The organism is Chitinophagaceae bacterium (assembly GCA_016713085.1).
GTDB lineage: Bacteria > Bacteroidota > Bacteroidia > Chitinophagales > Chitinophagaceae > Lacibacter.
Genome location: JADJPV010000001.1, coordinates 1,385,001 through 1,500,343 on the forward strand (window position 1 = coordinate 1,385,001; position 115,343 = coordinate 1,500,343).

A 115,343-nucleotide genomic window follows, 5' to 3' on the forward strand; every position below is an offset into this window, starting at 1 on the left:
GTTGTTAACTGAAATTCTTTTTTATCACTGAGACGGATGGTGAAGAGGTTATTGTTACGTGTAAATGCAACATAACTGTTATCGGGAGAGAGAACAGGGTTCTTCTCAACATCTTTATTATTGGTGAGTCTTGTTTCTCCATTTCCTTCTTTCAGGTACAGATCATTGTCCTTAACAATCACTTCTGTTTTTACAACCATGATGGTTGCAACCGGTGCTGTGTATTCTGTTTCCTTTCCTGTTTTGCAATCTACCAGCATGCTCTTGCCATCACGCTTCAGTACAAAACTGTTATCATCCACCCATTTCACAAACTGCGGTAAGGGTTTGGTAATTTTCTGCGGAGCTCCTTTGAGCATCTGTTCCATTGTAAGTTCTTTCTGCTGGGCAGAAAGAGTAATGGAAGCAATAACAAATAAAACAAGTAATCCTGCTTTTCTCATGTTTCTGATTTTAATGGGGATGAAGATAATTTTTTTACCAAATACAGGGCAATGATTTGTATGAACGGAACAAAAAAGCCGCAGTTCAATGAACTGCGGCCCGTATTATTCTGAGTAGTTTCTCTTTATTATGATCAGTCATCTGTTTTCTCCGGTCTCATCATCGGGAACAGCAGCACATCCTGTATACTTGGTTGATTCGTCATCAGCATACACAAACGATCAATACCGATACCAATACCCGATGTTGGCGGCATACCATACTCCAGAGCACGTAAGAAATCATAATCAATGAACATGGCTTCATCATCACCTCTTTCCTTCAGCTTCACCTGGTCTTCAAAACGGTCACGCTGATCAATAGGATCATTCAATTCACTGTATGCATTCGCTACTTCCTTCCCATTGATCATGAGTTCAAAACGTTCTACCAATCCAGGTTTACTGCGGTGCTTCTTGGTGAGCGGACTCATTTCAACCGGGTAATCAATAATGAATGTAGGCTGAATACATTTTGCTTCACTTGTTTCACCGAACAGTTCATCAATCAGTTTTCCTTTGCCCATGGTTCCGTCAACAGAAATTTTCTGCTGTTTGCACACTTCTCTCAGCTGTTCTTCATCCATTGCACTTACATCAACTCCTGTATTTTCTTTGATAGCATCAAAAATAGAAAGACGTTTGAACGGTGCTTTAAAGCTGATGACTTTATCGCCTACCTGTACATCTGTATCACCATGTAATGCAATGGCAATGCGTTCGAGCAGGTTCTCTGTTACATTCATCATCCAGTAATAATCTTTGTAAGCGGTGTACCATTCCAAAATGGTAAATTCAGGATTATGTGTTCTGTCCATTCCTTCATTACGGAAGTTGCGACTGAATTCATATACCCAATCAAAACCACCAACGATTAAACGTTTTAAATATAATTCGTTTGCGATACGCAAATACATCGGCACATCCAGTGCATTGTGATGCGTAGAAAACGGACGGGCCGTTGCTCCACCGGGAATATTTTGCAGCACAGGGGTATCCACTTCCAGTGCTCCGTGTTCATTCAAATATTCACGGATGGTATTGATCATTACCGTACGTTTCACAAAGGTTTCTTTTACCTGCGGGTTAATGATCAGATCAGCATAACGCTGACGGTACTTGAATTCAGGATCAGTCACTGCATCAAAGGTTTGTCCTTCTGCTTCCTTCACCACCGGTAATGGCTTTAATGATTTAGTAAGTACAGTAAGTTCTTTTACATGCAAACTTGTTTCACCTGTTTTGGTGATAAATACATATCCTTTCACACCAATGATATCGCCAATGTCCAAAACTTCTTAAATACAACATCGTACAATGTTTTATCCTCACCGGGACAGATCTCATCTCTCTTCACATAAATCTGCAAACGGCCATGGCTGTCCTGCAATACGGCAAAGCAGGCTTTCCCCATATCACGAATCATCATAATTCGGCCGGCAACACATACTTCCTGGTAGTGTTCTTTGGTTTCTTCGTTATATCCTGCCTTAATGGCTGTTGAATAATGTGAAACGGGATAAAGCGGAGCAGGATAGGCGTCGATGCCTAATTTGTTCAGCTCGGCTAACTTTTCTCTGCGGATAATTTCCTGTTCGGACAAATTTGTACTCATATTAAAATCGGTGATTGGCTGAAGCTGGACCATCATCTGATCTTTTTGCTTCAATTTAACAGGTCGCAAAATTACCGTAACTGAAGCAGATGAACAAAGGCAGTATCTTCGGCATGATGTATGCAACCTTTCAGGCTGAAAATCCGTTTAATCATTAAAAAACCCCAATTATGTTGAAACGTTTCCTCATTTTATTAACCGTTCCCCTGTTTTTCACTTCTTGTGAAGTATTAAGTCAACTACCCTCAACTGCAAATACAGGCTCCGTAACTCCTACAGAAGCTGAGGCCGGGCAGGGAATTAAAGAAGCTTTGGCCCAGGGTTTAAGCCGTGCCGTGCTTAATCTGAATAAATCCGATGGATTTTTTGGCAACCAGTTGTACAAAGTATTACTTCCGCCCGATGCACAGAAAGTAGAAGCTACCATGCGCCGTATTGGATTAGGAAAAACAGTTGATAAAGCTATTCTGCAAATCAACCGTGGTGCTGAAGATGCAGTAGGTTATGCAACGCCCATTTTTGTAAATGCCATTAAACAGATGAGTATTAAAGATGCCATCAATATCATCCGTGGGCCAAAAGATGGTGCAACCAATTATTTCAAAGAAAAAACAACCGCTGCTTTGATCGAAGCATTTTCTCCTGTTGTGAAAAGTTCCTTAGACAAAGTAGAAGCAACAAAATATTATGGTGACCTGATTAACAGTTATAATAAATTCCCAACAACAAGGAATAAGATCAATCCTGATCTTACTTCTTATGTAGTAGGTAAAACAGTTGATGCTTTGTTTGATCAGATCGCTAAAGAAGAGTTAGAGATCAGGGAAAACCCGATCAAGCGTGGTACTGAAATACTGAAGAAAGTATTTGGTGCAGTTTGGAAGTAGGCTAAGAGATTAAAAGAGTGAAAAGGGAAAAGGAGAGATGAGTTTGACGCTTCTTCTCCTTTTTATTTCAAACATCCTGTTTATATGTATAAAAAAAATGATTGAACTCTTTACGCCACCTCTTTCATCTCTTTTCCCTTCTTTGAACTCTTAGCTAAACTCTTAGTCCTGTTCTTCACTTCATCATACTGCTCCTCGTAATCACTTCTCACAGTTCCCAGCAATCGGTCCCAAAATAAAAAGTACAATCCATAATTTCCTTTAAAATATTGATGATGCTGGTTGTGGTTAACGGATGTATTGATCCACCTGCCGATCCATGTACGTTGAAAATTCTTTGGAAACAATTCCCAGCCTAAATGACCATATGCATTGTACAGCATCAAAAACAAAAGAAAAAGAAGAGATGAAATTTGGTAATGGGTATTGTGTAAATAAAAACAACCAGAATACCGATCTCTGCCAATGCTTCTAATGGATGAAACGCAAAAGCTGCCCAGGGAGATGGGTTGGTGCTTTTATGATGAACCAGATGAATAATCCTGAACAGTTTCGGATGATGCATCAACCTGTGTATCCAGTAAAAATAAGTGTCGTGAATCAGCAGCATTAAAGGGAAAGCCATCCAGAAATAAAAACGTCCATGCTGATCTATATCCCTGTACCAGGTAGTATGTTTCCGGATAGATTCATGTCCTAAAAAGAACCAGGGTATAAAAGCAAAGATGAACATAGTGGAAAAGGAGTACAGAATTTCTCGCTGATAATCTTTTCCTGTTGGAAAGCGCAGTTGAATTTTACGGAAGGAGATTCGTTTCCGCAACAGCACATACCACACAAGAAATACCAGCCCGGCAATTACAAAATACCGGAGAGCAATCACCAGGAAAAAACTGATCCATGAACCATCGGGATGAAGCATTTCATAAAGTTATTATTCCAGTCAATAGGATGGCAATAAGTACGAAAAGTTTAACGCTTGCAGGCAAGTGCGGTTATTTTCTTTTCTTGAGTTTGCTTCTGAATTTTTCATACCGCTCCCTGTCTCCATTAATGAAATACTGCTTACGTCTCAGCAACTGAAAAACTCCGGTTGCGAAGACTACCGGCGATAGCAAAATAAACACAAGGTTTTCCAGACTATCGAGTAATGAAATTTTTCCGCTGATCCCGAGTATTAACAGTATGATTCCGGCTGATCCAAGTAGTATTGGTCCAACCCAGCCAGATGCCCTGATTCTGATCAGGTACACATCTGTATAAGGAATCACCATTTGCTGATAAAACAACCCATTTTTTGCATCCCTTTTTGTTCCGGGTAATATATAGAGAGAGTCAGCAGTAGCATACATCAAATCGCCTTCGATTAATTTCCGATTCGAGACTCTGATCATTTTAATGGATGGTGTTGTATCTGATATTGCATGATTAATACCTGTTGCAGCTATACTGTTTAAAACAATCAACATACTCATCAGAAATACTGTTAAAAGAAATACCAGCTTTTTCAATACTGTTGGCTTTTGTTGATGAAGCAGGATCGTTATCTGTTACCTTTTTTCAAACCCAAAGCTATGCATCAGAAAATAACTTATCCATGTTCCCTTAAAAGGAGACAGAATTTTAAAACTATCTCTTTCTTAAATTAAGCAAACAATAAAATTTTACAAAGAAAGTGTAAATGTAACGACCGGCATGGGCTTTATTGCAACTCCACCACCAGGTTGCATTATGGGTGCTTTTTTAAAATGGTAAGATACGTTCATCGCTTTCCGCTTGCTTTTACTGCTTTTTGTAAAAAGCACAATGCTTGAAACCAAGCTGGCAGCTCCTATACCCAGTAATACCAAACCACCTCTTGCCTTGCCATCATTATAAGATTCTTCAGGTGTGTTGGAACAACCACCTAAAATACATGCACCGGTATTGCGGCCATCGTTAAACAAATTACCGCCCTCTTTTGCCAAAATACCAAGTCCAGCTATTCCGCTTACAACAGATGTTGTAAGCAAAATAAAACCGCCAGTTTTCTGTTTTTTGCTCATTTTTAAATAATCTACAGGAGTCGCTTTTGCTATTGTACTGTCTTGCTGCACAAGTTGTGTGTAGCCTGAAATACTTACAAAAATTAATGCTGCTAGAATAATAGTCTTTGCCATATAATTTTACTTATTTATTGTTTGTTAAAATTCTTCCTGGTAAAAGGAAGCGATGTTAAAATTACCTCTTCTGAACTTTAATAGTTTTTGCTGCAGTTTTTGTTTGTTTTTTTTAAAGCCGAGATAATCTGCAGGTTTGCAATAAATATTTCCATCATGATTAAGTGTAACAGTTGTTACACTGTAAAACGTTTTTGTTTTACCATTATAACAATTCCACTCGCCAAGATTATCCCACACAGGTTTGTAAATCGGGTCTTTAAACTTTTTTCGTCTTGGATAACCTGCCAGATTATAACTGGCAGTAAAAATGCCCGGGCCTGTCATCACAAAGCTTTCGCTTCCGTAAACAGTTGCATTATTCAACAGGCAACTTAAACGCATCATCAAGACATCACCTTTCATTTGCTGTTCCGGGAAACCTTCAACGGATGGGAAAGTATATGTAGCTCCACCATAACAGGATCCAATACCAACAATTGTATTTGTGTCAGAGTAGGCTGAAATGATTCTAAAGGGAGCAGTTAAAACAGAATCCATTATTGACTCTGCGTTAAATTCATCTTTTCCAACATCAAACAAAGCACGCCTTTTACTAAAATGACCATGACTATCAAACCAGATGTTCCCAATCATTGCATTTCTTTTTTTAAGAACTGCTGTCATACGATCGGCCATTTCCTGCGCCGACTCTACAAACATGCAATACATTTCTCCTTTGTTAAGCATGCCGGTTACCCTGGCTTGCAGTTGAGCACTTGCTATAGCAGGGTCGAGCTTTTTCGTTCTAACGGATATAAAGAAATTAATCCTGATTTTTTGATTGAATGTAACGTCTTCAGCATAAAGAAAACTTACTTCAAAATAAATGATTGCTATTATAAGAATGAACCTTTTCATAAGCAGTTTATTTAATTGTTAGGCACCCTATTTAAGTAGAATAAAAACAGTGAAACGGTGAATTTCATTTGTTGCCATTTATCAGTTACCAAAGCCGCCTGATAAAGTTTCTAAACTGTTCTATATTCCCATTTATCCAATATCGTTTACCGGATTTGCCTGCTAAAACTGCTCCTGCTATAATTCCGGCTGGTACGGTAACCAGTAAAATATTTCCAGCAGGCTCACTTGTTCCATTTGTTTTACTGGCAACAACCGGAAGCAACCCTGCAACTCCACCAATAACCATCCCTTTGGCAATTCTGCCTTTTTCTTTCAGAATTACTTCTTCAATACGTGTATAGTAAAAGTGAACGGATCTGTATTTTTTCCCTTTCGCCATTCCTTCCATTTGCCGGGGGTAAGCAACAAGTAAAGAGTCATTGACAGAAAGCAAGAGTCCCCTGAAAGAATTTCCTTCTACTGTTTTGAGTACAATCTTATGACTTGATTTCTTTTTACACGAAGGGATACTTGCAAAGCCAATATTAAAAAAAACAGCACCCAAAAGAAGCAGTTGTAACTTTTTCATATACCAATTTTTGCAACAAGCTATAATCTCCAGCACCAAAAAACAATATGCAATTGATAATAAGATGTTTTCGTTTGGCAGTTATTCAGAAACCAATATGCAGCAGCATATGAACTGCCACGCCTCATTAACCAAGTGAAAAGGGCATATTACCAAATACTGTTTGATACGAGCTTTTGAATTTGTATCTTAAAACAAAAAATAGTGCGTATACTCTTGTTTATTTGTTTTCAGATCTTCATTTCAAGTCATGCTTTTGCGCAGAAATTTAAAATAATTCCAAAAAACTACATTAGTGGAGCCAAACCTCTGGAGTTCAGAGAGACGCTTATAACAACTAAGGGTACTGTTTTAGTCACCAGTACTTTACCCAGCCTTGCTGAAATAGACAAAATGCAGATTCAGATTGATCCGCCGGTAAATAATGGTCTAAAAGACGGCAAAGGAAACCGTGTTAAGTTTCGAAAGCAGTCAACTATTTTTAAGGATCTCTTTTACAACTTCTCAGGAATAAAGTTAATAGCAGAGGGCCCAGGCAAAATTATTTATATAGTAAGTGATAGTAATAATTTTGGCTTAATCAACTACAATTTTTCCAAGGGAAACATTGCGCCATCTCCGTTTATGTTTCCAAAAAACAGTGGAATTGATATCAAAAAAATATGGTTTGATCTAAACGGAAATTTATTTATAGGAACAAATACTGATACCCTGTATGTAATTGAGGATGCTGCGAATGTTGTAAAAGACAATACTGACAAAAGCAAGCCTGGAATAAATTTTACAACAGGATTAGATAAAGACAGTAATATTATTGTCACCAAGGGGGCAAAACTCATAAAAAAATTCTTTCTTGGAAAAAATGTTTTGCCCTTTTCATTTATGCATGATCCTGATAAAGACAATATTGTTTGGATTGGTACTAACAACGGGCTGCTCAAATTTGAAACACAAACAGGAGCCTTTGTGTATATTATAGAGCCGGTCAAAAGTAACGGCATTACTATAACGCATGTGTCTGCTGAAAAGACCAGTGGCACTATCTGGTTCAGCACATTAGACAAAGGAATGGGGAGCTATAACACTCTAAACAATTCTGTTCGTTACTATCCATATAAAACGATCCCTCCTATTAATCCCCTGACTAAAAACCCTATTCAAACATTTTGCCGGAAGTCTGCCAATGAATTTTTTGTAGCACCAGTCGATTCATTGCCCGCTGTATTCAATACAGAAACAGGTATTTACACATTTATCTCCGACAAATCTTTTTTAGAAACCAAGAACAGAACTACTGATGTTAAACTTGATTCATACGGAAATCTATATATAATAAAAGGAGGCGGTTTCTATAGAGCACAAGGCCTGTTAAAAGATCCATTATTTGCAGAAGTAAAACCAGACAGTTCTATCCCCCTCGTTGTAATTACAGAAGTTCAGGTGAATAATATACCTTATTCACAATTAAAAAACACCTATGTTAATTATGAGGTTACTAAGAAAATAGATCTCAAATACAATGAAAACAATCTGACTATATTCTTTTCAGGGAGAAGTTTCTCCTCAGACGATACACTGACATTTGCATGGAAACTGGATGGGTATTCTGACGAATGGAATAATGTTCCGTACTCCTTTTTAGACGAAAAATTTAACATTGTTGATTTGCAGAATATTCCACCGGGAAAGTACCTCTTTCATGCTAAAGTAAAAAAGGGAAACGGAGAATGGAAAAAAGCTGAAGCATTACTTACCATTGTTATTACAAAACCTTTATGGCAAAATTTGTGGTTCTTGTTGTTAGTACTGGTCTGCACTGTATCCTTAATTTTTTTGATTGTACGGTTAAGAGAAAATGCAGTAAGAAAGCAGGAAAGAGAAAAATTAAAGTATGAAAAACAACTGATTGAAATGGAAGCCCGTGCACTTCGTGCTCAAATGAATCCCCATTTTATATTTAATTGTCTTAACTCAATTAAAGCCTTGATTCAAACGGATGAAAAGCAAAAGGCAGCTGAATATCTCACAACTTTCTCTAAACTGATCAGAACATTATTTCAGAATTCAGATAAACGGCAGATCAGTTTGTATGATGAAATTGAAACATGTAAGTTATATACACAATTAGAAATCATGCGCTTTTCCGGAAAATTAAAATGCAGCTTTCAAATTGACCAGAACCTGGATTTGAAATCAGTAAAAGTACCAGCATTGATTCTCCAGCCTTTTATTGAAAATGCCATCTGGCATGGAATCGCTCCCAAAGAGGAGGGTGGAACAATTTCAGTAATCCTGAAACAGAATGACGATCATATTATTTGCGAAATAGATGATGATGGCATTGGTCGTAAATTATCTGCACTAAACAAACCGGCAGATACAGTTACACATATATCAAAAGGAGTTCATCTTTCTCAGGCAAGATTAAACCTAGAAAAGACTTTGAATGAAACAAATGCAAGTATTGAAACATTTGATAAGTATGAACAGAATCTTGCAATAGGAACAAGGGTAATACTGACTTTCAATTTCATTAACTGATGCCTAAAAAAAATAAATACTGGAGGTTTCAGATAGTAGGATGGTTTAGTTTTACTTGCATTGTGTTTTTCCTCCTTTTTTCAAATACTCCTGCAATTTTAAAACCCCCACATTTACTTTACTCTACTCTTCCTCTCTTTTCAGTGCTGCCGTTATTAGGAATATTCCTTTCTCACTTAATCAAAGTTCTTATTAATCACCTGCAACTTCTTGAAAAACCAATATGGAAGCAAGTTCTTTTCATTATTATGACAAACACCTTATGCCCCTGGATCCTTTTTCTTTTATTACACATTTCGACTAGCCTTATTAGGATGGGCAGGTTTCCTAATTTTAATCTCAAATGGTTTACAAACCCACTTACTCTTATTGAGCTCCTGTCTTTTGCAACAGCTTTTACAATCTGGACTCTTGCCTATTATATTTTTCAATACATAAAAAAAATTCGTACTGAAGAGCACAAGAAAGCAAATCTAAAGATTGAAATGATTGAAATGGAAGCTCGTGCGCTGCGTGCTCAAATGAATCCGCACTTTATATTTAATTGTCTTAATTCCATCAAATCATTAATACAGACTGAGGAAAAGCAAAAAGCGGAAGAATACCTCATTGCGTTCTCAAATTTAATAAGAACATTGTTTCAGAATTCGGATAAAAGACAAATTAGTTTATTTGAAGAACTGGAAACCTGTAAAATTTACATGCAACTGGAGAGTATGCGTTTTGGCAATAAATTACACAGCGCATTAATAATTGAGCCTAATCTTGATCTGAAATCTGTGATGGTCCCAGCATTGATTATTCAACCTTTTATTGAAAATGCCATTTGGCACGGAATTGTTCCAAAAAAAAGTATCGGATCGGTATCCGTAACTGTTAAACAAAAAGATGAAGTAATCATCTGTGAAGTTGATGATGACGGCATTGGTCGTCATCAATCAAAATTAAGAAGACCAGAAGGCATGGCTACCCACGAATCGAGAGGAGTCCATCTCTCTACCGCAAGATTGAATATAGAGAAAATGTTAAGCAACGACAAATCTACTATTAAAACACTTGATAAGTTTGAAAATGGTAAGGCTGCAGGCACATGTGTAATTTTAACGTTTAACCAGCCGCATTAATGTTTACTTTTTCGTCATATTGGAAATGTCAGCTAATAGGGTGGACTTCTTTTGTCATAATTTTCTTTGGCCTCTTTTTTAGTCTTGTCTTCTTAAATATAAGACCATCAGAGCCAGACTTGATTTCTAATTTCTTCAAGGTGACACTTTTGATTATAACATTCGGCATTGCCATAATGCATGCTATGAAAAAAGTAATTGGCTTTTTGAAGATCTTCTATAAGCCAATTGGGATGCAAATATTTTTGTTTTTTTTGATTACACCTCTTTTTAATATTCTTTTCTCCTATACTTTAATAGTTCTTATTCCTTTTTTTATTACTAGCAAGCCGCTTCAACTTAGATTTCCGCCCATACAGGTTATTTTTCAAATAAATATAATTCTTGCTCCTTCCCTTTTTGTTTGGAATTTAATTTACTTTCTATATAAATACATCAAAAAAGTAAGAGCTGAAGAGGAAAATAGGGCGGCATTAAAAATTCAGATAGCAGAACTACAGGCAAAAAAGTTGCGTGCACAAATGAACCCGCATTTTATCTACAACTGTCTCAACACTCTAAAAGTTTTGATACGAACCGGCGAAAAACAAAACACTACAACTTACCTTACCACTTTTTCCAAACTGATCAGGGCCTTATTTCAGAACTCAGATAAACAGAAGATTAGTCTTTACGATGAAATAGAAAACTGCAAATTATACACCCAGCTAGAAAGTATTCACTTTGGCAATAAAATAAAAATTAACTTTCGAATAGATTCAGACCTTGACCTGAAATCTGTGATGGTTCCGGCACTCATTGTTCAGCCATTTATTGAAAATGCTATCTGGCATGGGATAGCACCAAAAGAAAATGGTGGAACAATAAACATCACTATAAAACAGCAGGAAGATCAGGTTCTTTGTGAAGTAGATGATGACGGTATTGGCCGCAGATCATCGCAACTCAACAAAGCCTCTGATTCGCTTAACCACGAATCAAAAGGTGTTCATCTCTCAGAAGCAAGATTAGATCTTGAAAAAACTTTGAATGATACTTATACTGGAATTAAAATATATGATAAATACGAGCAAGGTGAGCCTATGGGAACAAAAGTAATTCTGATCTTCAATCTTAATTAACATGATCCGATCTATTATAGTTGACGACGAACCGCAAAATGCTTCTATGCTGAAGAACGATCTTTCAGGTAATTGTCCGGAAGTGCAGGTTATTGCTGTTTGTCATTCAGCAAAAGAAGGCATTTTCTCTATTAAAAAAGAAAAGCCCGATCTCGTTTTTCTTGATATTGAAATGCCCTGGATGAATGGTTTTGAAATGCTGGAGATGCTCGATGAAATCCGTTTCAATATTATATTTACTACGGCACATGATCAGTTTGCAGCCAAAGCTTTCCGCATCAGTGCTGTTGATTATCTACTGAAACCAATTGATGCAAGTGATCTGAGAGAAGCTGTCAATAAAGCTGCAAAGAGAATAGATCAGCAAAAGGGAAATGCCAATATTGAAAATCTGCTCCGGAACATCAAACAACCCTCCGCTGAACAAAGGATCGCTTTACCAAATAAAGATGGCTATGAATTTGTTGAAGTGAGCCATATCATTTTCTGCCAGGCTGAGGGAGCTTATACCAAAGTATTTCTTGATAATAAAAAACATATCCTTGTTTCAAAAACACTGGGTGATATTGAAGAGCTGCTTCCCAAAGATCTTTTTCAGCGCATTCATCACTCAACTGTTGTTAATCTGCAGTTTGTTACACATTTCATCCGCACCGATGGCGGCTATGTAAAACTGCTGACAGGTGAACAACTGACTGTATCAAAATCAAAAAAAGAAGCAGTTATGGAGCGATTGGGTTTAAAGTAATTAACTGTCCGCCAGCAAAATCTGCCACGCCTCACTTACTTTACCTGCATCCAGCAACTCTTTTGCATAGCGGTGTAATTCTACATCCATTTCATCGGGGTTAATCGAAAAATACTGGATGATATTTTTTAAACGCTCATCGTAGAATGTTGCATCTACCACAGGATAATCATGCACATTGGCTAACTGACCGAGGTTATTTCCGGTTAAAACTTTACTGCTTCGGATCGTTTCAGGCAAAGCATCAATACCGATGCCCAATTTTATATTCGGTTTTGCAACGGCAAACAAATTCGTTTCATCCACTTTACAATACCAGTCGCCACCCAGCCTTGCAATATGATGCAGCTTACGCTGATCGATCATTGTTTTTTCTTCGTTAAGTATGCTTTCATCAACATGCATCCGCAAAACTTCACAGATCACAAGATTACCTGCACCGCCTTCCGTTCCCAACGGTTTTACTTCAAGTACCTTACACTCCATCTTCACCTTACTTTCTTTTACCATGGGAGGCTTTACCAATGTTGCCGCTTCTTCTGTAAATCCTGCTTTGATAAATTCATTTGTTCCTTTTGGAAATTCGCAGCTGCTTAAACTTACCTGCTGCACCATATCATAATCAACAATGTTGATGACAACTTCTGGCCATTGCAACACATTATCGAGGGTGTCTTTTGTTGTATTGTCTCTTACACGACGTGCAGGTGAAAACACAACGATGTGCGGATTGGAAGAAAACAGGTTAAAAAAACTAAACGGACTTAAGTTCACGTTCCCTTCTTTGTCAATGGTTGATGCAAAAGCAACAGGTCTTGGAGCAATGGCATGTTGCAGCCATTGTTGTTTTTGCATTGGAGAAAGTTCTTGTAAATTAATTATCACAGTTATGCGTTAAATGTTATGAGTTACGGGTTATTTACACCCTGCTGTTTTTTAGATCGTGCTTTTTCCTCGGCCACCCTTATTCTTACTTTTTCATCAACTCGCCAATCTGGCTGCTCAACATTCTTGATTCATCACACAAAGCAGTTCCTTCTTTTTCTTCAATAATGTTTATTCGCTGAATAAATCTTACTTTATTTCTAATTTCCCCACATGATCCTTTTGCAATTCTAAGAAATCGGTAAAAGTCCGGGTTGTTATTATATTCAAACCCTTCTGCAATATTGTCTGAAATTGAAAGCGCTGCACTTCGCAGTTGATCTTTCAAACTAAAGTCTTTTTGAATAAACTTGTTTGACTCGGCAAGTTTATAAATTTTCTCTGCGAGTTCCTGTGCTTTTTGCCAAATGACTAAATCTTCGAAGCATTTAATTTTAGCATTCATTGTTCAGAATTTTAGGTTAACAGAATTTACAAAGAAAATCAGGCTGATGGAATTATGCAACCCTTAACCCATAACTTTTAACTCATAACTTCTTCCTTGCCAAAATCGAAAAGTCATCTTCATCCCTTACAATTGTATTACTCAGCTTCCCCAGTCCATCAATTTCCAACTCCACTACATCGCCTTCCTGCAACCATTGTTCTTTATAGTTGGGATCGTTAAGTCTGCCTGTACCATTCAATTCTAAAAAACATCCGGTTCCAACTGTACCGCTGCCAATCACATCACCCGGGTACAAAGTAGCGCCATAGCTTGCACGTTCAATCAGCTCTGCAAAAGTCCAGTCCATATCAGCCACATTTCCATTGCTCACTTGCACACCGTTTACAAAACATTTCATGTTCAGGTTCCAGTTTAGCCCAACATGATTTTCTTTTGCAGGTACAACATATTGTTCCAGTTCATCTAATGTTACTAACCATGGGCCGATTGCTGTTGAAAAATCTTTCCCTTTTGCCGGACCAAGATTCAGCAGCATTTCTTCTCCCTGTAAACGTCTTGCACTGAGATCGTTCATGATCATCAAACCTCCAATGTACTGATCGGCTTCTTCTGCACGGATATTGCGTCCGGGTTTGCAGATAACTATCGCCACTTCCAGTTCAAAATCGAGTTTCTCTAAATGATCGGGCATACATCTTACTTCACCGGGCCCCTGAATGCCGTGATGATTCATGAAGTAAAAGATCGGGTATTGATCAAACTGCGGAATCATTTCAACCTTACGGCTTCTTCTTGCTGCTTCCACATGCTGACGAAATGCATATCCGTCACGACAGCTTGGCGGCAAGGGAACAGGAGCCAGCAATTGTACGTCTTCAATTTGTTGCGTACCTCTTGGCATCATTCTTCCCTCTTCCAGTGAATTTAACCCTGCGAGAGCAACTGGCAGGTAATCATCCCAGTAACTTAAAAACATATTCATACTTGTTGGAAGATCGGGATGAAGTGTATCAATATCAAACACGGTTCCATCAACAACAACTCCCAGCTGTTCGTGCTCTTCCTTTAGATAAGAAACTAATTTCATACAGTTAAATTTGAATCTGCCAAAGGTAGAGAAAACAGGTGCACCGGAAATTCACTAACTTAATCCCATGAAGAAGTTTTTATTCTTTCTGTTCGTTATTGTTCTTGCTTTTTCGTTTGCCAAAAAAGAAGAACCTGCTGCATGGATCCGTATTAACCAGCTTGGTTATAAACCCGGCAGTATAAAAGTGGCTGTTTGGTGCAGTAAAGGCGAAACAGGAATTAGGAATTGGGAATTGGCAGATGCGGTAACAAATAAAGTTGTGTTTAAAGGTATAGCAGGAAAAAACTTTGGTACATACGGGCCTTTTCGACAAACACAGCGTTTAAATTTTTCTGCGTTTAAAAAACAGGAAAGTATTATTTAAAAACAGGCAGTACAAAATCACCGGTGTTTACTATTTCAGAAGATGTTTATAAAGGAGCTGCCGATTTTTGTTTACGTTATATGCGACAGCAGCGCAGCGGTTTTAATCCTTATTTAAAAGACAGCTGTCACACACAGGATGGATATTCCTTGTATGGAAAAGAAGCAGGCTTACCCGACAGTACACATATTGATGTAAGCGGTGGCTGGCACGATGCAAGCGATTACCTGCAGTATTCAACCACATCAGCCAACGCAACTTATCATTTACTGATGGCTTACCGTGATTTTCCGGGAGTGTTTACCGATCAGCATTTAGCAAACGGTTTAACCGGAACAAATAATTTACCCGATATAGTTGATGAGGCTAAATGGGGAATTGAATGGCTGTTGAAAATGTTTCCTGAAAAAGACCAGATGTTTAACCAGCTGGGCGATGACAGGGATCATATCAGTATGCGGATTCCGAAAATGGATTCACAGTATGGAAAAGGATTTGAACGCCCTGTTTATTTTATTGATGGCAACCCGCAGCAGAGAGGAAAGTTTTTGAATGATACAAAAGGAACCAGTTCAACTGCAGAAAAGTTTGCAAGTGTGTTTGCTTTGGCACATTATTTATATAGTAAGGACAGCATTTTCAGAAAAGCAGACATGAGAAAAGGATATTACGAAAAAGCCTTTGATGCCTACAACTATGCAAAGAAAAAACTTGGAGTTACACAAACAGTTTCTGTAAAAGCACCTTATATCTATGCTGAAGATAATTGGGTAGATGATATGGAACTCGCTTCTTCAGCTATTCATGACATGGTGATCAACACTCCTAAATCTGCTGATAATGGATACTACCTTGGGCTCGGTATCGGCTATGCAAAAAAAGAAAAGATCACCCCCTGGCTTGGTGCAGATACAGCTAAACATTACCAATGGTACCCCTTCGTTAATATTGGTCACTACGAACTCATTAAACAATTAAAAACAAAAAAGAACGGACCTGTAGCAGGGCATTACAAAGAGTACATTGATAATTTCTGGTACAATACAGATACACTTACATCTTATTATAAAGAAGGCATCAACCGGGTTTGGAACAAAGCCAGTCAGAATGCTTTTTACCGTGGCATTCCTTTTATCTGGTGCAGCAATAATTTAACCGTTTCGTTTGCCACTCAATGTTACTGGTACAGGCAGTTAACCAATGATAAATCATTTGAAGAACTGGAGCAGGCAAATATTGACTGGCTCTTTGGCTGCAATCCATGGGGAACTGGCATGGTGTATGGTTTACCATCATGGGGCGATTCACCGGTTGATCCGCACAGCGCATTCACTCATTTAAAAAATTATCCAATAGATGGTGGTTTGATTGATGGCCCGGTTTACACCAGCATCTTCAACGGGTTAATAGGTTTGAAATTATATCAACCTGATGAGTATGCTGCATTTCAAAGTGAGCTGGCAGTATATCATGATGATTATGGTGATTACAGTACTAATGAACCAACAATGGACGGAACAGCTTCATTGATTTATTTACTGGCAGCGATGGAGGCGCAGGGATTGCCAAAAAAGTAGCTGCCTCCAAAACAGGAGGCTTCGTTTATAATCGGGGTGCCATCATTCGGGGTGATACAAGCACTCTCCCCTTTGGGGAGAGACGGAGAGGGGCCATTGCCCTAGTATTTACAGGTCATGAATTTGCTGATGGCGGTGAGTTCATTACTAAGTCATTGAAACAACAAAACATTAAAGCTTCATTCTTCTTCACCGGTGATTTTTACAGAAAGGCTTCTTTCAAGCCCATTATTCAGCAGTTGAAAAAAGAAGGACATTATCTCGGAGCACATTCTGATAAGCATTTGTTATATGCCGACTGGAACAAACGTGACAGTCTGCTTGTTACGAAAGAGCAATTCAAAAAAGATTTGTTACAAAATTATACGGAGATGAAACAATTCGGTATCAGTAAATCAAACGCATCGTTCTTTCTGCCACCTTATGAATGGTATAACGATTCCATTGCAGCATGGACTAAAGAACTGGGTCTGCAACTCATCAATTATTCACCTGGCACAAAATCAAATGCAGATTACACCTGGCCAGAACTGAAAAACTATCAAAGCAGTGACAGCATTTACCAATCCATCATCCGCTATGAACAATCGCATTCTTCAGGATTAAATGGATTTATTCTGTTGATACATATCGGCACTGATCCCAAACGCACAGATAAGTTCTATCTCCAATTGCCAAAACTGCTGAAAGAGTTAAAACAAAAGGGTTACCAGTTCAAAAGAGTGGATGAATTGCTGAACAAACGATGATTGCTCTTACTTTTGTTCTCTATGATCAAAGCCATTAACGATTTTCAGAAAGTATTTTTTATTGGTGTTGCCGGAACGGGTATGAGTGCCATTGCACAGTATTTGAAAGGAGTGGGTAAAGATGTGAGTGGCAGCGACCGTTACTTTCATCCCAACGAGCCGAATGAAACAAAAGAAAAATTAGAAGCAGAAGGCATTCTCTGCTTTTTGCAAAACGGTGAAGGCATTACCAAAGAAACGGATTTGGTTGTTGTATCAACTGCTGTTGAGGATACCGTTGAAGAAGTGATCAAAGCCAAACAGCTGAATATCCCTATCATCAAACGTGCAGAATTGTTAGCCATCATTGCAAGAAGTAAAAAAACAATTGCAGTTGGCGGCACAAGCGGCAAGTCTACAACCAGTGCTATGCTGTTTGATATACTTCAACATGCGGGGATGGAGCCCAGTATTATCAGTGGCGCAGGATTAACCAGCATTATTAAAGAAGGAAAGATTGGCAATGCAAAAGTTGGTAAGGGTGAATGGCTTGTAATTGAAGCAGATGAAAGCGATGGATCAATTGTGAACTATACTCCTGAAATTGGTCTGCTGCTCAATATTGAAAAAGATCATAAAGAAGTAGATGCCCTGATCGACATCTTTCACAAATTCAAACTCAACACGAAAGAATTTTTTGTAGTGAATCAATCGCAAATAATTGCCGGGCAGTTATCACATAATCACCTGCATAATTTTTCCATTGATAAAAATGACGATGCGGCTTTTCATGCTACCGGTTTTCAGCAAAAAGGTTTCAGCATTTCTTTTCTCATCAATGGTGTTCCTTTTCAATTGAACAGTGTTGGAAAGCATGACATGGAAAATGTACTGGCAGCTGCAGCTGTTGCCAATTTGCTTGGAGTTTCACTGGAGACTTCAGCAGAAGCAATCAAACAGTATGAAGGTATTTACCGCCGTCACCAGGTCATCGGACAAAAAAATGGAGTTTGGCTCATTGATGATTTTGCACATAACCCCGTAAAATGTGCCAGCAGTATTGAAGCCTGTCAGCCCGTTGCCTCCAAAGTAATTGCCTGGTTTCAGCCGCATGGTTACGGCCCAACCCGTTTTTTGAAAAACGATTTTGTACATGAAATCGCTAAAGCCCTTCGTCCGCAGGATGAAATATGGATGAGCGAAATATTTTATGTCGGTTGTACTGCTACCAAAGACATTTAAGCCAACGACCTCATACAGGAAATTGCAGCATTAGGTAAGCAGGCTTTCTTTGTTGAAAACAGGAACGATCTTGTTGCAACGATCCGTCCGCATCTTACTGAAGATTGTGTTTTATTGCTGATGGGTGCCCGTGATCCGGGCCTGGAACAGTTTGCCAAACAAGTTTGGAGTGAACTGTAATTCCTTTGCAGAAGAACTTTTCATGACCTGAATCATTTTCTGTTTTAAGCGCTGTTTGCTGAATTCATATAAATTTGTGTTTCCTGAAATAAGCGGGTTCCGTGTTATTTCGTTTAAAAAGTGAGATATGAAGATGAATATTGATACGCCAATTCCTGTAGTTGACGGAACAACCATTACAAAAAAAGAGTTCACAGAAAAGTACCTGAGACCTCAGAAACCTGTTGTGCTCCGTGGCTTGTGGAAACAATACCCCGCTTATGAAAAGTGGACCATGGATTTCTTTAAGAAAACGATGGGCGAGCTTGAAGTAAATCTTTTCAGCACCAAGCAGGCCAATCCAAGCGAAACGCTGAGTGTGCCACATGCAAAAATGAAATTCAACGAATATCTTGATCTTATAGAAAAAGAACCAACCGATCTGCGTTTGTTCTTATTTCCTGTTTTCAAACATAAACCTGAACTCACCAAGGATTTCGGTTACCCGAAAATTACCGGGCGTTATATCAAGTTGCCATTCATGTTCTTTGGCCCGAAACATTCTGTAACACGCATGCACATGGATATTGACATGAGCAATGTGTTCTTAACTCAGTTTGCAGGCAAGCGCCGTGTAGTATTATTCCCTCCTGATCAAAGCGATTTATTATACCGTCTTCCTTTCAACGTACATGGCTTGGTTGATATTGATAAACCGGATTTTGAAACTTATCCTGCATTACAGTATGCAAAAGGATGCAGTACTATTTTAGAAACCGGCGATACACTGTTCATGCCAAGTGGTTACTGGCATCATATTGAATATACCGAAGGTGGGTTTGGTTTATCAGTACGTACATTGGGTGCAACTGTTGGAACCATCCTAAGCGGTTTATGGAATGTTACACTCCAGCGTAAGTTTGATGATATCATGTTTAAGATCCGTGGACAGAAATGGTTCAACTATAAAAAGCAGTTAGCCATTAAACGTGGTGAAAGAGCGGTGCAGAAATTCCAGGGAACTGTATTGCAATAAATATTGTTGCCACAAAGACTGAAAGCCGCAAAGAAAAACACAGAGGAACACAAAATTTTCTTTTTCCCTTTGTGTCTTGGTGCCTTAGCGGCCAAAACCATAACCGAATATTAACCTCCCTTTTCTCTTGCCACCCCAGTTAAATGACGTACCTTCGCCGACTTAAAATCGGCAGTATGGCCATTGTCATTTGCCTAACGTATTGATTATGAATATTCGCAACATAGCAATTATTGCTCACGTAGATCATGGGAAAACAACCCTGGTAGATAAAATCTTACACGCTACCAAGGTGTTTCGTGATAATCAGGATACCGGCGAACTGATTATGGACAGCAACGATCTCGAAAGAGAACGTGGCATTACCATCTTTTCAAAAAACGCAGCCGTAGTATATAATGGTGTAAAAATTAACGTAATCGATACTCCCGGTCACGCCGATTTTGGTGGTGAGGTGGAACGTGTGTTGAAAATGGCCGATGGGGTGATCCTGCTGGTTGATGCGTTTGAAGGACCAATGCCTCAAACACGTTTTGTGTTGCAGAAAGCGTTGCATTTAAACCTGAAACCAATTGTGGTGATCAACAAAGTTGATAAACCCAACTGCCGTCCTGATGAAGTACATGATGCAGTATTCGAACTCTTCTTTAACCTTGATGCAACAGAAGAGCAGCTCGACTTTCCTACATTTTACGGTAGCGGTAAGAATGGCTGGTTCAATGATTCATTAACTGAAATTGATAATATCTTCCCTTTACTTGATGGCATCATCAAATATGTACCTGCTCCGAAAGTAGCTGAAGGTCCGTTACAGATGCAGTTAACATCACTTGATTATTCTTCCTTCCTCGGTCGTATTGCAATTGGCAAAGTAAGCCGTGGTGTAATTAAAGAAAATCAGCAGGTGGCATTGATGCAGGCCGATGGAACAATCAGGAAACTGAAAGTGAAAGAGCTGTATGTGTTTGAAGGAATGGGTAAGAAAAAAGTAACCGAAGTAATAGCCGGTGATCTTTGCGCCGTGGTCGGTATCGAAGATTTTAATATCGGTGATACGATCGCTGATGCAGAAACACCCGAAGCACTACCGGTGATCAGTGTGGATGAACCAACAATGAACATGCTGTTCAGCGTAAACAACTCTCCGTTCTTTGGTAAAGACGGAAAATTTGTAACCAGTCGCCATTTGCGTGACAGGTTAATGAAAGAAACTGAAAAGAATCTTGCACTCCGTGTAACTGATAGTGAAGATGGTGATAGCTTGATGGTGTATGGCCGTGGTATCCTTCACCTTGGTATCTTAATTGAAACCATGCGCAGGGAAGGATATGAATTAACTGTTGGTCAGCCGCAGGTAATTACCAAAGAAGTAGATGGTAAGAAATGTGAGCCTTATGAAATACTGGTGGTAGATGTACCGCAGGAATTTGCAAGTAAAGTAATTGATCTTGTTACACGCCGTAAAGGTGAAATGCTGATCATGGAAACTAAAGGCGAAATGCAGCATTTGGAATTTGAAATTCCTTCAAGAGGTTTGATTGGTTTGCGTACACAGATGCTTACTGCCACAACAGGTGAAGCAGTAATGGCACACCGTTTCAATGAATACAAACCATGGAAAGGAAATATACCCGGAAGAAATAATGGAGTGTTGATTTCAAAAAACACTGCGAAAACAACCGGTTACTCTATTGATAAATTACAGGACCGTGGTACTTTCTTTGTTGATCCTGCTGAAGAAGTTTATGCAGGACAGATCATTGCAGAAAATATTAAACCGGGTGATCTGATTGTAAACGCAACAGAACCAAAGAAATTAACCAACCATCGTGCAAGCGGAACAGATGATGCAACACGTATGGCTCCAAAAACTTTGATGACGCTTGAAGAGTGTATGGAGTACATTAAGTTTGATGAGTGTATTGAAGTTACGCCTAACAATATCCGTATGCGTAAAGTGATATTGGATGAAGATGAAAGAAAGAAACAATCGAAATCAATGAGTGCGCAAATGTCGTAAGCATTAAAAAGAAATAGTAAAGCCCCGATGTTTTAGTCGGGGCTTTTTTTTATTTACATAACATCTGGCTCTCCATGAATCTCGGCATCTCCTTTCCTCTGTGTTAAACTTATTTAATCTCTACCTTCTTCACACCCTTGCTCCACATAAACATGGGCACATGAACCAGGTCTTCATGCTGCATCCATTTGATGAAAGGTTTTCCATCAATCAACACCTGTTTGGCAGCTGCTATTCCATGCACATATAATTCAATTTCCCTTTGCTGAGGCTTGCCTTTGTACTGGCCATTATTACTGTTGATGGTGAAACTTACTTTCCCATCTTTTGCTGAAGTAAAAAAGCGGATCAGTTCAAACTGATTTTTTTCATTGGCTTTATTGGTTGTTCCATCATCTTCATACATCAACGCCAGCTGATTGCCTTCTGCTGCATAATAATGAAGAATGATTTTGTCTTTTGGATAATTTGCCGTGTTATCAAATAATGGTTTCATTGGTAATACAGATCCGGCTTTTACAAATACAGGAATACTTTCTGCATTCACATCCACTTCAATCCATTCTCCACCTGTTCTTTTTTCTGTTGGGTTCCAGAAATCATACCACTGCCCTTTTGGTAAATATAATTTACGTTTGGTTGCACCTTTTTCCAACACAGGTGCAATCAGCAAAGCATCGCCAAACATATACTGATCATTCGCTTTATAAAGATTACTGTCTGTATGATCATTGTAAAACATGGGCCGAACAAATGGAGCACCTTTCGTTGCAGCATCATAAGCAAGCGTATACACATAAGGCATCAGCTGATAACGAAGCTGAACAAATTTTCGTAAAATACTTTTATCCGGTTCATCATAAAACACAGGTTCACTTTCAATACTTGCTGTTGTTGCTTCGGGTGCATTCACACTTCCATGCGGACGGAAGATGGGTGTAAACACTGCCATCTGTAACCAGCGCCTGTACAATTCAGGATCACGCTGACCCATTGCAAAACCACCTGCATCACTATGCATGGTTGGCACGCCGCTCAAAGCCATGCTCTGCATAATGGGCAACTGTGCACGGAAACCGTTCCAGCTTCTGCCTACATCACCACTCCATGGAAACGAACCATAGCGCCATGTACCGGCAAAGCCACTTCTGTTTAAATGAAACAATCTTTCGTTAGGATAATTCTTTCCATACTTTTCAAACAGCATCTGGCTCCATACATGGCCGTACATATTATGTACTTCATCTGCACTGAATAATCGTTTTTGTCCGAGGTCTTTTAAATTATGATACACATAGTTGGGATGTTTCTCCGGTTCACCCAAATCGCCCCACCAGCCGGCAACTCCTTTTTTAATTTGTGCATCATACTTACTCCAGAACCAGTCTTTGGTTTTGTTTTGAAAAATATCGAGCAGCCCGGTATGACCAAAATAAAATTCTTTGATGCCGACAGTATCTCCATTTTTATCAACAGCATTCAGTTTGTTTTGCTGTGAGTATTTGTAATTGAATGATTCAGACAAAACAAAAGGCTCTGTAATTAAAATAGTTTTAATATTTTGTTTTTTGAGATCAGCAATCATTTTTTCGGGTTGAGGAAACCGTTGTTTGTTCCAGTCGAGATTACCGATGTTCCATGCTCCATGCACTGCATCACCAAACCAGAACAGGTCAATGATCACCGCATCAAAGGGAAATTTCTGATCTTTCATTTTTTGTGCAATGTTCATTACTTCATCCTGTGTTCTGTACCCAAAACGGCTCATGAAATTTCCCATGGCCCATCTCGGCGGCATGGGCATACGACCAACAAGAGATGTAAATTTTTGAATAAGATCACCTGCATTGTTTCCAAAAAAAGTATAGAATTGCAGCTTACCTGCTTTCAATCCAACTTCAATTGTTTTTTCTTTTGTTTTTTCAACATCTAAAAACCCTTTGGAAGGATTATCAATAAACAATGCATACCCATTACTTGATTGCAGAAACGGAACTGAATAATTCAGATTTTCTGCATTGCTGCTGTAGCCATATTGCGGATTATTGTTCAGTTCAACTCTATATCCTTTTTTATTCAGCGGAATAGACCGTGATCCACTGCCAAAAAACTGTTCGCCGGGATCAACAGAAAACTGCAGCACATGGTATTCATTTTTTAACTCGTACCCGGTAAAAGCAAAACCACGGTCTTGATTCGTATAAAAAACCTGGATTGGATCTTTTTCAACGGTAATAACTGTTGTTCCGAATAACAGTTGTAAAGAAGAGGTCGCATTTTTCAGCAATTTTATTCCTCCGGCAACAGGCTGAAGAATCACCGCATTGCTTACCTGCTCCCCTTTATATTCATTTGCTTCAAAAGTGGTTTGTAAAATTCCATTGGGGTAAGCCTGAAAAATAAGTCGCCCTGTTGTGGTGGCAATTACCGCTTTTCCCGTTTCGGTTTTAAAATTTTTATAGGCTCCCAAACCTTGCTGGGCGCTCAGGCACAGGCTTTGCAGGGACAAAAGCAACAGAAAAAAGCTGCGGACCATAAGAAAACTGATTTGTTTCGAAGCTACTTCAACAACAGCTAATAATAAAATCAGTTTCCGGTGGTTTGCGGTAATGTCATTGCCGCGCAGGCATGCTTTGCCACAGGTAAAAACAATCAGAATGAACACACGAAATCACTTAACTTGCAGCCCTTGAATTAAAACATTTATGGAATACGGAAAATTAATCGCAGTAACCGGAATGCCCGGTTTATATGAATTAGTAAGCAGCAAAACAGATGGTGCAATTGTTCGTTCATTAGACGACAACTCCACCAAGTTTGCATCAACACGTCAGCACCAGTTTTCACACCTCGAAAGTATTGAAGTATACACTGTTCGTGACAATGTGAATCTAACAGACATCTTAAAGGCAATGGAAACAGTAGGCGGAAAACTGCCTGATGAAAAAGATGCCAAAGCCATTAAAGCATATTTTGAAAAAGTATACCCCGACCTGGATTTTGAACGTGTGTACACCAGCGATATGAAGAAGATGGTGAAATGGTTCAGCATCATTAAAGCAAAAGACATTGAAATAAAATTAACGGAACAGCCTGAGGAAGAAGTTTCTGAAGTAGAAGAAAAAGCTGAGCCGGTTAAGAAAAAAGTAAAAGCTGAACCTGTTGCTGAAGAAAAGCCTGTAAAAAAAGCTGCACAGCCGAAAGCTGCTAAAAAAGAAGAGCCTAAGACTGAAAAAAAGGCAGCAGAAGAAGCACCAAAAAAGAAGGCTGCTCCGAAAAAGAAAAAAGAAGATTAAGAAATAGAATTATAGAAATCGGTTGCCGGTAAGGCGGAAAGACGTGAAGTACCTTTTTGAATCATACTTCTTCCCGTCTTAACGGCTTCCCGGCAATTTCAATTAAAGACTTTTAAATTATCGTTATGCTGAGTGCAGATATTCATCCCATTGAACGGAAATTCTTACCAAAAGATTTTGCAATCACAACATGGGAAGCAATTGAAATGTATTTTAAAACATTACTCGACCGTACAATTAATAACAAACAGGATCTTGAACAATGGCTGAAAGACAGCAGTGAGCTGGAAGCCGTTGTAAGCGAAGAAGCCTGCTGGCGGCAGGTTCGCATGACCTGCGATACTGAAAACAAAGAACTGGAAGAGGCCTTCAATTATTTTTACATGGAGATTGCGCCAAAGATGCAACCCTATGCAGATAAACTAAACCGAAAGTTGGTTGATTGCCCTTTTACAAAAGAACTCGATTCAGAAAAATATTTTACGTACCTGCGTTCCATTAAAAAAAGTATTGAACTGTTTCGTGAAGCAAATATTCCCATCACATCTGAGTTAAATGTAATGCAGCAGCAGTTTGGCCAGATTGCAGGAAAGATGACTGTGGAAGTAAATGGAAAAGAATACACGTTGCAACAGGCTGGAAAATTTTTAGAAAGTCCGGATCGTAAACTGCGTGAAGAAGTATATCTCAAAGTGCAGACCCGTCGCTACCAGGATAGAGATGCACTAAACGAGCTCTTTAATAAACTGGTTGAGAAACGTCACCAGATTGCATTAAACGCAGACTTCAGTAACTACCGTGATTACAAATTTAAAGAACTGGGTCGCTTTGATTATACCACACAGGATTGTATCAATTTTCATGAAGCAGTGAAGCTGCATGTTGTCCCTTTGGTGAAAATTATTTACGAAGAACAACGCAAAGCAATAGGAGTCGATGTATTACGTCCATGGGATATGGATGCGGAACCGGAAGGCATTCAACCATTGCAACCATTCAGCAATGGAAAAGAATTGACAGAAAAAACGATTGAATGTTTTGAACAGCTCAATCCGTTCTTTGCTGATTGTTTAAAGAAGATGGCAGAACTGAAACGTTTTGATCTTGACAGCCGGAAAGGAAAAGCACCTGGAGGTTACAATATGCCCTTAGCAGAAACTGGTGCTCCATTTATTTTTATGAATGCTGCCGGAACATTGGATGATGTTACAACCATGGTGCATGAAGGTGGTCATGCCATTCATTCTTTTCTTACACATCATTTAGAACTGACCGGTTTTAAAGAATACGGTGCTGAGATAGCTGAAGTGGCCAGTATGTCGATGGAACTTTTCAGTATGGAGCATTGGGATATTTTCTTTAAAGATGCAGATGAATTACGAAGGGCGAAATTCAAACAGTTAGAACGTGTGCTTACCATTTTACCATGGATTGCACGGATTGATGCATTTCAGCACTGGATCTATGAAAACCCGGCACATACAGTTGAAGAAAGAGGGGCGAAGTGGTTGTCATTGGGCAATGAATACAGCACAGGTATGATTGATTATAGCGGACTGGAACAATTCCGTCCATATGAATGGCAGCGTCAACTGCATTTATTTGAAGTGCCGTTTTATTATATCGAATATGGTATTGCCCAGCTCGGTGCAATTGGCTTGTGGATGCAGTTCAAACAGGACCAGCAAAACGCTCTGAACAATTATATCAATGCGTTAAGTTTAGGGGGAACCAAAACACTGCCGAACCTCTATGAAGCAGCGGGGTTGCGATTTGACTTTTCGCCGAACTATATTAAAACCCTGATGGATTTTACAAAAACAGAGATGGATAACCTGAATTAAACGATATTTGTACTGCTAAATCAGAACATTAATCATGCCTTCCCGTATCTACGGGAGGGCATCTTTTTAACTAAGAGTTGAAAGAAAGAAAAGAGAAATGAACTTTCAACTGCCTTTTTACATTCCTATCATCAGTATTAAAAAAAAAAGGAGAAAACTTTTGTGTCTTCTCCTTCAACTCTTTTTCTTTGAACTCTTAGCCTCACTTACATTCATTACACAATCCATTCACCACCATATTGCTTTGATGTGGCTCAAACCCCTTCGGTAATTTTACATCGGGTACCAGCACATCATCGAGACAAATTGTTTTACAGCATTCATCGCAAACAAAATGTACATGGTTATCATGATGATGACCTTCTGCACATTCATGTTTGCATAAAGCATACTTCACTGAATTATCAGCGGAAGGAATGGTATGAATAATTCCCTTCTCTTCAAAAGTCTGCAGTGTTCGGTAAATAGTTACACGGTCAATTTTATCACTGGCTTTTTTTTCAATATCAGCATGCGCCAACGCTCCCGGAGCATGATAAAATAATTCGAGGATCTGTAACCGGCTGTCGGTTACACTCATATGATTTTTCTTCAGTAAATCACGGACATCTTCACTCATAGTTGAAATTTACTTAATTAGGACTATTTTGAAAAATTCCATTTACAAAACGTGGGCCACTATAACTCTCACTTAAAATAAGGCGGATATCTGTATCCAGTTTTGCCAATTCCTTTTTATTCAATCCATCATAAATACCTCGCACCCTTCCTGCTCTGTCTACCAATGCAAATAATTGTGTATGCACAAACTGTTCTTCAATAGGAGCATTCGTGTTGTTCTGATCATCGAGCAAATAACTTTTCCTTGCTGCTTCATACAACTTTTCTTTACTGCCTGTTAAGAACATCCATCTTGTTCCATCAACCTTTAATGAATCAGCGTACACTTTCAGTCTGCCTACAGAATCTACATCCGGATCAACTGTATGACTCAGGATCATAAAATCATCCTCGTTGGCAAAATCGGATGCAATAGTGAGCATATTTGTATTCATCTTCGGGCAAATGCCTTTACAGGTTGTAAAGAAAAACTCTACAACCTGAACTTTTCCAGTTACTTCCCGGTTAGTAATTGTATCTCCCAGCTGGTTGACAAAAGCAAACTCTTTCACTTCACTCATTACCGGCAGTTTCTTTTTCCAAAGATCAGTCCCTGAAAACAACACCACATAAAACACAACAAGCAGGAGGGTAAAAAATCCAATATAAAACCACAATTTTTTCGACATATAGGTATAATAAAACGCAAAGGTACGAAGGGCACAAAGGCAAATGCGACTTAAAATAAAATTTGCAACATCATTGCAAAACTGTACTTTTGCTGTCCTTTATGAATTTTCGCATTAACTGGGAAGCCTTGGGTATTGGAGCGTCATTAGCCTGTGCCATTCACTGTGCAGTGATGCCGCTCTTTATTACAAGCCTGCCACTATTTGGAGTAAATATTATTCATAATATTTTTCTTGAAATCTTTTTACTGGGCTCTGCTTTTGTAATAGGTTTTTCAACACTCTGGCATGGCTACAAAAAACACCACCACCACTGGGGTACGCTGGTGCCTTTCACTTTTGGGATGCTTTTGTTTACCATTAACCAGTTTGTGATCTTTCCTTATTCTTCTTTTGTATTTGTGATTCCTGCAGTAATTGCTGTAATCAGCGCTCACATCCTTAATCACCGTTTTTGTAGGGAAGCAAATCACTGCCATGTCAGCGATTGCAATCATTAACAGCTTTTTTTCAGAACCAAGCTTTTTCCATTTCAAAACAATTCAATGAATTTAAAACCACTGCAATTTTTACGTAAGATCGGTATAGCCGAAGGTGTTTCTTTTCTTGTACTTCTTTTAATTGCAATGCCCCTGAAGTATATATTTGATTTTCCCCTAGCCGTAAAGTATGTTGGCTGGGCACATGGTTTATTATTTGTTTCTTACGTAGCATTAGCCTGGTTCGTTAAAGAAACTTATAACTGGCCATTTAAAAAATTTCTGCTGGCTTTTGTTGCTGCATGGCTGCCATTGGGAACTTTTGTGTATGACAAACAATTGAAAAAAGAAGAAGCCTTTTTGCTGAACAGGTAAGATACCTATGAAAGTAGATTATTCTGCTTTTATGTACACCTCATCTTCTTTGTCATAAAAGAAAGAATGCTTCATATTCTGTTGAATAAAGTTTTTCAGCTCAGCAGATGTTTGAAATTTTTCATCAATATTTTCGGTAACAGGACTAAGGGTAAGTCTTGCTCCGCTTGGACTGATTTCCAGTTTATACAGGTAGTATTTTTTTGTCCCGAAGTCTTCGCCCTTTTTCTCAGAGAGATTTAAAAACTTTATACCACCTACATCTGAGATAAATGCTTCATACTCCTCAGCTGCATCATCAGGCTTCGCTTCTTTTTTTACTTTCGTAATTGTGATAATGTAATCATCCTTCTTTTTAATTGTATATATATCATCCGAAGAACTCTTGGGCTCCCATTTACCAAGCAGCCCGGCAGGAAATTTTACTTCCGGTTTATCAATCGGCACTTCGGTTTCGTAAGGACAACCCATTAAAAATAATGAAGCAGTGATAACAGCAAAAAAATACAATAGCCTTTTCATATATAACAGTTATACAGCTAAAGTAGACTTTCCTCTTCTTTTCTGCAATACCCAATTACCGCATCTAAACAAAAAAGGAAAAGCCCTTCGCAGAAGCGAAAGGCTTTGATACTTACAAACAAACCCGAAGTTTACGAAGCAGCTGCTCCGTTTTGAATTTCTTTTATTTTTTCACGGATCTTTCCTTCAATTTCATTGGCCATTTCAGGATTATCAATGAGTATTTGTTTTACTGCATCTCTTCCCTGTCCCAGCTTATCACTGTTATAACTGTACCAGCTTCCGCTTTTTTGAATGATTGCCAGTTCAACACCCATATCAATGATTTCACCATTTTTGCTGATGCCTTCACCAAATATGATATCAAATTCAGCCGCTTTAAATGGTGGTGCTACTTTGTTTTTTACCACTTTTACTTTTACACGGTTACCAATTGCTTCGTCACCGTCTTTGATCTGGCTCATTCTGCGAATATCCAAACGAACGGATGAATAGAACTTCAGCGCATTACCACCGGTTGTTGTTTCAGGATTACCAAACATCACCCCGATTTTTTCACGCAGCTGGTTAATGAAAATGCAGATGGTATTTGTTTTATGAATAGTAGCGGTTAGTTTTCTCAGGGCCTGACTCATCAATCTTGCCTGCAAACCCATTTTACTGTCGCCCATTTCACCTTCCAGTTCACTTTTTGGAACAAGTGCCGCAACAGAATCAATTACCACCACATCCAATGCTCCTGACAAAATCAAACGATCAGCAATTTCCAAAGCCTGTTCTCCGTAATCCGGTTGTGAGATCAATAGATTATCAACATCAACACCAAGTTTCTGTGCGTAGCCACTGTCAAAAGCATGCTCAGCATCAATGATTGCACAGATACCGCCTTTCTTTTGCGCCTCTGCAATGATATGTGTGGCAATGGTTGTTTTACCACTGCTTTCAGGTCCGTAAATTTCAATGACCCTTCCTCTTGGTATACCGCCAATTCCCAGGGCAGTATCAAGTCCAATGGAACCGGTTGATACAACCTCAATTTCGGTAATGCCTTTTTCATTCATCATCATCACACTTCCTTTGCCATAATCCTTGTCAATTTTGTCGATGGTGAGTTTCAGCGCTTTGAGTTTTTCACTGCTCTCTTTGCTGGTGTCCTTGCTCATTTTTTCTTTTTTTGGTTTCTCCAAAATTAAAGTCTCTTCCATAACGGGTTTGTTTATTTGTTCACACTAATTTGTTTAGCAAACATAATACTAATTATTTTAGATGCCAAATGTTTTAGTAAAAATTTTTTTGTCTTTGAAAAATCGTTCTTTAGGAATTTTAACAGGTTTGACTTGTGTACTTCGTCAGTACGCTTAAATTTGCTGTTCAAATAATAAACACATGAAAAAACTGACAGTTTTGTTTGCTGCTGCCCTTTTAACCGTTACAGCATATGCCCAAAATGATCCCAAACCCGCCGCCAAAGGTGTTACTTATGGCGAAGGAACAACCAATACGGAAGCTAAGGCTGTAACTGATATGGAAAAGCAGGTGCAGGAAAAAGGCTTATTTACCGGAAAAATCACCGCCAAGGTTACAGAAGTTTGCCTGGAAAAAGGCTGCTGGATGAAAGTTGATAAGGGCAATGGCGAAACCATTATGGTTCGATTTAAAGATTACGGATTCTTTATGCCAAAGAATATTGTTGGACAGACTGTAGTACTGGAAGGTGAAGCAAAAGAAAAAGAAGTAAGTGTAAAACAGCAGCAGCATCTTGCAGAAGATGCAGGAAAAACAAAAGCTGAAATTGAAAAGATCAAAGAGGTAAAAAAAGAAACACAGTTTATTGCAAAAGGAGTTTTAGTCCTGTAATAACTTATCAGAACAATATAACAGAGCCATCTTAACCGATGGCTTTTTTATTACCTATCCTTTACTCTGGCCTGATTGCATGAATTTTACAGGCGGTTTGCATCTTCCGGATTCTCTCCCTACCTTATTTGCTTAAACTTATTTTATGCAAAAAATCTTCTTATCGTTCTCGGTATTTATATTATTATGGGGTTGCAAAGAAAAGGCTGCCCCTGCCCGTGATGTAAAACAATACAGCATTGAGCAGTTTTATAAAACAGAAGGAGTTTCGGGTGGTGCCTTCAATAAAGATGAAACCAAAATCCTCATCAACAGCAACCGTACCAATATTTTTAATGTATATGAATTAACCCTGGCCGACTCCACAACAAAACCCCTGACAAGCTCAACACAGGAATCTTTTTTTACTGTTGATTATGTACCTGGTACTGATCATTTTATTTACACTGCTGATAAGGGAGGCAATGAAAATGATCATCTTTATCTGCAGGCTGGTAATGGCACAGCAAAAGATCTTACTCCGGGAGCAACTGAAAAAGCATCTTTTTTTGGATGGACCAAAGACAAAACACAATGCTATTACATCAGCAATAAACGCAACCCCAAGTTTTTTGATGTATATAAAATGGATACTGCCAAATGGCAGCCTACTATGCTTTACAAAAATGACAGCGGGCTTGATGTAAACAGCATCTCCTTTAATGAACGGTATCTTGTCCTCACCAAATCTGTTACAACAGATAAAAATGAAATGTACCTGTTTGATGCACAAACAAAAGAAACAAAACAACTTTCAACAGACAGTCTGGGCGATGCCACCTATTATCCCGCAGGGTTTGAAACTGATGATACTTTTTTATATTACATAACCAACGAGGGTGAAAATTTTACCTATGTTGTAAAATACAATCTTCTGAAAGGCACCAAGGAAAAATTCTTTGAAACAAGCTGGGACGTGAGTTATATGTTCATCAGCGAAAATGGAAAATATCATGTAATTGGCATCAATGAAGATGGAAGAAATAAAGTACTGCTCTTTGATCATGCAAGTGGCAAAGAAGCAGACCTGCCAAAGTCCGAAAATGGTTATATCTCCGGGGTGACGATATCGCTGAGTGAAAAAAATCTGCTGCTGAATGTAAGCAGCGACAGAAGTCCGATGAATTTTTACTGGTACAATTTCGACTCAAAAGAATTGAAGCAACTAACCAGCACACTTACAAAAGAGGTTGATCAAAATGATCTTGTGGATGCAGAAGTGGTTCGTTTCAAATCATTCGACGGCCAGGAAATTCCAGCCATCTATTACAAGCCACACAGTGCTTCATCAACCAAAAAAGTTCCGGCATTGGTTTGGGTGCATGGCGGTCCCGGTGGACAAAGCCGTGCCGGTTATTCCAACAGTATTCAATACTTAGTGAATCATGGTTATGCTGTATTAGCTGTAAACAACAGGGGTAGCAGCGGCTATGGAAAAGTCTTTTATAAAATGGACAATCAGAATCATGGCGATAAAGATCTGAAGGATTGTGTGTGGGGTAAACGCTGGCTGGCGCAGCAGGAATATATTGACAGTACAAAAATTGGAATATATGGGGGCAGCTATGGGGGCTTTATGAGTTTGGCAGGCATTATTCAATACCCCAATGAATTTGCTGTTGGTGTAGACCTGTTTGGTGTTGCCAACTGGATGCGTACATTAAAAAGTATTCCTCCTTACTGGGAAAGTTTCCGAAAAGCATTGTATATAGAAATGGGCGATCCTTTTACAGCTGATTCTGTTCGTTTAAAAAACATTTCTCCTTTGTTCAATACGGATAAAATTAAAACACCATTGCTTGTACTGCAGGGTACAAATGATCCAAGGGTATTACAGATTGAAAGCGATGAAATTGTTGCAGGTGCAAAAAAGAATGGTACCGCTGTTGAATACGTTTTGTTTCCTGATGAAGGGCATGGTTTTGTGAAAAAAGAAAACCAGATGAAAGCATCGAGTGAAACACTTAAGTTCCTCAACAAATATTTAAAAAAGGAAGAACCAGCACCAAAGCTAAATTAATTTTTATAAAAGAAAAACCCACGGCAATAATACTGCCGTGGGTTTTTTAATTGAGGTTTTTCAATATTATTGTTTTGCCTTATTCAGCTCAAGTAATACAGTTACTTCAACATCTTTTCCTACAACCAGTCCACCTGCTTCAGTTGCACGGTCCCATTTGAGATTGTAATCAAAACGATTAATGGTCGTCTTTGCTTTGAATCCTGCTTTGTCGCCACGTGTGCTTGCTGCAATACCGCCAAAGGTTACATCAAATTTTACGGGTTTGGTCACATCACGAATAGTAAGGTTTCCTGCAAGTTCATACTTGTTTCCTCCTTTGGGAGTAAAGCTGGTGCCTGCAAAAGTGATTGCCGGGAATTTTTCAGCATTAAAGAAATCATCGCTCTTTAAATGCTTGTCACGATTCTCATTGTCTGTGTTGATTGAATTTACGTCAACAGAAAAATTAATCTTTGCATCGCTCCAGTCGGCTTTAGTATGCTCAACAGTACCATCGAAAGCTTTAAATGAGCCTTCTGTTTCTGCAACAACCATGTGGGTTACCGAAAATTTCACATTGCTGTGTGATTTATCAACTGTCCATTTAGTACCCGCCTGTGCAGAAGAAACTGCTGCAACTTTGTTTTCCTGTTTAGGCAAAAATGCTGCAAGTATGGCTACGGAACCGATTGCCAGCATTGAAAATAAAATACGCTTCATAATTAAATTGATTGGTTTAGTGTTTAAACATTGACAAAAATAAGGCCGTTCATTGAAAAAACCTGTTAAACTTTTGTTTAGACAATGCATCAGGGTTTGTTTTCTGTTATGACTGGCTCTTGTACACAAAGACGCTAAAACAGTTCCCTCGGCAGAACCGTTTATCAAAAACATTTGGAAGGCCAGTAATGTTTCCTCAATTTCAAGATTCCTAAAACCAGCTTAACATGAGACTAATTGCTTTGGCCGTTACGGCCTTTCTGTTTTATTCGGCATCTGCACAGGTAAAGACTGAACATTTTAAAAACCTTAAACCACGTAATATCGGCCCGGCAGGAATGAGTGGGCGTGTTACAGCCATTGATGCGTTATACAGCAATCCTGAAACAATTTTTGTAGGTGCAGCCAGTGGCGGTGTTTGGAAAACAGATAATGGCGGAGCTGCATGGAAGCCTTTGTTTGATGATCAGCCCCTGCTCAATATCGGCTCTATCAAAATTCAGCAAAGCAACCCGGATGTAATCTGGGTAGGAACCGGAGAAGGAAACCCCCGTAACTCACTCAACCTCGGTGAAGGTATTTTCAAAACACTTGACGGAGGAAAAACATGGAAGAGAATGGGCCTGGAAAAAACAAGAAACATTCACCGTATTCTTATTGATCCAACAAATCCCAACACAGTTTATGCTGCAGCAATTGGTAACCCTTATGGCATCCACAGCGAACGTGGCGTTTATAAAACAACTGATGGTGGCTCAACATGGGAACGTGTATTATACACCAACGATACAAGTGGTTGTGCAGAGTTGGTAATGGATCCTTCCAACCCAAATAAATTGATTGCAAACATGTGGCAGCATCAGCGCAAGCCATACAATTTCAATAGTGGTGGACCCGGAAGTGGTTTATATATAACAGTTGATGGTGGCAAGAACTGGAAAAAATTAGGTAAAGAAGATGGTTTGCCCGAAGGATCAATTGGACGAATTGGTTTATCCTTTGCAGCAAGTCAGCCATCAAGAGTATATGCAAAAGTAGAAGCAACGAAAAACGGTTTTTATAAAAGTGATGACGGCGGTTTTACGTGGACGTTAGTGAACAGCGATCCTGCACAAATCACAGACCGCCCTTTTTACTATCAGGAAATTTATGTTGATCCAAAAAATGAAAACCGCATCTATGATATTCATTCAACTGTAACCATCAGTGAAGATGGCGGTAAATCCTTCAGCACATTAATTCCTTACAACGGTATTCACCCCGATCATCATGCATGGTGGATTCATCCAACAAACGCCAACCTCATTATTGAAGGAAATGATGGCGGTATCGGCATCAGTAAAGACCGTGGTAAAACATGGCGCTTTGATGAGCAGTTACCTTTTGGTCAGTTCTATCATATTAATACAGATAATGAAATTCCGTATAACGTAATGGGAGGTTTGCAGGATAATGGAAGCTGGCGTGGTCCTGCTTACACCTGGATTGATGCAGGCATCCGCAACTATTACTGGGAAAGCCTTTGGGGAGGTGATGGTTTTGATGTTGTACCTGATCCCGAAGACAGTAAATGGGTATATGCTATGAGCCAGGGTGGTTCTGTTGGACGTTATAATATCACAACAGGCCAGCAGGAATTTATTAAACCGCCTGCACCGGAGTCAAGAACAAAATTGCGATTCAACTGGAACAGCGCAATTGCATTAGATCCATTCGACAGCAAAACAGTTTATTTTGGAAGTAACGTTTTGCATAAGAGTACCAACAAAGGAACCAGCTGGGAAATTATTTCTCCCGACTTAACAACGAACAACGCTGAACAGCAGAAAGAAGAAACAGGTGGATTAACATTAGATATTACCGGTGCTGAAAATTATAACACCATCATGGCTATTGCGCCATCAGCAAAAAACAAAAACGTAATCTGGGTTGGTACCGATGATGGCAATGTACAGCTGACACAGGATGGCGGAAAAACATGGACCAACTTTCGTGGAAAGATTCCCGGCTTAAATGCTGGTGCATGGATTACACAGGTTCATGCAAGCCGCTTTAATGAAAATGAAGCATTTGTTGTGGCCAACGATTACCGCCGTGGTGATTTCAGCATTACCGTTTTCCGTACAAAAGATTTTGGTAAAACCTGGGAGAATATTCTTGCCAATAAAGGATTAAAAGGATATGCACTGTGTATGATCCAGGATCCGGTTCAACCCAATTTAATCTTTGTTGGAACCGAACATGGGCTGTGGATCAGTTATGATAATGCAAAAACATTTTCACAATGGACAAATGGTTATCCATCGGTATCAACTTATGATTTAACTATCCAGGAAAGAGAAGCTGATTTGGTGATTGCAACCTTTGGCCGTGCATTGTGGGTGCTGGATGATATCCGTCCGCTCAGGGCTTTTGCTGCAGCTAACGGCTCAGTGTCAACGAAAAAGCTCAGTATGTTCGAACCTCCGGTTGCTTATCAGGCTTCAGTTAAAAATGCACCGGGTTACGAATGGAGTACGTGGGGTTTATATGAAGGTGAAAACAGAAGAACAGGAGCAATGCTTTCTTACTTTGTAAAATATGCTGATGCCCTGCCCGCCGGAGCTGCTGCGAAGGTGGGAAAAGATACATCCAAACAAAAAATGGATAGTGCCTGGGTGAAAATTTTTGATGAACAGAATAAACAAATCAGAAGTTATAAAGTAAAAGCCGACACAGGCTTCAACCGCATCTACTGGAGATTTGAAACAAAGGGAAACCGCCGTCCCGGCTCACCAAAACCAAGGCCCGGTGCACCAGAGCCATTTGGTGGCATGCAGGCTTTTCCCGGTACCTATAAAGTTGTTCTTACACTTGGAAAAGACAGCGACTCAACAATGGTTACTGTAAAAGCAGATCCAAGAATTGAAGTGAAAAAAGAAGTATATAACGCAAAAAAGAAAATGAGCGACCGCTTACAGCTAAGTACAGATAAACTAACGGAAGCCGTTGACCGCATTACCGAAGCAGAAGAAGCAATCACAAAAGTTGAGAATTCATTACGTGGTGCAGAAGGTAAAGAAGCGGACAGTTTACGCAAAGCAGGAACTGCCATCAAAGCTGAAATCAAAAAAATAAGAGAAAGCATTTTTGGCCGCACTGCAACCGAAAGACAGGGTATTACCCGTTTTGCTGATATTACCACCATGAGCATTCTGCAAAATGCAAACATGGAAATCATGAGTAAGATTGCTGCACCAACTGCACAAACAGAGCGACTGGTTACTGAAGCAGAAACAGCCATTAAAGAATCAGTTAAAAAAATCAATGAGTTCATTGATGGTAAATGGAAAGCTTACCGTACACAGGCAGAAGCAACACCAATGAAGTTGTTTAAAGATTATAAGCCGATTGAATAAAGGATTCCGTTTGTTTTAAAAAGCCCCTTTTATTGAAAAGGGGCTTTTTTGTTGCATTAGCTGAAACTTATTTGTACTTTTCCCCCACCTTAACTCAGCCACATGATTGGATACTTGCGTAAAGCAATATCTTTCTTCCCGTCCTATATCCTTAATTCTGATCCAGAGATTTGTTTCTATTCGCCAATAATCAGCCTGTTTAACCGTTATACTACGCACAACAAAAGAATCCAGTTCTTTATTGTTACCAAACTATACGCCTCTTTCCTTTTACCGAAAACCAACTGTCATGAAGAAAATCAAGTTTCTCATTCCTATTCTGCTGCTTTGTTTTAGCACTGTCCGCAGCCAGATCAGTCAAATTAACATCGTCAACTTTACCGTAAAGAATACCTTACCGGCAAAGATCGATGACTGGATTACCACTCCGGGTTCATTATTATTATCAGCGCAAAAATCTCCACAGTCGAGAGATATGAAACCAATGCTGGTGTTACAGATCCGCAGCGGAGGTGCTGTTGTTTGCGGCAACAATCTTTCAACTGCAAAGCCAATTGATCCCTTTGATGTAAGAACTTTTAATGCAGCTGAACTGATTGGCATGTTGGGCAATTGCAAAGAACTGAAAGAAGGAAGCTACAGCATCTGTGCACAATTTTTCAGCAGTGAACGAAAAGAATTGAGCCGGGAAGTTTGCAAAGAGTTTAAAGTGGAATCACAAAAAACAGATTTCGCTCCACCCACTTTAATCAATCCGGAAAATGGAAAAAAATTCACTTTAAAACAGTTGCAGGGTCTTGTTACATTCCGCTGGACTCCTGTTGTTCCTAAACCAAAAGATCCTGTAACCTATCGTTTGCGTGTATGGCAACTGATGCAGGGACAGAATGGAGCAAAGGCAATGACCAGCAATGCGCCGATCATAACAAAAGATGTAGAGAACCTTACGCAGGCAAGTGTCAGCAGTATACTCACAGGCCCATGCAAACCTCCTTACTTATGTGATTTCATCTGGTCTGTTCAGGCATTGGGTCGTGATGGGAAACCAATAGGAACAAGGGACGGCACAAGCGAACCTTACACATTTAAAATGAGCAATGATATCGATATTCAGATTGATAGTCTTGATATCAGTTGTTGCATAAACGGTAAACAGAATTTTACCATCATCATTAAAAATAATTTAACCAACACTGTTAAGATTACCCAGCTGAAAGTTGATAAAGTAAATGGTGTAATTGCTAACATACTTCCTTCGCCACTTACACCTGGCTTACCGGCAACTATTGCAGGTAATGGTTCGGTTACATTTACCGGACAGCTCAGTTGTGCTGATACTGCAAAAATCATCCGTTTCTACGTAGCCGCTGAAGATGCATTGGATAATGCAATAACTGAAACAGAAGTAGAAGCAGATACATTGAAATGCCCCTGCGATCCATGCAGGAATATGCAGCTGGTCATTCAAAAAGATACATTGATATTACCAAAGAACGGTAACCCGATGCAGGTGAATTTAACAGGAATGGTTACAGGCATCAATCCGAATAACATTAAAAAAGTAACTGCTGAAATTATTTATTTCAATATTCAGCAAACAGGTGATACTAATTGCGCCAAGTGTGTGTACGACAGTAAATACTATGGCAACTTTACTCTACCTGCTTCTGCCATACCAGGCTACAGTGGTCCTGTATTAAATAAACCGGATTACAGCAGACTGATCACCTGGACAAGCACCGTTATGAAAGAATGCAATGGTCAGCCTCATGATGACGGCGGAGGTGTTGGTCATGGAGACAATGGAAAAATAGATCCGTTAAAGAATAATAATGCAAAGAATGTTACAGTACCAAAACAAACACAGGGCGCAACCTTTGGAGAAAAAATGGCTGTAATTGGTGGTCCGGGAAATCCCGATCCGCAACCTCAGTTACCAAAATTCATATTACCCATTGCTGTTCCTGAAATGAACAGCCTCAGTTGTTGCGGTGATGTGATAAAAATATGTGTCCGTTATACCTTCTATGATTTTTGCTGTCATGCATGTGAAGTAATCAGGTGTTATGAAATTAAAAGAGGAAAATAATTACTTCACATCTATTGTAAAATCATAAAAATAAAAAACATGAAATCAAGTATAAATAAAATCATTCTTGCACTTACAGTAATGCTGTTTGCATTTACTGCCAATGCCCAGCAGGTAGGATTAACTTTAACACCACAGGGAACAATGCCCTATACTGCCGGAACACAGTTTTGGGTGTATGCCAATTATAATTACAGTAACATTACCGGCAACGTTGTTATTTCGGTGAGTTATGATAACAGCAAAGTCAGTTTCTGCGGAAGCCCTGCTTTTCCAACAATTCCTACTTCAAACACAGTGGGCACCAACACTACTGTAACCTATACTTTTCCGGCAGTAGCAGGAAACAATCAGACTGGAGTAATCATGCTGTGCTTTTCGTATCTCTGCCCTTCAAGCTGTTTCGGACAGAATATTAATTCAACCATTACCGGAACAATTGCAGCACCATCCAATTCTTTAACTGCAACAGCACCATCGGCTGCTGTGATCGGTAAAGTATTAAATACATGGAACGGAACGCATAGTTTTTTCAGTTTTATACAGAGCTCTTATGAAGTAACCTTTAAACTGACCGTACAAAACGGCAACTGTTTCACCATCACCAATCCTAAGTTTACCATAACACCATCGATGGGTACATTGGTGAGTGTAACAAATGGTGCTTTAGTTGGAAGCACCTTTACACCAACCAACACAGTCAACTTTAACCCCGGCGGTTACTATGAATATTATTATAAAATCAAACTTCCCTGTAATACCCCTCCCGGAACAACCATTACATCAAATGTTGTTTTGCAGGGAACAAACTGCAGTATCAATAATGTAAACATCATTACTTATCCGGCGGCATCCTATACATTACCAGCGGTTATTCCATCAAATCCTTCTGCAACCATCAGCAGTACCGCTTATACAGGATACTATTATGTGAATGTTTATAACAATGGAAATACCCCCCTTAACCTGAGTCTTGCAAATATTTTACCTACAGTAAAAACTACGCAGATCTATCATAACAGCAGCCAGCCAACTGGTTTAACTGCCACATTGGTTTATGAAGATTGCAGTAATACTCCATCAACTGCTTATCCATTTAATCCGGGAACAACCAATACAACTCCGCCACTGTATGCAAAAAAAGCAACAATGGCCATTACGAATTTGCTGCCTGGTTATTACTGCGGGTTTTATATTTATTATAATTTAAGTAACTCCTGTGTTGGTGTGCCAACTGCACCCAGTTATACGCTGAATTCAAATATGAGTTATACCTGCAGTACTGCAGGCTTAAGCCAGGTTTGTTATAATTGCGGGCCAGGAGGGAATGACACAACAACTTCTGTATATAATTTAAATCCGGATATTAATTGCAACGGGCAAGGCTCAAATCCAAACTGTTTAAGCCCCGGTGATACTGCTACATTCTGTTTACAGTTCCGGAATGATGGAACCGCTCCATTGTTAAGCGGGGTATTGAATTTCGCTTTGCAAAACTTTCTAACTTATATACCCGGCTCAGAAACATTTACAGGCTTCAGTACAAATCCAGTTTATCAGCCGGCTTCTGCTGTTAAATGGAATTTACCAACGATTCCTGTTGGCAGTACAACCTATACCATTTGTTTTAAAGCAATCGTTAATGCAAATGCGCCATATGGTTCATATGGAATGAATTATTCTGTAACCGGAACCAATTACACCGAAACTCAATACTGTTCTCAAGCGGTAAATATTTGTGCATTACCCAAAGCAGAAGTAGAGAAAATGGTGAAGGGAGATTTAGACGCAGTGTTTGGAACAAGTGGTAGTGGAACACCCGGTTCAACTGCTACTTATCAGATAACAGTAAAGAATACCGGTAATACAAATATTGGGAACATTGTACTGATAGATCGCTTACCATTTGCCGGGGGATTTAACAATTATGAACTGTACTTCAAGAGGAAGTATGTTTTCGTTATTCCCAAGTGGCACAGTAACCATTCCGGGAGCCACTGTTCAATATTCACCAACACCTAATGCAGGTACAGGTTGGCCAACAACAACTGCAAGTTGTAATATTCCAGCCGCAACATTCAGTGGAACCTTTGCACCTAATAATTTAAAAATTGCCTTAACCAATCCAATTGCACCCGGTGGAACATACACATTCACTTTTAATGTTGTTGTTCCTGCAAATGCACCTATTGGTCAGCTGGCCTGCAATACAATTGGTATGATCTGTGATTTCTTTGATAATGCAAATAATGCTTCACAAATGAATCCGGTTGAAAGCAACAAGGTTTGCCTCGAAGCAAAAACAAAAGAGATTCCTCCAAGTGGTTGCTGCAAAGATTTTCTGAAAAAGATTGAAGTAAAACAGGAAGTCAGCAATAATACTCTTTCTGTAAATACTACCATGACTGTTGGTCCTGCAAAACTAACCAAGGCATCTGTTTCATTGGTTGATTTTCATGTACTGCATGCAAAAGACTGTGCTGATGCTTGTGTAAAAGATCCAAAGAACATGGGTAATATCAGCAATGTAAACAGCAGCTTTACCTGGAACAATCTTCCTGCAAATGTTGCATGGAGTCATTTAATTCAATGGAAAGACAGTGCAGGTGTAAGCTGGAACAATGGCGTTCCGTTAAGTTTCCAGATTCCATTGCCACCAAAAAGCCCGATTTCCTGTTGCTGCGATACTATTATGTATTGTTTGAAATATTCATTCACCGATACAGCCTGTGTTACCTGCGATACCATTATCTGTTACAAAGCATACAATGGAAAAGATTGCGGAACAACAACAACCGGTAGTGGACAGGGGGATACACAATGTAACTGCAGCTGGAATCCGAAATTTAATTATGAAGGAGCGCCACAGGGAGGAAAACCGGTTAGTTGTGGAGGAAGTATTACTGTTCCGCAGGGAAATATTCCTGTTACATTCAATCCGGGTTTTCAATGTACGCCATCATCCGCAACCTGCTCACCTTCTGCACTAACAGTTCAGCTGGTTAACAATACAACCGGTGCAGCAACAACTTTAACGGGACCAAATTACAGTCATACATTTTTAACTCCGGGAAGTTATACGTATAATCTTTCAGGAGTCTGTGGCGGAAAAAAATGTGAATGCAGTATAACCGTAAATGTTCCCGGACATTAAATATCCTGACTGATGAATCATAAAAAAATATTTACCCTCCTTGCCATCATGCTCTCAACGGGCATGATGGCACAGGAAAAGAAACCCTTCAGCATCAGCGGAACAGCAGGTGTTTCTTATGAACACTATGGGTTGAATTCGAATCCTGCAAGCTGGAGTGGTTTTTCTCCACGCAAACCCTGGAACCAGGTGAGGTTTATGTTTGCTCCTGAAATAAAGTTTGGAAAAAATTTCAGCATGCCTCTTAATCTGAATCTCTCAACCAAGGCAACCAATTTTGCCGGACCATACAGCGGCATCGGCAAGCAAACATTTGCTCAATACATTACCAATCCCATGAATAGTATTGGTGCCAATCCAAAATATAAATGGGCCGAACTGCAACTGGGAACACAGTATTTAAATTATTCCAATTTAAGTACGGGTGATATTGGCGTGTTTGGTGCGGGCTTTGATTTGCGTCCTAAAGATTTTCTAATAAAATTCTTTTACGGCTTATCACAGCAGAGTGTGAATTTTTTTACAGGACCACCTGCAACAACCGGAGCATATAAACGGAAGAACTGGATGTTCCAGATAGGAAAAGCAAAAGAAGGAAAATATGAAGCAACCATGAATTTTGTAAAAGCAAAGGATGTGTTGAATTCATTAATCACACCTCCACCAACGGTTAAACCACAGGAAGGATTTACCGCCAGTTTTGTAACCAAAATCAATTTTAATGAGAAATGGTTTTTCAATTTTGAAGGAGCCCATTCTTATTATACAAAAGATTTGTCGCAACCGCTTGACAGTGCAGGTAAATCATTCAAGCCATTTATTGACGGGCACACATCCACAGTTAGTGACTGGGCTGCAGAATCAGGTGTCGGAAAAAAAACAAAAAACTTTGACATTGCTGCAAAGCTTAAATATGTTGGCGCCGGTTTTCAAACGCCGGGTTATCCTTTTCTCTTACCCGACCGTTTAGATTACACACTCAATACAAGAATCAATGCTTGGAAAAACAAAATGAATATTGTTGCAAGCGTTGGTCAGCGTGTAAACAATGTAAAGAATACCACACTGAGGGCGAAACAGTTTATAGTCAACATCAACTGGTTCACCCAGTTTAATGATCACTGGAATTTGAATGTGAGCTTTAATAATTTTGGGTTTCAATCTGCCAGCGGCATCAATCCGTACGGTATTAAAAATGTGAGTAATGATTTTGGGTTGAACCCATCTTATACATGGAGTAATGAAAAAGTGGTTCACCTGGTCAGTCTAAATTATAACTACAGCAAGTATGATGAACGTGATGTATTTACAGCCATTGTAACATCAAACAATACACATACAGTATTGCTTACGTACATTCCAACTTTTCTAACCAAAGAATTTACACCCGATTTCAGTTTCATGTATTTTCTCAACCAGTTACCGGGTTTTAAATTAAATCTTATGACCGTAAGCAGCGGGTTGAGCATGCCTTTTGCAAAGAAGAAAGCAAACTTCCGTGGGCAGTTGCAGTATAACTTTTCAAAAACAAATGCATTCAAAAATAATAATAACCTGATTGCATCCTGTACTGTTGACTGGAAACTGAACAAAAAATTAACCTGGAATAATTTCATCAGTTCCAATTATTTCAAATATGGTGATGAAGTGATTCCTGTTGGAGCAAATTATCTTGAAAGCAATATCAGAACCGGTTTGGTATACAGGTTTGGCAAATAAAATATCAGTATGAAAAAAATAATTATCCTGTCACTTCTTGTTATTACTGTTGTTACCGGGTTTTCCCAGATTACAGTAAACCTTGTTATTGGCCCAACGCCGCCAGCTACTCTGTCAGAATGGAGTTATCGTAAAGATGCTTTAACCTATCTTGTCAACTACAGGCAGGGTGCATTAAGACAGGTTAAAATAAAAACAGAAATAAAACTGGTTGATGGAACTCCGGTAGCAACAACCAATCTTGCAACTGCCCGTGTAATTACTTTAGCAGATGGAAACAACCTGTTTTACTCTCCCGATGTAGTACCGCTTGAAGCAATGATTTTCAACGGGAAATTTAAAACAACATTACAAGCAACAGGCAAGTTGCCATCAAACAGTTACCAGGTATGTGTAACATTAGTGAACCCTGTTGATTATACAGCTGTAAGCGAACAACGCTGCCGTAATTTTTACCTGGCTGCACTGCAGCTTCCAATTGCTATGATGCCCGCCAGCGAAACAGTATTGTCAACAGCACAGGCACAAACAGCTATTACTTTCAGATGGACGCCAGTTTCACCAGCCCAATCAGCGCCTGTTGTTTATCATGTACAGGTGTTTCAGGTATTACAAGATCAAAAAACCATGCAGGCATTTCGAAGTAATCCACCAGTTTTAGATAAAGCAGTTACAGGAACAACACAATATATCTGGCAGCCGCAATTATCCATGTTGTCATTCTCCCAATCAACCGACAGTTCAGCAAACAATACTGGGCTTACATTCATCTGGACAATCCGTGCTACTGATGCTGCAGGAAATCCATTAGGCGATGGAAGTATTAATGGAGATGGGAGAAGTGAACCGGCTATTTTCTTTGTAAGACCCCGTGGAGAAACTCCTGCCATTCAAAAAAGGAAAGGGAAGAAAGACTAAGTTTTATTCTGCCGTTGTACTGCTTTACATTTGATGAAATGTTTAAAAAATATCTCACCAAACAGGAAGCACTGCAAAAAGCAAAGCATTATTGTGCTTACCAGGAGCGTTGCCACAGTGAGGTAAAAGAAAAACTCTATGGCTTTGGTTTGTGGAAGAACGATGTGGAAGATCTGCTTTCAACTTTAATTGAGGAAGATTATCTGAATGAAGAACGGTTTGCCATTCAATTTGCCGGTGGACGGTTCAGGATGAAACAGTGGGGCAGGGTAAAGATCAAATACGAACTGAAACAAAAAAAAGTAAGCGACTATCTCATTAAAAAAGCGCTGAAAGAAATTGATGAAGATGATTACCTGAAAACCCTGAAAAAACTGTTTGAACAAAAGAAGAAATTATTGTCAGCAGAAAAAAACATCTTCATCAAAAAAAGAAAACTCCAGGATTTTTTAATGCAGAAAGGATATGAACTGCAGCTGATTGCTGATTTGCTGAAATAATTTCACATTACTTTATTTAAATTTTTAAGTACTCTTGCAGGCATGTCGTATAAATCCTTTTTCATTTTGCAGGTTGCTGTTATTTTGTGCAGCAGGCTGTATGCGCAGGATTCATCAAGAGTGTACAGGAAAGAGATCAATATCATTACCGAAAACGACAACTACAATTTTACATTACACGACCGTTACTATTCCAATGGATTCTTTCTCCGATATAACTGGCTGGCAAAAAAAGAAACCAATAAAAATGTGCTGAAAACCATCAACAGAACTGAGGCCGGGCAAATGATTTTCAACTCTTATTATAACCGCCGCTCAGTAGAAAGGGTGTTACAAACAATGGACCGGCCATTTGCAGGATGGTTGTACGGCTCAATTGGTCAAACAAAAATATTCAGCAATAAAGACGTATTGAAGTATGATGCTGTTGTTGGCATTCTTGGTCCCGCAGCTTTGGGGAAACAAGTTCAAACAGGCTACCATCGTATTTTTATGCTCTACTCTATTTACGGATGGGAATACCAGGTAAAAAATGAAATTGGTTTAAATGCATCTGTTCAGTATTACCGTTCACTTATAAAGAATAAACCGGGGCAGCCCTTCGCTGTTCATGCAGTTGGTAAGGCAATGCTGGGTAATACATTTACTAATGCATCAGCAGGGCTGCTTGTAAAATTTGGTAATACAGAACAGGAAGAAAATAATTCTTACTGGAGCGGACGCTTGGGTCAGCTACAGAAAACATCCATTCATAAATTAGAAGCCTTTTTATTTTTAGAACCCATACTCATTGTACAGGCATACAATGCAACTGTTCAGGGCGGATTAATAAGATCAGACAAAGGGTTGTACATTTCAGAGCTGCACCCGTTCATCTATGTAATAAAAGGCGGTGCTGTGATCTCCGGCAGACAAAGCGGACTTTCCATTACCTATACTCTCAAACAGAAAGAAGCAAAATCCATGATCGACAAAATGGAGGTTTATGGAGCCTTTGGAGTTTACTATCGTTTTCGCTGAAGTTTTTACGAACTTTACGATATGAGCCATCTTACATTCACCATCATCCAAACCAATCTGCATTGGGAAAATAAATCTGCCAACCTGCAAATGCTGGAGCAGAAAATCAATTCCATTCAGCATCCCACACAAATTATTGTATTACCTGAAATGTTTAATACAGGTTTCAGCATGAAGCCGGAAACACTTGCTGAAGATATGAACGGACCAACCGTTGAGTGGATGAAACGGATTGCTGCTGAAAAAAAAGTAATCCTTACCGGAAGTGTAATAATAAAAGAAAAAGATCGCACTCCGTTGGAAAGCTCAGAAGGCGAGGCTTATTACAACCGTCTTATCTGGATGTTGCCGAATGGACAATATGGAGTGTATGATAAACGTCACCGCTTTGCTTATGGTGGAGAAGACGATCATTTTTCTGCAGGAACAAAACGATTGATCGCTTCTGTTAACGGATGGAAAATTAATTTGCAGGTTTGTTATGATCTGCGGTTTCCTGTTTGGGCAAGGCAGGGACCGGAAGAAGATCCTGAATATGATGTGCTCATTTATGTTGCCAACTGGCCCGAACGCAGGATTCATGCATGGAAAACATTGCTTACTGCAAGGGCAATCGAAAATCAATGTTATGTAATAGGTGCCAACCGTACCGGTGATGATGGTAATCAAATTCATTACAGCGGTAACAGTATGGTTATTGATGCAATGGGAGATGTACTGTACGAAAAAACAAATGAAGAAGATATTCATACCATCACCCTTTCCAAAGAAAAACTGCAGGATATCAGAAGCAAACTTCCTTTCTTAAAAGATGCAGATGATTTCAGTATCCTGCTCTAAACATATTTTAAAAAATGCAGGCACTCCATAATGGATTTGTTTTTGACGGAACAACTTTCAGCAGCAACAAGGCAGTACTGATCAGTAATGAATTGATTGTTGATATAATACCTGAATCAGAAATCCCATCTTCTGCTAATCAATTTGATTTAAACGGCAATTATCTTGTTCCTTCTTTTATAGATCTGCAATTGTATGGCGCTCATGGAAAATTGTTTTCGCAGGATTTAAGTTTTGAATCATTGCAAGCAACGGATGATTATTGTATCAGCGGCGGATGCACCCGTTTCCTTATTACGATGGCTACCAATACCATTGAAAAGTTTTTGAAAGGGATTCAGGTTATTAAAGAGTTTCAGACAGAAAATAAAATTGGTTTGCTGGGTTTGCACATCGAAGGTCCGTATATCAATCCAATAAAGAGAGGCGCACATATTGAAGGCTGTGTGAAACAGCCAACAATTGATGAAATAAAATTACTTCTGGATAAAAGTGATGGTGTTTTGAAGATGATGACACTTGCGCCGGAACAATGCAGCGATGAAGTAATTCAATTCCTGCTTGATCATAATGTGCTTGTTTCAGCAGGACATAGTAATGCAACTTATCAGCAGGCAACAGATTCCTTTAATAAAGGAATCACAGCTGTTACACATTTGTTCAATGCCATGTCACCTTTGCAAAGCCGTGAACCCGGAATGGTTGGTGCAGTGTATGATCATACAACAGTAAACAGCAGCATTGTTTGTGATGGTGTACATACTGATTTCACTACTGTCCGCATCAGCAAAAAAATCATGAAGGAACGGTTGTTTTTAATAACTGATGCAGTTACAGAAACAACTGAAGGAGAATACAAACATGTATTCAATGCCGACCGTTACACATTGCCCGATGGAACTTTATCAGGTTCAGCATTAACCATGATGCAGGCAGTCAACAATTGTGTTGATAAGGTTGGGATTCCCTTTGAAGAAGCCCTTCGCATGGCTTCATTGTATCCTGCAAGGGTAGCCAGACTTGATGATCAGTTTGGAAAAATTGAAAAGGGATACAAAGCTGATCTTGTTGTATTGTCAAAAGAAAGAGAAGTGAAAACTGTTTTCCGGGATGGGGAAATCCTTTCCAAATAGTTACTGCTTAGTTTTTTGAATAGAGATAATTTTATAAAAATAGCTGGGAGCTGAACAATAACAGGGTGCCCGTTCATCCGTTTTCTTCAAACAAATAATTACTGCTGTTGAATCTGTAAAGCTTGTTTTGTATGCAGACGGCAACTCTTCTTCCTTCAATTGAAGAGCAGACCAGCTTCCGGAACGGTTCTCGGCAAAATACCAGCCAACACCATCAGCAGCATATGGGCCGCCCCAATAAATATGGCCTTGCTTACAAAAATCCGCTTCTGCCTCAGTGTTTCTTTTATTACAGGATAGAAAAGAAAGAATCACAACAAATAGTATTATCAGCTTTTTCATAACAGTATGACACAGCCATTATCCTTTCCGTTGCATGATCTGCTCCACTGCTTTTTCCATCTTCGGGTCTTTATTCAACCGAATGGTTTCTGCTTTAGGTCTTACTTCCAGGTCGGGCATTACGCCTGATCCGTTTTTAGGGAAATTCTTATTATTAACAATTCTGTATAAGGGAAGCCTCACCCGTACATCTGTATTAGGCAAACTCATTTCAGGAATAAATACACCATTGTTTCCGTAATAACCGCCGCCTGTTTCTTCGCCAATGATCATTACATTCTCCTGCCCTTTTACAGAAGCAGCAAATAAGGTAGTGGCCGAAAAGAATACCCGCCAGTAAGCAAGTACACCTTTCCTTCATATTTATATTTGCCCGGCTGATAGGTTTTTACCCTGAACAACCGGAAGGCATACATACTGTCGTTCACTTTTTTACTGAGGAAAAATAATCCCAGGTTATAAATAAACCGTTTTGATATATGAGCATCGCTCCTGATTTTTCGATGCATTGCATAAATAGAATCAGCAAAAACAAAAGGCCTTTGATGAATTTGTTTTGTAAGAAATAAAGATGTCTTGATTAATCCGCCGCCATTATTCCGCACATCAATGATCAGGTGCTCAATATTCTTTTTATGCAACTCCCTGAAACTTTTTTTCAGGAACTGCTTTTTTAAACCCGGACCAAAGCTGTTTAACCGCATAGTTGCATAAGTGCCGGATGAATCAATGGTAAAACTCCTGACTCCCTGTAACCTTCTTTGTCTTCTTGTAAATGTTTCGGGTGATGCGGGTGGAATCCTGTTTACAGTAAAAGGCCTTCTTCTTGCAGTATCTGTTGCCGGATCAAATACCGGAATTACTTTATTCTTTATTTCTCCTTTTTGATCGAGATAGGTAACAGTGTAATTTTTCTTAATGCCAAAGCGATTATTATAGGAAGCATTAAAATTATTACTCAAATTCTGGTAGCTGAAATTTTCAGAATTGCCATCAATTGAAATCATCTGCAACATAGAATCAATGATCTGCTTTGCATTTAACTCATCAACAGCAAGTATTCTTGTGCCGGTTCTGAGAACAGAATCCCTTCTGTTCATATTGATTGTAACAACAAGTGTTGAATCATCGATGATCTTCATCCCCAACGGAAAGGTTTTGTTTCTCCTGCCTTCCTGGTATTGTTCGTACTTCCTTGAAGGCCGAACACTGGTATGTCCGCAACGGATCGGGAAAATAGTTTCAGAAATGATATTCCTGAATTCAATTTCATTCATCGAATCTTTCAGCAATGTATAAGCCCGTTCAAAAGAAGCATTGATTTCTGTTTCATTGCTGTACCAGTATAAGGAAGGATGATTCAGCTTCAAGGTTTGCTCCATTACCTGCACATCTTCTTTCAGCTGCTGTGCGCTGTACTTCATCTGCGGCGTATAGCTGCTGTTCGATACTGAACAGGCAGTCATCAAACAAAAAGAGTATACTTAAAAAAAAGAGATAGAGGTTTTTCATTGTTGCTGTTCCTATTTTCCAAATGCATTCCAGCCCTGGGCAGTCAGCTTGTGTTTATTGCCGCCCTTGGTAAGAATGTTTGCGCCTTCGCTTTCTTCGGTTACATAACCAATCACTCTTATACCAATCACATCTTTTACTTTATCATAATCTGCCTGTGAAATAGTAAACAGTAATTCATAATCTTCTCCGCCGCTTAATGCACAGGCAGTCGGGTCTAATTCTAATTTGTAAGCAAATTCTTTTGCATCCGGGTGAATGGGAAGTTTATCTTCATAAATCACTGCCCCAACTTCGCTTTGTTTGCAGATATGTAATACTTCACTGCTCAACCCGTCACTGATATCCATCATGGATGTTGGTGTAATATTTTCTTTTTCAAAAAACTCAATGATATCTTTTCTAGCCTCAGGTTTTAGTAAACGACCAACGATATAATCTCTGTTCTCTAAGTCGGGTTGTACTCCCTTTGTTTCGAGGAATATTTTCTTTTCTCTTTCCAGTAACAGCAATCCTAAGTATGCTCCGCCTAAATAACCGGTTACACAAATCAAATCACTCACTTTTGCTGTACTGCGTTTTACAAATTTATCCGGCGCTACTTCACCCAATGCTGTTACGCTGATCACAAATCCTTTTTGTGATGATGTTGTATCGCCACCAATTAAATCAACTCCATATTCTTCACAGGCAACATACACACCATCATAAAATTCTTCCAGCGCTTCCACACTGAAACGGTTACTGATGGCAATGCTCATTATGATCTGTGTAGGTGTAGCATTCATTGCATAGATATCGCTCACATTTACCACAACACTTTTATACCCCAGATGTTTGAGCGGAGTGTACATCAAATCAAAATGCACACCTTCTACCAGCAGATCAGTTGTGATCACTGTTTGTTTTCCAAAATGATCAATCACTGCTGCATCATCACCAACACCAAGAATAGTTGATGCATTCTGATGCTCAATATTTTTGGTCAAATGATCTATCAATCCAAATTCTCCGAGAGAGGAGATTTCTGTTCTTTCTTCAGACATGTTATAAATGTTAGATGTTAGCTGTACGATGTACGCCCCTCTTTATCTTGAGGAAACAATCGAACTAACAATAATTTTTAATAAAGTTTCTCCTTCGTTATAAAGCTCTTTTATTTCAGTTTCAAAATCCATGTTAAATTCCTGTAACAGTTCAAGGAAAAACAAACTCTCATCTAATTCTTCCTCTACTATTTTCAGTTTATTAATAAAATCAGGTTTCGATTTTGCTCTTCTTGATGCTCTGTAATTTGCGCCAACCGAACTCGATGAACGGATAATCTGACCTTTATACACTCTGTTAATTGCGTTGTCAGGTAGTTTTTGTGTCAGCCTTGCTACATTAATAGCAAACATTTTTGTTCGCCTTTTCATTTCTTCTGAATCCATCTGTCGGCAAATTATGATGTTTCCAAAATTACATACTGTCGTACATCTAACACCGTACATCGTACATTACTCCAGCGTTTTTCTGTTATTAACGATATCCAGCAAATTCTGATGAATTTTTCCATTTGTTGCAACCAGGTGCGGTTGATACGGTGAATAATAAGTTCCTTCAAAATCAGTGATGGTTCCACCTGCTTCTTCTACCATTAAAAATCCGGCAGCGCTGTCCCATGCCTGCAGCTTGTGTTCATAAAATCCATCAAAGCGACCGGAAGCAACCCAGCAAAGATCAATGGCTGCACTTCCCAGTCTTCTTACCGGAACTCCCTTACGGATAAACCGTTCAAACACTTCGAGAGGGCCATTCACTGCATCTAAATACGTGTAAGGAAAACCAGTAACCAAACAAGCCTTGATCAATTGATTCTGTTCACTTACACGAATCGGCTTATCATTCAGCGTTGCTCCTTTGCCACGTTCAGCAAAAAAAAATTCATTCATGAAAGGATTGTACACGGCACCCAAAATCATCTTGCCGTCTTTTTCAATACCAATACTTACACAGCAAATAGGAATACCGTTGGCATAATTCACTGTTCCGTCGATGGGGTCAATGATCCATTTGTAATTGGAATCCTGGGGCAGTTCACCCGATTCTTCGCTCAAAATATAATGCTCGGGAAACTCTTTTCTGATTACTTCAAAGATGGCTTTTTCAGCGGCATGATCTGCTTCTGTTACCAGGTCGTTGATTCCCTGTTTGGTGTGCACTTCAAAATCCTTCTCAAAAAAATATTTCAGCTGTTCAGCTCCTGCCTTCGTGGCAGCTATCAGGGTTTGTTTAAGCATGCGCAAAGATACAAGGATGCCTCCAACCCCCCGCCTGCCAAAGCAGTGAGGCGGGCAGGCTAAATGGAAGCAAAACAAAACATCCCTGAATCTTACTTTATACGCTTAGTATCCTATTTTCGTGACTGATTGAAATCTGTTTTGCCCGATACTTATGAGATTATCCATCATCATTGTCAATTACAACGTAAAATATTTCCTGGAGCAGTGCCTGCTGTCAGTACAAAAAGCTGTTGACGGAATGCAGGCAGAGGTTTTTGTTGTTGATAATGCTTCATCAGATGGAAGCAGGGAATATCTCGAACCAAAGTTCAATACTGTTCAATTTATCTGGAATGAAGAAAATCTTGGTTTCGGTAAAGCCTGCAACCAGGCCCTGAAGCTGGCAACGGGTGATTTTATTTTATTCCTTAACCCCGATACAATTGTTTCCGAAGACTGTTTCAGCGCCTGTATTTCTTTTTTAGAAAGAACAACAGATGCAGGTGCATTAGGCATCCGTATGCTGGATGGCAGAGGAAATTTTTTACCGGAAAGCAAGCGTTCCTTCCCTTCACCACTTACTTCGTTTTATAAACTGAGCGGACTCTCTGCTTTATTTCCTAAATCAAAAACATTCAGCCGTTATCATTTAAGTTATTTAGATGAACACAAAAATCATGAAGCAGATGTGCTGGCCGGCGCTTTTATGATGATTAAAAAAGAAGTACTGGAAAAAACAGGCGGCTTTGATGAAGCATTCTTCATGTATGGTGAAGATGTTGATTTGAGTTACCGCATTCAACAGGTGGGCTGCTCCGCAACAGGCGGGAAATTTAAAAATTATTACTTCAGTGAGCAATCCATCCTGCATTTCAAAGGCGAAAGTACCAAGAAGGGTTCAGTGAATTATGTGCGGATGTTTTATATGGCCATGAGTCGCTTTGTAAAAAAACATTACTCTACTTCCAAAGCAGGAATGTTTTCGGCATTGATCAACACTGCAATCTGGCTGAGAGCTTTGCTGAGTATTGTAAAACGGTTTATTTTGAAGATCGGCTTACCGGTTTTAGATGCACTGTTGATTATTCTCTCTTTCTGGCTGGCCAGATATATTTGGGTAAACTATGTACGGACAGAAATTATTTATAATGATCAATTGCTTTGGATTTCATTTACAGGCATTTCCATCTTGTTCCTGCTGGTGAGTTATTATACAGGCTTGTATGAAAAGATGTTTCGCTATAAAAATTTGCGGAGGTCAACCATTATTTCACTTGTAATTATTCTGGCAGCTTATTCGTTATTACCGGAACGGTTTCGCTTTTCAAGAGGTATTGTTGTTAGCGGATCATTGTTCAGTTATATCATTTTATATATCTGGCGCTGGTTTTTACTGAAAACAGATATTGTACAAAAAGCAGAAAATGAAGACGAACACTTTACAGTAGTTGCCGGTACTCAACAGGATTTACAAACAGTGAACTTTTTGCTGAAGCATTCGGGATGACTGCAGCATATCCAGGGTTTTGTAAGTCCACTCAGCGAAGAACGTTCACTTGGTAACTTGAATGATTTGCAAAAGCTGCTGGCAAACGCACCCTTGAAAGAGTTGATTCTCTGCGAAAGCAAAGACCTTTCTTTTGCGCAGATCATTTCCCTGTATGAACAAACGGGGCAGCAGGTAAAACTGAGATTACATGCAGCAGGAAGTGACAGCATCATTGGCAGCGATTCAAAAAATGAAGCCGGGCAGGTATTGAACAGCCGGCAATACCAATTAGCACAGTCGGTGAATCTCCGTTTAAAAAGACTGGTCGACATTGTTTCTTCCGCCTTTTTATTAGTCCTGTTTCCTTTTCATTTTATCTTCAATAAACATCCGCTTACTTTATTAAATAATAGTATGCAGGTATTACTTTACCGGAAAACATGGATCGGTTATTCAACTGTACATCAGCATTTGCCTAAACTCAAGCCATCTGTGCTGGGGCCTGCCGGTATACCGCATATCCAGATGCAGTTGAATGCAGAGGGTCTGTTACTGGCCGATGAATGGTATGCCCGGGAGTATGAAGTGTTAAATGATATCAGAATCCTTTTTTCCAGTTATAAAAAATTAGGTATCAATCGTCATTGAGTTGGTACATTTGTTACAATTGAACGGTAAGCATGTCACTAATTGAACTTAATCTTCCAAAATCACTCAGCAGGGCTTTAAACCTGCCTGTCAATTCACCCAAAAGACAGCAGATCAAAGTGCTGAAAAATCTATTGAAGAAAGCGAAATACACACAGTTTGGTCAGCATTATCGTTTTGACCAGATTCTGAACGATCGCCACCCTGGAAAAAAATTCCAGGAGCTGGTACCTGTGTCCGATTACAATAAAATTTACAGTCAGTGGTGGCACAAAACATTAGAAGGTCAAACGGATGTTTGCTGGCCGGGTGCAATTAAATATTATGCACTTAGTTCCGGCACCAGTGAAGCTGCCAGTAAATATATTCCCATCACCAACGACCTGATGCGTGGCAACCGTGTTGTAATGATCAAGAGTTTACTTTCATTACGTACCTATGAAAATCTTCCGGTACGAAGTGTAAGTAAGGGATGGCTGATGCTGGGTGGAAGTACAGATCTGCAAAAAGGTCCGGGTTATTATTCAGGTGATCTAAGCGGCATCACCGCTAAACGGGCTCCTTTCTGGTTCAGCCCTTTTTACAAACCCGGTAAAAAAATTGCACGTACCAAAGACTGGACTAAAAAATTAGAATACGTTGTTAATGAAGCACCCAATTGGGATATTGGTTTTGTGATTGGTGTTCCTGCATGGATACAGATGTGTATGGAAATGATCATTGAGCGTTACAAACTCAAAAACATTCATGAAATATGGCCGAACCTGGCATTTTTTGTACACGGAGGTGTTGCCTTTGAACCATACAAACATGGCTTTGAAAAATTATTAGGCAAGCCATTGATCTATATTGAAACCTATCTCGCCAGTGAAGGATTTATTGCCTATCAAAGCAGACAGGATGCACAGGGGATGAAGCTTGTTACCAACGAGCATATCTTTTTAGAGTTTGTTCCATTCAATGATAAAAATTTTGATGCTGACGGAAACATCGTTGACAAGCCCGAAGCATTGATGATTCATGAAGTGGAAGAAGGGAAAGTATATGCAATTCTGCTCAGTACCAGCGCAGGTGCATGGCGTTACTTAATTGGCGATACGGTGAAGTTTACCGATAAAGAAAAATGTGAAATTGTTATTACCGGCCGCACCAAGCACTTCCTCAGTTTAGTGGGCGAACACTTAAGTGTTGACAATATGAACAAGGCCATTCAAATGGTGAGCGAAGAGTTGAATATTTCAATACCTGAATACACCGTTGTGGGCGAGCCACAAGGAAATTTCTTTGCGCATCACTGGTATGTTGCCTGCGATGACCGTGCAACTGCTGATGATATCAGGAATAAAATAGATGCAGCGCTGAAAGAGATCAATGATGATTACGCCGTTGAACGTGTGAGCGCATTGAGAGATGTGTACCTTGATATACTTCCTGAAGCAAGCTTTATGGAATTCATGAGGCTGAAAGGCAAAATAGGATCGCAGCATAAGTTTCCCAGAGTATTGAAAGGAAAGATGCTGGCCGACTGGAAACAGTTTCTTGAAACCGGAAAATTATGAGGATAGAATCACTCCAAATATGACGGAGGCAATCATCAAAGGTTTGGCATTAGGTTTATTACTGGCCATCAGTATGGGTCCGGTTATTTTCTCCATTATTAAACAAAGCATCAGCAACGGCCACAAAGGCGGCTTAAGTTTTGCCATTGGTGTTGCAGCAAGTGATTTAACACTTGTCCTCGTCAGTAATGTGTTCACTGAACTATTCAACCGATTACTTCGTTTTGAAAAAATCATTGGTATGAGTGGCAGTATTCTGCTTATGGGTATTGGTATTTATTTTCTGTTCTTTAAAAAAATGAAACTGAATGAAATGGGTGATGGCATTGAGATGAAACGGAATGCAGGTGATTATGCCCGGATCTTTTTTGCCGGTTACTTTATGAACCTGCTCAACCCCGGCGTTATTGCATTCTGGTTTACATGGGCAACAGCTTTTATTACCACTCCCGTAAACGAACGTATTGCATTGTTTGGTTCCTGCCTGGCAGTTGTGTTTATTGCTGATTTGCTGAAAGTATTTCTGGCGAACCGTTTACGCAAGCGGCTTACTTTAAAACCATCAACATTATTAATAAAATTTCAGGGCTTACTTTGCTTGTGTTTGGAGTTGTGATTATGGTGGGGATTCTGTTTTATAAAAGCAGGTAGATAAAACAATTTGCTCAATACAAAAACACCCCGCAAAAGCAGGGTGTTAAAAAATATTTGAATTTCTTTATCTCTTATTCGGCAAATCAGCAATTTTCTCTCCTTTATAATTAATATACCAGGCTTTGCCATCTCTGTTTACAAGCAGCATATTCTCTGCCATTGGTATAATACTGCCGAAACCTTCTTCTACCACATGCTTTCCGGTAATATCAAAGAGGTACATGATTTCATCTTTTGTTGTGTTTCCATAAAACAGGTTTTCTTTTAAAATCTGCAGATTAAGAAAAGGTGTTTGTTCGAAAACTGTTTTTCCATCCTCAGCCAGCAGATATCTGCCACTGTCGCTTTCAACAATTGCATAGCCCTTATAAAAATTAGAGACAGAATTATATTTCAGCGGAATAATCACTTTCCCTGTAAGATCAATGATCCCTTCTTTCCCTGATGCTTTTTCTTTTACAACCAGCAGGTTGTTTTCAATCGGCTGAATTTTTTCATACAATTCAATATTGGCCAGGTTGACCAGTTGTCCTGTTTTATCAACCAACAACGTTTTGTTTCCTTTTTTCCCAACAACATATCCCTTCGCAAAACCATCTGTAATCCCCAGTTCATCGTATTCAAAAGGCACAACAGTTTTATTGGTTTTATCAACTGCTCCATATTTATTTCCTTTTTGCAGAATAGCAATTCCGCCACTGAACCAGGAAATATTTACTTCATCATATTCAAAAGGAATGATCACATTATTGGCTGAATCAATAAACCCATATTTCGATTTCAAGTCCCTGGCAGAAAACAAACCGTCGTTATAATCTCCAATGTAGTCATATAAAAAATCAACCAGCAGCTTCCCTGTCTTATCAATGATCCCCATTTTACCGTCTTTTTTTACAGTAGCAAAGCCATGCCTGAACTGTGAAGGGCTTTCAAACTGCAATGGTATGACCAGTTTCCCGCTGGTGTCAACAAAGCCCCACTTGCCGTCTTTTAAAACTGCATCAAAGCCCTCGGCAACATCCCACACATTATCATATTGCCCTTTTAATTTTTCCTGCAACTTCAGGGTAATTATTTCATCAGGTACCGGAAGTTCTTTGGTTTCAGTTGCTTCTGTTTTTTTAGTTGGAGTGTTGCAGGCAAACAGCAGACCTGCAAAAAAACTGGCAACAATAATTTTTTTCATGCAAATAGTTTGTACAAGATTACCATGTTCTGAGAAGAATAGAATGCCCTCTCTTGGGTATTTTTAACCACAGTATATTTCTTCGCTGAGGGGTAAGGCTGTCTTTCCTCTGACTTCCATATTTTATCCCCTGTATTCCTGCCCTTCCTTTTTCCCGATCTTTACATTTACGGGTTTAACATTCTCTTTCATCATTCTGTTGTTCTTTTGATGGTTATAATGAAACCTATTTACTTTTTTTGTTTTATACTGCTGTTCCATTTTTCTGCTGCAGCCCAGTTTAATCAGCTGATTCTGCGGAAGAATGGCATTGCAAAAAAAAGATACAGCGAAGGTTCGGCAATAACCATTCAAACAAAACTTGGATTGAAATACAGCGGCACCATTTATCTTATTCAGAACGACAGTATCTTTTTTTCCGGAGGCGGAATTCATAAAAACGAAATCGTTGCCGTGTACAAAAAATCAGGTGCAAAGGAACGCATCATTCCTTTCAGCAAGGAAGCTTTCCTGTATGCCAACGCAGGCATCCCTCTTTTTACAGCAGGCCTTGTGATCAGCGGTCAGCCCTTTGTTACTTCATTGATTGCCGGAGTAACTCTTGTGTATGCACCGATCATGTTCTACAATATCAAACGTGTAATAACCAATGGAAACAAACGTTACATTATTGGTGAAAAATACGATCTGCAGGTGCTGGATCTTTATAAAGCTGAAAAAGTTCCCAACTAAAATTCATCATGTATATTGCAGCAATGGCTGAAAAGAAAAATGCAACCAAAAAATCATTTCTCCAGAGAACATTGCGTTTTCTGAAACGTTTGTTTTTGTTTTTATTCATTGCACAGTTTATTTATATCATACTGTTGAAATGGATAAACCCTCCCGTTACCATGACTCAATTAGTAAGTGTACTGAAGGGAGAAGGTTTGAAACGGGATTATGTGTCAATTGAAAACATGTCGTCTAACGCAAGGCTTTCGGTGATTGCATCCGAAGATCAGCTCTTCCCCGATCATGGCGGTTTCGACTGGAAGCATATTGAAAAAGCAATTGAATACAATAAGAAAAAACCAAACCGTGTACGTGGTGCATCCACCTTATCGCAGCAAACAGCCAAGAATGTTTTTCTGTGGCAGGGCAGAAGCTGGTTGCGAAAAGGATTGGAAATTTATTTTACTAAAATGATTGAGTGGGTATGGGGGAAAAAAAGAATTCTTGAAGTTTATCTGAATGTAGCTGAAATGGGCAAAGGAGTTTACGGTATTGAAGCAGCCGGTCAGAAATATTTTCATAAACCTGCTTCTAAACTTAGCAGAACAGAAGCCGCACAGATTGCTGCCTGCCTGCCCAATCCAAAAAAATATTCAGTAAAGCCCTTGTCAAGATATGTTGCTGTCCGTTCCGGATGGATTACCCGGCAAATGAATAACCTTGACAGTGACCCCGATATTGCTCTGTTGATTTTTGATCAGAAAAAATAAGCGGTATTATTTCAGTACCGCATCTACTGCTACAACTGCTGTTTCAAAACGGTGTTCATAATTTCCGCCGATTTCAATCCAGGGTTTTCTTTGTTTGGAAAGTATTTCCTTATAGATTTTATATAAGTCCTTCCGAACCTGTAATTCAGGGTACTCCCGCACACCATCATCGATCCATGGAATATCGGGTTTGCAAAGAAGGTAGAGATCGCTTTGCTGAGTGGCTGCATGTTCAAGAATCCACGGATGGCATTTACCAAATACAACTTCGCTCCACACTTTCATCACATGCATGTCTGTATCAAAGAAAATAGAAGTGTATTTTTTCTGAGCGGCATCTGCTGTATATTTTTCTGCCAACTCTTCCTGCTTCTGTGCTATAACAAGGAGATCATCATAATTATACTTTCTTCCAAGTACAATTAAATATTCCCTTGCATACTCCGGGCACCATATTGTATGATAGTGCCGGGCAAGCTGTTCACACAGAACTGACTTTCCGGTGGATTCGGGGCCAATGACGACAATTTTTTTCAACATAACGTAAGGACTGCAAAATAACTGTTGATTGCATACCAGACAACGGTAATAACACTATGTAATTTTACTCTTTCGCATCCATTCCAGAAAGCCAAAAACTGCCATGATCAATAAGATAAAATAATAAACGCTGGTAAAAACATATTGTTTAACGAAGTACAGGGGAATAGAAGCAATATTGGTGGCAATCCACCAGTACCAGCTTTCCACCTTCTTTTTGGTCATTAACCACATGCCTGTGAAAGCTGTTGCCGCAGCAAACGCATCGGCCCAGGGAATAGCTCCCGGCGCAAAGTTTTCTTTCAGGTACTGAAGTGAAAAATAAAGTGCAATATAAAAAGCAGCAAAAAAGGCCAGTTGATAACCCCACCAGCGCTTATCTGAAAACTGAATCTTTACAGCTGCGTGTTGAGTTGCGTCTCTCTTTGCCCAAAGAATCCAACCATAAATACTCATGACTGTATAATAAAAGTTCACTGTGGCTTCGCCAAACAAATGACCCTTAAAACTGAGCCAGATATAAATGACCGTGTTAACTAACCCAACAGGATATACAAGTATATTTTCTTTTCGGCTGTACCAAACACTTGCAATTCCCGAAGCAACAGCAATGTATTCCAACGCTGTTGTTTGCTGCATGCCTGTTATAAATTGTTGCCAGATCGTTTCCATTGTATTCAAAAGTGAAATTAAATTTTCAGATTCGGCTGTAATTTTTTTCTGGCATCTTTGCAAAAATTTTCATGTATGACGATTGCTGTTCTTGGTGCAGGTATGGTAGGCAGGGCTATTGCTCTTGACCTGGCAAAAAATTATGCTGTTACTTCTTTTGATGTAAGTAAAGAGAACCTGCAAATTTTACAGCAAAAAATGCAGACATACAAACTGTTGTTCAGGATTTAAAAGACTACAAAGCATATCCCGCATTTTTACATCCCTTCAACCTGGTTGTAACAGCTGTTCCCGGCTTTATGGGTTTTGATACATTAAAGGCGGTAATTGAAAGTGGCAAGAATGTAGCAGACATTTCTTTTTTTCCTGAAGATGTTTTGCAGTTAGATGCATTGGCGAAAGAAAAAATGTAACCGCTATTGTTGATTGTGGGGTAGCGCCGGGTATGAGCAATTTTATCATCGGCAGGTACAATGAAGAAATGAAGATCGATGATTTTGAGATTTATGTCGGTGGATTACCTGTTCATCCAAAACCTCCCTTCTTTTACAAAGCACCTTTTTCGCCTGTTGATGTAATTGAAGAATACACAAGACCTGCACGACTGAAAGAAAACGGACAGATCGTAACAAAACCGGCGTTAACAGAACGGGAGATGATGCAGTTTGAAGGCGTTGGTACGTTGGAAGCATTTAATACGGATGGTCTACGTTCACTACTGTACGCCATGCCGCATGTGCCCACACAAAAGGAAAAGACTTTACGCTATCCGGGACATATTGATCTCGTCATTGCATTAAAGCAAAGCGGCTTTTTCAGTGAAGAAAAAATAAACGTTGACGGAAAAGATATTTCTCCCCTTCAATTCACCTCCAAATTACTAATCAATGAATGGAAGCTGGGCGAAACGGAAGAAGAGTTAACCGTAATGAAAGTGATCATTCATGGCGAAGGAAAAACAATTGAATACAACCTGCTGGATTACTATGACAAGGCTTCACAACTATCATCAATGGCAAGAACAACTGGTTATACCTGCACCGCATCAGTAAACCTGTTGGCTAAAAAGATGGTAACAAAAAAGGGAGTCTTCCCTCCTGAGCTGATTGGCAACGATAAAGCCTGTTTTGATTTTGTATTGAATTATCTCAAAGAAAGAGGGGTGATCTGGAAAAAGAAATAGATCAACTTACCGTCAATTCATAAGAACAGGTGGCTGACAAAAGGTTTTTTGCCTTAGTTTTACGCCTCAATCAAACAAAAAATTAATCATTATGATACGTCACGCAACCGCCGTTTGGAATGGCTCAGGAAAAGAAGGTAACGGTCACCTTACAACACAAAGCACCGTTTTAACTAAAACACAATACTCATATCTCTCCCGTTTTGAAAACGGCGTGGGCACCAACCCGGAAGAATTAATTGCAGCTGCACATGCGGGCTGCTTTGTAATGAAGCTGAGTTTTATCTTAGGCGCTGCCGGATTTACACCGGAGTCTTTAGAAACAAAGTGTGAAATATCTCTGATAGAAGGCGTGGTAACCAAATCACATCTTATCTTAACGGCTAAAGTTCCCGGCATCAGCAAAGAAAAATTTGATGAGTGTGTAAAAGATGCTGAAGCTAACTGTCCTATTTCTGCATTACTGGGAAAAGGTTTGGCAATCAGCAGCGATGCAACATTGGTATAAGCATTACACTGCACGATAAAACTTCGAAGGGCGCAAATATTTTGCGCCTTTTTTTGTTTGAAACCTGGTGGGTATTTGTTTCCCGTTTTGATTCACCTCAAAATGAAGATGGGGAAATGCAGAATAACCTGTATTACCACTCAGTCCAATCAACTGACCTCTGACAACAACATCGCCAACTTTTACTAAAGCGCCCTCTTTCTGCAAATGCCAGTAGTGTGCAACTGATCCATCACTATGCTGAATGCTGATAAAATTTCCATCAGATAAATTCTCAGGTTTCAATCCGCCTTTATCTGAATCTCCTCTTGCCGCAATTACTGTTCCCTCTCTTGCTGCACAGATTTTTGTACCTTTTTTAATTTTGAAATCAAGAGCAACTTCTCCTTTATGACTTAGGTTGCTTTCATAAGCCTGTATAAGAAATACTTTTTTGTGTTTGGAAAACGGAAGCTGGTAAATATAACTGGTATCAGCTTTGAATTTACCTGACTTCAGATCATGAATACTATATTGTTGCTGAGCAAAAAGAAACAGCGGGATAAAAACGAATATAATTAAACCGATAAGTTTCATGTATCTAAACTAATAAACTACCGTTACAAAATAACTCAACTTTAGCCCCATCCGCTTCCATTTATCCTGGCTTGCAATACGGACGTAAGTGTCTTTTGAAAATGAAACTGCCGCCGGAATCATTGTTACTGGTTTGTCTTTATTGTCTGTTTTACTCTCGATCCACTGAATGGTAATAATAAAATCCTTATCAACTTTTATGTTATACGGTTCAAGATCAAGCTGTATCCATCCTGTTATGTACTCGCCTACAGTACCAAAAATCTGTTTATCTGTCGAAAGACTGTCGGGCATGTTGTTTTTCACAGAGTAAACATTTACCCTGAATTTAATTGAACGAAAATTGTTTGCCGAAATATACCAGTTTATATTTTTTAGCAAAGCCGGTGATTTTGGTTTGATCCTTATCCCCATTTCAGAGCCCACCGTCATGTCGGCTGAGGTTTTGTTATGCAGCGATACCTGCATCAATTTTCCTGAAGCATTTCGCCCGAAGCTTTCTTCTTCACCACTTCTGTTTGACAATACAATTTCCTGCAATGAAATAACTCTTTTTACAAGCTTGATTGTTTTGTCGTCTTGCTTTGCAAATTCAGAAAGTAAAAGCTTTTTTGTTTCATACCCTGCATGACTTACCTGTAAAGTATCGTTTACGTATTCGTTGCTGATTTCAAAAAAATAATTGCCCACTGTATCAGAAATGGTACCAACCGGTCTGTTCAGCATGCCAATGCTTGCGTATACAAGCGGTGAGTTTGTTTCTTCATCCACAATTGTACCTTTTAACAGAAACGTATTTTGAGAAAACGCATTCGCTGCGCTGATGTTAACAACTATCAACAGCAGCATTGTTTTGAAGGAGCGCATAACGTATAGTTTTGATTCAATATCGAACCGTGTCGAATAATGTTGGCTAAACTATCCGTTCAAATCTTAATAAAAAGAAAAAGCGTTGCTTAATAGCAACGCTTTAACATTATACGGGGAAAATATTTTTTTACTCGGCTTCTGCCACTACTTCTTCCACTTCAGGGATCATCCGCTTCATCATGCCTTCAATACCTGCTTTCAATGTAATCATAGATGAAGGACATCCACTACAACTTCCCTGCAACATCAGGTTCACCTTACCATCTTTGAAACTTTTGAACTGAATAGCGCCGCCATCCATTTCAACAGCCGGTTTTACATAATTTTCCAGGATTTCCTGAATACGTTTCACCACATCACTTTCATCGCCACTCAATACCACATCTTCTTTTACAGGTGTTACAATTTTTGATTCATCAATCACTGGTTTACCTTCCTCGAGGTAGTCCTTTAAAAACTGGCGCACACTGGGAATCAGTTCCTGCCAGTCGGTATCGGGAGCCGAACGGGTGATGGTTACAAAATTGCTGGCAATGAACACGGCTTTCACAAAAGGAAAACCAAAGAGTTCCTGTGCCAATGGAGAAGCTTCTGCTGTAGAAACTTCAGGGAAATCGATGCTCTTTCCGGGATACAGGAGTTTGTTCGCTACAAACTTCATTGTTTCCGGGTTAGGGGTCATTTCTGTATAAATGCTGATAACGGGGTTTCCTGTTTGAATCATAATCGAGAACTTTAAGCCCCCCTTCGCCAAGGCTATGGTGGGTAAAACAAAAATAACAAGATTTACCGGTCTTTGTTTTAAGATTGACCAATTTGAGACAAATCCCCCTGTAATGCCCTTAAAAATTCCCTGTATCGTAAATTGCAGCCAGAAGCAGGGGCGGAAAACCGATCTGAACATCCTTTTGATTATCTTCATTTCAAACACATTCACCTTTAAACAGACCGTTTATGCAAAGAGAGTTAGCCAGCTGGTACAGCCCCTCGTTAGGAAGAGAAATGCCCATTGTTACATACGGTCATTATGGCTTTGCATTGCTGCTTGTACCAACAGCCGCTGCTGATTATTTAGAGTATGAGCGTTTTCAGCTGATTGATACCTTAAAACCGTGGATCGAAGCCGGAAAAGTAAAAGTGTTTTCTGTTAACAGCATGAACACAGAAAGCTGGATGAATAATGAAATGCAGGGTGAACACAAAGCCATCCGCCATAACCAGTTCAATGAATATATTTATAATGAAGTGATCCCGTTTATCCGCAACAGCACTTCATGGGATACACAGATCATCGTAAGCGGTGCTTCATTTGGTGCATTGCACAGTATGAATTTATTTTTGAAACGCCCCGATCTGATTAATGGTGTATTGGCCATGAGTGGCGTGTATGATCTTACGGAATACACCAAAGGATTTTATGATGAACAGGTGTATTACAACAGCCCCATGCATTATATGCCCAACTTAACTGATCATAATGTTTTGGAACAAATCCGCAGAAGCAATCACATCCACATTTTTAGTGGAAGCGGTGCGTATGAAGATCCATCAAGCAGCGGTCGCTTTGCGAAAATTTTATACGATAAGAATATTAATTACGAACTCGATATCTGGGGTGAAGAGTGGCCGCACGACTGGAATACATGGAGACATTTGATGCCGCATTATATGGAAACGAGGTTTTAAAAGTAACCGCTAAGTCGCAAAAGACGCCAAGCCTTATTAGAAGAATATCTCTTATTTTTCATAGCACCTTGGTGCCTTTGCGGTGAAAAACTCAATGATTCACAACAGTCCCGATTGATCCTTTTTCTGTTTTCGTTAATTCAAATACTTTCTGCGGGGTCAGTTCTTTTTCCGTTTGATGCGAAACATACAGAATAGCTGATTCACTTTCTGCTGCAATTTTATTAATAAGCTGAATTACTTTGTTTGCATTGTGATCATCCAATCCAGCCAGCGGTTCATCAAGAATTAATAGTGGCGGATGTTTCACCATCGCTCTTGCAATCAATGCCATCCGTTGTTCGCCGGAAGAAAGATCAGCAAAAAATTTATTTGCCTTCCGTTCCATTGATAAGAGTTGTAACCACTCATGTGCTGCACGTTTCTGCATATCACTTGGAATGGTATACAAACCAATTGAATCCACATAACCGGAAATGATCATTTGCTCCAATGTATGTCTTGTGCTGAACAGATCTGTCATGGCAGGAGTGAGATAACCAACTTTATTTTTTATTTCCCAAACCGTTTCACCACTGCCTTTCTTTCTGCCGAAAATAAACAGCTCCTGTCCATACCCTTTTACATTATCACCGGTGATCATCGTAAGCAAAGTTGTTTTACCGGAGCCATTGGGGCCTTTCAGTTGCCAGAACTCTCCGGCATGAATGGTCCAGTTGATGTTTTGTAAAACCGGCCTGCCATCATAACTCACATTCACATTAGCAAACCGAACCAGTTCATCTGTTGTTAAATTATATGTGTGAAGTGGTGCCGGGATCGTTTGTTCTGTTGTTGCTTCTTCTTTCTCTTCAGCTGGGTTGAATGGAACTGCTTCTCCTTTTTCAGTAAGAGTAATTCTGTTCTTTATAAAATCAAGTGCATCTCTTTGCCGGTGCAGCAATTGTATAATGGGTGTATGTTCTGCAATTTTTCCTAATTCAATTCTTAGTGATTGTTGTGCTTCCACATCAAGATTGTCAAATACATTATCAAGAATAAGCAGACCCGGTTTTTGTGCTAAGAGGTGTTTCAGTAATGCTTTCTTTTGTTCACCACTCGACATAGAGCGAAGGCTTTGCCTTGCCGCATCTTCAATTCCTGAAGATCCATGAATCTCTTCTTCCAGTAAAAACTGCTGCATTCTGTACGAAGAAAAAAGTGCTGCTTCTGTTTCATTGAACTGTTCAAAAACACCGGTCGCTTTTTTATCGAGCAGCTGCTGAATAAAAAAATGTTTGTTAAATGCGTTGGAAAGAAATACGAGGTAGTGTTGCATGTTCATCTGCCTATATTCGTCTGAGCAACAAATAAACAACTATTTTTCTATCTGCCGTAAGCGCTTTGTTTCGGATTATAGTTTCACCGGTTTAACAGTATAGCCCTGTTTTCTCAATAAAGCAATCACACCAATATCACCACCTAAGTGTGCGGCACCAACTGCAAAAAAGCAGGAAGCCTTCTGCATATTTGCTTTCATCACCGGAATCCAGTTGCTGTTTCGTTTAGTTAGCAATTCTGCTTCAGCATTTAACTCATCCGTTCCCTGTTGTGTTAAATTGAAGATAGAATCAATATCCTGTGTTTTATAAATGCTGATTAATTTTTCAAACTCTGTAACCTGGTTCTGAAAATCGTTTACCATCTCTTTCAGGTTAGCCACTTCTACACTGTCAGGTATAGCATCAAACACAGCGATTTGATCTTCGATTGTTTCCAGTCCTTTAATTTCTTTTTTATTTTTTGCCGCCATTGTCATGAAAGTTTGTTCATACGATTCACGGGTTGGGCAGTTGAGTGTTTTTTCTGTGAGCATGCTCATCAGCATAAATGGTTTGAACGTATTGAACATCGCAGCAGAAGATCCGGTTATTTTTTTATAACTGCTGTCGAACCGTTTAAACGCAGTGTCACCAAACAGTTGTTTGATGGTTTGTCCCTTCGGTAATTGCAGCAATGTCATCATCTTCATGATCATTGCCGGGTCGTCCATATCAATTTCAAGAAAAACAGCATCGGCACTCAGGAATTTCTCCTTCAGTGTTTCAGGGAAAAAGAAATCTTCTTTGCAGATGATATGCACTGTGCCAAAGAGATAAGAGGATTGCTGCAAACCGTTGCCGCTGATTTCCCATAGCAGGCTGCTTTTTTCTTTTGTTTGAGCAATTGAAGAAAAAGAAATCAAAAATAAAAGGCAGGAAAGCAGTTGCAGTTTTTTCATAATTATTTTTTGTGATGCCAGGTATAAAACATCAATCTTCATTCATTTCATCAACAATCTTTTTCAGCCTTTCAATATGCTGACCATACAATTTACGAACATACCATTTATTGGCGAAGTAAATGGGAATAGTAAATACAATAGCTGCAACAAACAGAACAGCGGATGATTTCAGCAGGAAACTTGTCGTTTTTACTGCTGGAACAGAAGCAGCTTCCGGTGAATACAATAAAACAATCAATCCTGTTATAACAAAAACAACCGGGACCAATAAGGTACCGGAGATCATGTAAAACCGTACATACTTCTCCAGTGTAACCAGCTGCATTTTTAAATTCGATTTTATTTCACAGCTTACACATTCCATTTGATTGAGCAGTCTTCTTTTCCGCAGGTAATAAAAAACATAGAACACACCAATTACCATGAGCATCCAGGCGGCACTGAGCATTCCACCGGAATAATTTAAAAAATAGTAAGTCACAGTGAAAACATAAATGATAACAATTAACAGCAACTCTATTAACAGGTTGCGTTTCATTTTTGCAATGGGGCTTTTTGATTTTTTTTGCAGCAGTGCCTGCAGCTCATCTGCCGACGGGCCTTGTTCTTTGCTTCCCACATCGCTCCACATTTCTTTTAACTGATCAAGTTCCATATGCCTGTGCTTTAGTGAGTGTTCTTAATTTTTCTTTTATGCGGTTCATTTTTACACGAAGTGTGCCGCTGCTGATACCGAGAATCTCTTCCATTTCGTCATAACTTTTATCCTCCAGGAAAAGCATCACAATAGCTTTTTCCACTTCGGTTAAGCGGCTGATGGCTGCATACATTTCCTTCAGCTTCTCTTCTTTTAGTTTTTCTTCATCCGTATCCGCCTGTTCTGTTGGTATAAATTCCGGAAAGCTGAGTGCTACTTTTCTTGATTGCTTCCGCAGGTTGCTGATGGCTGTGTTCAATGCAATACGGTACATCCAGGTGCTGAACTTTGCTTCGCCACGAAAAGAATCAAATGATTTCCACAGCTGAATAACAATTTCCTGGTACAGGTCATCCTTGTCCGCATCATTGCGGCCATAGAGGTGACACACCTTTCTTATAATGCCCTGGTTTTGATTTACCAGTTGCAAAAATTCCTGTTCAGCGGTTTCGATCATTCAACCAGTTGGTTTTTGTATTTGTTGTACAAAAATCAATTAAGTTACACGCAAATCTTTTTTTGAATGAAATATTCATAAAAAATTATCCCTGCCCGACTTTGTCATTCAGGCGGGGAGCTAATTTATTCACATAGCGATGATAATTTTTTATGGATATCCTATGTGGCCAAAAATCAATAAAAAATAACACATGAAAAAAATGTATCATCTCGCCAGCTGCACCACCTGCCAGGCAATTATCAGGGAAACAAAAGTGGTAAAGGCGGGAACAGAAATGCAGAACATTAAAGAAGAAAAGATCACTCCATTACAACTGGAAGAAATGAAAAACCTTTCGGGCAGTTATGAAGCACTGTTCAGCCGCCGTGCATTAAAATACAAAGAGCTTGGTCTCAAAGACAAACAACTCACTGAAGACGATTATAAAAACTTTATACTGGAAGAATATACCTTTCTGAAACGACCCGTTACCATCTTCAACGGTAAGATCTTTATCGGCAATGATAAAAAAACGGTAGAGGCTTTGAAGAAGGCGGTGAAATAGTCCCGCCTGTTAAATGTTTGTCATTTTTTATCAATCATTGCTGTTTACAGTTTATAATCCGACCGGACAGGTAGACAAAATGAAAATAAACTGTATTTTTATCTGCGGTCAACAGCACTTAGCTACCGATCGTTAGATGTTTGCCGAATACTTTGAAGCAATAAACCTTTTATTATGAGCAAATTTCCGGGCTACCTGCTGAGCAGTCATTTCCCATCGAGGCAAACGGTGGTTTCATTTACGGATGAATTAATCAATTACCTGTTCCCGGTTATCCATGATCCCAAATCCTTTGATCAGGCAGAAATAAAAATGCAGGCATCCCTGCAAAAAAAGCTGATTGAAATTCTTACACCACTCTCTCAGAACTATTCAATTGATGTAGAAGAAATAGCAGAACATTATTTTGATGAACTGCCCGACATTAAACAGCAATTGATTGAAGATGCAGAACTTATTCTTGAATTTGATCCAGCTGCCAAATCGCTGGAAGAAGTGGTGCTTTCTTATCCTGGTTTCCAGGCAATCATAGTTTACCGTTTAACGCATGTGCTGTATCAGAAACAGATTCCTATTTTACCACGTATGATGAGTGAGCTGGCACACAGTCGCACAGGGATTGACATTAACCCGGGTGCTGTAATTGGCTGCCCGTTTTTTATTGATCATGGAACCGGTATTGTAATTGGTGAAACAAGTGTAATTGGAAAGAATGTAAAAATGTACCAGGGAGTTACCTTAGGTGCACTTGCTGTAAGAAAAGAAGATGCACAGTTCAAACGTCATCCAACAATAGAAGACAATGTGGTGATTTATGCTAACAGTACTATTCTTGGTGGTAAAACGGTCATTGGTCACGACAGTATTGTAGGCGGCAACACATGGATTATTGAAAGTGTAATTCCGCACAGTGTAGTGTATACAAAAAATCAAATCATTATCGCCGATAAAAAAGATTTTACCGAACCGTTAAACTTTATCATTTAAATTTTTTATAAACGAAAACAGATGAAAGCAAATAACATTTTAGAAACAATTGGCAACACGCCGCATGTAAAGATCAACCATTTATTTTCTGCTGATGTGGAAGTATGGAGCAAACTGGAAAGAGCAAATCCCGGAGGAAGTATCAAAGACCGTATTGCATTAAGCATGATTGAGGATGCAGAGAAAAAAGGTTTATTAAAACCCGGCAGTATCATTATTGAACCAACAAGTGGCAACACAGGTATTGGTTTGGCAATGGTAGCTGCAGTAAAAGGATACGAAATTATTTTAGTGATGCCCGAGAGTATGAGTATTGAGCGACGCAAACTCATGAGTGTATACGGTGCAACATTTGAATTAACGCCCCGTGAAAAAGGAATGAAAGGTGCTATTGAAAAAGCAAAAGAATTAATAGAAGCAACTCCCGGCAGCTGGATGCCACAGCAGTTTGATAACCCTGCGAATATTGAAGTGCATGCAAAAACAACTGCACAGGAAATCATTGCTGATTTTCCGGAGGGACTGGATTATTTAATTACGGGTGTTGGTACTGGCGGACATATTACCGGTGTTGGCCGTGAATTAAAAAAGAAATTCCCTAATATAAAAGTATTTGCTGTTGAGCCGGAGCTATCTCCGGTAATCAGCGGTGGTGCTCCTTCACCACATCCCATACAGGGAATTGGTGCAGGGTTTATTCCTGCCAACCTGGATGTAACTGTTCTGGATGGTGTGATACAGGTAAGCAAAGATGAAGCATTTGATTATGCCCGCCGTTCAGCAAGTGAAGAAGGAATTTTCCAGGGAATTTCAAGTGGCGCAACCATGGCTGCAACTGCAAAGAAAATTCCTGAAATGGCGAAGGGAAGCCGTGTACTGATTTTTAATTACGATACAGGCGAACGCTATTTCAGTGTTGATGGTTTATTTTAATCAATAAATTTCTGTTCAATAAAAAAAGACATCGGTGATCGATGTCTTTTTTATTAGGGTAAACCTGCCCTTTCATAATATCTCCTTCAATTTGATATTCTTTTGGCCGCAATTACTTATTTTCAATTGCCATGAATCCCGCTGCTGAAATCATTTACTACTACCTCCTGCTGTACACACTTGGATGTGCCTCACTCGCTTTCATGTATCACCTCGTATTGTACGTTCAAAGAAAAGAAAGACTGTTGCTGTATTACTGGGTTTATCTGTTATTGCTTTCTTTATTTTTGTTAAGTAGGGTATTATTGTCAAAAGATCAAAGCGGCCATGCACACAGTACCTGGCTCTTTCAATTCTGGGACGAGTTATTGCAACTTCTTTTTTATTATGGCTATATTGAATTTGTAGGGCGTGCTCTCGATATCCGTCCGCATAGCCACCGCAAACTTTATTTTTTCTGGAAAACACTTTCAACAATTATTTTGCTGATCGCTGTATGTCATGTAGTGCTGATGCTCACTCATACAATTGAAATCCGCAACAGGTATTTATTCCGTGGATCGAGGTTGCTGCTGATCGTTATTTCACTGGTTGTGCTTCTTATTTATGCATTCAGAAAAACAACCGTGTTTCAACGGTACATACTTGCCGGTTCTTTAATCTTCCTCGTAACTGGTGCTCTTGCTTTTGCCTCTTATGTGTACCATTTCAGTATTGGAAATATTTATGCCCTCGGCTTTACGTTTATTGGTGAAGTGGCTGATGTGCTTTTATTTTCTGCCGCTATGGGCTATCGCCTCCGCATTACTTATGAAGAAAAGGAAAAGGCTATGAAAGAGCTGGAAGAACAAAGGGAGCTTGTGAGGCAAAAAGATATCGAACGGGTAGAGGCGGTTATGGAAACCCGTTACCAGGAAAGAAACCGAATTGCCCGTGAACTGCACGATGAGGTTGGCTCCTCACTCAGCAGCATCAATATCTTCAGCACGGTGGCAGATCAATATATACAACAGAACCAGGCAAAAGCGGGTGAGCTCGTGAATAAAATCAAACTCACATCAGAAAAAGTGATGGAAAACATGAGTGATCTTGTTTGGGCCATCAATGCAGAAACCGACGATACACAAAGCCTGGTAATACGTATCCGTCAGTTTGCATCATCCCTGCTTGATGCAAAGAACATCCGGCTTGAAATAGAAACAACGGAACCTGTTCAGCAACTCCTGTTAAAAACAGACGCCAAAAAAAACATTCTGCTTGTATGCAAAGAGGCCGTTAACAATATTGCCAAATACAGCGGTGCATCAGCAGCTTTTATACAAATTCATATAAAAGAGGAGCAGCTTCATCTGCAAATTTCTGATAACGGAACCGGTTTTATTCCCGGTACAACAAGGGGAAACGGCCTGATAAACATGAAAACCCGATGCAAAGAATCAGAAGGCAGTTTTGAAATTAATTCATCGGCTGAAAAAGGAACTTCCATTGTCTGCTCGTTTCCGCTTACTAGAATTAGCAATTGATTATTCCGGTAGAAAGGTTTTAATTTGATAGTATGCCAAAGATAAAAGTGTTGATATATGATGACAATGAAGACAGGAGAGACAGCCTCTCGGCACTGTTGTTGCTGGCAGATGAAATGCAGTGTGTTGGCGACTTTCCTGATTGTTCAAATGTGCAGGAGCAGATCAGAACCCTGCAGCCAAATGTTGTGCTGATGGATATTGATATGCCAAATGTAAATGGTATTGAAGGGCTGAAAATTATCAGGCTTCATTTCCCTGAAGTAAAAGTATTAATGCAAACTGTATTTGAACAGAATGAAAAAATATTTGACAGCATCCGCTTTGGTGCTGCAGGATATATATTAAAAACAGAAACACCAACCCGGATACTTGAAGCAATTCGTTATGTAAATGAAGGAGGTGCAATGATGACGGCATCAGTTGCAGCCAAAGTGTTGCAGTATTTCCGGCAGGAAGCAACACCGGTGGCACAGGCCGATTATGATCTTTCCGATAGAGAAAACGAGGTGTTGAAATTACTGGCCGATGGCAACAGCTACAAAATGATTGCCGGCAAATTATCCATTACATATTTTACCGTGAACGCACACCTGAAAAAGATTTATGAAAAACTGCAGGTACATTCTGCCAGTGAAGCCGTTGCAATGGCTCTGCGTCAAAAACTTGTATAGTCTCTTCTTCTATTACTAATATTAGCAATTGTGCTGTACCGTAAGATTACTGAACTTGTTCTGCATAATAGCAGTAACTATGAAAAGGTTTGTTCTCCTTGTTCTTATAATCTCATTAGCTTCTATTTCACGAGCACAGGATATTGAAGCAATTAATAAATTGAAAGATAGCCTTGAACGTGTTATAAAACAGTTTGAAGTGCAAATGAAAAAGCCCCAGGGGCAGACTAAACAGCAAAAACCGCCTGCATCTTCAACTTCCAAAACAGGTAACCCCTCCGTTACAAATGATGATGATAAGATTTCGCTGCTGCCTAAAAATGCAAAGCTGCTGGCATCCATTCCCGTAAAAACATTATCAGCAGCTGAATTGGTTGTTTACGTCAGCAACATTCAAACAAAACTTCAGCAGCAAAAAGCAAACAGCAAAGAAATTGCAATAGCTACGAGGCTTATGCAAAAATACCCGGTATCAAACCACCACAATCTTGCCTTGTTATTCTTTGCGAAAAAACAATATGTTTCTTCACTGTATGTACTATGCTCTGTAATTAAAAAAAATCCGGCTAACAGTCTTGTTCTAAACAACTTTGCAGCAGTGCTTAACCATGTTGGTTTTCCGCACAAATCGATTCCTGTTTCACAGCATGTTTTAGCCAATGCTTCACAAAGTGCTATGGTAAATAATAACCTGGGGCAGGCTTATTTCCGCCTCGGCGACATGGATAATGCCATCCGCTTTCTGTCTGCTGCCTCCCGCATTGAGCCTTTTCATATTGAAGCCAATGCCACGCAGGGTTATATTAATGAAGCAGGAGGTAACAATACCGCAGCAGCACAGCAATACAGTAATTCGATGAAGGGTGGTTATAACAAAGCTGCCGCTGAGGGTTTAAAAAGAACAAAACCTTCAGATGATGCCGGCAATCATCTTCGCTTACCACCACGAATGAAGTATCCGGAAATGGATGATAATATTCCGTTTGTCTGTCCTTCATTTTCGGGTGGTGATTATTTAGCCTGCGTAACATTTAACTCAAAAATGCATGCAGAAAATGAAGCATGGACAATCGCTCAAAAAGATTATGATGAAAGGGTGGGCCGTGATATGGAGGCCAATGCAATCAACATGATGCGGATGCAGCAATCGGGTGGCAGGATAGCTGCAAAAATGCCTCCGCTGTTTGATAAAGCACAGATGGTAATGGCTAAAGCATACCGGACCTACACAGACGATCTGCAGCGTTATGAAAATGAATTTGCCAAATGGAAAACAGCTTTTGATGAAGAATGGAAGGGAAAACTGAAAGATATGTGTAAGGGTCTGGACCCGGATGCCTGTTGCGCCAAAGAAACTGCCATGTACAACAGCAAAAATGCTGCGTACATGAGCCGTTACCTGAAGTATTGCGAAGATGTTTGGAACAATGCCCGGTGGCATTATAATACAGTTGCATACTGGTATCCTTATGTTGCATCTGTGCCTTTTGCAGCCAGGGACCTTGTATTAGCCAGGGGCATTTTGCTGGGTACTGCTGAAAAACTCACCAGCGTACAGGTAATAGAATATACCTGCAACACATCTTTTGAGCGTACAGATACGGCTACAAAAAATGCAGACTTCAAAGACATCGATTGTCCCGTTAGCATCAATATTCCGCTTGTGATCGGGGATATCAGTTTAACATGCGAATCTTTTAGTGTTGAAATGGGAGAAGGAATTATGGGCGGGTTTGAATATGAATTCGCTTCAGGACAAACAACTATGTATATCGGTGTGGGAGCACAGGCAGAAATGGGTGTAATTAGCCTGGAAGCAAGTGCCACGCAGTTTATTACGTTCGACAATAATTTTAATGTAACAGATATTGGTAATAAAGTTTCTGCAGGCGCTTCGGCAATGGAAATATCTTCCACGCTTGGATTAAATGGAGCAAGTGTTGAAGGCGAAGCCGTATTTGGTGTGAACAGCGGGCTTAATGTAAGTGCAGATGCATCGGTAATGGGACAAAGTATGATGGCAGGAGAAATTCAATTATTATAAAAAATAACACACAATGAAGAAAAGTCTATTTATTGCCCTTGCACTCTTTTCAGTAACTGCAAATGCACAGGACAAGGCCGGCTGCGAAAACGCTGAACCCAAATACATGACCCGTATGCCCGGCTTCTTTATCCGCAGTTGCGAAACAAGTGAATACGATACTTATAAGTACTCTTTTATAAATACAAAAGATAAACGGGAGTATAAAGAAGTAAGCGGCAGGCTTATTATAATTTCATACGCTAAGGATCCCAAAGAAGCACGCCTGTTCAGTGGTGTACAGATTCACACCAACTATTACAATGCCGTTATAAAAGCAAAAGGCGAATCACTTGCATTAAACAAAAGCTTTTATAAAATGAAGCAAAGCGGCAAGACCGTTTATTTTCAAATAGACAATGCAGTTGATACAGATGACAGAGGTTTTGAAATTATCATTGTGGAAGTAGACGAAATGAAACAGGATATTGAAGTAAATATGAGTGATGGAATTGACCGTGATGGAAAAATTGCTTTGTACGGCATTTTGTTCGATGTAAATAAAGCTACCATAAAAACCGAATCAGAAAAAGCATTACAAACAGTAATTGACTACCTCAATGCCAATCCAACGGTAAAGATTTACATCGTTGGTCATACAGACAATACCGGCGTTTTTGCCAATAACAGCAAACTCTCAAAAGACAGGGCACTCTCTGTAAAAAATTACCTGGTAACAACAGGCAAAATCAATCCTGCACGTCTTGGTTCAGATGGAGTCGCATCCTTATGCCCTGTATCAACTAATACAACAGAAGAAGGCAAAGCACTCAACCGCAGGGTTGAAATAGTAAAACAATAATTCATTATGAAAAAACTGCGAAACATTCTGTTACTGCTCTTTTTCTGTAACAGCATTACTGCACAAAGTCTGCGTTTACCTCCAGGCGTTACCATTGACACAATTGCTGAGCTTGCCGAAGGACTTCACCGTTATCATTTTATAATGCACAAACAGTTGATTGGGATGATCGTTCCCAAAACATGGCATAATAATGATACAAGAGGAATTGCCATTGCTACATCATACGAAGCAACTTTCCTTATGGGTCAAACACAGGTAGACAGTTTTACAACTGAGAAGAAGGCTCTGCAATGGCTTGTTCCTGTTATTGAAAATTATCTGTCGCCTGTTGGTATTCAGAAATGGAAACACCTGAAAACACAGCCTCCGAAAGTAGCACTGAAATACCCCTGGGAATGGGATTATAAGCTGGGCCGTTACAACTCAATTTTTATGAGCAAGGCACAAACAGATAACAAACTGGTTTTGCGGAGTACAAACAAATCTGAAATTATACAGATTATCCGTACACCAAACACAGGAAAGCTTACTATTGAACAGCTGATACAATTGACTACCCGCATGAATCCGGCCATTAATACCCAGCAAAATCCAATTACCGATTTTGTAATCGGTGGTAAACAATTTAAAACAACGGAGCACTTCTTTATGGAGTTGATGCATCAACGTCATTTCTGGTATGCAGATGCAAAAGAAATTATTTATATCAGTGTTGGATTATTAAGAGAAGATCAGGTGCGTTTTCCTTTGATAGTAGATGAAATTATAGGCAGTATAAAATGGTAGCAGTTTTTATTTTCAATATGCAACCCATGTTCCTTTTATGATAAACAGGAAAGCCACAGGAATTTCTGTGGCTTTCTGTTGTTATAATTTTTTCAGTCAATGATCCGCAGCTTTGCATAATTCAGCATAATCTTTTTCTCACCGTTCAATTCAAATTTCACAGTAGCAATAGGGTTATGTGCACTGCCTTCCATTTTCATCACTTCACCAAAACCGAATTTCTGGTGTTCCACTTTTGTCCTTCCTGCAAATTACTGGTATCACTCGCCACAAAATCAGCAGCAGGTTTATGTTCCACTGTTTGCGGTCGTGAAGGCGGTGTTATATAAGAGGGTGTTGAACTTTGTTTCTTTGGTGGAGCACCATATTTCTTCTCCACCTGAGCAGCATCATTATAATCCGTTTTATTACCCCAGCCTTTCATACGGTCAAATGCAGAACCGCTGCCAAATCCTGTGTTCTGATTTTTCATGCCACCACCTGCAAAACTTTTTATCTACCTGTTCTTCGGGTAATTCATCTAAGAAACGGCTTGGCTCATTTTGTACAATTTGTCCAAACTTGTAACGGGTATTAGCATAAGTGATCCAGAGTTTTGTTTTTGCCCTTGTGATCACCACATAAAACAAACGTCGCTCTTCTTCCAGTTCTTCCCTTGTGTTAATGCTCATGGCATTGGGGAATAACATTTCTTCCAGCCCCGCAGCAAACACACAGCCAAACTCCAATCCTTTTGCCGCATGAATGGTCATCAGTTTTACACTGTCCGAATCGGGATCTTTATTATCTGCGTCTGTTAACAATGTGATCTGTTGTAAATAAGAACCAAGTGTAACAGCCCCTAAAGCCTCCTCTGAATTTCCTCCGCCAGTGGGTGGAGAGTATGCATTTATATTTGAGTCGTTGAAAAGCTGGCTTTGTGAGCTAGCAGTTCCCCCTTCAGGGGGCGGAGGGGGTATCACCACTCCATCATCATCAATCTGGTTCCTGTTCTGCGTATCATCCACCCATTCTTTAATGGAGTTTAATAATTCCTGGATGTTTTCATAACGCTGTAAACCTTCTGTACTCTTATCGTTGAATAATTCTTTTACAATATTCGTCTGCTTGCCCACATGCACCGCCACTTCATAGGCATTGTGTTTCTGCAGCATGCTGGCAAAACTTTTAATCATGATTACAAAACCATCAATCGCTTCCAGAGTGCCTGCACGAAAACCAAACTGTGCAGCTCTTGTGAGCACTTCCCACATGCTGATATTATTTTCATTCGCAAACAACACTGCTTTATCAACGGTTGTTTTACCAATACCTCTTGCAGGAAAGTTGATGATCCGTTTTAAAGCTTCCTCATCTCTTAGGTTCACGATCAACCGCATGTATGCAATAAAATCTTTGATCTCTTTGCGTTGATAGAAACTGATACCGCCATAAATTATATAGGCAATATTCATGCGGCGCAGACTTTCTTCAAATGCACGGCTCTGTGCATTGGTGCGGTACAGAATGGCAAAATCTTTATTACGGTAATGATTGCGGAGCTTCTGTTCCTGGATGGTATCAGCAACAAACTTTCCTTCCTCATTATCTGTCATTGTTCTGATCAGCTTGATCTTTTCTCCTTCTCCATTTTCTGTGAACAGGATTTTCTCAATCTGTTTTTTATTATTACTGATTACCTCGTTGGCAACTTTCAGAATGTTTTGCGTACTTCGGTAGTTCTGTTCCAGCTTCACCACTTTCACATCATCATAATCTTTCTGAAACTGTAAAATATTTTCAATGGTTGCACCACGAAAACTGTAGATACTTTGTGCATCATCACCCACCACACAAACATTTTCATGCATGGCACCAAGCAACTTGATGATTTCGTACTGGGCAGGATTGGTATCCTGGTACTCATCAATCATGATGTATTTAAACTTGCGCTGGTACTTGCCTAAACTTTCGGGGAAATTTTTCAGCAACTCATAAAACTTAATCAGCAGATCATCAAAATCCATGGCCCCGTTTTTAAAACAACGCTTGGCATATGAATCAAAGATCTGTGCAATGGCCGGGCGGTTGGCCCGCATATCTTCCTGCTGAATATGATAATCCGTTGCATACTCTGCCGGACCCACCAATGCATTTTTTGCAGAAGAGATCCGGTTGTAAACAGTAGATGGTTTGTAATGTTTATCATCCAGGTTCATTTCGTTGATCACCGTTTTCACCACACTCTTTGCATCATCCGTATCATAAATCGTAAAGTTGGAAGGATAGCCCATCTTGGTTGCTTCACTCCGTAAGATGCGTGCAAACACGCTGTGAAATGTTCCGATATATAAATTTCTTGCTTCGTGGTTGCCCAGGATATGCTCCACACGTTCCTTCATTTCTTTGGCCGCCTTATTGGTAAAGGTCAGTGCCAGAATATTAAATGCATCAACTCCATGCGCCATTAAATGCGCAATTCTTGTTGTGAGCACTTTTGTTTTTCCACTGCCTGCACCCGCCACAATCATCAGCGGTCCGTCAATATGCTTCACTGCTTCCTGCTGCCGCTCATTCAATCCTTTTAAATAATCAATCATAAATTGTAAATGTCTTCCTGTTGTCAGGTTGAGCCTGTCGAATCCCTGTTGAAGGGAAAACAAAGCTGAGCCAAAAGAAGAGAAGCCTGCAATTTACAGCAAGCTAACTGGATAAACTTTTGTGTGAGAAACTATTGTATGGAAAAGAAGTTAAGCACCTCTCTGTGCACCACCTACATGCTTGCCTGCACTGCTGGATGTTTTGGTATTGGCCTTACCGCCACCCTTTGGACCAATAAACGCTGACTTATTAGCGGGTAATGTGCTTTTCGTTTTATCTTTTTTATTCTTGCCTGTATTGAACAATGACATAACTGAGGATTTATTGTTTCTGTTTATACTGATTGCTTCTGCAATCAATTCAAAGTTAACTCTTTTCCCTTTGCCTTCACTCCTTGCCTCCCGCCTTTACCTCTTTGCCTTATTACTTTTGTTTTCCTCCTTTAACTCTTTTCCCTCCTTTGAACTCTTAGCGTCGCCTTCCCCTTTCAAACTCTCAGCCCGGCTTCTTCTTTGTATCTTCGCCCTCACATGATCAAAGTTGGAGATTATAACAGGCTGCAGGTACAACGTTTTAACCAAACGGGTGCTTTCTTAAACGATGGCAAAGAAGGCTTATTGTTACCCAAGCGTTTTGTTCCTGAAGATGCAAAAGTGGGTGATGAGCTGGATGTATTGTGTATCATGATTCAGAAGGAAGATTGATTGCCACCACACTTCATCCTAATGCAGTGGTTGGCGATATAGCACTGATGCGGGTTGTATCAACTACGCCGCAGGGCGCTTTTTTAGACTGGGGTTTGATGAAAGATTTATTTGTGCCCAAAAGCAAACAGATCAGCCCCATGCGTTTGGCCGGTGATTATTTAGTGAAACTCTTTATTGATGAGCAAACCGGCAGAGTTGCAGCAACAGAATATATTGAACAGGGATTAAGCAATGAAGAACTCACCGTAAAAGAACTGGAACTGGTGGAACTGCTGGTATTCCGTGAAACGGAATTGGGATATGCTGTTATCATCAATAACAAACACCTCGGACTTTTATACTTTAATGAAGTATTTCAGAATATTACCATTGGCGATAAACTGGAAGGATTTATCAAAACCATCCGCCCCGATAATAAAATAGATGTTGCCCTTGGTAAACCCGGTTATCAGAAAGTAGAAGATGAAGCAGATAAGATCCTGCGTCTACTCAAGCAAAAAAGCGGTTACCTGCCTTACCATGATAAATCAGCACCGGAAGAAATCTATGAAGTATTTGGTATGAGTAAGAAAACCTTCAAGATGACGGTGGGAAAACTCTACAAGGAAAAAAGATTGAACTGACGAAGACAGGAATGAAGTTGCTGGAAAGTTGAACCAAACAGCCGGTTTATTCGTATTTATAATAATGCATCGCTTTATTTCCATCATACTTGTTTTTCAGCTCCTGTTTGCATGCAACCAAAAGAAGGGTATGAAGCGCCAAGACCATATGTACCACCTGTAATTCCTCCTGTTCTTACCAGTCCGGCAAAAACATATCTTGCTTTAGGCGATTCCTATACAATCGGGCAGGGTGTTCCCGAAGCCGCCCGTTTTCCCAATCAAACTGCCGCCTGGTTAAAACTCAGTGGCATCAATCTTACGGTAACAAATATTATTGCCACCACCGGTTGGACTACCAACAGCCTTCAAAGCGCACTCAATGTTCAAAACCCGGTAAACCATGATGTGGTGAGTTTGCTCATTGGGGTAAACGATCAGTATCAAACACATGATACAACCGGATACCGTCAGCGTTTTACGCTGCTATTAGAAAGAGCCATTCAGCTTGCAAGAGGTAAAAAGAAAATGTATTTGTGCTTTCTATCCCCGATTACAGCGTAACTCCTTTTGCTGCCGGTTATGATACAGCACGCATCCGTTTGGAAATTGACTGGTTCAACGCTATCAATAAAGTAACCGCATCTTACAATTGTGCTTACTTAGATATTACTCCTTCTACCCGTGAAGCACGATATAACCCTTCACTGATTGCAACGGATGGGCTGCATCCTTCCGGTTCTGAATATAAAAAATGGGCGGATCGTTTAGGTCTGTTGATGTTACCCGTTTTGAAATAAAGAAGCTGTTTTGTTTTTAATGTAAAGCAGGATCTCTTCGCCGTTGCAGATTGCTGAACAAGATATAAAAGGGCTTAATGAACCTGCAAAACTTTAATGACAGCCCGTTGTACTTAATAAATGAATCAGTTGAAATTAAAGCAAAATTTTTTATATTTTTAAGAGTGCTGGTTTGCCGGAGTACTTTCAAATAACATGTAGCATTTGCAATCAGGTATCTTAAAAATAAAATACATGATATCGAAATACAGGAGAATTCATGAATTGGAATATCATATTGTCCGCATTCTGGCAATGTGTAATATTTGGTGGATTGGTTGCAAAATCTAGAAATCCGTTCACATCTTTTAAAGTCATCGTCAGGCTTATCAGAAGAATCAGCAATATGCTTGATATCAAAAACCTTGTTCGTGCTTATAAAATTGATGGCAGGTATGTATGGGATATGTTTCATCCATCCTGGCCATCTGCAGGTTTTAACAGGTTTTATAAAAGCCATTTACTCGAATTACAACCTGTTACCGGTAATGAGCAAACGATCAGGAGGCTGCTCATTGCCATCACCAAAAGATGTCCCCTGCAATGCGAACATTGCAGTGAAGCCGCAACACTGTATAACAGGGATGCCCTTACTTTCGATGAGTTTATTGAAAAAATTGAACCCTTTGTTCAAAAAGGTGTGGGCCAGTTAATCTACTCCGGTGGAGAACCATTAAGCCGCTTTGAAGATCTGTTGAAATTTCTGGCACATTTTAAAGAAAGATGCAACCAGTGGGTGTATACATCAGCGTATGGATTAACTTTTGAAAAAGCACAGCAGCTGAAAAAAGCCGGATTAGATGGTGCTGCCATCAGCCTTGATCATCATCTTGAAGAAGGACACAATACCTTCAGGGGTAATAAAAACTCCTATTACTGGGTTTTAGAGGGAATCAAAAACCTGCACGCTACAGGTATATTTGTTGCAATCAACGTATGTCCGTCCAGGCATTACATTGATTCGGGGGGTATACCAAAACTTATTGACTTAGCTAAAAAACTGGAAGTGCCGGTTGTAAATATTTTAGAACCGAGAGCGGTAGGCAATTACCAGGATAAAGATGTTGAACTGCATCAATCACACAAAGACTACCTGCAGAATTTAAGCAACAAATACAATTTTAACCGTGAATACTTTGCTTATCCAACCTTTTTGTTTCCGGCAGGTACAAGAAAAAAAATGCCATGTGGCGGGGGGAAATTTTATGCACTCTTAGATTATGACGGCACTTTATTTCCCTGCCCTTTCTGCAAAGTAAAAATAACTGCTCATCAAACTGAGGTTGCTTTATGTAAAGCAGAATAAATTCTGCTCTGTTCAAATTCATTTTTTTAATCATGGGCAGTGAATCAAAATCACTCTTTAATTCTTTGCTGTTCTGTTGATGATATCAAAATAAAGATCACGTGAAAATCTTGACAACTGCCCCGGGTTCTTAAATTTCTTTAATTCTTTCAGATGGGTCTTCCCGGTAAACTCATCTTTTGAAATGTAATACCCTTTACTGTGAAGTATCAATGTTCGTTTTAATTCAGGATTTGTATGTAATGACTTAAAAGGTTACTTTAGTTGAAGACTCTTTGCCCATGTGTTCCATATATAGATCATCATCAAAACTTAACGCCTGAGTAAAGTCCTGCCCGTCACTTCCTGTTGCAGATTGCGGTTTTAGCTTCTGTATCTCAATTTTCTGGTTTGGAGAAAAATCAACAGCAGCATAATCCAGCTCCCAAAACATAAATCCTGACCGAAGTCTGATTTCCAGGTTTTTTGAAGAAGGTGGAATTTTTTACCAGGACAACAATGGAATTAAAATTCGCTTCGCCCATCAAATCAACCTCTCCTGCACTTTGCCAGCCTTTATCGGTTTTAACTTCAACCTGCGGTAAAAATACCCTGCTCTCTCATCCATAATTCCCGCTTTTCTTTTGTCTGATCTTTATTCTTCTCTACCCACTTTGAATAATTTTTACCAAAAAGCGTAATAAATTCATGATACACATGGGCTGACCACGGGGAATTTCTCAGTCGTAAAATTAATTTCCCGTGTAAGGTTTGTCTTCGGGGTCTTAAACGTTAACAGCGCTTCACTCAGTTCTGATTTGTTATCAGCATTAAATTTATAAGAAATTTTGTCTGATAACGAAACGTCTTTCAGTATACTGTTTGAATTATTATCTGCCGCTTGCACAGGAAGTTGAGGAGCCTGTATGGTATGTAAACTACCCTGCTTATCAGCTACAATTTCAACATTTTCTGTATGTACTGCAACCATCAATTCAAGCATATTGGTGTATTGATTTTCGTTTAACTCGTTTACAATACTTAAAGCGAAACTGGAAGAATCTTTAAAGTAGTCCGGCAATTGTTTGTAATCAAACCGTTCCAGCTGAGGCGCTTTTGCGCCTGTGTACATCGAATTATTCATCTGTAATCCTGACCCGTTATCAACATACACATGAGGACAGTTACAGGCTATTAATAAAAAAAACGCCACCTCCCACAGCTGCTATTCCCGCCGCAATTCCTAAATTAATCAGAATATTTACATCGGCCTGCTCAGATACATCAACTTTCTCAATATCGCTTAAAACAAATTTCATAGTGGTACTGTCGGGTATTTCTGCTTTTTTTCAGAAAAAATGAACTTGTTTGGTAGCGATTTTACTGACCCGCTTCTTTTCTCTTCTTGCAATGCTATCTTCATCCTGCATAATTTTATTGTAATAGTACATGGCTGTAGCATCCAAAGGGCGGATATTACCTGTTATGACATTCGTTTCTTTATTCAATGTAACATCGTATATTTCTTTCAATGTACTTCCAGAATGTACCACCAGTATATTCCTTTTATCCAGTTCTTTCCATTGATCAGGTTTATCTGATTTGTAATATTGTCCTGTCTGTTCTTTGTGTATTTGTAATAAGCACAACCCGAAATAATTGCTGTGAGAAACAGGCCTGTTATGGCTTTCAAAAATATTTTCGTCATGGCAGGAAGGTTTGAGTCTTAGAAAGATAGAAAATAAAAATCGGGGTTTATAGTAAATCAAAAAGAAAAGCTCACCTGTTTCCTGCTATCTTTTGGGCGTATATCCATTTCCACGCCATATTCGTAACTGCATGAACCTGTAAATCTCTCCTCGCAACTCTCTTCCTCCATTCCTCTGTGTTGATTTCTTCCAACTCTTTTTCTCAAACATTTCATTCCTGAAAAAAATTACTATATCTTAATTTTTACTTACAGCGGTGACTCTTTCTTACTACACACCTCAAGATAAAGCCACCTGTTGTCCTTAGTTCCCCCTATCCCTTTATTCACATTATAAACAATTCAAACAATGAAACAGTTTGCCCTGCTTGCAGCAGTCATCCTTTTTGCCGTTGCCTGTCAAAACGCAGCCGACACAAAAGACGAAACCAAAACAACTGAAACAAAAGCCCCGGCGGCCGGTATGTTTGCCGCCAATTATTCCAACGCATTTGAAATGGGCGATATGGCGCTTGCCGATAAAGCCGTACTCCACAGCTGGAAAAACTGGGAAGCCAACAAGTTTGATGGATTAGGCGATTTCTTTGCCGACACTGTAACTGCATTATGGGCCGATGGCACCACTTTTACAGGAACAAAAGACAGCCTCATCAACGAATGGAAAAAAGTAAGAGCTAATATTACCACCGTTGTAGATTCCGTTGATGCATACATGCCTGTTTACAGTACCGATAAAAAAGAAAACTGGGTATTGATCTGGGTCGTTGATTACAGTACCGATAAAAAAGGAGTAAAGGATACAACTTCTTACCAGGAAACATGGCGCTTTAATAAAGATGGCAAGGCCGATCTTGTTTTGCAATACCAGCGTAAACGGAAAAAATAAATTGTACTGACCTTCTATTATACAACCCGGTTCTGTTAAGACCGGGTTTTTGTTTTATTTCTCTGTGTTTCTCTGTTCCTCCATTTCTCTGTGTTGAAAAACTAAAAATTCTTCCTCCATTCTTCCATCAGTAACTCAGCCGTTAAATTTTCTGCCGCCAGTTGTTTCGATCCAATACAAACGCGCTGCACTTACAGCACCCAACGGCATACTTTTCTGCAAGGGTTCTTTCTTCATCCATCCAAATAAAAAGCCGGAGAAAAATGCATCCCCTGCACCATTGGCATCAAGCATAGGATAATGCAATAACGCTTTTTGTTCTATCCACTCACCGGCAGGAGTCAATAAGCTTGCACCTGCTTTACCATGTGTGCACACCACCAATTGTTTTCCATCATCAATAAACTGCTGCATGACCGTTTTATATTCGGGCAGATTATCAGAGCTGAGATGAATGTATTGCGATGCATCAATAAAACCCTGGTGATACAAATTGCTTCCGTCATAATCATGCAGATCAGTCCACACAGGCTTGCCGGATGAAACAACCATTGGAATCAATCCACGGCAGTAAGAAATAATATTCAGCACAAGCACATCAGCGGCATCAATTGCTTTTTGAATAGGCACTTTGTTATACGCAATGGTTTCTGATGATTGTGTTACAAACATTGAAATCCGTCTTCCTTCTGCATCCATGATATTGATATGCCTTTCTGTTCCTGCAGGATCGTAATCATAAAAGCATCCACACCTGCCCTTCTTAAATCGTTTGAATGTATACCGTAACTGTCATTGCCCAGCACACTGTATAACTGAAGCGGTACAGCAAGTCTGTGCAGGTTCAATGCCTTACCCGAGCCCGTTGAACCCGTGCCTTCATGAAAAGCTGCCTGGTGAATAGTTTGCGGAATGGGTTGAGGAAGTTGTGGCAGGTAAACAATATGATCGAAAGTGGTGCCGCCAATAATGAAGAGTTGTTGCATAACAATTTCTTGAAGAATATGAAATTAAGAAAAGAAGAATGATCATTCTCTCCAACGTCATTTCCCTGCCCGTCCGGTCAGGCGGAGAACATTTGGGGTCACGAAGTGACGGATCCAAATGTGAGAAATCTTATCCTTAGTATTCCCTTAATAACAATGAGATTTCTCAGTCGTGGTGCCGAAGCTATCGCTTCCCCACTTCTTCGAAATGACGCTGATAAGGATAATTATACTTTACCAGCTGTCTTCAAAAACTTCGGCGCTGTTCGTTTCTTCGTTGCCTGTTCAAAGGCATAAGCAAGAGCAAACAATTCACCCTCTTTATATGCACCCGCAATAAACGATAACCCCGCAGGCAGTTCATGCACCGCACCCATAGGAACAGTAATATGCGGATAACCCGCCATGGCAGCAGGCGGACAAAAATAAAATCCAGTATCATAATCACCATTAATCAAATCAATACAACAGGCAAGTCCAATACTTGTACCTGCAATCGCATCTAATTGTTCTTTCTGCATCAGTTCATCAATGATCTTCCTCGCCGATGTTGTTTTCTTTATAGCTTCTATGTACTCCTTACTGTCTAACCCCGCTTTTGCATTGCAGAGTTCCAGCTGTTCCTGTTTAAAATATGGCATGGCCGTCGCTTCATTCGCTTTGTTGAATGCAATCACATCCGCCAGTGATTTGATGTTGGTGTTGGAAGTTGACAGATATTTATTCACCCCGTCTTTAAATTCATACTGTAACACTGCCAGTTCCCCCGAACCTGCTTCTCTTGTCAGTTTCAACAGTTCCACTTCAACAATCACAGCGCCCTTGCTCTTCAATACTTCAATGGCCGACTTGTATAAACCAACCATTCCTTCATGTCCTGTCAGAAAATCTTTTTCTATGCCGATACGTTTTCCGTTCAATGCATCCGCATTTAAAAACTTTGTATAATCGGTTTGAATATGTTCTTTGCTTTCATTCGTTACTGCATCCTCCGCATCAACACCCGTCATCGCTCCCAACAGAATCGCTGCATCTTTCACCGTTCTCGCCATGGGACCTGCCGTATCCTGTGTGGCTGAAATAGGAATGATGCCGCTGCGGCTTACCAAACCAACCGTTGGTTTCATGCCGACAATACCACAGAACGAAGAAGGTGCAATCACCGAACCATCGGTTTCTGTACCAATAGCAACGGCACAAAAGTTAGCGGCCACTGCTGCACCCGAACCCGAACTTGATCCGCAGGGATTACGATCGAGCATCACCGGATTTTTTGTTTGTCCGCCACGGCTGCTCCATCCGCTGGTTGATCGGGTGGAACGGAAATTGGCCCATTCACTCAGGTTGGTTTTTCCCAACAGCACTGCACCGCTTGCCCGCAGTTGTTTAATGACGAATGCATCTTTCGCTGCAATATTTCCTTTCAGTGCAAGTGCCCCTGCCGTGGTCATCATTTTATCGCCGGTATTGATATTGTCTTTGATCAGTACAGGAATGCCGTGCATGGGTCCACGCAGTTTTCCTGTCTTGCGTTCTTTGTCCATTTCATCAGCAATGGAAAGGGCATCAGGGTTGAGTTCAATCACGGAGTTGATGGCCGCTCCGTTTTTATCCATCGCCTCGATGCGTTTTAAATACAGTTCGGTGAGCGACCTCGCTGTGTATTCGCCGCTCTGCATTTTCTGCTGCAGTTCATCAATGCTGAGTTCATTCAATGCAAAATCATCGGGCAGGTAGGTGGTGGTAGCTGCTGATTTTCTTTATCGGTACCTGTATTGCAGGAAGCAATGGACACTGTGCCAATGGCGAGACCGGCAACAGAACCTGATTTCAAAAATTTCTTCTGTTCATGATGATGGCGTTGAGGAGGTGAATTATTGTGCTGTTTCAAATCTATTGAATGATGATGGGTTTGGGAAACAGGTGAATGAACAATTGTAGTTGTGCCTTTGTTGATCGCTGACCAACAAAGATTTTATTTTGCTGCAACTCTATTCTTTTTTTTATGTGCTGGCGCATGCGCCAGTTTTTTCTTTGTCACTTTTTGCTTGTCCAAAAAGTAACCAAAAAGGACCCCAGCAATCAATGTACGGCCTGATTGCTGGATAACGCCCTGATGTTGCTTTGCTGCTACTGTGGTTAAGAACAACATTACTTACATCAACATCCTAAGTTCAAAGAGGTTGATTGATTGGGAAGAGTTTGGTTGATGTTCGTTGCTACGAAGGATGATGATTCTCGTTTACGTCATTGCGAGGAACGAAGCAATCTATATTACTACGAAGGGAAAAGATATTTCCTGAAACAGTGCAGATTGCTTCTCCGCCAGCAGGCGGATCGCAATGACGTCTTAATGTGCTGCAGGATGCTAAACTGACATTACGACTTACACATAACTCTCCAGCGCTTTAAGTACGCTTTATCCATGCTCTATCTATGCTCTATCCCCGGGGTGTGTCTAGTCCTAAAATAGCTATACAGGTGAGTGAATAAATCCTGGATTAGCTATACACCCGGAACGGGTAATCCTAAAATAGCCACACAGGTGAGATAATAAATCCTGATTTGACTATACAGCCTTTTTTGGTAGTCCTAAAAGAGCTATACAGGACTGTAAGTTGACATCGGTTATAAGGCTGTTTACATAATTAGCCGGTTATTTCATTGACAGCTCATTAACTATGTCTATTTATGTTGCTGAAGTTAAGAGTCGCATAAATACCCCTCCCATATCGTATAAAATGGATTGCAAGTGCAAGAAAACTATGCAAGGTTTGCATGGGTAGGTAAACATGGTTGCAGCAATTACAGGAAAGAAGCAGCTTTACAATTGCATAACACTCCTGTTTTCCATAGGAATATTTCCGATATCACATGTGATTCATCAGAAGGGCTTACACAGAACTGCTATTTTGTAAAAGAGAACTTGAACTACGCCAACCTGTTGTAACGTATGAAACAGAAAGCACTGGAACCAATTGAAGAGCTGCTGCAGAAATCCCGGCGGAGATTTCAGTGTACAACATCTTACCCTGCTAACGGGGATGAACAAAAACCAACTGATGAAACTGTTTAAAACAGTTTACGGTGTAACTATACATCAATATATTTTACAGCAGCGAATTGAAATGGCGAGACAATTACTGATTGATACTGATGAACCCATTAAGGCCATTGCCGTGAATACAGGTTTTAGTAATGAAAAATATTTTATTACAATGTTTAAAAAAAAGTTTTTAATTACTCCGGGTGTTTACCGCAGACAAAACAAAGTATGAATTACCGGTTGTGCTTTTTCTGAACCTTTTTGTGCTTTTTTGAAGCCTCTTTCATTTGCAATTGAAAAAATGAGTTCGGAACTTTATGATGCCTAAGGATAGCTCACGCAAAAAATGCGGAGTTATACCATGACCAATCAATTTTTTCTGCAAACTATTTATCTGCCGGTGTTTCTGCGAAGAGGTTTACTGTGAACGTTTCATTTGAATCAGGGGTGAAAACTGTTGGGTTATCCTTATGGCGCAACGGGGAGCAGACTGATGCACCGCCTTAACAGACGGGGTATTCAGTTCTGCTCTTTTTTCTTCAACGATTTTTTAACGCATTACGTGATACCTGCAAAGGCCGTGCACAGCTGATGCAGAAGGCGAAGCCGAAAACCTAAAAAGAGTAGGCAACATTTTTCAACAAAAAAAAGTGAAATTATGAGAAGGTATTTCTTAGGATTAGCTGCATTTCTGTTTATCGGGATTGCCAGTGCTTTTGCTTTGAAGGAAGCAAAACAGCCATCAACAACGCTGTATTATTTTTATGAAGTGGTAAACGGGCAGGTTGATACAGGTGAGCCGTTAAATGATGAGCCCATGTCTATTGCCGATCTTTCTGCGGTGAACCCGGTAAGCTGTCCTTCGGGTAATAATGCAGACTGTATCCGTGCATGGGAAGATGGACATACACCCAGTACATCAGGAGCCGGAGATTTTACCATCCGAAAACTTTAATTTTTAACCCGAAAAGAGAATAGCCATTGCTATTCTCTTTTTTGAGCACCAGTACCGTTATTAACTCTTTGCTGCTGATTATTTTCAGGTTATACTTTTCCAGGTCTTCATTGAGCTTACTTATACTGAAGGGTTCTATTGATATACCACGGAGACAAATATCTATATCAGTGGAAATGCCTGATCTGTCAATAAAAGGTTTTTGCAGATTTGTTTCAATCATTCCTTTCAGCGTTTCAGAAAATTTGCTGAATGGAGAATTGATTATGCAGCGAAGAGAATCGCCTGTATATTTCTTTCCCACTAACTGATTGAGCGGTTTTTTTTGTTTTGATACTGTTAAACGGGGTGTACCTGTTCTGATTAACACAAATGATTCCAATTTTCTTTTTCAACGGCTGCCTCTATATCAAAATATCTTGCCAGATCCTGCTGCATGATCTTATAACGCAGTTGCTGTTTTGCTGCCGGAAGTTTCAACTCGTAGGTGTACCGATACAGTTTTTTCCAGTTGTCGATATCCTCTTCCTTTGAAGGGTATATCAACGGAAAAGGATCTTCTGTTTCGAGAATAATCTGACCGGGAGTTGAAAAATTGTACCTGTTGTATTCACTGTATGCCTGACGGAATAAATCAGCAACAGAAGTGCAGGGGTTCAGCAAATGAATCATTTCTTCCTTCACAATTGTTCCTTCGGATAAACCGGAATTTGTATTTTCCTTACAGGGTGTAATGGATGAAGCATATAATAAATTCTGCGGGTTAAGCCAGGTTTCACTGAGGTTTTTCATTGCAGGTTTTGCGCCAGACAGCAATGACTGCACATGTGCCTTTGTGATATTGTATGATTCTGTTATATACTGTACAATGCCTGCTGAATCGATCCATGCGCTGTAAGGTGTTCTGCTATCTGAAAAAGAAACCAGAGTTTATCCGCAGCTGTTATCATTGGCAGTGCAGGCGGTTTCAGCTGTTTGTGTTTTTAAAGAATGCGATTGTAGAATCTTTTGACTCCCTGTTCACCAATACGATCTGCACCCTGTTGCCGAAGAGTTTCTGTATTGAATCGAGTTTTGGAAACGCTTTGATGCAGGAAATACAGGTTGTGTTCCAGAAATCAAGTATGAGCAGTTTGTTTCTGAAATCAGATAAACTTACTGTATCCCTGTATTGAAGTGTGCTGCCTATTTTGAACTCAGGACATTGTTCCCCTGTTTTTATCTGCTGGCATTGAACATTGCCAACTGACAAAACGCAAGCAGCAGTTATAAAAAAATTATCAGCTGTTTGTTCATATCAGTAACCGGGAGTTTGTATGAGGAATGGGTTTGTGTCTAACTCATATTGCAGTACCGGATAAAAAATATCTGTTGACTGCCAGCCGGGAGATTTGAGCGGAAGCAATACTGTACCGGCAGCAGAAGTACGTTTTAAATCGAGCCAGCGATGACCCCACTCAAACATGAGTTCAATTCTTCTTTCCTGCATTACTGCAGCAAGCAATGAAGACTGTGTATTGTATACGGTGTTTGCAAGACCTGCCCTGTTGCGAATACTATTGATATCCGTAACTGCATTTGCAAGATCGTTCTGCTGTACCCTTGCTTCTGCTCTTATAAAATACATTTCGGCCAAACGAATGATTACATAGTATTCACTGTAAGGAGGTGCAGCAGTACGTACTTTATATTTAAAGGGATAGGTATAAGGCAGACCGGCTACGGTATTTGTTTTGAGCCAGCCTGTTTTCCGCAGATCGCCTGTTTCAAATGCATTCAGTAACCAGGCAGTTATTGCCAATGCAGGTTTTGCCGTTGCAGATGAAGGAATCAATGTATTGCCTTCGGCTGTATTGATGGTGCTGCTTACAGGAGAGATCTGCCAGATGGGTTCGGGAGATGCAGCCAGAAATGTATTGCTTAATGAAGGATTGAGCGTATAAAGATTACTGCTGATAACTTCTGATGCATACTGTTCTGCGAGTGGCCAGTTTTGCAAGTATAAATAAGTTCTTGCCAAAAGTGCTGATGCAGTGAATTTATTTGGTCTTGTTTTACTACCCGCTGGATACGTAACCGGAAGCAGATCCCTTGCTTCTTTTAAATCGGAAAGAATGAGATCATAAATCTTACCGGAAGCAGAACGTGGTAAAGACTGATTCAGTGTAAAGTCTGTTGTTTGAATCAATGGCAGATCGCCAAAGAGATTAACCAGATAAAAATAATTGAGTGCCCTTGTAACCAGCATTTCGCCCCTCAACTGTTTCTTTAATGAATCTGTTACAGATACCGAAGCCTGCAGCCCTTCGAGTACTGCATTGATGTGATAGATGTTGCGAAAGCCGAATGTCCATAACCTTGTTAAGCCGAGGCTTGAAGCGAACTGTATTTCATTGGAACGAAATGCATCATAATCTGTACTGGATGATGTGTTGTATAATTCATCGGCAGACAAGGCAGGATATACTGTTGCTCCTCCATTTGTCAGTGATACAGAGGTTTGCATCATCTGGCTGTATAAACCTACAACCGCTGCAATGGCTGCCTGGTTGTTTTCAAACAAAGCAGAAGTTTCGAGCTGGGTTTGAGGAGAAGGAATGCTGACAAATTTTTTACAGGCTGTAAGGTATACAGACAATAAGAGCATGATGCAGCGTATATAATTTTTTGTGTGCATAAAAATAATTTAGAAGGTTAACTGAATACCGAAGACCAGTGTTTTCAACGGCGGTAACTGTGTGAAGTTTTTTGTTTCAGGATCGGCCCCTTTATATTTTGTAAACGTGCAGATGTTCTGTGCCTGCATATACAACCGAAGCGTTTCAATTTTCTTTTTGGCAAGAACAGCAACCGGAATGTTATACGATAGCGACAGATTTTTAAAGCGGATGAATGATGCATCAGAAAAAATACCATCGGATGCAAGCAATTTTGAAGAGGCTGCATATACAGGGCTTGCGGCTGTTGCGCCGAAACGCTGAACCAATGTTTGATCACCGATTTTCTGCCAGCGATCTATAACCAATGAGGGCTGATTGATGAGGAAGCCTGCCGGATAGAGATACTGGAAGGCGAGATAGTTCGGGCCCTTCTGTTTGGTGTAATCAAAAAAGATATCGAGCACCCATGAACCATAGTGCAGTGAACTTGCTATGCCTCCGTAATAAGCAGGATCCAAATTGCCCAATAACTGCAAATCGCCCGGTGTAGAAATGGTGCCATCTTTGTTATAATCTTCATAGCTGTATAAACCAGTTGCGGGATCGATGCCTGTAAATTTTATTTTCTGAATTGCCGAAAGCGATTTTCCCACTGTATAATAACCACTGTAACTGGAAGACTGCAAACCGGGGAATGAAAGGAGTTTGTTAGAAGGTATTGTACTATTGACTGAAATTTTCCAATCCCATTTTTTTGTTGCTATCAGGATTGTGTTCAAAACAATTTCCCAGCCTGTATTTTCAACTACCGCCGGAAGATTTTTTACCACAGAAGAAAATCCTGTTTGATTCGGCAGACGGTAACTGATTAACTGGTTACTGCTTCTATGCCTGTAGTATGCTGTATTGAAGGTTATCCTGTTATTGAGGAAGCCCAATTCGATTGCCAGTTCTGCTTTTTATTTTTTTCCCATTCGAGAAAAGGATTGAAGAGGCTGGATGGACGAAGACCCGGAATACTCTGGTAAGGGTTGGTTGTGGATGACCATAAATTGAGAAACCTGTAATCGCCGATCTGATCATTTCCTGTAATACCATAACTGGCCCTGAGCTTACCAAAGCTGAGAAAGCTTATGTTGTTTTTTACAAAGGATTCTTCTGAAAAAATCCATGCAAGGCCTGCTGCTGCAAAATTTGCAAAACGGTTGCCGGGACCAAAGCGGCTTGAGCCATCCCGACGGGCACTGAGGTTTACAATATATTTTCGCTGCAGGTTGTAATTGATTCTTGCAAATACTGCATTGTACCTGTAGGTTTCCCTGTTATTGGAAGCAGTGATTGCTGCTGCTGCATTCATGGAATAGAGCAAGAGGTCGGTTGTGTAACCGGAGGCCTGTATGGATGTGCTGCTGTAATTCCTGTTCTGGAATGTGGCGCCAAGAAGTATTTGCCATTTGCTTTTACCCATTGTTTTATTGTATTCTAACTGCGGTTCCAGTATCCAGTTATTTCTTGCTGCCGCTGCAAACTGTGAAAATGCGAGGGTGCTGTTTTCGGGGTGCAATGGATGTTTTGGGGACGATATTTGTTTCATCTGTTGTAAGCCTGTTGTAACCGGAACTGAGCCGGAACTTTAGTTCTTTTGTAAGGGTTACCGAGAACTGAAGATTGGCAGAGAGATTGGTTGTTTGTGCTTCGTACTGCTGCAATAATTCGGCGAAGGGATTTGAAAAGCCCAGTGATGAATAAGTTACTCCGGCATCCTGCCATGTAAGTGAACCGTCGGCTTCTTTTAGTTTTATATTGGGTGGAAGCGTGAGGTATTTTGTTAAGTCGGTACGCAGGAGATTGTTTTTATCTGCTGCATAGATGGCTGAGAACTGTATGTCCCATTTTGCGGAAGCAGGTTTGTGTGAGAGGTTGAGATGAGCGGACCCTCTTTTATAAGGCAGGTTGCCCGGAAATACATTTGTTTGCTGATTGTAAGCCATGCTGATGAGTATTTGTGTATTTACAGTACCGGCAGATAAAGAAGCCTGCCAATCCTGCGTGTGTGCTGTATTACCAATCAGTAATTTTTTCAGGTTACTGTAACGGGAGGTATCCCATAACACAAGATCAGGAGCATTGACTGCGTTTGGTATAAGTCCATCATTTGCCAATGCTTCTTTGCGCATGAGCAGGTATTGAGGGTATTTAAAATCCATTGAACGTGCCACCCTGCTGAACCCGTTATAGATATTTACAGAGAATTTTGCTTTGCCTGCTTTTGCTTTTTTTGGTTGTAATGAGGATGACCCGTTGGCTCCCCTGCTTCCGTATATAGCTGTTGCATCTGCATCTTTGAGTACTTCCATGCTTTCAATGTCGTTGGATTGATGCTGTTTAAGGGGCTAATGCCACCGGGTGCAGTACCTGCCACTGTATACGGATTGTTTGCTGCTGAACTTAGCAAATTGGAAGGGAGGTTTCCTGATTCAAATGGAACACCGTCGATAATCATGAGCGGATCGTTGCGGGAGAGGGAAAGATCAAGGGAGGACTGACCCCTTAACTGAATACTGATGGCCGAACCGGTGACCCCGCTGTTTTGTGTTACAAGAAGCCCCGGCACCCCTGCCATGCAGGGCGGCCAGGGGTTTGACACAGGCTGGGAGCTTAGTTCGGCCGTTGTTATTTTAGAGATGCTGCCTGTGTTGTATCTTCTTGTTGTGGTTCCATAGGCCATGATGATGGTTTCATCTAATAAGGTGTACCTGCGTTTAAGTGTGATGCTGATGAGACCCCGTTCATTGTTTGGTTCTGTAATGGTTTGTAGCCGATGGCTGGAAACGGTGATGGAATCTTTGGCGGATGTGCCCGGGATGGCGAAGCGACCGGCTGCATCGGCGATGGTTGAACGGTTTGAGACTTTGAGCAAGATGGTGGCACCCTGAACCGGAGCACCTTCTTCATTGATAACAGTGCCCTTGATTGTGATTGACTGGCACATGCTGAGGAAGGGGCATAGCAGGGCCAGGAGCCAAATGGTTGGTTTCATTTTGATTTGTTTTTAAACGCCTCCCCCCTGAGCTGCGTTCGTTCACTTTCGTGAACCTCCAAAGGAGGAAGAGGATGATTATCCTCAATTGAAGGGATGCGTTTTTTAAGAATGTATGTTGCCGGGAAGTTTGTAAGATCCGCTTACGCTATCCAACTACGCCAAGGCTTCGTTGGACAAGGGCTTCAGCGGACAAGCGGGAAGTTTTTTTACACAGGATTTTTGGGCTTACAGGCAAACTTGGTTTGGAGTAAGTAAATGGCTTTGTGGGTGTGTTGAACTTTCATGTGCTATTGTTTAATGGCCGCTTGAAAGTCCCTGTAAGTGAGAAAAGTGCCTTGTAAAAAAGGCGTGGAACTCAACTTACCGCCTTGAGGCCCTCGGGAGCCCGGACACGAATAAGAGAGCCCACGCCGTAACGTGGGCATCCACTTATTATCCCGTGTCCAATGAAATTTCCGAGGTTTCAAGACGAGACTCAAAGCGAATGCTTCAATTAGTTAAATAATGAAGTACCGCAATTTAAACTTTCTTCAATATCAGTTATTCTGAATTTTAAAGATAGTACACAATAGTAAACATTTTTTGTTGAAATTGTCAACTTTTTGTGTCTATTTTTACACAAAGCTCTTTGGATTTTTACCTCGGTGACCAGAAAAAAAACAAATAAGGACCGGGGGCAGGTATTAGCTGCTGCAGTTGGAGCATCAGGATTAAATATTGAAGATGTAGCCAAGAAGGCAGATTACAGCCGTGCTGCTTATTATAAGCATATTAAAAACCCACAACTAGAATTTCATGTAATGATTGCTTATGGTAAAGCACTGCATTATGATTTTACTGATGAGTTTCCTGAAATGCCAAAGTACCTATTGGAAGAGCCAAGTGAGGCTTATGGAAAACCAAAATCATTGGATGAGGCGCTTCAAGTGATAGAACAGTTGAAGAATAAATACATGGAATTGCTTGAGAAATATCATTTGCTGATGGAGGAAAAAGTGGGGAAGAAGTAAATATTCTCAGATATCGGAGTAGAATAAATCAGTTTGGCTGATGCTGATAACAATAGCCATTGGCAATACTTGTCATGTGTTTACAGCGAGTACCGCTTTTCGTTTTCCCAAACATTGAACAGTGGTATTTGTTCCCTTGGCTTTTCCCGGTACTGAACTGCTCCCATAAATATTTTGTGGTTTACAAATTTTACAGGGCTGTAATCCCAGTTCTTTGCTTTGCTAACTGTGATTTCTTCTGATACATTCTCTTTACCATGTGACAGGTACTCAAATGATACTTTGCACCTGATGGTGTTTTATAAACAGTTTGCGCTTTTACCGAAACTGAAAAAAGAAGTAATAAAAGGAGTTTGAACATACATAGGTTTTACCGGTACAAGTTAGCTTTAAACAGAGAGTTATCCAAGAATGCAGGGAAAACGTCTTACTTGTTATTGACGAAACAAACTATGATAATAATAAGTTGATGAAAATTAAAAAAGTAATGCAATGGCAACAGGCCAGAGGCCTGCGCCAGATTGGGTTTAGTTTGATGATATAATAAAATCAATAAATCTCAATCCAAATTGTGTAATATTCATGGTGTCAAATGGACGACGACCTACAGAGCCTACTCCAGTATCTATTAAAAGAGCTTTTGAAAATAGTTTCTGTTTGTAGAATTGAAATTCATCTTCTGAAATTGAAAAAATCAGAGGTGTTAATAGCATTTAATTTTTAAGCTCTTTGATCGAGTTTAGCAATTTTACCGGTTAAACTCGCATACCTTGATTATATAAACTCGTTCCGGGTTTGAACATAAATTGAATTCTTTGATTGTTCCAAATGTAACTTGTCTCGTTCAGAAAATAGAGGATGGGAAGATTCGAAATACTTTCGATATTCAAAAAGGATTTTAATTTCTATTTCTGATAATTCAGATACGAGATCTATATACATATCTGACCAGAAACAGAAGAGTTAGATTTTCAATTTGATTTACCAAAATAGCCTTAAATATTTTCATCTTTTCCAATGAACTTGTAAGAGCTACTCTTTTCAGTACTGATTCAAATAGATCACTAAATTCTGCTGTCTGGAAATTTTCTAATTTAACACCTTTGTGGTTTGAAAAGTAATTTTCTAATAATTCAGTAAATGTATTTAATCTTTCTTGTTTAAGTTTTCCTCTGAAGTCTATAATTTCATTTAGAGCCGGCCCCAGAATTGGCACGGTAATTAAACTTAATAGAGTTTTTGAGATAGAATTTTCTATCAAATTTTGTGAGCTCATAAATTTTTCTTGCTAACACATAATATACGTTACTCCTTGTATAAAAGGAGCCTGAAAATCAATTAAATTCTATACAAGATTTTATGTCGTTGGTGATAACACCATACGACGGCGTGCGTTTCTTTGCAGCATACCAACATCGGCATAAAATCATTAATCAACCCTTTTATAAAAATTGTCGTTAAGCACTACTTCTAATTTTTCTATTGTTACAAATACCCCATTTTCAAATAAGCAATGGACTTCAAAGTTCTTAACGAAAGAATTTTCAACAATAGGAAATAAAATCAAATCAGTTAAAATCAGACGTGCATTAGAATTCATTTGGATAAATGCAGTATTTATTATGAATTGATTCTTTTTAATAAGTTCCAGACACTCTTGTTTGGCATTCTTTCCCATGATTCAGATTTAAAAATATTACTTACGATTAATCATCAAGCAATGTAACTATTGCCCCAATAAAAAAAGTAACTAAGGCTGCTTGGCCAAGCGATTCAAAACCAGTTTTAAAAGATTCTGCCTGTTTGCTTTGAGAAACTCCTTTTTGAACATAGGAGGCATAATGTTCACAGTTATTTTCCAGCATACTATAGTTATTTTCACCGATTTTAGAAAGAGCACGTTCAACCGCTTTCTTTCTCTGAATTTGATTTCCTTCAAATCTTACAATTCGTTGCGGCTCCAGATTTTGCAGAAACTGCTCCAATTCTGAATGCTCAATTTGCTTTGTCCCCTTAGTATAATTAGCAGTAAATACCGGAATGTTTCTGTTGTCATAACCAAGGAAAACGGCAAAGTGATCCAGCATTCCAAATAGTTTTTTCTTAAAACAATTACATCTGCCGGTAACAGAATGTTTTGATTAATTAAATTTCTAACATGATTCATAATTGAATATTTTAAACAAATGTAATTTCAGTTCGGACCCAAATGGACTTTACCTCTAATAAGGTAAAGTAGTAGGTAAAGTTTTCTTAATTTAAATTAGTAAACCAGTTTTCGATCAAACGCTGATTGGCAGCCCATTTTGCTTTACTATTTTTTAAAACATTCATACGCTCCCGTGGAGGTTTTCCTTTTAAAAATTTATCCTCAAAGTCAAGTATATGAAAGCGAAAAACATCATAAATACTTCTACAGTTACTGTAAGAAATCATTTTTGTTGATTTTAGATATGTAAAAAGTTGAAGAATCATATCTGCTCTGCCAACATTAAATTGGATTGCCAAAGCTTTATCCGGATTATTGAACAATTTATAAAACCCCGTCTTCTTTATTAGCAATTTTTGGTCTACAAATATCTCCTGTATAAACTTAAACTGTTCTAATCCTCCGTTTATGATTAAAGAAGGCACCCTCTCATTGAAGGGTTTAATAATTTCACCCTTTTTGATGGATGAATTATAAATTACTACACTTTCAAGATTTAATGATTCCAGCAATTGATTTTTATCATACCCTTGAAATTCACATGTCTTTGCAAGAGCAAAAGCCAACTGTAATTGAAGCTCTCTTCGCTTAGTCTTAATTTGCATTAAAATCTGTTTGTATAGTTTTATTGTTAGATCACTAAGTACTGATTCTAGTTCTCGCCTTTTTAGATTCATTCTTCTTTTGAAGAGTACTATTAACAGCAATCAGGAGATTCGATACAAGTATGCCAATAGGAATGCATGACATGTTTCTGTTCAGTTCGCCTTGCAGTTTGATTAATTCATTGATTTGAGTTTCAGCTTTCTTAAATGGTTCATAAAGATTCTCTTTTTCAAATAGGGAATCAATTGATCTGCATTCTTATTTTCGTAAAGAGTGTCGATTACTTCTCGCAGGTTAATCATATTACAATGGAATAGTTGTGGCAATTAATATTTCTGATATAATCTTCTGTTTTCTAAAACAAAGGGTATGTTTTTGAACCGAAGAAATAGAATATTTTAGGTTTGATTAAGCTCTAAAGCTAAAAACAAAATATAAATGGTACAAACTTGAATTAGTTAACCTCCAGAAATGGAAAAGATCATTAAATATCCATGGAATTGAAAACTATAAAGGATGGCATATCCTTTTGAATAATATAAAATATGGACAACCCATTTTATCCTTAATATTTACCTGATGCCTGTAGAAATAACAAAGAGAGATGGAACCCTTTACTGAAAATAACAAAAAGCCTGTTTCCCAATCCAAAAGCCCATATCAACCGGAACTGCATTTCCAATTAATTTATACGAGCTTCTTTTGTTTTCAAAATGGAAATCATCGGGGAAGCCCTGTAAACGGGCATATTCCCGGATTGAAAAAGGGCGTACACCGTGAGGAGAATTTTTATCAAGCAGCAGTCTTGTACTTAAATCTTTGCATAGTGGGCTACGCAGGTGGGGGGCCAGGGCAGAAGCATCGGCAGGATCAATGATAATGGGATAATCCCTGTAGCCACCATTCAGCCTTTTCAAAATGTAAGCGGGAAATCAACCTGCGGGTTTGTTTCAATGATATTTCTTAACAGTTTTCTTTTCCCGCCACCGCAGCGTAAAAGAGCATCTTCTTCTTGTACCAATGAGGATGAGGCGTTTTCTTTTGCGGCAGCCAAACAGAAGCATCGACCGGGCAAAGATATTTACATAGTAATCGGGCAGCTGTGACATTGCTTCCATGACCACTTTAAATTTTTCATTCCGGGTACATTTTCAACAATATACATTTCGGGTTTTTCCAGCGCTATGTGACGGAAGAAATGAAGGAAGAGATCATCGCCTGTTCTTGTTCCATGGATGTCGGCAATTGCTGAATACTTTGTGCATGGATAGGTACCAATGATGATATCGGTCTTTGGCTGATCGAGGACAGTCATATCTTTTATGTCGGCGGTTAAGATGCTGTGTTTGAAATAATGACTGTTTTGTTTCATGCAGTCTGTTGCTTCTTTATCCAGATCAAGCGACTGAATCACTTTAATACCTGCCATCATTATTCCTAACTCCATGCCTCCGCAACCGGAGAAGTAGCCTTTTGCTGTAGGTGTGTATTTCATTTTTTGCATAGTATAAATTTTATACTTTCTCTTAAGAAAACCTGTATGTTTTAAGACACAAGATTATTTCAATCTTTTTTTCCTGCATTTGCTTTTACGTCACGTTGGGCTTAACTTTCCAAAACATATATTCTACTATGGACTGGACCAAAGAAGAGGTGATACTGATTGTGAATGATTATTTTGATATGTTTCAAAAGGAACTTAATGGCATACCCTACAGCAAGGCAGAACACAGAAGAAAACTGACACCCCTGCTTAACAACCGGGCTAAGGCTGTTGAATACAAGCATATGAATATCAGTTATGTGCTTGCTGAGATGGGATTGCCTTATATTAAAGGCTATAAACCTTATTCGCAAAGACAGCAGTTACTTGCTGATGAGGTGGTGTTGTTTTTAGAAAAGAACAAGCGCTTTTTTGAAAAGGGATTTCAACAATTTGCAGAAGGGAAGATTGAACTGCCAACCAAGAAAATAGATTTTGCAAAGCTTATTGAGAAGAGTCCGCCTAAAACAAAAAGTAACTGAGAAGGAACCTTTGTTTTTACCGATAAAAGTTAATTATCTGGCTAAGGAACAGAACAACCGCCAACTGGGTGAAAAGGGTGAACAGCTGGTTTTTGATTATGAGAGATGGAGACTGAATAAAGCAGGAAAAGAAAACTTGCCGAACAGGTTGAATGGGTTGCAAAAGACAGAGGTGATGGAATGGGTTATGATATTCTTTCGAGAAACAATAATGGTACGGACCGTTTTATTGAGGTGAAAACAACAAAGCTTACAAAGGAAACTCCGTTCTATTTTTCAAGGAATGAATGGAAGTTTGCGAAGTTGAAGGGAAAGGAGTTTTACCTCTACCGTGTATTTAATCTTATTGAGAAGCCGAAGATTTTTATTAAGCAGGAGATTATGAGAGCTTCTGTTCGATACAGCCACAGAGTTATAAGGGGTTTTTTAAATAGCGGAAGACCCCAGGCAGACTGCAACAGAATCTCCAAATTTTTGTGCCTGTATTTTACCGGTAAAATACGGCGGCGGTATTTGAACTTAACCGCTGTTTGTATTAGCTTCGAACAAACGAATGATATGGACACAAATGAACTGATTCAACAGGCTCTGGGCGGAGCAGGAAAAATGATAGGCGGAGACGAGTTATTTGTACTGGAAGGACAGGTTGAACGAAATGAATTGAGGGTATTAACAGCAGATGAGGTTTTTAAAAATAATGTGGCGGCATTCCGTTACGGCATTGTAAGCGGCTATGTGTTTCTTGGTATGTATACAACCCGTGAGGCAGCGGAGGAAAGCATTGAAACGATCAGGCGGCTTATACGTGATGAGGATGGGCTGCGGCCAGAGTAAAGGGTGGCTGTTGTTTACACGGCGAGTCCCTTGCAGGAGACTCGCCTGAGAAAAAATTCTTGCTTTCGAATATTTCCTGGCAACAGTTACGCTTGTTTTTCCTTCAAAAATTATTCAGGATCTTTCGGTTTTGGCAGATCTTTTTTTAGATGTTGAAGTTGATATTGAGCCTTTAGAAATTCAGAACAAAATAATCAGCGATTGTTTTGAAAAGGAGGATAATATTTTAAAAGAAATGAGAAATGATTTAAATGTAGAGGTGCTTAATTTAACTCTTTACAAACGGATTCAAAAATAACGCTGTGAGCAAGTTTCGGTTTTCATCATGTACGATTACCAGATTTTGATGCTGTACGATTACCAGAGTTTGATGCTTTAGGCTTTTTTACCATTTATTATATTATGACAGTCAGCTGCCTGTAAATGGGTTCTTAGCAGTATTTCTGTTGATTCCATTTTTGGGGTAAAAAGTTAAAGGGGAAAAGAGGCCACGGAGGAAGAATTAAAGGCAGAAGGCCACGAACCTGCCTGACGGCAGGCAGGTTGCACGAATAACACGAATGAGGGAAAGCATTGAGATGGACAGGGCCGTGCATATTCGCCGCAAATTCTGCGGAGATTAAACCCCTTATTCACCGCAAATCATGCGGAGATTAGGCCAACTGTTCTCCGCATGAATCATTTGCAGGTTGAAGTTCAAACGCTTTTCCTCCGTTGATGTAATCAATTACTGACCCTTCTGTTTATTCCTGCAACTTCGCACAAAACAAATTCATGCGTTACCTCTTATCTCTTCTTCTCTGTGTTGTTCTTACATCAGCAGCTTCTGCACAAATGACCATCAAAGCCGAAGACATTGGCAAGCATGTGGGCGACAGTGTAAAAATTTGCAGCAGGGTTTTCAGTGCCCGTTATTTTGAACAGAGTAAAAACAGTCCAACGCTTTTAAATGTTGGTGCTGCTTTTCCCAACCAGTTGTTTACGGTGGTGATATGGAGTGAGGTTCGCAAACAGTTTGAAACTGTGCCGGAAGAGTTGTTTCTGAATAAGAACATTTGTGTAACGGGGAAGGTGGAATTGTTTAAGGATAAACCGCAGATTGTGTTGCAGAGTAAGGAACAGATTGAAGTGGTGAAGGAATAAAGTTTTTTCGCTTCGTAACTATGAAGATTGCTTTGACCTGCGGTCGTAAGTTTCGAATGGTTCTTACTTACTCGCAATGACGTAAACGAGAATGATCATACCTACGAAGCGTCATTGCGAGCCTCTGTTGTTTGGCGAAGCAATCTGCATTACAATTTTTTACTCTCTTCTATTTTAGAGTCGTGCAATGCACCGCTTTATTTTTGCTCCTTTTGCATTGCGGTACAAGAGTGCGACGCAAGGAACGATGCGTTGAAATACAATTACAGGTTACATATCTTCTTTTTTCTTCAGTAAAATCTATTAACAGTTTATTTGTAAACAATGGTCTGCGGTTTGCCTCTATGTATATTATTCACTATAAAAACAAACAGACATGAAAACAATTTTTACTCTCTTATTTGCCGTTGCAGTATTTGCAACTGCCAATGCACAGAACGGAAACCGTGACCGTGATGACTGGAACAATAACCGCAACGGAAATGATATTGCCCGTGGCAATAACCGGTACGACAGAGACCATCATTACAACAACAGCCGCTTTGAACGTGAACGCAGAATGAACAGGAAATAGCCCGCATTAACAATGAATATGATTTTAAAATGCAGCGTGTAAGAAATGCTTTGTTTATGAACCGTTTTGAAAAACAACGCCAGCTGCGTCATTTACAGAATATGCGTGAGCGTGAAATAAGAAAAGTGCATTATGAATACAGAAGCAAGGGCCGTTACTAACCACCATAAATGAATGAGCTGTTTCATTTGAATAAACATAAGCGTAAAATAAGAAAGGCACCGGGTGGTGCCTTTCTTATTGGGTTATTTTTTTGCCGGGAAAATGTATACATTCTGTTTGCTTTTTAAGAACCTTTGCGGTTCGGGATTTTTCAGTAACTTAAAACAGGAAGATGGATTACTGCATACATAAATGCAGTTGTACATTTATACAGGAAAGGAACTGCTTACAGCAGTGCTCCTCATCTGAAAAATACGTTTACCGGCATACAGCATGAACAAAGAGTCATTTTTTCGGTTTATTAAACGGCCAGCATTCAGCGGCCTGTTCATTTTCACTGCTATACTGTTACTTACCCAGTTACTTTCTTATCAGCGCTAGTTATTGCGCAAACAAATTGAACATCGTGATCTTATCAGCGAAGCCAACGGAACTGGTAGAAGGTGGCGTAATTACACATGTGTATCCACTGAAGGGAAATGAATCGGTGATTGGCTTTAATATTTTAACCGATTCTGCCCGCAAAAGCGGAGCGATCCTCACCATTCTGAAAAAGACTTTTTATATCCGGACCGCTGCATTTAAAACAGGGTGGTGAAGGATTTGTATGCAGGGTACCAATTATATAAGAACAATCATTTCTGGGGTTTTTCAGCTACCGTAATTAAACTGAAGACCCTGTTAACAGCAGCAGGAATAGATACGGGAGCCAACCAGCGTTACTCGTATGAACTGAAAAAAGTAAATCATCAAACAGGAAAAGAGGAGAATTTTTTTACAGTATAAGAAATCGTTCAAACCAAAGCTTACTGTTCCCGTGCAGATTCCCAATGGAGAATGGAAACTGTATATAGCCGATGAACAGAGTATTACTTTTTCAGCTGTACTTATTTTTTCACTCCTGGGATTAGTGTTAGCGGTAACGGGAGGAATGTTTGCCTGGTATATTGCTTCGCAGCCTTCCCGGTTGGAAAAATTGGTGCAGGAAAAACCTATTTGCTGCAGGAGGAAGAACAGAAATATAAAAACACTCGACCGTATTACGGATGGATTTGCCGCACTTGATATTTGACGGCAACTGCACTTATATGAATACAAGGGCCGGAAAATGACCAATCGAAACCCGGAAGAAATGATTGGCCGCCATATATGGGCCGAATTTCCGGAAGGGATCGGCCAGTTGTTTCACGAAGCTTATTTTACGGCAAAGGATGAACAGCTGCATGTTTCTGCACAGGAATATTATGTGCAGTACGACCGTTGGTTTGAATTGGATCTTTATCCGTCAACCGATGGGATGTCGCTCTTTCAGGATATTACCCAGAAGAAAAAAAAAGAGAGCAGGCCATTAAAGAAAGTGAAGAGAAATACCGCACACTGGTAGAACAGGCATCGGATGGAATTTTTATTGCCAATAAAAGAGGCCGGTTTGTTTCGGTGAACAGCAGCGGCCAGCAGATGAGCCAGTACTCCAATGGAAGAGCTGATAGGTATGACGATTTATGATCTTGGTTCTGAAAGAAGATCTTGAAAAAATCCTTTCCAGTTCCAGGAAATGACGAAGGGAGAACCGGTGATGTCGGAAAGACCCATGCGGAAGAAAGACGGTACAATCATTCTTACCGAAATAAACGCAAAGTTTTTAAAAAGATGAGCGGATGCTGGTGTTTGTTCGTGATATAACCAACCGAAAAAAGCAGAAGAAGAATTCAGGCAGGCCAGCCACCGGTTTGAGATGATTGCAAAAACAACGAATGATGCGGTATGGGAATGGAACCTGGAAACAGGAAAATTATGGTGCAATGAAACACACCAGCAGTTATATGGTTTAACGATGGCCGATCCTGTGCCTGCTCATTCGGTATGGGCGCAACGGATTCATCCCGATGACCGGCAACTGATTTTACAGCGTCAGCAGGAAACCCTTGCATCGAGAAAAAATATTTTTATTACTGAATACCGGTTTCTTACCGGCGAAAATGTGTACAGGAATTTATACGACCGCTGTTACATTATAAGGAATCAGGAAGGGAAAGCAACGGGTATGATGGGCAGTATGATGGACATCACCGAACGCAAAACAGCAGAAGATGCCCTGCGTGTAAGTGAAGAAAAATACCGGCAGATTGTAGAAACCGCACAGGAGGGAATCTGGTTAATTAATGCACAGAGTCTTACTTCGTTTGTGAATAACCGCATGGCTGAAATGCTGGGTTACGGCAAAGATGAAATGCTGGGGAAACATTTGTTTGATTTCATGGATGATGAAGGAAGAAATATTTCTGAAAGGAATATTGAACGCCGCAAGCAGGGAATTGCTGAAGACCACGAGTTTAAATTTATAACAAAAGAAGGAAGGGTTGTGTGGACACTGATGAGCACCAACCCGGTAATGAAAAATGGAGATTACCTGGGAGCCCTTGCGATGGTAACTGATATTACCGAACACAAGAAAATTGAAAACCAGGTATTGAAAGAAAGGAACTGAGTGACTCTATCATCAACAGTTTGCCGGGAATCTTTTATTTGTTTGATGCCAACAGAACTTTTTTGCGCTGGAATAAAAACTTTGAAACAGTTTCGGGTTATTCGGCTGAGGAAATAAAAGAAATTCATCCCGGTCAATTTTATGATGACGAAGGCCGCCTGCTGGTGCAGCAGCATTTTGCTATTACGATGCGTGAAGGAGAATCGGCCTTTGAAGCTGATTTTGTAACAAAGGGGGGAGAAAAAATTCCTTACTACTTCACCGGAAAGCGTGTGTTATATGAAGGCAATCCCTGCCTTATTGGAACAGGCATTGATATTGCCGAACGCAAAAAAGCAGAAGAAGAAGTAAAGCAAACTTCTCTGCAGATGAGGCAGCTAACAGGACATCTTCAAAACATCCGTGAAGAAGAACGGAAACGGATTGGCCGTGAAATTCATGATGAACTTGGTCAGCAGTTGACTGCTATTAAAATGGATGTGGCATGGATCAATAAAAAACACCCAATGAAGCAGGACTGATTAAAACCAAATTAGGCAACATCATCACCCTGCTTGATGGAAGTAATTTATCGATCCGTAAAATATTAAACGAGCTGAGGGTTGGTGTGCTGGATGATTACGGATTGATTGATGCGCTTGAATGGCAGGGAAACCAGTTTACTGAAAATACAGGTATTCCGATTTTTTTTTTCCACAGTAATGAAACAGTTTTAAAAGTGGAAGAGCCTGTTGCCACCTGCATCTTCCGGGTTTTCCAGGAATCATTAACGAATATTACGAGGTATGCTGAAGCGAAAAGGGTCTTCAGCTCACTGAACACAGAAGACGACCGGCTGATTTTGGAAATAGAAGACGACGGAAAGGTTTTCATCCGCATATGCCTTACAGCAAACAATCATTTGGTATCTTAGGTATGCAGGAACGGGTGTCGTCGGTTAACGGAACATTTCAACTGGTATCTTCGCCCGGTAAGGGAACAAAAATCACCATCACTGTGCCATATAAGACCTAAACTTATGAACCGAATTATATTAGCCGATGATCATAGTTTTGTGCGTTTGGGATTGATCCAGATACTGAAGGATGAATATCCTTCTGCAATCATACATGAAGTGGCCGATGGGGAATCACTGGTAAAAGAAGTTACACTGCAGGACTGGGACCTTGTTATTTCCGACTTAGATATGCCGGGCCGAAGTGGTTTGGAAGCATTGCAGCAGATAAAAATCATTAAACCCGAACTGCCGGTTTTAATCCTCAGTATTTATGCCGGAAGACCTGTATGCCGTAAGGGCATTAAAAGCCGGAGCTTCCGGCTATCTCAACAAAAACGCTGCACCTTATGAACTGATCAAGGCTATTCAGCGGATTGCCATGGGCAAAAAATATATTACCAACGAAATTGCAGAACGGCTACTGGCGCAGAAAACAGACAAGCAGCCGCATGAATTACTGTCGAACCGGGAATTTGAAATCTTTAAACTGCTGGCTATTGGCAAATCCATTTCGCAGATAGCTGAATCGCTTTCTTTAGCTTCCACCACCATCAGCACCAACCGCAGCAGGATTATGGAAAAGCTCAATCTTTCGAGCAATGCCGAACTTGCCCGCTATGCCATTACGCACCAGATTATTTCTGATATTGATCTGTAACTGCAGGCCTCCCCGAAAGAGTGGGTTTGCTTTTGATCTTATTGTAGCTGTACAACTACAGCCAACCCTGTGATCTTTCTATCTACATATTCATTACTTCACTATTTTTTAATTCATTGATTTCAAGGTGCTTTGCAGTAAGAAAACTACCTTATGGTCATCACGATTCTTGGCTGTTCAAAACATATCAGCAACAGGATTGCTGAGCTGATTAATGAAACCAATAAAGGTGTTTCCTTTCACAACTGTTGTACGTATGCCGAAGCAATTGACTGCCTGAGCGAACAGAAAACAGATGTAGTGTTACTTGATTTTGATTTTGAAGGAAACAAGGCATTTGATCTGCTGAAAAAAATCCGGGAGAATTCAGCTGAAACAGTGGTGATGGTTTTGTTCAATTTGGCGAGCGATTTCAGTATAAAGCAGTTCAGAGACAGTGGGGCTGATTACTTATTTGATAAATACAATGACTTTGAAAAAATAGCACCCGTTATCAACGCTATCAATAAACGGGCAACGAATAAAATCCTGTGATAAAACGAAACAAGCATATACAGTTGAAGAGTAAAGTGGGTTGGATTAGCAGTAAAGGATTTCCTCTGTATATGCTGTTTTTTTCACTTTTGCTGCCGGGTGCAGCTATCTACCATTTAATCACAAAAAACAACTGGCTTAAGAAAGAATACAGCAAACAGGAGGTGTATGTACAGCAGAAAGATGCATTTGAAAAGCTTGGCCTGTATACGAAGACGGTTGAAAGTAACAGCCGTGGGTATGCACTTACCGGTAATGAACAATTTCTCCGCAATTTTAATATTCTCTTTGATTCCATCAACAGTGTCGGTTTGCAGATTAAGGCTTCGGCAATAACTGATGAAACAATTGCTTTTTCCTATGCAAAACTCGACAGCTTTATTGATGAGAAGATTCGGTTTCTTCAAAAAGTAAATACCCTCACAGCACAGAACAGGGATTCAGCTCTATTATTCTTTTCCGGCACAGAGGGCTTCAACTTATCTGATTCCATCAGCATATACAGCGGGGTAATCTTTCAGAAGTTCAATCAACAGATCAGTGAATCAAAGACCAGCTTTTGGCAGGTAAAGGATACCAACAACAAAATTGCTTACAGCAGTCTTGCTGCTGCTCTTTTACTGATTGTGGTTTCGTTTTATTTGTTGCTGCGTGAAAACATCCGCACCAAAGGGATCAGCAAAGAGCTGGAAATGCAGAAAGAAAGATACCGTACCACGCTGAGCAGTATGGCAGAAGGGGTGATTACAACCGATAAGGATGGCGGAATTGTTTACATGAATCCTGCTGCAGAACAGATTACCGGCTGGAATAAACAGGAAGCAGAAAACAGACCGCTTCATCAGGTATATGACGTATCGGTTGAATCAACCGGGTTGTCTGTTACAAATATTGTAAGCCGCATTTTAAAAGAAGGCGTACCAATAGAACTGGAAAATAATACAGTATTAAAAACCAGGAACAATGCTGAATTAATCATCAATAACAGCGGGTCGCCTTTATTTGACAATGACGGAAATATCAACGGAGCTGTTCTTGTTTTCAATGATATCACCACCGAGAAAAAAAACAAACTTGATTTAAAAGAAAGCGAAGAAAAATACCGCAACCTCATTGATCATGCGGCAGACGGGATCTTTATTTTAGATCAGCAGGGAAGGTTTATTGATGTAAACAGCAGCGGCTGTGCTATGATGGGGTACACAAAAGAAGAAGTTCTTCATCTGAATTTAAGTGATATCACACCACTGGAATATATTAACAAGATGCCCATCAATATGAATGACCTGATCAGCGGGAAAATATTGCTGGTTGAGAGACAATACCAGCGTAAAGACGGCACAAGATTTTATGCAGAAGCCAGTGCGAAGCTGATTGCAGGCGGAAAGATACAGTCGATTGTGAGAGATATTACACAGCGCAAAAAGCAGAGGAAGAACTGAAACAAAGTGAAGAAAGATACCGGTTATTTATTGAGCAGGCAACGGATGGTGTTCTTGTTTATTCGTATGACGGAACCATTCATGATTTTAATACAGCCGCCTATAAACAAACAGGTTATACTAGAGAAGAATTTAGAACACTGAAACTGCAGGGTCTTCTTTTTGATGAACCCGTTATTGTTAACTCAGAGGTGGTGGCAAGAGTAAAAGCAGGTGAACAGGTTTTGTTTACCAGAAAGCTGAAACGAAAAGACGGATCGATTGCAGAAATAGAAATCAATTCGAGGATGCTGAGCGATGGGCGTGTACTTGCTTTTGTACGTGACATTACCGAACGGAAAAAAGCTGAAGTACAAATTAAGAATATTTCAGAGCGTCTTTCATTAGCAACCCGTTCAGCTAAGATTGGCATCTGGGAAAGAGATTTGGTTCTTCAGCAACTGCTATGGGACGACAGGATGTATGAACTGTACGAAAAAGATTCAGCCTTACCCGGCGCTACTGTTGAGACTTGGAAACAAAGTATACATCCGGATGATCTTGACCAGGTAATGTGAAGTTGAAAAATCAATCAAGGGAAATTATGATTACAATACTGAATTCAGAATTATATTGCCCGATCAGGCGATCCGTTATATAGAATCACATGCGCTTGTAACAAGAGATCATGAAGGAAATCCATTGCGGATGATTGGTGTAAACAGGGATATTACCGATCGTAAAATGGCCGGATTGCATTTAGCAGAATCGGAAAGAAAGCTCCGTCATGTTTTGTCGAGTTCATCAGATAGTTTTTATGTACTGGATAAAAATTATACAGTAACCCTGATCAATAAATCTGCATCAGCCAATCTTGAAAAAGCCTGGGGAATACCTGTAACTGTAGGTACAAATATTCTTCCGCTGATTCCGGATGAGCAGGATGAACCTGTAAGAGAAACCCTGGCAAAGGTATTTGCCGGCGAAAAGGTTGAATACGAGCTGCAGCTTTCTATTGCCGGTTTGCCTGAATGGGTGCTGGTAAATTATATGCCGGTAAAAGATGGAAAAGGAGTTATTACCGGAGCCTATATTTCAACGAAGGATATTACCGAAAAGAAACAATCGGAAATAAATTTACAGAAAGCCCTTAACCGTTATAATATTCTTGCCAAAGCAACCAGTGATACTGTTTGGGATTGGGATATGCATCACATATGATGCGTTATAATGAGGGTATTACGACGATGTTTGGTTATGAAAAATCGATGGTGGAAAATATTCCCGACTGGTGGAAACAAAATATACACCCGGATGATCTTGTAACTGTATCGGATGTGCTGAATGAAATATTTCTCAAGCACAAACAAAACATTCAGCTGGATTACCGTTACCGCTGTTCTGACGGCAGTTATAAATATATTTTTGACCGTGCTTTTGTGTTATACGATAAAGAAGGTAAGCCAAGCCGCATCATCGGTGCCATGCAGGATGTTACGTATATAAAAGAAGAAGAGATCCGTATTTCAAAAGCTATTGTAGATGCACAGGAATCAGAACGGCAGCAGCTTGGTATGGAGCTGCACGATAATGTAAACCAGATATTATCGGTTTCTCTCTTATACCTTGGCATTGCAAGGCAGCATCAAAAAAATGAAACGGTATTTGCTGAAACCATTGACACCTGTAAAAAACATATATCAGATGCTATTGACGAAATACGGAAGCTGAGTCACCAGCTTACACCAGCTTCAAAAGATAATGTTTCATTTAAAGATGTGTTTCAGTCACTGATTGAATCATTAACCACCAATTCAACTATTGATGTTCAGCTTCATTTTGATGATTTTGAACAGGAACAGATCGGTATTGAAATTCAAACAGCCTTGTACCGGATTCTGCAGGAGCAGATGAATAATATTTTCAAGCATGCTGCTGCAGATACAGTTGAAATAGATGTGATGGTAATTGACAATACAATCAGTTTACGGATTGGGGATAATGGAAAGGATTCGATACAAAATCGGTGAGCAAGGGAATTGGCCTGGGAAATATTAAACGCAGGGCGGAAATGAATGGCGGAAAATTCAGCTGTTATTCAATCCCGGGGCATGGATGTGAGGTTACGGTCAGTATTCCTCTGTAAGATTCAAATAAATTTTTATAAATAATGCCCCGTTAATTCGGGTTTTTTTATTTGTACAATAAATACGGTTTTATTTTCTGTTCCCATTCGGTTGCAATGTTTGTTTCAATATAACGACCCTGTTGCAGTTTTGTAAACGCATGTTGAACGCCCAGCAGTTTATCTAAATGAGCAATGCCGGTTGGGTTTGCGTTGGTTGTATATAACCGCTCTTCAACCTGTTGCGGATGAAGCTGAATAATTGTTTGCAATAATGCTATACCGGTTTTCACTGCTGAAACTTTTTTTGCATCAGTGATATGCAGTTGCAGTCCGTTACAGGTTTCACCGGCATACATTCCTGCAACAGGTTTATAATTGCATGTTGTAAATGCAATGCCTGGATGTTGCTGCTGTTCCATTGATTGTTTGAGCTCTTCGGTTTTCATCCATGGCGCAGCACAGAGTTGAAACGGTTTTTCTGTTCCTCTCCCTTCGTTTACATTGATGCCTTCCAGCAATCCGGTGCCGGGATAAAGTATGGCTGTTTCAATTTGCTGTATGGCAGGAGAGGTTGCTGTAAAGAAAAAATCGGCAGCAGCTGTTTTTGTTCGCCTGTAATGCTGCACTTTAATAACATCAATAATTAATCCGCTGATTTTTGTTGCGGCAAAGTATAAAGCGAGTTCGCCCAATGTGCAACTGTGTTTGACTGGAATATTCCATCTGCCGATAAACGATGAACAGGTTTGTTCATCAAGAAAAGGACCTTCTGTTTTTGAAAGTTCTGCACCAATGGGATTAGGCCTGTCTAATACAACAAATGGTTTTAGACTGGCCGCACAAGCTTCCATTACATGCGTCATCGTCCAGAGATAGGTGTAAAAGCGGCATCCAACATCGGGTATATCAAACAAGACCAAATCAACATCCTGAAAGTCTTCTGCTGTTGGCGCTAACCTGTTTCCATATAAACTGACGACGGGCAAACTCGTTACTGTATCGGTAATATTTTGCTGAAAAGCGCCATCATCACCCATAGTTGTAATACCATGCTCCGGTGAAAAGATGATTGTGATGTTAAAGCCGTTCTTCAATAAAGTAACACGGCTCAACTCGCCCGTTGATGTGGTGGCAGCATTGTTGGTAACAAATGCAATGCGTTTGTGTTTATATACAGCAGTTTGCTGCAGTAAAACATCGATACCGTATTGAAGTGGAAGCTTCATTGCTGCACAAAATGTAAGTGCTGAAGGTGTTCTCAGTTCTGCTGTTTGTTTTTATCGGTTGCTTCGGACGCTTCTTTTTTATCTTCTTCATCGGCCCCCTCTTCATCAAGTCCGCCCTCTTTTTTTCCACGGCCCAACCGCACAAGTGGTTTTTCCTGCGTACCTGTAACGGTTAACGGAATACCGAGGATACCAAAGGGTGGCAAACCAAG

General features: G+C 39.7%; 113 protein-coding genes and 14 pseudogenes (2 of these 127 cut by a window edge). 69 read left to right on the forward strand and 58 right to left on the reverse strand.

The annotated features are described in order from the left end of the window. Both IPK31_06655 and lysS read right to left on the reverse strand, forming a co-directional pair. A protein-coding gene (locus tag IPK31_06655; GenBank protein ID MBK8087635.1) for a DPP IV N-terminal domain-containing protein crosses the window boundary here: on the reverse strand, positions 1-443 show its start. 1,690 nt of this gene lie to the left of the window's left edge; the window shows 443 of its 2,133 coding nt (coding positions 1-443); the start codon lies at positions 441-443; its stop codon lies beyond the left edge, outside the window. 134 nt (positions 444-577) lie between these two features. After that, positions 578-2,097 (reverse strand): annotated as a pseudogene (gene lysS / locus IPK31_06660) (lysine--tRNA ligase). Positions 2,098-2,267: 170 nt separating this feature from the next. Here lysS and IPK31_06665 point away from each other — a divergent pair. After that, positions 2,268-2,984, forward strand: coding sequence for a DUF4197 domain-containing protein (locus IPK31_06665; GenBank protein MBK8087636.1), 717 nt, complete (start codon positions 2,268-2,270; stop codon positions 2,982-2,984). 110 nt (positions 2,985-3,094) lie between these two features. Here the strand turns inward: IPK31_06665 and IPK31_06670 are convergent. The 5 genes and pseudogenes from IPK31_06670 to IPK31_06690 form a co-directional block, all read right to left on the reverse strand. Further along, positions 3,095-3,906 (reverse strand): annotated as a pseudogene (locus IPK31_06670) (sterol desaturase family protein). 73 nt (positions 3,907-3,979) lie between these two features. After that, the gene (locus IPK31_06675) at positions 3,980-4,495 is read right to left on the reverse strand and encodes a hypothetical protein (GenBank protein ID MBK8087637.1); all 516 of its coding nucleotides are present in this window, start codon (positions 4,493-4,495) and stop codon (positions 3,980-3,982) included. A 153-nt stretch (positions 4,496-4,648) separates the two neighbouring features. Continuing rightward, entirely contained in the window at positions 4,649-5,143 is a 495-nt protein-coding gene (locus IPK31_06680; protein MBK8087638.1) for a hypothetical protein, read from the reverse strand. 24 nt (positions 5,144-5,167) lie between these two features. Next, on the reverse strand, positions 5,168-6,043 hold the full coding sequence (locus IPK31_06685; protein ID MBK8087639.1) for a hypothetical protein: 876 nt from the start codon (positions 6,041-6,043) through the stop codon (positions 5,168-5,170). A gap of 85 nt (positions 6,044-6,128) precedes the next feature. Next, positions 6,129-6,614, reverse strand: a complete 486-nt coding sequence (locus IPK31_06690) for a hypothetical protein (protein ID MBK8087640.1) — start codon at positions 6,612-6,614, stop codon at positions 6,129-6,131. 393 nt (positions 6,615-7,007) lie between these two features. Between IPK31_06690 and IPK31_06695 the strand changes: the two genes are divergently transcribed. The 4 genes from IPK31_06695 to IPK31_06710 all read left to right on the forward strand — a co-directional run bounded on the left by IPK31_06695 (position 7,008) and on the right by IPK31_06710 (position 12,148). Next, entirely contained in the window at positions 7,008-9,155 is a 2,148-nt protein-coding gene (locus tag IPK31_06695) for a histidine kinase (GenBank protein MBK8087641.1), read from the forward strand. Continuing rightward, positions 9,155-10,279 carry a histidine kinase gene (locus tag IPK31_06700; GenBank protein MBK8087642.1) on the forward strand — a complete coding sequence of 375 codons (1,125 nt, stop codon included), beginning with the start codon at positions 9,155-9,157 and terminating at the stop codon, positions 10,277-10,279. Before IPK31_06695 ends, IPK31_06700 begins: the two co-directional genes overlap by 1 nt. A gap of 185 nt (positions 10,280-10,464) precedes the next feature. Beyond that, a complete protein-coding gene (locus tag IPK31_06705; protein ID MBK8087643.1) occupies positions 10,465-11,400 on the forward strand; it encodes a histidine kinase in 936 nt (311 codons plus the stop codon). A 1-nt stretch (position 11,401) separates the two neighbouring features. Then, positions 11,402-12,148 carry a response regulator transcription factor gene (locus IPK31_06710; GenBank protein MBK8087644.1) on the forward strand — a complete coding sequence of 249 codons (747 nt, stop codon included), beginning with the start codon at positions 11,402-11,404 and terminating at the stop codon, positions 12,146-12,148. Here the strand turns inward: IPK31_06710 and IPK31_06715 are convergent, their stop codons facing one another. The 3 genes from IPK31_06715 to IPK31_06725 form a co-directional block, all read right to left on the reverse strand. Continuing rightward, entirely contained in the window at positions 12,149-13,003 is an 855-nt protein-coding gene (locus IPK31_06715; protein ID MBK8087645.1) for a flavin reductase family protein, read from the reverse strand. It abuts the gene before it with no gap. A gap of 115 nt (positions 13,004-13,118) precedes the next feature. Continuing rightward, positions 13,119-13,478: a four helix bundle protein gene (locus IPK31_06720; protein MBK8087646.1), complete on the reverse strand. Its 360-nt coding sequence runs from the start codon at positions 13,476-13,478 to the stop codon at positions 13,119-13,121. A gap of 82 nt (positions 13,479-13,560) precedes the next feature. Next, on the reverse strand, positions 13,561-14,568 hold the full coding sequence (locus tag IPK31_06725) for a fumarylacetoacetate hydrolase family protein (GenBank protein MBK8087647.1): 1,008 nt from the start codon (positions 14,566-14,568) through the stop codon (positions 13,561-13,563). Positions 14,569-14,635: 67 nt separating this feature from the next. Between IPK31_06725 and IPK31_06730 the strand changes: the two are divergent. The 5 genes and pseudogenes from IPK31_06730 (at position 14,636) to typA (ending at position 21,697) form a co-directional block, all read left to right on the forward strand. Next, positions 14,636-16,512 (forward strand): annotated as a pseudogene (locus IPK31_06730) (glycoside hydrolase family 9 protein). Continuing rightward, complete coding sequence (locus IPK31_06735; protein ID MBK8087648.1) at positions 16,497-17,261, forward strand: polysaccharide deacetylase family protein; 765 nt, start codon at positions 16,497-16,499, stop codon at positions 17,259-17,261. Before IPK31_06730 ends, IPK31_06735 begins: the two are co-directional and overlap by 16 nt. A gap of 21 nt (positions 17,262-17,282) precedes the next feature. After that, positions 17,283-18,662: pseudogene (locus IPK31_06740) on the forward strand (UDP-N-acetylmuramate--alanine ligase). Between the two features lie 127 nt (positions 18,663-18,789). Continuing rightward, positions 18,790-19,677, forward strand: coding sequence for a cupin-like domain-containing protein (locus tag IPK31_06745; protein MBK8087649.1), 888 nt, complete (start codon positions 18,790-18,792; stop codon positions 19,675-19,677). 205 nt (positions 19,678-19,882) lie between these two features. Next, positions 19,883-21,697, forward strand: coding sequence for a translational GTPase TypA (gene typA / locus IPK31_06750; GenBank protein MBK8087650.1), 1,815 nt, complete (start codon positions 19,883-19,885; stop codon positions 21,695-21,697). Positions 21,698-21,806: 109 nt separating this feature from the next. Here typA and IPK31_06755 read toward each other — a convergent pair whose 3' ends face one another. Further along, positions 21,807-24,167 carry a glycoside hydrolase family 31 protein gene (locus tag IPK31_06755; protein ID MBK8087651.1) on the reverse strand — a complete coding sequence of 787 codons (2,361 nt, stop codon included), beginning with the start codon at positions 24,165-24,167 and terminating at the stop codon, positions 21,807-21,809. Positions 24,168-24,402: 235 nt separating this feature from the next. Here IPK31_06755 and IPK31_06760 point away from each other — a divergent pair, with 235 nt between their 5' ends. After that, entirely contained in the window at positions 24,403-24,993 is a 591-nt protein-coding gene (locus IPK31_06760; GenBank protein ID MBK8087652.1) for a DUF5606 domain-containing protein, read from the forward strand. Between the two features lie 125 nt (positions 24,994-25,118). Beyond that, positions 25,119-26,837, forward strand: a complete 1,719-nt coding sequence (locus tag IPK31_06765; protein ID MBK8087653.1) for a M3 family oligoendopeptidase — start codon at positions 25,119-25,121, stop codon at positions 26,835-26,837. Between the two features lie 202 nt (positions 26,838-27,039). On the opposite strand, the gene IPK31_06770 is transcribed toward IPK31_06765, so the two are convergent. Together IPK31_06770 and IPK31_06775 are read right to left on the reverse strand one after the other, a co-directional pair. After that, complete coding sequence (locus tag IPK31_06770; GenBank protein ID MBK8087654.1) at positions 27,040-27,456, reverse strand: transcriptional repressor; 417 nt, start codon at positions 27,454-27,456, stop codon at positions 27,040-27,042. 13 nt (positions 27,457-27,469) lie between these two features. Continuing rightward, positions 27,470-28,126 carry an SCO family protein gene (locus IPK31_06775; GenBank protein MBK8087655.1) on the reverse strand — a complete coding sequence of 219 codons (657 nt, stop codon included), beginning with the start codon at positions 28,124-28,126 and terminating at the stop codon, positions 27,470-27,472. Positions 28,127-28,227: 101 nt separating this feature from the next. On the opposite strand from IPK31_06775, the gene IPK31_06780 reads away from it, so the two are divergent. Together IPK31_06780 and IPK31_06785 are read left to right on the forward strand one after the other, a co-directional pair. Next, a complete protein-coding gene (locus tag IPK31_06780) occupies positions 28,228-28,626 on the forward strand; it encodes a MerC domain-containing protein (GenBank protein ID MBK8087656.1) in 399 nt (132 codons plus the stop codon). A gap of 45 nt (positions 28,627-28,671) precedes the next feature. Then, positions 28,672-28,980 carry a DUF3817 domain-containing protein gene (locus IPK31_06785; protein MBK8087657.1) on the forward strand — a complete coding sequence of 103 codons (309 nt, stop codon included), beginning with the start codon at positions 28,672-28,674 and terminating at the stop codon, positions 28,978-28,980. An 18-nt stretch (positions 28,981-28,998) separates the two neighbouring features. Here IPK31_06785 and IPK31_06790 read toward each other — a convergent pair whose 3' ends face one another. Together IPK31_06790 and recA are read right to left on the reverse strand one after the other, a co-directional pair. Next, positions 28,999-29,502, reverse strand: a complete 504-nt coding sequence (locus IPK31_06790; protein ID MBK8087658.1) for a hypothetical protein — start codon at positions 29,500-29,502, stop codon at positions 28,999-29,001. A gap of 131 nt (positions 29,503-29,633) precedes the next feature. Continuing rightward, the gene (gene recA, locus IPK31_06795; protein ID MBK8087659.1) at positions 29,634-30,665 is read right to left on the reverse strand and encodes a recombinase RecA; all 1,032 of its coding nucleotides are present in this window, start codon (positions 30,663-30,665) and stop codon (positions 29,634-29,636) included. A 223-nt stretch (positions 30,666-30,888) separates the two neighbouring features. On the opposite strand from recA, the gene IPK31_06800 reads away from it, so the two are divergent. Continuing rightward, positions 30,889-31,359 (forward strand): DUF4920 domain-containing protein, encoded by a 471-nt coding sequence (locus IPK31_06800; GenBank protein ID MBK8087660.1) that lies wholly within the window; start codon positions 30,889-30,891, stop codon positions 31,357-31,359. 145 nt (positions 31,360-31,504) lie between these two features. Further along, positions 31,505-33,418, forward strand: coding sequence for a prolyl oligopeptidase family serine peptidase (locus IPK31_06805; GenBank protein MBK8087661.1), 1,914 nt, complete (start codon positions 31,505-31,507; stop codon positions 33,416-33,418). Positions 33,419-33,484: 66 nt separating this feature from the next. Here the strand turns inward: IPK31_06805 and IPK31_06810 are convergent, their stop codons facing one another. Next, complete coding sequence (locus IPK31_06810; GenBank protein MBK8087662.1) at positions 33,485-34,120, reverse strand: YceI family protein; 636 nt, start codon at positions 34,118-34,120, stop codon at positions 33,485-33,487. Positions 34,121-34,347: 227 nt separating this feature from the next. Between IPK31_06810 and IPK31_06815 the strand changes: the two genes are divergently transcribed. The 10 genes from IPK31_06815 to nagA all read left to right on the forward strand — a co-directional run bounded on the left by IPK31_06815 (position 34,348) and on the right by nagA (position 48,891). After that, complete coding sequence (locus tag IPK31_06815) at positions 34,348-37,518, forward strand: hypothetical protein (protein MBK8087663.1); 3,171 nt, start codon at positions 34,348-34,350, stop codon at positions 37,516-37,518. A gap of 289 nt (positions 37,519-37,807) precedes the next feature. Then, positions 37,808-39,607, forward strand: coding sequence for a hypothetical protein (locus tag IPK31_06820; GenBank protein MBK8087664.1), 1,800 nt, complete (start codon positions 37,808-37,810; stop codon positions 39,605-39,607). A gap of 39 nt (positions 39,608-39,646) precedes the next feature. Beyond that, positions 39,647-41,629, forward strand: coding sequence for a hypothetical protein (locus IPK31_06825; GenBank protein ID MBK8087665.1), 1,983 nt, complete (start codon positions 39,647-39,649; stop codon positions 41,627-41,629). Then, the gene (locus IPK31_06830; protein MBK8087666.1) at positions 41,559-42,761 is read left to right on the forward strand and encodes a hypothetical protein; all 1,203 of its coding nucleotides are present in this window, start codon (positions 41,559-41,561) and stop codon (positions 42,759-42,761) included. The genes IPK31_06825 and IPK31_06830 overlap by 71 nt, the downstream gene beginning before the upstream one ends. A 12-nt stretch (positions 42,762-42,773) precedes the next feature. Then, a complete protein-coding gene (locus IPK31_06835; protein MBK8087667.1) occupies positions 42,774-44,480 on the forward strand; it encodes a hypothetical protein in 1,707 nt (568 codons plus the stop codon). Between the two features lie 9 nt (positions 44,481-44,489). Continuing rightward, positions 44,490-45,398, forward strand: a complete 909-nt coding sequence (locus IPK31_06840; GenBank protein ID MBK8087668.1) for a hypothetical protein — start codon at positions 44,490-44,492, stop codon at positions 45,396-45,398. 38 nt (positions 45,399-45,436) lie between these two features. Further along, on the forward strand, positions 45,437-45,898 hold the full coding sequence (locus tag IPK31_06845; protein ID MBK8087669.1) for a RecX family transcriptional regulator: 462 nt from the start codon (positions 45,437-45,439) through the stop codon (positions 45,896-45,898). 42 nt (positions 45,899-45,940) lie between these two features. Then, the gene (locus tag IPK31_06850) at positions 45,941-46,918 is read left to right on the forward strand and encodes a lipid A deacylase LpxR family protein (protein ID MBK8087670.1); all 978 of its coding nucleotides are present in this window, start codon (positions 45,941-45,943) and stop codon (positions 46,916-46,918) included. A 21-nt stretch (positions 46,919-46,939) separates the two neighbouring features. Then, on the forward strand, positions 46,940-47,758 hold the full coding sequence (locus IPK31_06855) for a nitrilase family protein (GenBank protein ID MBK8087671.1): 819 nt from the start codon (positions 46,940-46,942) through the stop codon (positions 47,756-47,758). Positions 47,759-47,772: 14 nt separating this feature from the next. Next, a complete protein-coding gene (gene nagA / locus IPK31_06860; GenBank protein ID MBK8087672.1) occupies positions 47,773-48,891 on the forward strand; it encodes an N-acetylglucosamine-6-phosphate deacetylase in 1,119 nt (372 codons plus the stop codon). Here the strand turns inward: nagA and IPK31_06865 are convergent, their stop codons facing one another. The 6 genes and pseudogenes from IPK31_06865 to IPK31_06890 all read right to left on the reverse strand — a co-directional run bounded on the left by IPK31_06865 (position 48,892) and on the right by IPK31_06890 (position 53,027). After that, complete coding sequence (locus tag IPK31_06865) at positions 48,892-49,233, reverse strand: hypothetical protein (GenBank protein MBK8087673.1); 342 nt, start codon at positions 49,231-49,233, stop codon at positions 48,892-48,894. Between the two features lie 18 nt (positions 49,234-49,251). Next, positions 49,252-49,557 (reverse strand): annotated as a pseudogene (locus IPK31_06870) (peptidase S41). Beyond that, positions 49,524-50,699 (reverse strand): hypothetical protein, encoded by a 1,176-nt coding sequence (locus IPK31_06875; GenBank protein MBK8087674.1) that lies wholly within the window; start codon positions 50,697-50,699, stop codon positions 49,524-49,526. Before IPK31_06875 ends, IPK31_06870 begins: the two are co-directional and overlap by 34 nt. 57 nt (positions 50,700-50,756) lie before the next feature. Beyond that, positions 50,757-51,791 (reverse strand): thiamine-phosphate kinase, encoded by a 1,035-nt coding sequence (gene thiL, locus IPK31_06880; GenBank protein ID MBK8087675.1) that lies wholly within the window; start codon positions 51,789-51,791, stop codon positions 50,757-50,759. Between the two features lie 42 nt (positions 51,792-51,833). Then, a complete protein-coding gene (locus IPK31_06885) occupies positions 51,834-52,178 on the reverse strand; it encodes a four helix bundle protein (protein MBK8087676.1) in 345 nt (114 codons plus the stop codon). Between the two features lie 66 nt (positions 52,179-52,244). Further along, positions 52,245-53,027 (reverse strand): inositol monophosphatase, encoded by a 783-nt coding sequence (locus tag IPK31_06890; protein ID MBK8087677.1) that lies wholly within the window; start codon positions 53,025-53,027, stop codon positions 52,245-52,247. Between the two features lie 154 nt (positions 53,028-53,181). On the opposite strand from IPK31_06890, the gene IPK31_06895 reads away from it, so the two are divergent. Genes IPK31_06895 through IPK31_06910 form a run of 4 tightly spaced genes read left to right on the forward strand, consistent with a single transcriptional unit; the run spans position 53,182 to position 57,321 of the window. Next, entirely contained in the window at positions 53,182-54,516 is a 1,335-nt protein-coding gene (locus IPK31_06895) for a glycosyltransferase (protein MBK8087678.1), read from the forward strand. Between the two features lie 57 nt (positions 54,517-54,573). Continuing rightward, positions 54,574-55,146 (forward strand): hypothetical protein, encoded by a 573-nt coding sequence (locus IPK31_06900; protein ID MBK8087679.1) that lies wholly within the window; start codon positions 54,574-54,576, stop codon positions 55,144-55,146. A 32-nt stretch (positions 55,147-55,178) separates the two neighbouring features. Then, positions 55,179-56,705, forward strand: a complete 1,527-nt coding sequence (locus IPK31_06905; protein ID MBK8087680.1) for a GH3 auxin-responsive promoter family protein — start codon at positions 55,179-55,181, stop codon at positions 56,703-56,705. Further along, positions 56,686-57,321 (forward strand): LysE family transporter, encoded by a 636-nt coding sequence (locus tag IPK31_06910; GenBank protein ID MBK8087681.1) that lies wholly within the window; start codon positions 56,686-56,688, stop codon positions 57,319-57,321. The genes IPK31_06905 and IPK31_06910 overlap by 20 nt, the downstream gene beginning before the upstream one ends. Before the next feature lie 102 nt (positions 57,322-57,423). On the opposite strand, the gene IPK31_06915 is transcribed toward IPK31_06910, so the two are convergent. After that, positions 57,424-58,545: a WG repeat-containing protein gene (locus tag IPK31_06915; protein ID MBK8087682.1), complete on the reverse strand. Its 1,122-nt coding sequence runs from the start codon at positions 58,543-58,545 to the stop codon at positions 57,424-57,426. 219 nt (positions 58,546-58,764) lie between these two features. Here IPK31_06915 and IPK31_06920 point away from each other — a divergent pair, with 219 nt between their 5' ends. Then, complete coding sequence (locus IPK31_06920; protein ID MBK8087683.1) at positions 58,765-59,277, forward strand: hypothetical protein; 513 nt, start codon at positions 58,765-58,767, stop codon at positions 59,275-59,277. A 23-nt stretch (positions 59,278-59,300) separates the two neighbouring features. After that, a complete protein-coding gene (mtgA, locus tag IPK31_06925) occupies positions 59,301-60,029 on the forward strand; it encodes a monofunctional biosynthetic peptidoglycan transglycosylase (protein MBK8087684.1) in 729 nt (242 codons plus the stop codon). A 6-nt stretch (positions 60,030-60,035) separates the two neighbouring features. On the opposite strand, the gene IPK31_06930 is transcribed toward mtgA, so the two are convergent. Both IPK31_06930 and IPK31_06935 read right to left on the reverse strand, forming a co-directional pair. Beyond that, on the reverse strand, positions 60,036-60,569 hold the full coding sequence (locus IPK31_06930; protein ID MBK8087685.1) for an ATP-binding protein: 534 nt from the start codon (positions 60,567-60,569) through the stop codon (positions 60,036-60,038). Positions 60,570-60,623: 54 nt separating this feature from the next. Continuing rightward, positions 60,624-61,241, reverse strand: coding sequence for a nicotinamide mononucleotide transporter (locus tag IPK31_06935; protein MBK8087686.1), 618 nt, complete (start codon positions 61,239-61,241; stop codon positions 60,624-60,626). A 75-nt stretch (positions 61,242-61,316) separates the two neighbouring features. On the opposite strand from IPK31_06935, the pseudogene IPK31_06940 reads away from it, so the two are divergent. Together IPK31_06940 and IPK31_06945 are read left to right on the forward strand one after the other, a co-directional pair. Beyond that, a pseudogene (locus tag IPK31_06940) lies at positions 61,317-62,424 on the forward strand (saccharopine dehydrogenase NADP-binding domain-containing protein). A gap of 91 nt (positions 62,425-62,515) precedes the next feature. After that, positions 62,516-62,932, forward strand: a complete 417-nt coding sequence (locus tag IPK31_06945; GenBank protein ID MBK8087687.1) for an OsmC family protein — start codon at positions 62,516-62,518, stop codon at positions 62,930-62,932. A gap of 3 nt (positions 62,933-62,935) precedes the next feature. Here the strand turns inward: IPK31_06945 and IPK31_06950 are convergent, their stop codons facing one another. From IPK31_06950 to IPK31_06960, 3 genes are all read right to left on the reverse strand, one after another. After that, positions 62,936-63,508, reverse strand: a complete 573-nt coding sequence (locus tag IPK31_06950; GenBank protein ID MBK8087688.1) for a M23 family metallopeptidase — start codon at positions 63,506-63,508, stop codon at positions 62,936-62,938. Positions 63,509-63,517: 9 nt separating this feature from the next. Then, positions 63,518-64,375 carry a carboxypeptidase-like regulatory domain-containing protein gene (locus IPK31_06955; GenBank protein ID MBK8087689.1) on the reverse strand — a complete coding sequence of 286 codons (858 nt, stop codon included), beginning with the start codon at positions 64,373-64,375 and terminating at the stop codon, positions 63,518-63,520. Between the two features lie 130 nt (positions 64,376-64,505). Then, positions 64,506-65,102 (reverse strand): NifU family protein, encoded by a 597-nt coding sequence (locus IPK31_06960; GenBank protein MBK8087690.1) that lies wholly within the window; start codon positions 65,100-65,102, stop codon positions 64,506-64,508. A 230-nt stretch (positions 65,103-65,332) separates the two neighbouring features. On the opposite strand from IPK31_06960, the gene IPK31_06965 reads away from it, so the two are divergent. Continuing rightward, the gene (locus IPK31_06965) at positions 65,333-66,064 is read left to right on the forward strand and encodes an esterase (protein MBK8087691.1); all 732 of its coding nucleotides are present in this window, start codon (positions 65,333-65,335) and stop codon (positions 66,062-66,064) included. Positions 66,065-66,155: 91 nt separating this feature from the next. On the opposite strand, the gene IPK31_06970 is transcribed toward IPK31_06965, so the two are convergent. The 4 genes from IPK31_06970 to IPK31_06985 all read right to left on the reverse strand — a co-directional run bounded on the left by IPK31_06970 (position 66,156) and on the right by IPK31_06985 (position 69,481). Continuing rightward, positions 66,156-67,388 carry an ATP-binding cassette domain-containing protein gene (locus IPK31_06970; GenBank protein MBK8087692.1) on the reverse strand — a complete coding sequence of 411 codons (1,233 nt, stop codon included), beginning with the start codon at positions 67,386-67,388 and terminating at the stop codon, positions 66,156-66,158. A 69-nt stretch (positions 67,389-67,457) separates the two neighbouring features. Further along, positions 67,458-68,324 carry a TraB/GumN family protein gene (locus IPK31_06975; protein MBK8087693.1) on the reverse strand — a complete coding sequence of 289 codons (867 nt, stop codon included), beginning with the start codon at positions 68,322-68,324 and terminating at the stop codon, positions 67,458-67,460. A gap of 31 nt (positions 68,325-68,355) precedes the next feature. Then, a complete protein-coding gene (locus tag IPK31_06980) occupies positions 68,356-68,982 on the reverse strand; it encodes a hypothetical protein (protein MBK8087694.1) in 627 nt (208 codons plus the stop codon). After that, entirely contained in the window at positions 68,972-69,481 is a 510-nt protein-coding gene (locus IPK31_06985; GenBank protein ID MBK8087695.1) for a sigma-70 family RNA polymerase sigma factor, read from the reverse strand. Before IPK31_06985 ends, IPK31_06980 begins: the two co-directional genes overlap by 11 nt. A 193-nt stretch (positions 69,482-69,674) precedes the next feature. Here IPK31_06985 and IPK31_06990 point away from each other — a divergent pair, with 193 nt between their 5' ends. From IPK31_06990 to IPK31_07025, 8 genes are all read left to right on the forward strand, one after another. Further along, a complete protein-coding gene (locus tag IPK31_06990; protein ID MBK8087696.1) occupies positions 69,675-70,028 on the forward strand; it encodes an arsenate reductase in 354 nt (117 codons plus the stop codon). 174 nt (positions 70,029-70,202) lie between these two features. After that, on the forward strand, positions 70,203-71,015 hold the full coding sequence (locus tag IPK31_06995) for a serine acetyltransferase (protein ID MBK8087697.1): 813 nt from the start codon (positions 70,203-70,205) through the stop codon (positions 71,013-71,015). 21 nt (positions 71,016-71,036) lie between these two features. Further along, on the forward strand, positions 71,037-71,948 hold the full coding sequence (cysK, locus tag IPK31_07000; protein MBK8087698.1) for a cysteine synthase A: 912 nt from the start codon (positions 71,037-71,039) through the stop codon (positions 71,946-71,948). Positions 71,949-72,079: 131 nt separating this feature from the next. Continuing rightward, positions 72,080-73,471 carry a sensor histidine kinase gene (locus IPK31_07005; GenBank protein MBK8087699.1) on the forward strand — a complete coding sequence of 464 codons (1,392 nt, stop codon included), beginning with the start codon at positions 72,080-72,082 and terminating at the stop codon, positions 73,469-73,471. 32 nt (positions 73,472-73,503) lie between these two features. Beyond that, positions 73,504-74,145: a response regulator transcription factor gene (locus IPK31_07010; GenBank protein ID MBK8087700.1), complete on the forward strand. Its 642-nt coding sequence runs from the start codon at positions 73,504-73,506 to the stop codon at positions 74,143-74,145. Between the two features lie 79 nt (positions 74,146-74,224). Continuing rightward, positions 74,225-76,189 carry a tetratricopeptide repeat protein gene (locus IPK31_07015; protein ID MBK8087701.1) on the forward strand — a complete coding sequence of 655 codons (1,965 nt, stop codon included), beginning with the start codon at positions 74,225-74,227 and terminating at the stop codon, positions 76,187-76,189. 13 nt (positions 76,190-76,202) lie between these two features. Then, the gene (locus tag IPK31_07020; protein MBK8087702.1) at positions 76,203-77,030 is read left to right on the forward strand and encodes an OmpA family protein; all 828 of its coding nucleotides are present in this window, start codon (positions 76,203-76,205) and stop codon (positions 77,028-77,030) included. A 6-nt stretch (positions 77,031-77,036) separates the two neighbouring features. Further along, entirely contained in the window at positions 77,037-77,819 is a 783-nt protein-coding gene (locus tag IPK31_07025) for a hypothetical protein (GenBank protein ID MBK8087703.1), read from the forward strand. A 92-nt stretch (positions 77,820-77,911) separates the two neighbouring features. Here the strand turns inward: IPK31_07025 and IPK31_07030 are convergent. The 3 genes and pseudogenes from IPK31_07030 to IPK31_07040 all read right to left on the reverse strand — a co-directional run bounded on the left by IPK31_07030 (position 77,912) and on the right by IPK31_07040 (position 80,710). Continuing rightward, positions 77,912-78,571, reverse strand: a pseudogene (locus IPK31_07030) (ATP-binding domain-containing protein). 240 nt (positions 78,572-78,811) lie between these two features. Continuing rightward, a pseudogene (locus IPK31_07035) lies at positions 78,812-80,398 on the reverse strand (UvrD-helicase domain-containing protein). A 150-nt stretch (positions 80,399-80,548) separates the two neighbouring features. Further along, positions 80,549-80,710, reverse strand: a complete 162-nt coding sequence (locus IPK31_07040) for a hypothetical protein (GenBank protein ID MBK8087704.1) — start codon at positions 80,708-80,710, stop codon at positions 80,549-80,551. Between the two features lie 219 nt (positions 80,711-80,929). On the opposite strand from IPK31_07040, the pseudogene IPK31_07045 reads away from it, so the two are divergent. The 3 genes and pseudogenes from IPK31_07045 to IPK31_07055 all read left to right on the forward strand — a co-directional run bounded on the left by IPK31_07045 (position 80,930) and on the right by IPK31_07055 (position 83,853). Next, a pseudogene (locus tag IPK31_07045) lies at positions 80,930-81,729 on the forward strand (RNA-binding protein). Between the two features lie 111 nt (positions 81,730-81,840). Beyond that, positions 81,841-82,508: pseudogene (locus IPK31_07050) on the forward strand (SGNH/GDSL hydrolase family protein). 385 nt (positions 82,509-82,893) lie between these two features. Next, positions 82,894-83,853: a radical SAM protein gene (locus IPK31_07055; protein MBK8087705.1), complete on the forward strand. Its 960-nt coding sequence runs from the start codon at positions 82,894-82,896 to the stop codon at positions 83,851-83,853. 247 nt (positions 83,854-84,100) lie between these two features. On the opposite strand, the gene IPK31_07060 is transcribed toward IPK31_07055, so the two are convergent. The 4 genes from IPK31_07060 to IPK31_07075 form a co-directional block, all read right to left on the reverse strand. After that, positions 84,101-84,286, reverse strand: a complete 186-nt coding sequence (locus tag IPK31_07060; protein ID MBK8087706.1) for a hypothetical protein — start codon at positions 84,284-84,286, stop codon at positions 84,101-84,103. A 252-nt stretch (positions 84,287-84,538) separates the two neighbouring features. Next, positions 84,539-85,045, reverse strand: coding sequence for a hypothetical protein (locus tag IPK31_07065; protein ID MBK8087707.1), 507 nt, complete (start codon positions 85,043-85,045; stop codon positions 84,539-84,541). Between the two features lie 136 nt (positions 85,046-85,181). After that, entirely contained in the window at positions 85,182-85,385 is a 204-nt protein-coding gene (locus tag IPK31_07070) for a hypothetical protein (GenBank protein MBK8087708.1), read from the reverse strand. Continuing rightward, on the reverse strand, positions 85,361-85,540 hold the full coding sequence (locus IPK31_07075) for a hypothetical protein (GenBank protein ID MBK8087709.1): 180 nt from the start codon (positions 85,538-85,540) through the stop codon (positions 85,361-85,363). The genes IPK31_07070 and IPK31_07075 overlap by 25 nt, the downstream gene beginning before the upstream one ends. 349 nt (positions 85,541-85,889) lie before the next feature. On the opposite strand from IPK31_07075, the gene IPK31_07080 reads away from it, so the two are divergent. Next, entirely contained in the window at positions 85,890-86,426 is a 537-nt protein-coding gene (locus IPK31_07080) for a hypothetical protein (GenBank protein ID MBK8087710.1), read from the forward strand. Between the two features lie 135 nt (positions 86,427-86,561). Here IPK31_07080 and IPK31_07085 read toward each other — a convergent pair whose 3' ends face one another. From IPK31_07085 to IPK31_07100, 4 genes and pseudogenes are all read right to left on the reverse strand, one after another. After that, positions 86,562-87,098, reverse strand: coding sequence for a hypothetical protein (locus IPK31_07085; protein ID MBK8087711.1), 537 nt, complete (start codon positions 87,096-87,098; stop codon positions 86,562-86,564). After that, positions 87,089-87,412 (reverse strand): hypothetical protein, encoded by a 324-nt coding sequence (locus IPK31_07090; protein ID MBK8087712.1) that lies wholly within the window; start codon positions 87,410-87,412, stop codon positions 87,089-87,091. The genes IPK31_07085 and IPK31_07090 overlap by 10 nt, the downstream gene beginning before the upstream one ends. Before the next feature lie 227 nt (positions 87,413-87,639). Next, a pseudogene (locus tag IPK31_07095) lies at positions 87,640-89,303 on the reverse strand (amidase). Positions 89,304-89,387: 84 nt separating this feature from the next. Next, positions 89,388-89,564 carry a hypothetical protein gene (locus tag IPK31_07100; GenBank protein MBK8087713.1) on the reverse strand — a complete coding sequence of 59 codons (177 nt, stop codon included), beginning with the start codon at positions 89,562-89,564 and terminating at the stop codon, positions 89,388-89,390. 910 nt (positions 89,565-90,474) lie between these two features. Between IPK31_07100 and IPK31_07105 the strand changes: the two genes are divergently transcribed. Together IPK31_07105 and IPK31_07110 are read left to right on the forward strand one after the other, a co-directional pair. Then, on the forward strand, positions 90,475-90,690 hold the full coding sequence (locus IPK31_07105; protein ID MBK8087714.1) for a helix-turn-helix transcriptional regulator: 216 nt from the start codon (positions 90,475-90,477) through the stop codon (positions 90,688-90,690). A gap of 426 nt (positions 90,691-91,116) precedes the next feature. Beyond that, positions 91,117-91,413, forward strand: coding sequence for a hypothetical protein (locus IPK31_07110; protein ID MBK8087715.1), 297 nt, complete (start codon positions 91,117-91,119; stop codon positions 91,411-91,413). Here the strand turns inward: IPK31_07110 and IPK31_07115 are convergent. From IPK31_07115 to IPK31_07150, 8 genes are all read right to left on the reverse strand, one after another. Beyond that, entirely contained in the window at positions 91,394-91,795 is a 402-nt protein-coding gene (locus IPK31_07115; protein ID MBK8087716.1) for a hypothetical protein, read from the reverse strand. The two genes, IPK31_07110 and IPK31_07115, sit on opposite strands and share 20 nt — an antisense overlap. After that, entirely contained in the window at positions 91,777-92,205 is a 429-nt protein-coding gene (locus IPK31_07120) for a hypothetical protein (GenBank protein MBK8087717.1), read from the reverse strand. The genes IPK31_07115 and IPK31_07120 overlap by 19 nt, the downstream gene beginning before the upstream one ends. Positions 92,206-92,380: 175 nt before the next feature. Further along, positions 92,381-92,665, reverse strand: a complete 285-nt coding sequence (locus IPK31_07125) for a redoxin domain-containing protein (GenBank protein MBK8087718.1) — start codon at positions 92,663-92,665, stop codon at positions 92,381-92,383. Between the two features lie 45 nt (positions 92,666-92,710). Beyond that, positions 92,711-94,090 (reverse strand): RagB/SusD family nutrient uptake outer membrane protein, encoded by a 1,380-nt coding sequence (locus tag IPK31_07130; GenBank protein MBK8087719.1) that lies wholly within the window; start codon positions 94,088-94,090, stop codon positions 92,711-92,713. Positions 94,091-94,099: 9 nt separating this feature from the next. Next, on the reverse strand, positions 94,100-95,011 hold the full coding sequence (locus tag IPK31_07135; GenBank protein MBK8087720.1) for a hypothetical protein: 912 nt from the start codon (positions 95,009-95,011) through the stop codon (positions 94,100-94,102). Beyond that, positions 94,987-95,637 carry a TonB-dependent receptor gene (locus IPK31_07140; protein ID MBK8087721.1) on the reverse strand — a complete coding sequence of 217 codons (651 nt, stop codon included), beginning with the start codon at positions 95,635-95,637 and terminating at the stop codon, positions 94,987-94,989. Before IPK31_07140 ends, IPK31_07135 begins: the two co-directional genes overlap by 25 nt. Further along, the gene (locus IPK31_07145; GenBank protein MBK8087722.1) at positions 95,579-96,430 is read right to left on the reverse strand and encodes a hypothetical protein; all 852 of its coding nucleotides are present in this window, start codon (positions 96,428-96,430) and stop codon (positions 95,579-95,581) included. The genes IPK31_07140 and IPK31_07145 overlap by 59 nt, the downstream gene beginning before the upstream one ends. Beyond that, positions 96,316-97,113 carry a carboxypeptidase-like regulatory domain-containing protein gene (locus tag IPK31_07150; protein ID MBK8087723.1) on the reverse strand — a complete coding sequence of 266 codons (798 nt, stop codon included), beginning with the start codon at positions 97,111-97,113 and terminating at the stop codon, positions 96,316-96,318. The genes IPK31_07145 and IPK31_07150 overlap by 115 nt, the downstream gene beginning before the upstream one ends. Before the next feature lie 647 nt (positions 97,114-97,760). Here IPK31_07150 and IPK31_07155 point away from each other — a divergent pair. After that, positions 97,761-98,126 (forward strand): hypothetical protein, encoded by a 366-nt coding sequence (locus IPK31_07155; GenBank protein MBK8087724.1) that lies wholly within the window; start codon positions 97,761-97,763, stop codon positions 98,124-98,126. A gap of 919 nt (positions 98,127-99,045) precedes the next feature. Here the strand turns inward: IPK31_07155 and IPK31_07160 are convergent. From IPK31_07160 to IPK31_07180, 5 genes and pseudogenes are all read right to left on the reverse strand, one after another. Continuing rightward, a complete protein-coding gene (locus IPK31_07160) occupies positions 99,046-99,402 on the reverse strand; it encodes a hypothetical protein (protein ID MBK8087725.1) in 357 nt (118 codons plus the stop codon). Positions 99,403-99,555: 153 nt separating this feature from the next. Continuing rightward, complete coding sequence (locus IPK31_07165; GenBank protein MBK8087726.1) at positions 99,556-99,804, reverse strand: hypothetical protein; 249 nt, start codon at positions 99,802-99,804, stop codon at positions 99,556-99,558. A 28-nt stretch (positions 99,805-99,832) separates the two neighbouring features. Further along, on the reverse strand, positions 99,833-100,213 hold the full coding sequence (locus IPK31_07170) for a lecithin retinol acyltransferase family protein (protein ID MBK8087727.1): 381 nt from the start codon (positions 100,211-100,213) through the stop codon (positions 99,833-99,835). Between the two features lie 166 nt (positions 100,214-100,379). After that, a complete protein-coding gene (locus tag IPK31_07175) occupies positions 100,380-100,940 on the reverse strand; it encodes a hypothetical protein (protein MBK8087728.1) in 561 nt (186 codons plus the stop codon). A gap of 615 nt (positions 100,941-101,555) precedes the next feature. After that, positions 101,556-102,388: pseudogene (locus IPK31_07180) on the reverse strand (DNA cytosine methyltransferase). A 185-nt stretch (positions 102,389-102,573) separates the two neighbouring features. Between IPK31_07180 and IPK31_07185 the strand changes: the two are divergent. From IPK31_07185 to IPK31_07275, 19 genes and pseudogenes are all read left to right on the forward strand, one after another. Further along, positions 102,574-102,966: a hypothetical protein gene (locus IPK31_07185; GenBank protein ID MBK8087729.1), complete on the forward strand. Its 393-nt coding sequence runs from the start codon at positions 102,574-102,576 to the stop codon at positions 102,964-102,966. Positions 102,967-103,098: 132 nt separating this feature from the next. Next, positions 103,099-103,800: pseudogene (locus tag IPK31_07190) on the forward strand (DUF3883 domain-containing protein). Between the two features lie 130 nt (positions 103,801-103,930). Next, the gene (locus IPK31_07195; GenBank protein ID MBK8087730.1) at positions 103,931-104,098 is read left to right on the forward strand and encodes a hypothetical protein; all 168 of its coding nucleotides are present in this window, start codon (positions 103,931-103,933) and stop codon (positions 104,096-104,098) included. A 476-nt stretch (positions 104,099-104,574) separates the two neighbouring features. Then, positions 104,575-104,943 (forward strand): hypothetical protein, encoded by a 369-nt coding sequence (locus tag IPK31_07200; GenBank protein ID MBK8087731.1) that lies wholly within the window; start codon positions 104,575-104,577, stop codon positions 104,941-104,943. A 376-nt stretch (positions 104,944-105,319) separates the two neighbouring features. Continuing rightward, positions 105,320-105,517 carry a hypothetical protein gene (locus tag IPK31_07205; protein ID MBK8087732.1) on the forward strand — a complete coding sequence of 66 codons (198 nt, stop codon included), beginning with the start codon at positions 105,320-105,322 and terminating at the stop codon, positions 105,515-105,517. 559 nt (positions 105,518-106,076) lie between these two features. Beyond that, entirely contained in the window at positions 106,077-106,277 is a 201-nt protein-coding gene (locus IPK31_07210) for a hypothetical protein (protein MBK8087733.1), read from the forward strand. Continuing rightward, the gene (locus IPK31_07215; GenBank protein MBK8087734.1) at positions 106,274-106,465 is read left to right on the forward strand and encodes a hypothetical protein; all 192 of its coding nucleotides are present in this window, start codon (positions 106,274-106,276) and stop codon (positions 106,463-106,465) included. Before IPK31_07210 ends, IPK31_07215 begins: the two co-directional genes overlap by 4 nt. A gap of 31 nt (positions 106,466-106,496) precedes the next feature. Continuing rightward, a complete protein-coding gene (locus IPK31_07220) occupies positions 106,497-106,751 on the forward strand; it encodes a hypothetical protein (GenBank protein MBK8087735.1) in 255 nt (84 codons plus the stop codon). A 36-nt stretch (positions 106,752-106,787) separates the two neighbouring features. Continuing rightward, positions 106,788-107,063, forward strand: coding sequence for a hypothetical protein (locus IPK31_07225; protein ID MBK8087736.1), 276 nt, complete (start codon positions 106,788-106,790; stop codon positions 107,061-107,063). Then, positions 106,949-107,185 (forward strand): PAS domain S-box protein, encoded by a 237-nt coding sequence (locus tag IPK31_07230; protein ID MBK8087737.1) that lies wholly within the window; start codon positions 106,949-106,951, stop codon positions 107,183-107,185. The genes IPK31_07225 and IPK31_07230 overlap by 115 nt, the downstream gene beginning before the upstream one ends. A 229-nt stretch (positions 107,186-107,414) precedes the next feature. Further along, the gene (locus IPK31_07235) at positions 107,415-108,167 is read left to right on the forward strand and encodes a PAS domain S-box protein (GenBank protein MBK8087738.1); all 753 of its coding nucleotides are present in this window, start codon (positions 107,415-107,417) and stop codon (positions 108,165-108,167) included. Positions 108,168-108,187: 20 nt separating this feature from the next. Continuing rightward, complete coding sequence (locus IPK31_07240; protein MBK8087739.1) at positions 108,188-108,688, forward strand: PAS domain S-box protein; 501 nt, start codon at positions 108,188-108,190, stop codon at positions 108,686-108,688. A gap of 86 nt (positions 108,689-108,774) precedes the next feature. Next, complete coding sequence (locus tag IPK31_07245; protein MBK8087740.1) at positions 108,775-109,080, forward strand: hypothetical protein; 306 nt, start codon at positions 108,775-108,777, stop codon at positions 109,078-109,080. A gap of 105 nt (positions 109,081-109,185) precedes the next feature. After that, positions 109,186-109,822: pseudogene (locus IPK31_07250) on the forward strand (response regulator transcription factor). A 153-nt stretch (positions 109,823-109,975) separates the two neighbouring features. Continuing rightward, entirely contained in the window at positions 109,976-110,356 is a 381-nt protein-coding gene (locus IPK31_07255) for a response regulator (protein ID MBK8087741.1), read from the forward strand. Continuing rightward, complete coding sequence (locus IPK31_07260) at positions 110,353-111,798, forward strand: PAS domain S-box protein (GenBank protein MBK8087742.1); 1,446 nt, start codon at positions 110,353-110,355, stop codon at positions 111,796-111,798. Before IPK31_07255 ends, IPK31_07260 begins: the two co-directional genes overlap by 4 nt. Further along, positions 111,702-112,355, forward strand: a complete 654-nt coding sequence (locus IPK31_07265) for a PAS domain S-box protein (GenBank protein MBK8087743.1) — start codon at positions 111,702-111,704, stop codon at positions 112,353-112,355. The genes IPK31_07260 and IPK31_07265 overlap by 97 nt, the downstream gene beginning before the upstream one ends. Positions 112,356-112,410: 55 nt before the next feature. Continuing rightward, entirely contained in the window at positions 112,411-112,998 is a 588-nt protein-coding gene (locus tag IPK31_07270; GenBank protein MBK8087744.1) for a PAS domain-containing protein, read from the forward strand. Continuing rightward, entirely contained in the window at positions 112,998-113,807 is an 810-nt protein-coding gene (locus IPK31_07275) for a PAS domain-containing protein (protein ID MBK8087745.1), read from the forward strand. Before IPK31_07270 ends, IPK31_07275 begins: the two co-directional genes overlap by 1 nt. A gap of 163 nt (positions 113,808-113,970) precedes the next feature. On the opposite strand, the gene IPK31_07280 is transcribed toward IPK31_07275, so the two are convergent. Then, positions 113,971-115,131: a DUF1343 domain-containing protein gene (locus IPK31_07280; protein ID MBK8087746.1), complete on the reverse strand. Its 1,161-nt coding sequence runs from the start codon at positions 115,129-115,131 to the stop codon at positions 113,971-113,973. Between the two features lie 32 nt (positions 115,132-115,163). Then, positions 115,164-115,343: the 3' portion of a hypothetical protein gene (locus IPK31_07285; protein MBK8087747.1), read on the reverse strand. Its footprint extends 69 nt past the window's final position; only the last 180 of its 249 coding nucleotides appear in the window; its start codon lies off the right edge, out of view — the gene reads right to left on this strand; it ends in the stop codon at positions 115,164-115,166.

Bases quoted from the DNA above. Each gene is read 5' to 3' on its own strand.
- IPK31_06665 (MBK8087636.1), top strand. From the start codon at position 2,268: ATGTTGAAACGTTTCCTCATTTTATTAACCGTTCCCCTGTTTTTCACT.
- IPK31_06680 (MBK8087638.1), bottom strand. From the start codon at position 5,143: ATGGCAAAGACTATTATTCTAGCAGCATTAATTTTTGTAAGTATTTCA.
- IPK31_06685 (MBK8087639.1), bottom strand. From the start codon at position 6,043: ATGAAAAGGTTCATTCTTATAATAGCAATCATTTATTTTGAAGTAAGT.
- IPK31_06690 (MBK8087640.1), bottom strand. From the start codon at position 6,614: ATGAAAAAGTTACAACTGCTTCTTTTGGGTGCTGTTTTTTTTAATATT.
- IPK31_06695 (MBK8087641.1), top strand. From the start codon at position 7,008: ATGCAGATTCAGATTGATCCGCCGGTAAATAATGGTCTAAAAGACGGC.
- IPK31_06700 (MBK8087642.1), top strand. From the start codon at position 9,155: ATGCCTAAAAAAAATAAATACTGGAGGTTTCAGATAGTAGGATGGTTT.
- IPK31_06705 (MBK8087643.1), top strand. From the start codon at position 10,465: ATGAAAAAAGTAATTGGCTTTTTGAAGATCTTCTATAAGCCAATTGGG.
- IPK31_06710 (MBK8087644.1), top strand. From the start codon at position 11,402: ATGATCCGATCTATTATAGTTGACGACGAACCGCAAAATGCTTCTATG.
- IPK31_06715 (MBK8087645.1), bottom strand. From the start codon at position 13,003: ATGCAAAAACAACAATGGCTGCAACATGCCATTGCTCCAAGACCTGTT.
- IPK31_06720 (MBK8087646.1), bottom strand. From the start codon at position 13,478: ATGAATGCTAAAATTAAATGCTTCGAAGATTTAGTCATTTGGCAAAAA.
- IPK31_06725 (MBK8087647.1), bottom strand. From the start codon at position 14,568: ATGAAATTAGTTTCTTATCTAAAGGAAGAGCACGAACAGCTGGGAGTT.
- IPK31_06745 (MBK8087649.1), top strand. From the start codon at position 18,790: ATGAAGATGAATATTGATACGCCAATTCCTGTAGTTGACGGAACAACC.
- IPK31_06760 (MBK8087652.1), top strand. From the start codon at position 24,403: ATGGAATACGGAAAATTAATCGCAGTAACCGGAATGCCCGGTTTATAT.
- IPK31_06765 (MBK8087653.1), top strand. From the start codon at position 25,119: ATGCTGAGTGCAGATATTCATCCCATTGAACGGAAATTCTTACCAAAA.
- IPK31_06770 (MBK8087654.1), bottom strand. From the start codon at position 27,456: ATGAGTGAAGATGTCCGTGATTTACTGAAGAAAAATCATATGAGTGTA.
- IPK31_06775 (MBK8087655.1), bottom strand. From the start codon at position 28,126: ATGTCGAAAAAATTGTGGTTTTATATTGGATTTTTTACCCTCCTGCTT.
- IPK31_06780 (MBK8087656.1), top strand. From the start codon at position 28,228: ATGAATTTTCGCATTAACTGGGAAGCCTTGGGTATTGGAGCGTCATTA.
- IPK31_06785 (MBK8087657.1), top strand. From the start codon at position 28,672: ATGAATTTAAAACCACTGCAATTTTTACGTAAGATCGGTATAGCCGAA.
- IPK31_06790 (MBK8087658.1), bottom strand. From the start codon at position 29,502: ATGAAAAGGCTATTGTATTTTTTTGCTGTTATCACTGCTTCATTATTT.
- recA (MBK8087659.1), bottom strand. From the start codon at position 30,665: ATGAGCAAGGACACCAGCAAAGAGAGCAGTGAAAAACTCAAAGCGCTG.
- IPK31_06800 (MBK8087660.1), top strand. From the start codon at position 30,889: ATGAAAAAACTGACAGTTTTGTTTGCTGCTGCCCTTTTAACCGTTACA.
- IPK31_06805 (MBK8087661.1), top strand. From the start codon at position 31,505: ATGCAAAAAATCTTCTTATCGTTCTCGGTATTTATATTATTATGGGGT.
- IPK31_06810 (MBK8087662.1), bottom strand. From the start codon at position 34,120: ATGAAGCGTATTTTATTTTCAATGCTGGCAATCGGTTCCGTAGCCATA.
- IPK31_06815 (MBK8087663.1), top strand. From the start codon at position 34,348: ATGAGACTAATTGCTTTGGCCGTTACGGCCTTTCTGTTTTATTCGGCA.
- IPK31_06820 (MBK8087664.1), top strand. From the start codon at position 37,808: ATGAAGAAAATCAAGTTTCTCATTCCTATTCTGCTGCTTTGTTTTAGC.
- IPK31_06825 (MBK8087665.1), top strand. From the start codon at position 39,647: ATGAAATCAAGTATAAATAAAATCATTCTTGCACTTACAGTAATGCTG.
- IPK31_06830 (MBK8087666.1), top strand. From the start codon at position 41,559: ATGTTTTCGTTATTCCCAAGTGGCACAGTAACCATTCCGGGAGCCACT.
- IPK31_06835 (MBK8087667.1), top strand. From the start codon at position 42,774: ATGAATCATAAAAAAATATTTACCCTCCTTGCCATCATGCTCTCAACG.
- IPK31_06840 (MBK8087668.1), top strand. From the start codon at position 44,490: ATGAAAAAAATAATTATCCTGTCACTTCTTGTTATTACTGTTGTTACC.
- IPK31_06845 (MBK8087669.1), top strand. From the start codon at position 45,437: ATGTTTAAAAAATATCTCACCAAACAGGAAGCACTGCAAAAAGCAAAG.
- IPK31_06850 (MBK8087670.1), top strand. From the start codon at position 45,941: ATGTCGTATAAATCCTTTTTCATTTTGCAGGTTGCTGTTATTTTGTGC.
- IPK31_06855 (MBK8087671.1), top strand. From the start codon at position 46,940: ATGAGCCATCTTACATTCACCATCATCCAAACCAATCTGCATTGGGAA.
- nagA (MBK8087672.1), top strand. From the start codon at position 47,773: ATGCAGGCACTCCATAATGGATTTGTTTTTGACGGAACAACTTTCAGC.
- IPK31_06865 (MBK8087673.1), bottom strand. From the start codon at position 49,233: ATGAAAAAGCTGATAATACTATTTGTTGTGATTCTTTCTTTTCTATCC.
- IPK31_06875 (MBK8087674.1), bottom strand. From the start codon at position 50,699: ATGACTGCCTGTTCAGTATCGAACAGCAGCTATACGCCGCAGATGAAG.
- thiL (MBK8087675.1), bottom strand. From the start codon at position 51,791: ATGTCTGAAGAAAGAACAGAAATCTCCTCTCTCGGAGAATTTGGATTG.
- IPK31_06885 (MBK8087676.1), bottom strand. From the start codon at position 52,178: ATGGATTCAGAAGAAATGAAAAGGCGAACAAAAATGTTTGCTATTAAT.
- IPK31_06890 (MBK8087677.1), bottom strand. From the start codon at position 53,027: ATGCTTAAACAAACCCTGATAGCTGCCACGAAGGCAGGAGCTGAACAG.
- IPK31_06895 (MBK8087678.1), top strand. From the start codon at position 53,182: ATGAGATTATCCATCATCATTGTCAATTACAACGTAAAATATTTCCTG.
- IPK31_06905 (MBK8087680.1), top strand. From the start codon at position 55,179: ATGTCACTAATTGAACTTAATCTTCCAAAATCACTCAGCAGGGCTTTA.
- IPK31_06915 (MBK8087682.1), bottom strand. From the start codon at position 58,545: ATGAAAAAAATTATTGTTGCCAGTTTTTTTGCAGGTCTGCTGTTTGCC.
- IPK31_06920 (MBK8087683.1), top strand. From the start codon at position 58,765: ATGAAACCTATTTACTTTTTTTGTTTTATACTGCTGTTCCATTTTTCT.
- mtgA (MBK8087684.1), top strand. From the start codon at position 59,301: ATGGCTGAAAAGAAAAATGCAACCAAAAAATCATTTCTCCAGAGAACA.
- IPK31_06930 (MBK8087685.1), bottom strand. From the start codon at position 60,569: ATGTTGAAAAAAATTGTCGTCATTGGCCCCGAATCCACCGGAAAGTCA.
- IPK31_06935 (MBK8087686.1), bottom strand. From the start codon at position 61,241: ATGGAAACGATCTGGCAACAATTTATAACAGGCATGCAGCAAACAACA.
- IPK31_06945 (MBK8087687.1), top strand. From the start codon at position 62,516: ATGATACGTCACGCAACCGCCGTTTGGAATGGCTCAGGAAAAGAAGGT.
- IPK31_06950 (MBK8087688.1), bottom strand. From the start codon at position 63,508: ATGAAACTTATCGGTTTAATTATATTCGTTTTTATCCCGCTGTTTCTT.
- IPK31_06955 (MBK8087689.1), bottom strand. From the start codon at position 64,375: ATGCGCTCCTTCAAAACAATGCTGCTGTTGATAGTTGTTAACATCAGC.
- IPK31_06960 (MBK8087690.1), bottom strand. From the start codon at position 65,102: ATGATTCAAACAGGAAACCCCGTTATCAGCATTTATACAGAAATGACC.
- IPK31_06965 (MBK8087691.1), top strand. From the start codon at position 65,333: ATGCAAAGAGAGTTAGCCAGCTGGTACAGCCCCTCGTTAGGAAGAGAA.
- IPK31_06970 (MBK8087692.1), bottom strand. From the start codon at position 67,388: ATGAACATGCAACACTACCTCGTATTTCTTTCCAACGCATTTAACAAA.
- IPK31_06975 (MBK8087693.1), bottom strand. From the start codon at position 68,324: ATGAAAAAACTGCAACTGCTTTCCTGCCTTTTATTTTTGATTTCTTTT.
- IPK31_06980 (MBK8087694.1), bottom strand. From the start codon at position 68,982: ATGGAACTTGATCAGTTAAAAGAAATGTGGAGCGATGTGGGAAGCAAA.
- IPK31_06985 (MBK8087695.1), bottom strand. From the start codon at position 69,481: ATGATCGAAACCGCTGAACAGGAATTTTTGCAACTGGTAAATCAAAAC.
- IPK31_06990 (MBK8087696.1), top strand. From the start codon at position 69,675: ATGAAAAAAATGTATCATCTCGCCAGCTGCACCACCTGCCAGGCAATT.
- IPK31_06995 (MBK8087697.1), top strand. From the start codon at position 70,203: ATGAGCAAATTTCCGGGCTACCTGCTGAGCAGTCATTTCCCATCGAGG.
- cysK (MBK8087698.1), top strand. From the start codon at position 71,037: ATGAAAGCAAATAACATTTTAGAAACAATTGGCAACACGCCGCATGTA.
- IPK31_07005 (MBK8087699.1), top strand. From the start codon at position 72,080: ATGAATCCCGCTGCTGAAATCATTTACTACTACCTCCTGCTGTACACA.
- IPK31_07010 (MBK8087700.1), top strand. From the start codon at position 73,504: ATGCCAAAGATAAAAGTGTTGATATATGATGACAATGAAGACAGGAGA.
- IPK31_07015 (MBK8087701.1), top strand. From the start codon at position 74,225: ATGAAAAGGTTTGTTCTCCTTGTTCTTATAATCTCATTAGCTTCTATT.
- IPK31_07020 (MBK8087702.1), top strand. From the start codon at position 76,203: ATGAAGAAAAGTCTATTTATTGCCCTTGCACTCTTTTCAGTAACTGCA.
- IPK31_07025 (MBK8087703.1), top strand. From the start codon at position 77,037: ATGAAAAAACTGCGAAACATTCTGTTACTGCTCTTTTTCTGTAACAGC.
- IPK31_07040 (MBK8087704.1), bottom strand. From the start codon at position 80,710: ATGTCATTGTTCAATACAGGCAAGAATAAAAAAGATAAAACGAAAAGC.
- IPK31_07055 (MBK8087705.1), top strand. From the start codon at position 82,894: ATGCTTGATATCAAAAACCTTGTTCGTGCTTATAAAATTGATGGCAGG.
- IPK31_07060 (MBK8087706.1), bottom strand. From the start codon at position 84,286: ATGTTTTGGGAGCTGGATTATGCTGCTGTTGATTTTTCTCCAAACCAG.
- IPK31_07075 (MBK8087709.1), bottom strand. From the start codon at position 85,540: ATGACGAAAATATTTTTGAAAGCCATAACAGGCCTGTTTCTCACAGCA.
- IPK31_07080 (MBK8087710.1), top strand. From the start codon at position 85,890: ATGAAACAGTTTGCCCTGCTTGCAGCAGTCATCCTTTTTGCCGTTGCC.
- IPK31_07085 (MBK8087711.1), bottom strand. From the start codon at position 87,098: ATGTTTGTAACACAATCATCAGAAACCATTGCGTATAACAAAGTGCCT.
- IPK31_07090 (MBK8087712.1), bottom strand. From the start codon at position 87,412: ATGCAACAACTCTTCATTATTGGCGGCACCACTTTCGATCATATTGTT.
- IPK31_07100 (MBK8087713.1), bottom strand. From the start codon at position 89,564: ATGTTGTTCTTAACCACAGTAGCAGCAAAGCAACATCAGGGCGTTATC.
- IPK31_07105 (MBK8087714.1), top strand. From the start codon at position 90,475: ATGAAACTGTTTAAAACAGTTTACGGTGTAACTATACATCAATATATT.
- IPK31_07110 (MBK8087715.1), top strand. From the start codon at position 91,117: ATGAGAAGGTATTTCTTAGGATTAGCTGCATTTCTGTTTATCGGGATT.
- IPK31_07120 (MBK8087717.1), bottom strand. From the start codon at position 92,205: ATGAAAAACCTCAGTGAAACCTGGCTTAACCCGCAGAATTTATTATAT.
- IPK31_07130 (MBK8087719.1), bottom strand. From the start codon at position 94,090: ATGCACACAAAAAATTATATACGCTGCATCATGCTCTTATTGTCTGTA.
- IPK31_07145 (MBK8087722.1), bottom strand. From the start codon at position 96,430: ATGGAAGTACTCAAAGATGCAGATGCAACAGCTATATACGGAAGCAGG.
- IPK31_07150 (MBK8087723.1), bottom strand. From the start codon at position 97,113: ATGAAACCAACCATTTGGCTCCTGGCCCTGCTATGCCCCTTCCTCAGC.
- IPK31_07160 (MBK8087725.1), bottom strand. From the start codon at position 99,402: ATGAGCTCACAAAATTTGATAGAAAATTCTATCTCAAAAACTCTATTA.
- IPK31_07165 (MBK8087726.1), bottom strand. From the start codon at position 99,804: ATGGGAAAGAATGCCAAACAAGAGTGTCTGGAACTTATTAAAAAGAAT.
- IPK31_07170 (MBK8087727.1), bottom strand. From the start codon at position 100,213: ATGCTGGATCACTTTGCCGTTTTCCTTGGTTATGACAACAGAAACATT.
- IPK31_07175 (MBK8087728.1), bottom strand. From the start codon at position 100,940: ATGCAAATTAAGACTAAGCGAAGAGAGCTTCAATTACAGTTGGCTTTT.
- IPK31_07185 (MBK8087729.1), top strand. From the start codon at position 102,574: ATGGACTGGACCAAAGAAGAGGTGATACTGATTGTGAATGATTATTTT.
- IPK31_07200 (MBK8087731.1), top strand. From the start codon at position 104,575: ATGCGTTACCTCTTATCTCTTCTTCTCTGTGTTGTTCTTACATCAGCA.
- IPK31_07205 (MBK8087732.1), top strand. From the start codon at position 105,320: ATGAAAACAATTTTTACTCTCTTATTTGCCGTTGCAGTATTTGCAACT.
- IPK31_07225 (MBK8087736.1), top strand. From the start codon at position 106,788: ATGACCAATCGAAACCCGGAAGAAATGATTGGCCGCCATATATGGGCC.
- IPK31_07235 (MBK8087738.1), top strand. From the start codon at position 107,415: ATGATTGCAAAAACAACGAATGATGCGGTATGGGAATGGAACCTGGAA.
- IPK31_07255 (MBK8087741.1), top strand. From the start codon at position 109,976: ATGGTCATCACGATTCTTGGCTGTTCAAAACATATCAGCAACAGGATT.
- IPK31_07275 (MBK8087745.1), top strand. From the start codon at position 112,998: ATGCGTTATAATGAGGGTATTACGACGATGTTTGGTTATGAAAAATCG.
- IPK31_07280 (MBK8087746.1), bottom strand. From the start codon at position 115,131: ATGAAGCTTCCACTTCAATACGGTATCGATGTTTTACTGCAGCAAACT.